This is a genomic window from Erythrobacter sp. NE805 (assembly GCF_046452355.1).
GTDB lineage: Bacteria > Pseudomonadota > Alphaproteobacteria > Sphingomonadales > Sphingomonadaceae > Erythrobacter.
In genome coordinates this window covers 55,473-166,536 of record NZ_JBKFDI010000002.1, presented here as the reverse complement: position 1 = coordinate 166,536, position 111,064 = coordinate 55,473, and the positions used below count along the sequence as shown (strand labels likewise).

The window sequence follows — 111,064 nt, the reverse complement described above, 5'->3', positions numbered from 1 at the left end:
TCGGCAGCACGCAATCGAACATGTCGATCCCCCGCTCGACCGCGCCGACGAGATCGTCGGGCTTGCCCACGCCCATCAGGTAACGGGGCCGGTCGGCAGGGAGCATCGAGGGCGCGTAATCCAGCACGCCGAACATCGCCTCCTGCCCCTCGCCCACGGCAAGACCGCCCACCGCATAGCCGTCAAAACCGATGTCGGTGAGCTTGTCGGCGCTGATCTGCCGCAGGTCTTCGTGCAACGCGCCCTGCTGGATGCCGAACAAGGCGGCGCGGCCGGCGTGTTCCTCGCCTGCGTCGAACCCCTCGCGGCTGCGCCTCGCCCAGCGCATCGAGAGCTCCATCGAGGCCGCGATCTCGTCGCGCGGGCGGTCGGCGCGGGGGCACTCGTCGAAGGCCATCACGATGTCGCTGCCGAGCAGGCGCTGGATCTCCATGCTGCGCTCGGGCGTGAGCATGTGCTTCGAGCCGTCGAGGTGGCTGCGGAACTCGACGCCGTCCTCGGTAAGCTTCCTGAGGTCCGAGAGGCTCATCACCTGGTAGCCGCCGCTGTCGGTGAGGATCGGGCGCGGCCAGTTCATGAAGCTGTGGAGGCCCCCGAGCCTTGCTACGCGCTCGGCACCGGGGCGCAGCATCAGGTGGTAGGTGTTGCCGAGGATGATGTCGGCGCCGGTCGCGCGCACCGCCTCGGGCTTCATCGCCTTGACTGTCGCGGCGGTGCCGACCGGCATGAAGGCCGGCGTGCGGATTTCGCCGCGCCGCATCCGGATGACGCCGGTGCGCGCCTTGCCGCTGGCGGCGTGGAGCGTGAACTGGAAGCGCGGCGCTGTCATGGCGCTCGCCCGCTAACGGCACGCGGGCGGCCTGTCACCCCCTAAGGGAACGGGCCGCCTGCCTACGTGGCAGACGGCCCGCCTCCGATCGATGCCTCAGCGGCCGATCAGAACTTGATGCCGACGCCCACCGTGCCGCGCAGGGTGTCGAAGGCGATGGTGTCGACGTTGCCGCGCAGGACGACGCTGCCGAGCGGCACTTCCGCGCCCACGCCGACGAGGTAGTCGCCGCCCACGTCGGGGGTCGAGAGGCCGTTCTCGTCGAGGAAGTCCTCGTCCACGCCGGTCAGGTTCTCGAGGTCGAGGTCGACCCACTGATAGCCGCCGCGGGCGTAAATCTTGGCGCCGCCTTCGGTGCGGAAGCCGAGACGACCGGAGACGCCATATTCGGCCTCGATCGGGCCGTCACCGAGGTTCGCGTTGCCCTCGACGCCGGCGAAGAGGTTCTCGCCGAGCGGGAAGTCGACCGCCGCGAAGCCGCCGTAGATCGTGCCGGTGTCCTTGATGTTGAGTTCGTCGAACTCGCCGTTGTCGGCGTCGAGATCGCCGAGGTCGATGCCGAGATTGTGACGGCCGACCTGGGCACCGATGGTGACTTCGGGCTTGTTCTCGGTCGTGCTCTGGGCCTGCGCGGCCGCGGGGAGCGCCAACGCGCCGGCAGCGGCAAGCGTGGTGAAGACGAGCTTCTTCATTGTTCTTGTGTCCTTTTCCGTCCGCCGCGGGAGGTGCGACGTCGAAAGGATCGCTAAGGAGCACGTCTTTTCTGTGTAATGAACAAAGCTAGCGGTTTACGTTAATGTCTGCCCGATGGTGCTTCATGTCGGACCAGTGTCATTTGGTTGCTAACATGGATCAGTCTCTCAACCGCCATCCGGTCCGGAAAATGACGGCGATGACGACGACACACACGGTCAGGAAGCCGAGGGTCAGACCGAGCGAGACCCCGATCGGCACGTCCGAGACCCCGTAGAAGCTGTAACGCAGCCCGCTCACCAGGAAGGCGATCGGGTTGACGAGGGCGACGGAGTCCCATGGTGCGGGCAGGTCGCGGATCGAATAGAAGGTCCCGCCGAGGAAGGTGAGCGGGGTGAGGATCAGCATCGGGATGATGCCCAGCTTCTCGAAGCTGTCGGCCCACACCCCGAGGATGAAGCCGAACAGCGCGAAACTCGCCGCCACCAGCATGATGTACAGCGCCGCGAGAAGCGGGTGGACGATCTCGTAGTCGACGAAGAGCCGCGCCGTGGCGAGGATGATTGCCGCGAGGATCAGCCCCTTGGTCGCCGCCGCCCCGACGAAGCCGACGAGGGTCTCGGCGACGCCCACGGGCGCCGAGAGCAGCTCGTAGATCGTGCCGGTGAAGCGCGGCATGTAGATGCCGAAGCTCGCATTGCTGGTGGTCTCGCCGAGCAGGGTGAGCATCAGCAGGCCGGGGATGATGAAGGCCCCGTAGGGCACGCCGCCGACCGGCTCCATGCGCGCCCCGATCACCGAGCCGAACACCACGAAGTAGAGCGAGGTGGTGAGCACCGGGGAGAGGATCGACTGGAAGGCGGTGCGGAAGGCGCGCGCCATCTCGCGGCGGTAGATCGCGTAGGCGCTCCTGAGGTTGAAGTGCATCACGCCGCCTCCGCCTTGTCGCCCAGCAGGCCGACGAAGATGTCCTCGAGCGAGCTGTCGTGGATGTCGAGGCTGGTGAAGCCGATCCCGGCGCGGGTCAGGGCCTGGGTCAGCTCAGCGACCTCGGCGCGGCCCCTGCCCTGGCCGTTGCCGCCGCGATAGACGAGCTGCGCGCCGCCGGCGGCCAGTTCCAGCGGGAAGCCGGCGAGGCCTGCGGGCACCTCGCGCAGCGGCTCGGCGAGGTCGATCACCGCCTCGGTGGTGCCGAGCCGTTCCATCATCGCGCGCTTTTCGTCGACCATCAGGATGCGCCCGCGCTGGATGATCCCGACACGGTCGGCCATCTCCTCGGCCTCTTCGATGTAGTGGGTGGTGAGGATGATGGTGACGCCGCGCTCCTTCAGCCCCGCGATCTGCTCCCACATGCCCTTGCGCAGTTCGACGTCGACCCCGGCAGTGGGCTCGTCGAGGAACAGCAGCTCAGGCTCATGCGCGAGTGCCTTGGCGATCAGCACGCGGCGCTTCATCCCGCCGGACAGGGCGCGGATCTGCGCGTCCTTCTTGTCCCACAGCGAAAGGCTCCTGAGGATCTCCTCGAGCCGTGCGGAATCGGAGGGCTTGCCGAACAGGCCCTGCGAATAGGTGACCGCGTGCCACACGGTCTCGAACATGTCGGTCGCGAGTTCCTGCGGCACCAGTCCGATGCGCGCGCGCGCCTTGCGCCAGTCCTTGGCGAGGTCCTGCCCGAAGGCGCGGATCGTCCCCCCGCTCGGCCGCACAAGGCCGCACACGGCGCCGATCAGCGTGGTCTTGCCCGCGCCGTTGGGGCCGAGCAGCGCGAAGATCTCGCCGCGATGGACGGTGAGGTCGATCCCGCCGAGCGCGGTGACGCCGCCGCGGTAGGTCTTGGTGAGATCGCGGATTTCGAGAATCGGCGCGCCGGGGGAGGAGTTCATGCGCGCACACTTGGCGCTTGGGCCCGGCTTTGCAAGGCGCGGGGCCTGGCTTTCGGTGGTCAGCCGCGTGGTCTTCAGGGCAGGAGCAGGCTCGAATCCCCGTAGGAGTAGAAGCGGTATTCCTTCGCGATCGCGTGCTCGTAGGCGGCCAGCATCCGCTCGCGGCCCATCAGCGCGCTGACGAGCATCATCAGCGTCGACTTGGGGAGGTGGAAATTGGTCATCAGGCCGTCGACCGCCTTGAACCTATACCCCGGGGTGATGAAGATCGCGGTGTCGCCCGCGAAGGGCCGGATCGTGCCATCCTCGTCGACCGCGCTCTCGAGCAGGCGCAGCACCGTGGTGCCGACCGCGATGATCCGTCCGCCGGCCGCGCGCGCGGCGTTGAGCTGGTCGGCGGTGGCAGGCGAGATGCGGCCGAACTCGGCGTGCATCCGGTGCTCGTCGGTGTCCTCGGCCTTGACCGGGAGGAAGGTCCCCGCGCCCACGTGCAGCGTCAGCATCGCGCGGCCGATCCCGGCGGCGTCGATCGCATCGACGAGGGCTTCAGTGAAGTGCAGCGAGGCGGTGGGGGCCGCGACCGCGCCTTCCTCGCGGGCGAACATCGTCTGGTAGTCCTCGAGGTCTTGGCGGTCGATCCCGCGCTTCGAGGCGATATAGGGCGGCAGCGGCATCGTGCCGGCGCGGTCGAGCAGGACTTCGACCGGCTCCTCGCCCTCGAAGAACAGCGTGAGCGAGCCGTCGGCGTGGCGCGCCTCGGCAATCGCGGTGACGCCGCCGCCGAACACCAATTGGTCGCCGATCTTCACCCGCCTGGCGTTCCTGAGGAAGGCCTGCCAGCGCCTGAGGTCGAGCCGCTTGTGGAGCGTCGCGCCGATCTTCGCCTCGCCGTCCGCGCGGCGGCCCTCGAGCTGGGCGGGGATCACGCGGGTGTCGTTGAAGACCAGCACGTCGCCGGGGTTCAGCAGCTGCGGCAGGTCGCGCACGCCGCGGTCCTCGAACGGCGTGTCGCTTCCGCGCACCACCAGCATCCGCGCCGCATCGCGCGGGCGCACGGGCCTCAGCGCAATGCGCTCTGGCGGCAGATCGAAATCGAACAGGTCAACCTTCATGCCGCGCGTCCCTAGCGGTTCGGCGCGGGCGAAGGAAGGGGCTTACCGGGCGGGAGGCAGCGGCGCGCTCAAGGCGTCGGCAGTGATCGCCTCTTCCTTGGGCGCAGGCGGCGGCGGGGGCGGCAGATTGTCGCTCTCGAGCGAGGCCTGGACGATATAGGTGGGGCTTGCCGGCGGCTCGCCGCGGTTGATCGCGTCGACCGCTTCCATGTTCTCGATCACCCGCCCGAAATTGGTGTACTTCTTGTCGAGGCTGAAGCGCGGGTAGAAGACGATGAAGAACTGGCTGTTGGCGCTGTCCTCGGCGCTCGCGCGCGCCATCGAGAGCGTGCCGCGCACGTGCGGCATCGGGTTGAACTCGGCCTTGAGGTCGGGAAGCTCGCTGCCGCCCTGCCCGGTGCCGGTCGGATCGCCGCCCTGCGCCATGAAGCCGTCGATCACGCGGTGGAACACCACGCCGTTGTAGAAGCCTGCGCGGGTGAGCGTCTTGATCCGCTCGACATGCGCCGGGGCCCAATCGGCCTGGAGCCGGATCTTGACCCGCTGGCCGTTCGACAGGTCGAGCACCCAGACGTTCTCGGGATCGACCGAGGGATCGTAGTTGATCGGCGCATAGGTCCGCGGCGCGGTGGTATCCGCCTTGGTCACCGGCTGCTTGGCATTGTCGCCGAACGCGACCGGCGGGGTGTCGTCCTTCTGCTTCTGGGCGAAGGCGGCGTGCGGAGCGGTCAGCGCGAGCACGGCGGCAAGGGCAGGAGCGAACTTGGTCAGGGTCATGGTTCCATCCGGATTGGTGAGGCGCTTTACCCTCGCCTCTCTGACACTGCAATGAATGATGCGGGCGAGGCCCCCTCGCGCCTAGCCGCCCTTGCGGCCCTGCGCCTCGACCCGGGCGACCACATCGTCGCGCACCGCCGGGCTCACGAACTTGGCGATGTCGCCGCCGTAGAGCGCAATCTCCTTGACGAGCCGGCTGGCGATCGGCTGGAGGCTGACGTCGGCCATCAGGAAGATCGTCTCGACCCGGTCGTTCAATTGCCGGTTCATGCCGGTGAGCTGGTACTCGTATTCGAAGTCCGTGACGCCCCGGATGCCGCGGATCACCACCGAGGCGCCCTGCGCGTCGGCAAAGTCGACGAGGAGCGCGTTGAAGCCCACCACTTCGACATTGGCGAGGCCCAATGCCGCGACCTCGCGCTCGACCATCGCGATGCGCTCGGCGTCGGAGAACATCGGCGACTTGGCGATGTTGGTGGTCACTCCGATGATGAGGTGATCGACGAGGTTCGCCCCGCGCCGGATGATGTCGGCATGGCCGAGGGTGATGGGGTCGAAGGTTCCCGGGTAGATGCCGATGCGGCGCGTCATGGTGATGACTCCTCTCTGGCGCGCAGACCTAGCGGTCGCGTTCGACGATATAGCGGGCGAGCGCGCGCAGGATGTCGGCCTCGCTGCCATAGGAGGCAAGGCGCAGCACCGCCTGGTCGACCAGCGCACGGGCCTGCTCGCGGGCGCGCTCGACGCCGAGCAGGGTGACGAAGGTCTGCTTGCCCTGCTCGCTGTCCTTGCGCAGCGCCTTGCCGGCCTTCTCGATATCGCCTTCGACATCGAGAAGGTCGTCGGCGATCTGGAAGGCGAGGCCGATGTCGCGGGCATAGGCCCTGAGGTGCGCGCGGCCCTGCGGCGGCACCTTGCCGAGAATCGCGCCCATCTCGACCGCCGCCGCGAGCAGCGCGCCGGTCTTGAGCTGCTGGAGCCGGGTGACGGCGTGGAGGTCGTAGACCACGCCCTCCTCGTCGGCGACCATGTCCATCATCTGCCCGCCCGCCATCCCGTTCATGCCCGAGGCCTGCCCGAGGGTGAGGATCAGCTCGCTGCGGGTGAAGGGATCCTCGCTGGTCGCATCGTCGGCGAGGATCTCGAAGGCGAGCGCGTGGAGCGCGTCGCCGGCAAGCACCGCGGTCGCCTCGTCATAGGCCTTGTGGAGCGTCGGCTTGCCGTGGCGCAGGTCGTCATTGTCCATGCACGGCAGGTCGTCGTGGATCAGCGAATAGACGTGGATCGCCTCGATCGCCGCCCCGGCGCGCAGCGCGGCATCGCGTGCGACCCCGAACAGGCTCGCGGTGCTCACCACCAGCAGCGGGCGGACCCGCTTGCCGCCGCCGATCGCGGCATAGCGCATCGCCTCGACGAGCCGCGCTGAGGTGTCGTCCGGCACCGGCAGCAGCGCGTCGAACACCGAATCGATCTCGGTCTGGACGCGCTTGATCGCCTCGTTCAGCACGCCGCCCCCCGCTTCCATCAGCATCGCCCTAGCCTTCCGCGTCGAAGGGCCGCGTGCCCGTCGCCCGCGCGCCGCCGTCGGCAGTGACGATCCGCTCGATCCGCGCCTGCGCCGCGTCGAGCCGCTGCTGGCACGCCGCGCGCAGCGCCTCGCCGCGCTCGTAGAGGGTGATCGACTGGTCGAGCGGAACGTCGCCGCGCTCGAGCTGCTGCACGATGGCCTCGAGCTGGCTGAGCGCCTGCTCGAAGCTCATGGCGGTGATATCCGGGGTGCCCTCGTCCATGCCGGCCAGCATTGACGGCGCGCGCTGGCGCGGTCAAGGCTGCGCGCGACGGGCGGGTTCAGGAAGACAGGGATAGCCGACGCATGCTGAAGTGGATCATCGCCTACGGCGTCGCGGCCGTGTCTTTTCTTGCGCTCGACGCGGTGTGGCTGCGCTGGGCCTCGGTGAACCTGTACAAGCCGGTGATCGGCGAGATCATGGCCAAGGACTTCAACCTCGGCGCGGCGGCGGCCTTCTACCTCATCTACATTGCCGGGATCACCTGGTTCGCGATCCGCCCCGGCATTGCGGCGGGCACGGTGCAGCCGGCGCTGCTCAACGGCATCCTGCTGGGCGCGCTGTGCTATGCGACCTTCGACCTCACCTCGCAGGCCGTGATGAAGGTCTGGGCAACGCAGATCAGCGTGCTCGACATCCTGTGGGGCGCCTTCGTCACCGGCGCGGCGAGCGCGCTGGCGACGCTCGCGGTGCTGCGCTTCGCCCCTGCCAGCGCCTGAGGATGTTCATCGGTCACTTCGCCCCGGCCTTCGTCGCGGCCGCCGTCAGCCCCGAGCGCCCGCGGCTGGCGACGATGTTCGTCGCGGGCCAGCTCGTCGACTGGGGTTTCTTCACCCTCGCCCTCGTCGGCGCCGAGCACATGCGCATCGACCCAGGGGCGAGCGCGATGGTGCCATTCGACCTCTACGACATGCCCTACACCCACTCGCTGCTCGGCACCGCGATCTGGGCCGCGGCTTTTTGCGGCATCGTCGCACTGTGGCGGCGCGACCTTGCGCTGGGCGTGCTCTCCGGGCTGGTGGCGCTCTCGCACTGGCTGCTCGACTGGCTGGTGCACGTCCCCGATCTCACCCTCGACGGGACGCCGCCGAAGCTCGGGCTCGGGCTGTGGGACTGGCCGTGGGTGGCGATGCCGCTCGAACTGCTGCTCACCGGCGGCGCTTTCGTGTTCTTCATGCGCCGCACCCGCGGGCCGCTCGGGCCGCCGCTGGTGCTGGCGGGGAGCATGCTGCTGTTCCAGACGGTCAACTGGTTCGCCCCGCACCCGGAGAGTGCGGGGGTCTTCCTCTATGTGCAGGCACTGTTCGCCTTCGGCGTGCTGACGGGGATCGCGGCGTGGGTCGGGGAGAATCGCTGGTTTTCGCAAACGCGGCGGCTTGGCCTCGTCCGCCCCATGATCTAGGGGCCGCGGCCAAGGAGTCCCCCACATGACCGCCATCACCCCCGAAATCGTCGAACAGCACGGCCTTTCCCCCGAGGAATACGAGCGCGTCCTTTCCGCGCTCGGCCGCGAGCCGAACCTCGTCGAGCTCGGCATCTTCTCGGTGATGTGGTCGGAGCATTGCAGCTACAAGTCCTCGCGCATCCACCTGAAGAAGCTCCCCACCGAGGCCCCCTGGGTGATTTGCGGCCCGGGCGAGAACGCGGGCGTGATCGACATCGGCGACGGGCAGGCGGCGATCTTCAAGATGGAGAGCCACAACCACCCCTCCTATATCGAGCCCTATCAGGGCGCCGCGACGGGCGTGGGCGGCATCCTGCGCGACGTGTTCACCATGGGCGCGCGACCCATCGCCAACGCCAACGCGCTGCGTTTCGGGCGCCCCGAGCACCCGAAGATGAAGCACCTCGTGCAGGGCGTCGTCGCGGGGATCGGCGGCTACGGCAACTGTGTCGGCGTGCCGACAGTCGCGGGCGAGACCAACTTCCACCCCGCCTATGACGGCAACATCCTCGTCAACGCCATGACGGTGGGCGTCGCCGACCAGGACAAGATCTTCTACTCGGCCGCGACCGGCGTCGGGAACCCGATCGTCTATGTCGGCTCCAAGACCGGGCGCGACGGGATCCACGGCGCGACCATGGCGTCCGCCGACTTCGGCGAGGACGCCGAAGCCAAGCGCCCCACGGTGCAGGTCGGCGATCCCTTTACCGAGAAGCTGCTGATCGAGGCCTGCCTCGAGCTGATGGCGACCGACGCGATCGTCGCCATTCAGGACATGGGCGCGGCGGGGCTCACCTCCTCTTCGGTGGAGATGGCGAGCAAGGGCGGCGCCGGCATCCGGCTCGACATGAACAAGGTCCCCTGCCGCGAGACCGGCATGACGCCCTACGAGATGATGCTCTCGGAAAGCCAGGAGCGGATGCTCATGGTCTTGCAACCCGGCAAGGAAGCGATGGCCGAGGCGATCTTCCGCAAGTGGGAGCTCGATTTCGCGGTGATCGGCGAAGTGACCGATACCGGCCACATGGTGCTCGAATTCAATGGCGAGGTGGTGTGCGACATCCCGCTCGCCCCGCTCGCCGACGAAGCGCCGCTTTACGACCGGCCCTACCTCTCAAAGGAGGAATATGCGGCATGGGCGGGCGTGAAGCCGCTCGGAGAAGTGCCCGCGACCGACGATGTCGCCGCCGACCTTCTCACGCTGATGTCCTCCCCCGAACTCGCCTCGCGCCGCTGGATCGCCGAGCAGTATGATTCGCAGGTCGGTGCCGACACGCTCCAGACCGGCGGGGATGCCGGCGTGGTGCGCGTCCACGGGACCGGCAAGGCACTCGCGATCACCACCGACTGCACCCCGCGCTATGTCTTCGCCGACCCCTACGAGGGCGGCAAGCAGGCGATTGCCGAGGCCTACCGGAACCTCTGCGCCGTGGGCGCGCGGCCGCTCGCCGTGACCAACTGCCTCAACTTCGCCAATCCCCAACGCCCCGAGATCATGGCACAGATCGTCCACGCCCTCGACGGCATGGGCGATGCCTGCCGCGCGCTCGATTTCCCGATCGTTTCCGGCAACGTCAGCCTCTACAACGAGTCCAAGGCGACCGGCGGCGGCAGCGCGATCCTGCCCACCCCCGCCATCGGGGGCGTCGGCATCATCACCGACCTCTCCAAGATGATGACGATGCACTTCAAGAACGCGGGCGATGCGATCTACCTCGTCGGCCCCGAGTTCTGGGCCAAGCCCGATCCCACCCGCTCGCACCTCGGCCAGTCGCTGTGGCTGCGCGTGGTCAAGGGCGTGGAAGGCGGCCGCACCCCGCCGACGGACCTGACGGTGGAGAAGAACGCGGGCGCGATCATCCACGAACTGATCGCCGACGGCCTCGTCAACGCGGTCCACGACCTTAGCGACGGCGGCCTCGCGGTCGCGCTCGCGGAGATGGCGCTTGCCGGCGGGATCGGTGCCGAGACCGAGGCGGGCAATCCCGATTACACCCCCGCGCAGTGGTGGTTCGGCGAGGACCAGGGGCGCTACCTCGTTACCGTGCCGGACGTCGAAGCGCTCAATGCCGCGCTCTCCAAGGGCACCCGCAACGACGAGACCGCGCAGATCGGCTTCCAGCGGATCGGCACGGTCGGCGGGGATGCGGTCCTCGGCGTTCCCCTCGCCGAGCTGCGCGCCGCGCACCAGCGCTTCTTCGCGGAGTGGATGGAGGGCTGACCCGGTGGCCTCGGGCTATTCCGGCACGCCGCTCGTCAGGAAGCTCAGTTTGCGCGACGGGATGCGGGTGTGGTTCGATGCCATGCCCGAGCACGTGCTCGACGAGATCGACGAACATGCGCTCGAACTCACCTTCGTCGCCGAGCCGGCGCAAGGGATCGATGCCGCGCATGTCTTCGTCACCGAGCGCGCGTGTCTCGAAGCCCGACTGACGGCGCTTCGCCAGCAGATCGCGCCCGATGGTCAGATCTGGGTGAGCTGGCCCAAGAAGGCGTCGAAAGTCCCGACCGACATCACCGAGGACACGATCCGGGAGGTCGGCCTGCCGCTCGGGCTGGTCGATACCAAGGTCTGCGCGATCGACGAGGTCTGGTCGGGCCTCAAGCTCGTGATCCGCAAGGAGCTGCGCTGAAGGCTCAGGCCGCCTGCGCGCCGCTCAAGGAGATGTCCTCGCTTAGGGTGCCTTCGGCATTGAGGATCGCGAGGCACTGGCGGTAGACCTCGGGCTTGCCGATGTTGAGCCGCGCCCGCGCAGCGCCAATATCCTCGCGCATCAGCGCGGCAATGTCCTGGTGCGCGATCTTCGCGGCGGCGCGGCCGAGACGGCGGCCTTCGCTGATGGCGGCGAAGATCGGGGCCTTGGTGCCGCTCACCTTCTTGATCTGCCGCGCCCCGGCATAGGCGATGAAGAGGATGCCGGTGTTGCGGTTCTGCTGATAGCTGAAGCCGAGCAAGGCCGCCTCGCCGAGAGCGTCGCGGCCATAGCCGGTGAGCACGTGGAACAGGTCATGCGTGTCGCGCAGGCGGTCGAAATACCACTGGGTCTGGTCCTGCGGCAGGCTCTCGGGCGGCGCCCACTTGTGGCTCTCCGCCACCAGCCCCGCCGCCGAGAGCCCCTCGCGGCGCATGAAGGCGATGTAGTGCGCCGCGACCGTGTTCGGCCCGCAATCGGCCCAGCGCGCGTGGTCGTCGAGCATCGCCGGGATGTCGGTCCCCTCGCGCAGGAAGCGCTGGCCCTCGGGCGAGCGGATGAAGGCGTGCGCCTGGGCATTGCTACGCCGGCCCTTGGTGGCCTCGATGATGTGGAAGACCTGCTCGGTGTCCTCCTTGTCCTCGACGAGCTTGCCGAAGTGGTGGAGCACCTTCAGCGGACGGAAGCCCGATGTCTTGCGGTCCGGGGCGACCAGCGGGAGATCGACGACGTTCATCGGCTATCCTCTCTTCAGGCGGCGAGCAGTTCGGGCTCGGCGGGCTTGCTGCTCGCGAGCAGGTCGTAGGGGTTCACACCCTCGGCCTGCCAGACGCGGTGGCATTCGCGATAGAGCGTGGGCTCTGGGATACGCAGCTGCTGGCGCACCTCCTCGAGCGGGCGCGCGAGCAGTTCGCGGATCGGCTGCGCGATCAGCGGGGGCGCCCCCTTGCCGGTGCGATGCGCCTGACGCACCGCGCCCAGCACCGGCGCCTTGGTGCCCTTGGCCATCTTCTTGATGTTCGCAGCCCCGGCATAGCCGATCAGCAGGTGCCCCTGGCTCGGCTGCTGCCCGTGGGTAAAGAGCAGCACGCTCGCCTCGCCCAGCGCATCGCGGCCATAGCCGGTGAGGATGTGGAACAGGTCATGGGTGTCGCGCGAGCGGTTGATGTACCACTCGACAAGGTCGGGATAGCGCTCGCGCCCCGTACGGTCGCTCTCGGCGACAAGGCCCGCGGCCGACAGACCTTCGGCCTCCATGAAGTCGCAATAGGCGTGCGCAAGGCTGCCCTTGGGGGTGCGGCGCAGCGCGGCGTGATCGTCGAGGATGTCGGGCAGCCATGCCTCGGTCTGACGCAGGCGCTCGCCCTGTTCGGAAAGCGCGAGTTCGGCGATGCGCGGCATGAAGTCCTTGGACGGCAGCGATTCGAAGATCTTGAACACTGCCGCGGTGTCTTCCTTGTCCTTCATCAGCGTCCGGAAGTTGCGCAAGGCGCGCAGCGGGCGATACTTCGCGGCCGGGCGATCGGGGTGCAGCAGCACCGTGCCGTCGGGGGCGAACATCCGGGTGAAGGCGGTGCGATCAGATTGGGTCATGCGAGGATCCTTCAGCGAAGTGCCGCTTTAGCACCCGCTTGCTTACACGAGTGTTAATAGCCTTTCGGTACGCATCGTGCAACCCATATTTGCGCTGCCTCAAATCCGCGCCTCAGGCCTCGCGCCAGTCAACGCGCGGGATGCCGAGCAACCGGAGGACCGCCGTGAGATCCCCCGCGTCGACCCGCCCGTTCGCCGCCTCACGCGCCTTGGGCTTGGCCATGTAGGCGAAGCCGTAGGTCGCCGCCGCGATCATCGGCACGTCGTTCGCCCCGTCGCCGGTCGCGAGGCTCGCGGCGGTTTCCCCGAGCGCCGCCGCCTCCTCGCGCAGCACCGCGGCCTTGACCGCGCTGTCGGTGATCGCCCCGATCAGCCCGCCGGTGAGCTTGCCGCCCTCGACCGCGAGACGGTTCGCCACCACCCGGTCGAAGCCGAGCATCTCGGCCACCGGATCGGCAAAGTGATGAAAGCCCCCGGTGACCAGCACCGTCTTTGCTCCATGCGCCGCCAGCGTTGCCACCAGCGTCCTGGCGCCCGGGGTCGCCGTGATGCGATCGGCAAGGCAGGCGGCAATCGCCTCCTCGCCCAGCCCGGCGAGCAGCGCCACCCGCTCGCGCAGCGCCGCCTCGAAATCGAGCTCGCCCTGCATAGCCCGCTCGGTGATGGCGGCGATCTGCGGCTTCAGCCCGGCGTAGTCGGCGAGTTCGTCGATGCATTCCTGTTCGATCATCGTCGAATCCATGTCCGAGACGAACAGCCGCGGCACGGTGACGAGGTCGCGGCTGACCAGCGCCGCGGCGGGGGCGATGTGGCGGTCGAGCGCGGCGAGCACCGTCGCAGGCTCCCCGGCGGCGAAGCACAGCTCGAGCACCTCCTCGCCCGGCAGCAGCGCCGCCGAGGCGAGCGCGGCGCCCTCTCCCGCCAACGCCTCCACGAGCGCGTCGAGACGTGTTTCCCTGTCGGCTGTCTCTGCTATCAGCCGGGCAATGAGCATCGCATCTTCTCCACCAGCGCCCCTCGCGCTCATTGCAGGGCCGACGGCGAGCGGCAAGAGCGCCGTCGCGATTGATCTCGCACAGCGCCTCGCAGCGCGCGGGCGGCGCGGCGTGGTCATCAACGCCGATTCCGCGCAGGTCTACGCCGACCTGATGGTGCTCTCGGCGCGCCCTGACGAGGCGGAGATGGCCGGGATCGAGCATCGCCTGTTCGGCGCCTGGAACGGCGCTGAAGCCTGCTCTGCCGCCGCCTGGGCCGCCCGCGCGCGCGCCGAAATCGAGGCCTGCCACGCGGCAGGCGCGGTGCCGATCCTCGTCGGCGGGACGGGGCTCTACCTCAAGGTCCTGCTCGAGGGCATCGCCCCGATCCCGCCGATCGACCCCGCGATCCGCGCCGCGGTGCGCGCGATGGACGAGGAGGCGGCCTACAAGCTCCTCGAAATCGAGGACCCGCTGCGCGCCAGCGAGCTCGACCCGGGCGACCGCCAGCGCATTGCCCGCGCGCTCGAGGTCAAGCGCTCCACGGGGGTGACACTTGCCGACTGGCAGCTCGCCAAGGCGGGGGGCATCGCCGACATGGTCAACCTCGTGCCGCTGATCGTCGAGCCCGAGCGCGCCTGGGTCTACGAACGCTGTGACGCGCGCTTCGAGGCGATGCTCGCAGAGGGCGCGATCGCAGAGGTCGAGGCGCTGCTCGCCCGCGGCCTCGACCCCGACCTGCCGGTGATGCGCGCGATCGGCGTGCCCGAGATCGCCGCCTTCCTCGCGGGCGAGATCGACGCCGAGCGGATGGTCGCCGCCGGGCAGCAGGCGACCCGCAACTACGCCAAGCGCCAGTTCACGTGGTTCCGCCGTCAGCCGCCCCCGGAATGGCCACGGGCGCACCCCACGTGGGGGTTCGAAAATATCGACATAGAAGGCTATTTCGCATCATTATTACGTGATTAGCTCTTGACTTGTCAGATTGTAACGCCTAGCGCGGCACCCACTCGGTCCGATGCACTTCCCCCTGCATCGGGCCGGTTTTCTTTATCGCGAGGCCCCAAGCGGCGGGCCGAATGACAGATGGAGTGCTCCCGTGCCCGGCAAGCCGGACCCTGCCCCCGCCCCCGCCCCCAAGGTCCTCGGGGCGACCGAGCCCGCGAGCGCGATGAGCGGCGCGGCGATCCTCGTGAACGCCCTGATCGAACAGGGCGTCGAGTTCGTGTTCGGCTACCCCGGCGGCGCGGTGCTCCCGATCTATGACGAGCTGTTCGGCGACGAGCGCATCCGCCACATCCTCGTCCGCCACGAAGCGGGCGCCGCGCACGCGGCCGAGGGCTATGCCCGCGCCACCGGCAAGCCCGGCGTGGTGCTCGTCACCTCTGGCCCGGGCGCGACCAACGCGATCACCGGCATCGCGGACGCGTGGATGGACTCGATCCCGATGGTGGTCCTCACCGGGCAGGTCCCGACCAGCCTGATCGGCACCGACGCCTTCCAGGAGGCCGACACGATCGGCATCACCCGCCACTGCACCAAGCACAACTACCTCGTGAAGGACCCGGCCGACCTCGCCGCGACGATCCGCGAGGCCTTCCTGATCGCGACCACCGGCCGGCCCGGTCCGGTCGTCATCGACATCCCGAAAAACGTCCAGATCGCCGTGCCCTCCGAACGCCGCGCCGCGGTCCGCGCGGGCGCGCACCGCTATGCGCCGCAGATGGTCGCGCCCCCTGAGCAGATCATCGAGGCGGTCGAGATGATCGCGGCCGCCAAGGCGCCGATCCTCTACACCGGCGGCGGCGTCATCAATTCGGGCCCCGAGGCGAGCCGGCTGCTGCGACAGTTCCAGGACCTCACCAGCGCGCCCGTGACCTCGACCCTCATGGGTCTCGGTGCCTTCCCCTCGACCCATCCCGACTGGCTGGGGATGCTCGGGATGCACGGCACCTTCGAGGCCAACATGGCGATGAACAAGTGCGACGTGATGGTCTGCATCGGCGCGCGCTTCGACGACCGGGTGACGGGCCGCCTCGACGCCTTCTCGCCGGGCTCGAAGAAGATCCACATCGACATCGACCGGTCCTCGATCAACAAGACGGTTCCGGTCGAGCTCGGCATCGTCGGCGACTGCGCGACGGTGCTCGGCCAGCTGATCGAGGCATGGGGGAGCCGGCAGGCCGCGAACCTCGGCGAGTGGAAGGCCCGCATCGCCGGATGGCGCGCGCGCGAGTGCCTCGCCTATCCCGAGCGCTCGGCCAAGAACCCGGGCATGATCATGCCGCAGAAAGCAGTCGAGCGGCTCCATGCCCTGACCCGCGACCGCAGCCCGATCATCGCGACCGAGGTCGGCCAGCACCAGATGTGGGCGGCGCAGTATTTCGGTTTCGAGGACCCGAACAAGTGGCTGACCTCCGGCGGCCTCGGCACGATGGGCTATGGCCTGCCCGCTGCAATCGGCGCACAGCTCGGCCACCCCGATGCGCTGGTGATCGACATCGCGGGTGAGGCGAGCATCCAGATGAACATCCAGGAGCTCGGCACCGCCTCGCAATACCGCCTGCCGGTCAAGATCTTCATCTTGAACAACGAATACATGGGCATGGTCCGCCAGTGGCAGGAACTGACCTATGAGAGCCGCTATTCGAACTCCTATTCCGACAGCCTCCCCGATTTCGTGAAGCTCGCCGAGGCCTATGGCTGGAAGGGCATCCGCATCACCGAGGAGCGCGAGCTGGACGACGGTATCATGCGGATGCTCGATCACCCGGGTCCGGTGATCGTCGACTGCCTCGTCGCGCAGGACGCCAACTGCCTGCCGATGATCCCGAGCGGGGCGGCGCACACCGACATGATCCTCTACGGCGACCATGTCGACGGGACGATGGACGACGAAGCGAAGGCGCTGGTGTGATGCCGCTGAGAATCGCAGAGGCCGCCTCCGAGCGCCACGTGCTCGCCGTCATGGTCGACAACGAGCCGGGGATCCTCGCCAAGATCACCGGCCTGTTTACCGCGCGCGGCTACAATATCGACAGCCTGACGGTGGCCGACATCACCGAGGACCATGCGGTGAGCCGCATCACCATCGTCACCAACGGCCCCCCGCAGGTGATCGACCAGATCGAGGCGCAGCTCGAGCGGCTGGTGCCGGTGCACAAGGTCACCGACCTCACCACCGCCGGCCCCCACGTCGAGCGTGAGCTGGCGCTGATCAAGGTGGCGGGCACCGGCGACAAGCGGGTCGAGGCCCTGCGGGTGGCCGAGATCTTCCGCGCCCACGTGGTCGACACCACCACGACGAGCTTCGTCTTCGAGCTCACCGGGGCGCCCGAGAAGATCGACAGCTTCGTCGGCCTGATGCGCGACCTCGGCCTCGTCGAGGTCGGCCGCTCGGGCGTGGTCGGGATGCTGCGCGGGGCCGCGGGGGCCTAGGATTTTCCATTCGCCCGGGGCGGCGACAACAACAAGCAAGGACGGACAATGAAGGTTTACTACGACGCCGACGCCGATTTGGGTCTGATCACGCCGAAGAAGATCGCGATCGTCGGCTATGGCTCGCAGGGCCACGCCCATGCGCAGAACCTGCGCGACAGCGGCGTCGCCGAAGTCGCGATCGCGCTGCGCGAGGGTTCGGGAACTGCGAAGAAGGCCGAGGCCGCCGGGTTCAAGGTGCTCTCCAACACCGCGGCCGCGCAGTGGGCCGACCTCATCATGATCCTCGCCCCCGACGAGCACCAGGCGGCGATCTGGGAGAACGACCTCAAGGGCCACATGAAGCCCGGCAGCGCGCTCGCCTTCGCGCACGGGCTCAACATCCACTTCGGCCTGATCGAGGCGCCTGCCGACATCGACGTCATCATGATCGCTCCCAAGGGCCCCGGCCACACCGTGCGCTCCGAATATGTGCGCGGCGGCGGGGTGCCCTGCCTCATCGCCGTCCACCAGGACGCGAGCGGCTCGGCGCATGACGTCGCCCTCGCCTATGCCTCCGCGGTCGGCGGTGGTCGCTCGGGGATCATCGAGACCAACTTCCGCGAGGAATGCGAGACCGACCTGTTCGGCGAGCAGGCGGTGCTGTGCGGCGGGATCACCCACTTGATCCAGGCCGGGTTCGAGACGCTGGTCGAGGCCGGATACGCCCCCGAGATGGCCTACTTCGAGTGCCTTCACGAGACCAAGCTGATCGTCGACCTGCTCTATGAAGGCGGCATCGCCAACATGCGCTACTCGATCTCGAACACGGCGGAATATGGCGACATCACGACCGGTCCGCGCATCATCACGCAAGAGACCAAGGCCGAGATGAAGCGGGTGCTCGACGACATCCAGTCCGGGCGCTTCGTGAAGAACTTCGTGCTCGACAACCGCGCGGGCCAGCCCGAATTGAAGGCCGCCCGCAAGCGCGCCGCCGCTCACCCGATCGAACAGACCGGCGAGAAGCTGCGCGCGATGATGCCGTGGATCGCCGCCAACAAGCTCGTCGACAAGGCGAAGAACTGACGGGACGAAGCGAGCGCGCGGCGGGCGGCGGAACCAAGGCGAAGCCTCGCCGATTACGTCTATCGGACAACAGGAGGTCATCACCATGAACCGTTTCGCCTTCGCCGCCGCCGCCGCGCTCACCGTCCTCGCCGTCACCGGGGGGATTGCCGCCGCCCCCGCGATCTTCGCCCAGGGCGCCGCCCCCCAGGCCCCCGGCGCCAAGGACCCCGCGCGGGTCACCGCCGGGACCTACACCGCCGATTCCGCGCACTCGCTGATCGCCTTCGAGGTCAATCACTTCGGCTTCAACGACTACTACGGCATCTTCGGCGATGTCGCGGGCACGCTGGTGCTCGATCCGGCCCAGCCGGAGGCGGCCAAGGTCGAGGTGACGATCCCCGTCGCCAGCGTCACCACGGCGAGCAAGGGCCTCACCGATCACCTGCTGCGCGCCGGCAAGGACGGCGGCAAGCCCGACTTCTTCGGCCCCGCCCCCGCGCCTGCCCGCTTTGTCTCGACCGCGGTGAAGCTCGATCCCAAGGACCGCACCAGGGCGATTATCACCGGCGACCTCACCCTCAACGGGGTGACCAAGCCCGTCACCTTCGAGGCCGAGTTCACCGGCGCCGGCGCCAACCCCTTCAACAAGAAGGAGACCGTCGGCTTCGAGGCCGAGACCAGCATCAAGCGCTCGGACTTCGGGGTGAGCTACGGCATCCCCTTCGTCAGCGACGAGGTCGAGCTCGACATCTCGGTGGCATTCGAGAAGTGATCCCTGCGGACGGCGGTCGGTCGCGCCGCCTGTCGCCCCTCACAACCCGAACCACGATCCGGTGTAGGTCTTGCCCGCCGGAACCTTCGCCCAGTTGGGGCCGCCCTTGGCGATGAACCCGGCGATGTTCCTGCGCCACTTGGTGCGGATCGACTGGTCGTAGTTGAGGTAGAGCTTGCCGTCGACGATGTCGTAGGCAGTCGGATCGCCGGGTGCGAGGTAGCCCTGTGCGATGGCCCAGGCGCAATGCCCGCCGTATTGCGGGGCGAAGGCGGCCGGGTTGGCCTTGAACGCGGCGGCGTTCTCGGCGCTGGCGAAGTGCCACTCGGCTCCCTTCCAGACGATCTTGTGCTTCCCGCTGCCGCGGACCGGCCTCCCCGTTCCCCGGAAATAGCTGACCGGATCGTAGCCGCTGACGGCGATTGTCCCGCCCTCGGTGCCGACATAGATACCGCCGTCGGCCATCGCGGGAACGGGCAGAGCGAGAGGAGCGGCGATGGTCGCGAGGGCGAGGATCATGCGGGTCGGTCGCATTGCGAAGGTCTCCTGGAACAGCGGCGCTCACCATAACGCGGCCGGGGCTGCCGGTCTTTCGCCCCGAGCCTGCGAAAGGTGACGCGGCGCCCTCGTGAAATTTCATCGACAGACCCACGCTCCTGTTCCAAAGCTGGCGGCCACGATGCGCCTGTCCGACTGCCACAACATCGACGACTTCCGCAGGCTCGCGCGGGCGCGGCTGCCGTTTCCGGTGTTCGACTATATCGACGGCGCGGCCGACGACGAGCTCACCAAGGCGCGCAACACCGCCGCCTTCGCCGCGGTCGACCTCGTCCCCGACGTGCTCGCCGGGGTCGAGACGATCGACACCTCCTGCACGATCCTCGGCCGCAAGTCCGCGCTGCCGCTGATGCTCTCGCCCACCGCGGTCCAGCGCGCCTTTCACTGGCAGGGCGAGACGGCGGTCGCCAAGGCGGCCGAGAAGTTCGGGCTGTGGTTCGGCATCTCGAGCCTCGCGACGCGCTCCATCGAGGAGATCGCGGCGCTCACCACCGGCCCCAAGCTGTTCCAGCTCTACGTCCACAAGGACAAGGGGCTGAACGCGAGCATGATCCAGCGCTGCCAGGCCGCGAAGTTCGACGCGCTGGCGCTGACGGTCGACACCATCGTTTCGGGGAAGCGTGAGCGGTGCCTGCGCTCGGGCTTCACCACCCCGCCGCGCTTCACCCCGGCCGGCATCTGGAGCTACGCCACCCGGCCCCGCTGGACGCTCGACTACCTGCTGCGCGAGACATTCCGCCTCCCCAACCTCGACACCCATGTCGCGGAAGGGACCGGCAAGGCGGTGAGCATTGCCGAGTATTTCAACACCATGCTCGACACCGCGATGGACTGGGACACCGCCGCCCGCATCCGCGAAGACTGGGGCGGGACCTTCGTGCTCAAGGGTGTGATGAGCGCCGCCGACGCGCGCCGGGCGGTCGCAATCGGCGCCGACGCGATCATGATCTCGAACCACGGCGGGCGGCAATTGGACGGCAGCCGCGCGCCCTTCGACCAGCTCCCCGAGATCGTCGATGCGGTCGGCGGGCGGATCGAGATCATCTGCGACGGCGGGGTGCGGCGCGGCACCCACGTGCTCAAGGCGCTATGCAGCGGGGCGACCGCGGCCTCGGGCGGGCGGCTCTACCTCTATGCCCTCGCCGCGGCGGGGCAGGACGGGGTCGAACGCGCGCTCGGCATCCTCAAGGACGAGATCGAGCGAGGGATGCGATTGATGGGGGTGACGCGGGTCGACCAGCTCACCCCCGACCGGCTGCGCCTGCGCGGCTTGTCATGATCCGGTAACGCAATGCGCGTTTGGGCCGGAGCCATGCCTCACCAAGGAGCACCCTACATGACCGCGGCCTCACGTGCCCTCTTCCTCCTCGCCCTCCTCCCTGCCTTCGCGCTCGCCGCCTGCGGGAGCGAGCCCGAGAAGCCGACCGAGGACGCAAAGAGCTTCGCCGAGCGGATCGGCAATGGCGGGGCGAGCCCGGTCCCCGCGCCCGCCGCCACCGCCACGCCGCAGGTCGCCGCGCCGCTGCCCGGCGCCGCCCCCGGCGCCTTCGCGCGCGGCACCCTCACCGATCCCGCCGCCGCCACCTGCGGCGCGCCGCTGATGGGCCCCTTCATCGGCAAGCCCGCCGACCAGCCCACCCGCGCCGCGATCGCCAAGACCCTCGGCCGGACCGCGAACCTGCGCTTCGTCGCCTTCGGCAGCGAGGGCTATGTCGCGCCCGATCCCACCAACCCGCGCCTGTCGATCATGCTCGATGCCGAGGGGATCATCCGCGACGCGCGCTGCGGGTGAAATCGGGGCCATTCCCGGCTTGCACCCCGCGCAATAATCGGCAATGAGGGCGACCATGACGGGACACGGACTTCCGCTGCTTCGACTTATGCGCCCTTGGGCGTAGGCAGCCGCGCGCGAAGGACGCGGGGCACCCACTCCCAAGGGTAACCTCCGCAGCCTTCCTCCTCCCTTCGACGCGACGAGCCCCATCCCCATGCCCATGCTCAAGCAGCCTTCCGCCAAGTATCGCCCCTTCGGCCAGATCGATCTGCCGGGCCGCCAGTGGCCCTCGCGCCTGATCGAGCGCGCGCCGCGCTGGCTCTCGACCGACCTTCGCGACGGCAACCAGTCGATCATCGATCCGATGGACGCGGTGAAGAAGCGCCGCTTCTTCGACCTCCTCGTCGAGGTGGGCCTCAAGGAGATCGAGATCGGCTTCCCCAGCGCCGGGGCGACCGAGTTCGACTTCATCTCGGGCCTCGTGAAGTCCGGCGCGATCCCCGATGACGTGATCGTCCAGGTGCTCACGCAAAGCCGCGAGGACCTGATCCGCACCTCCTTCGCCAGCCTCGAGGGCGCGCGGGCGGCGATCGTCCACCTCTACAACGCGGTCAGCCCCGCCTGGCGCGACATCGTCTTCCGCATGAGCCGCGAGGAGGTGAAGGCGATCGCCGTCGCCGGGGCCAAGGTGATGCGCGACGAGGCGGCGAAGTATCCGGGCACCGACTGGCACTTCCAATATTCGCCGGAGACCTTCTCGACCGCCGAGTTGGATTTCAGCATCGAGGTCTGCGCCGCGGTGATGGAGGTGCTCCAGCCCACCCCCGAACACCCGATCATCCTCAACCTCCCCGCCACGGTCGAGGCGGCGACGCCCAACATCTACGCCGACCAGATCGAGTATTTCGGCCGCCACCTGCCGAACCGCGAGAGCGCGGTCCTGTCCCTGCACACCCACAACGACCGCGGCACCGGCGTCGCGGCGGCGGAGCTCGGGCTCATGGCGGGCGCGGACCGGGTTGAGGGCTGCCTGTTCGGCAATGGCGAGCGCACCGGGAATTGCTGCCTCGTGACAATGGCTCTCAACCTCTACACGCAAGGCGTTGATCCGCGGCTCGATTTCTCGGACATCGACCGGGTGATCGAGACGGTGGAGTATTGCAACGACATCCCCGTCCACCAGCGCCACCCCTATGGCGGCGAGCTCGTCTACACCGCCTTCTCGGGCAGCCACCAGGACGCGATCAAGAAGGGTTTCGAGGCACGCGAGACGCAGAACGACGACCTTTGGCGCGTGCCCTACCTCCCGATCGACCCCGCCGATCTCGGCCGCTCCTACGAGGCGGTGATCCGCGTCAATTCGCAGTCCGGCAAGGGCGGCTTCGCCTGGGTGCTCGAGAAGGACCAGGGCCTGAAGCTTCCCAAGAAGATGCAGGCCGATTTCTCCCGCCACGTGCAGGCGATGGCCGACGAGCTGGGCCGCGAGCTCAACGCCGCCGACATCTGGGACGCCTTCCGCCGCGCCTATCACGTCAAGATCCACCCCAAGCACTTCCAGCTCGTCCGCTACGAGGAGAGCCGCGCCTCCGACGGCACGCGCATCTTCGCCGGGACCATCGCTGTCGACGGCGCCGAGCAGTCGGTGTCGGGGCGCGGCAACGGGCTCATCTCAAGCGTGATGGACACCCTGCGCGAGGCTTTCGGGGTCGAGCTCGAGGTGATCGACTACACCGAGCACGCATTGGGCGCCGGGACCGACGCGCGCGCCGCCGCCTATCTCGAATGCCGCGCGCCCGGCGGAGCGACGATCTGGGGCTGCGGCATCGACGAGGACATCGCCACCGCGAGCGTCCGCGCGGTGCTCTCCGCCGCCAATTCGGCGGTGGCGCGCGCGCCCGCCTGAGCCAGATCGGGCTGGCAAGCGCCGGCTTCGATGGTATCCTCTCCCCTGCGCCTGCGATGGCGTCTGGGGGGAAACACACATGCACAAGACGATGATGGCGGCGCTGCTGATGAGCGCCCCGATGCTCACCGCACCGCTGGCCGCGCAGATCGCCACGCCCGAGCGGCCGGTGACCGATCCGAAGACGCTCACCTCCCCCGTCAACCCCGAGGCGCGCGCGGTGCCGCTCGAGGACATCGGCAGCTCGCGCACCGCCGCGAGTGTCGCCTGGAGCGTCGACGGCGAGCATATCTTCCTCTCGACCAATCTCACCGGCCGCTTCAACATCTGGCGTACCGACGCCGCGGGGAGCTGGCCGCTGCAGCTCACCCAGTCCGACGAGGCGCAGGGCGGGCTCGCCGCCTCGCCCGACGGCAAGTGGCTCTATTTCCAGCAGGACAAGGGCGGGAACGAATATCACGACATCTACCGCGTGCCGGTCGGCGGCGGGGCGGTCGAGCAGATCACCCGCACCCCGGACATCGCCGAGCGCGGCCTCGTGCCGGGCGGCGCGGGCGGGCTGATGGCGCTGTCGGTCAAGAACCGCAACGACGGCCAGGCGAACCTCGCGGTGCTCGCGCCCGACGGCACCGTCAGGGTGCTCACCAGGGAGGCGGACCCCGCCTTCGCGTGGGCGCCGCAAGTCTGGGCCGACGACGGGAAGACGATCTACGCCAACCGCGAGAAGGTGGATTCGTCCACCAGCGAGGTGTGGCGCGTCGACGTCGCGACCGGCAAGGCGACGCGCGTGCTCGGCGCCGAGGGCACGATCTTCGCGCTCGCCGACGTGAGCCCCGACGGCGAGTGGCTCGCGGTGACCACCGACACCGCGATCGGCCGAGCGCGCGCGGGGCTCTACAACCTCGCAAGCGGCCGGTGGACCTGGCTCAAGCCGACCCCCTGGGAGCAATCCGCGATCCGCTTCACGCGCGACGGCACCGCGCTGCTGGTCGAAAGCAGCGACGACATGCGCACCGCACTCGAACGCTACGACCTCGCGACCGGCGCGCAGACGCCGTTGAAGCTCCCCGCCGGGCTCAACTTCGCGAGCGGCCGCGATGCCCGCTCGCCCGACGGCCGCGCGCTGCTGGTGACGAACATGGGGGCCAACGTCGCGGGCGAGATCAGCCGCTACGACCTCGCGACGGGCAGCCTCAGCCGGGTCACCAACCTCGCCGTCGCGAGCCTGCGTCCCGAGGCGCTCGCGACCTCGCAGATGGTCACCTACAAGAGCTTCGACGGCACCCTCATCAGTGCGCTGGTGACGATGCCCGCGAACCTCAAGCGCGACGGCAGCAACCCTGCGATCGTCTTCCCCCACGGCGGGCCGACCGGCCAGAGCGTCGACAGTTTCAGCCCCTATGCCGCCGCGCTCGCGAGCCGGGGCTATGTCGTCATCCAACCCAATTTCCGCGGCTCGACCGGCTACGGCAAGGCTTTCCAGGCGGCGAACTACGATGACCTCGGGGGCGGCGACCTCAAGGACACGATCGAGGCCAAGCGCTTCCTCGTCGCGAGCGGCTATGTCGATCCACAGCGTGTCGGGATCTTCGGCGGCTCCTACGGCGGGTTCATGACGCTGATGGCGATCGGCAAGGCGCCGGACGAATTCGCGGCCGCCGTGCAGTGGTTCGGGATCATCAACTGGCGCAGCATGTACCGCGACCAGGACGAGTTCACGAAATCCTATCAGCGCACGCTGATGGGGACGCCCGAGGACAACCCGGAAGGCTACGACCGGGCCTCGCCGCTGACCTATCTTGCCAGAGCCAAGGCGCCGCTGCTCAGCCTCCAGGGCGAAAACGACATCCGCGTGCCGCGCGGCCAGGCGCAGGAGGTGGCGGACATCCTCGCGGCCAAGGGCAATGTCGTCGAGACGGTGTTCTACCCCGCCGAGGGCCACGGCTTCCGCAAGCGCGAGAACCAGATCGATTCGCTGCGCCGCACGGTCGAGTGGTTCGACACGCACCTCAAGCCGCAGCCCGCCGGCGCGGAGGCGAAGTAGCGGCGCGGCGCATTGGCACGCCGAACGGCTCCGGTCTCAGCGCGGACGCCGATCGGCCTGTCCGGCGCGACCGGGAGCAACGGCGGCGCTGCGCGTTGGCTGGCGCGAGCGACCCGTCGGCGCAGGGCCTCGCCGCCCCGCCGCCCGACGCCCTGTCCGCTCCCCAAAAGCCAGCGGAGCGGCTGCCGCCGGGGCCTGAAGCTGAAGCGCGCCTGCAAGCTTCTTGCGGGCTCCCTTGCTCGACCCCTGCGCATGGTCCCGCGCGAGGGGCTGCCGATACGCTCCGGGTTCCGCTCCGACCGCCCTTGCGTCCGGCTGCGTTCGCGCGCAGTTTCACGCGCGGTCACTTGGGGAGGGAGAGCAGCGATGGACGCCAGCGAACCGGGCTTTCCCGTGAGCGCCGCGCCGCCGCGGCCGCAGGTGGCGGGGGACCTCGCGTGGGGGGACCTCGCCGCGGCGCTCGCGGCGGGGTGGCGCGACTTTCTCGCCATGCCGCGCTTCGGGCTGTTCTTCGGCGGGGTCTATGTCCTCGCCGGGCTCGGCATCGGCTGGGCGGCGTTGGCGGGGAGCAATCCCACCTGGCTGATCCCCGCCATCGCCGGCTTCCCGCTGGTCGCCCCCTTCGTCGCGGTCGGGCTCTACGAGGCGAGCCGCCGCCGCGCCGCGGGAGAGCCGCTCACCTGGCGCGCGGTGCTCGGCGCGCTCAAGGGGCACGGCGACGACCAGATCCTCTCGATGGGGGTGATCGTCTTCGTCGCCTTCTCCTTCTGGATGATCGTCGCCCACGCGATCTTCGCCGTCTTCATGGCCGAGAGCGGGATCGGCGGCGGGGGCGTCGGCGAGACGCTCGCGGCCTTCCTCACGCCTTCGGGGCTGGCGATGCTGGGCGTTGGCAGCATCGTGGGAGCCCTCATGGCCTTCGCCTTCTACGCGATGACCGTCATCAGCCTGCCGCTGCTCGTCGACCGGCGGCACGACTTCCTCACCGCGATCATCGCCAGCCTCGCGGCGGTGGGGCGCAATCCGGCGGTGATGACCGGCTGGGCGGCGCTGATCGCGGTGCTGCTCTTCGCCGCGCTGATCCCGGCCTTCCTCGGGCTGGTGGTCGCGCTCCCCGTGCTCGGCCACGCGACCTGGCACCTCTACGTGCGGGCCGTGGACTGAGCTTTTGGGAGCTTGCGCGGGCCCGGCGTGCGGCTAGGTCTGTTCCCCGACAAGCGCCGCCAAGGCGCGCGAGGGAGAGACCATGACCGAGACCATCATCGAGCCCGAACCGATTCTTGAAGCGGATTTGGCGATCATCGACCCCCACCACCACCTCTGGGACCTCAGGCCGATGGTGCCGATGTTCCCCCAGCCGCATCACCCCTTCATCGCCGCGATCGCGCCCCACGCCTATTACACCTTCGACGCGCTCCACGCGCACATGACGAGCGGGCACAACATCGTCGCGACCGTCTACATGGAGTGCGGCGCCTTCTACAACGGCGCCTACGGGGACGCGCTGAAGCCGGTCGGCGAGGTCGAGTTCGTGAACGGCGTCGCGGCGCAATCGGCGAGCGGGCTCTACGGCGGCTCGCGCTACTGCGCGGGGATCGTCGGCCATGCCGACCTCACCCGCGGGAGCGCGGCGGGCGCGGTGCTCGACGCGCTTCAGGCCGCCGCCCCGCGCCGATTCAGGGGCATCCGCCATCAGGCAGCGTGGGACAAGGATGCGAGCGTGCTCGGCGCGCCCTTCCATGCGCCGGAGGGGCTCTACCGCGACGCGACCTTCCGCGAGGGCTTCGCCGAACTCGGCAAGCGCGGGCTCACCTTCGACGCGTGGCTGCTCGAGCCGCAGCTCCCCGACGTGATCGACCTCGCGCGCGCCTTCCCCGATCAGCCGATCTGCCTCGACCATTGCGGCACGCCGGTCGGGCTCGGGAGCTACAGGGGGACCCTGCCCGAGCGCTTCGACACCTGGGCCGCCAACATCCGCGAACTGGCGAAATGCGAGAACGTGGTGGTCAAGCTCGGCGGCCTCGCGATGGCCTTCTGCGCCCTGCCGGAAGAGGGACCCGCCGCGGGATATGGCTCGGAAGCGCTCGCGGACCTGTGGCGCCCTTATATCGAGACCTGTATCGAAGCCTTCGGGCCTTCGAGGGCGATGTTCGAGAGCAACTACCCCGTCGATTCCTGGGGCGCCGACTATGCGGTGCTGTGGAACGCCTTCAAGCGCCTCGCCAGCGGGGCGAGCGCGGATGAGAAGGCGGCGCTCTTCGCCGGGACGGCGGCGCGGTTCTACAGCCTCGGAGACCTGCTCGCGTGACGTAACGTCACTCGCAAAAACGCGCTTGGCTGGCTTGGAACCTGCGTTAGAGAACCCCGTTCAGGCCGAATAGATTTCGAGGAGAAACCCATGCCCCTTCCCGCCCCGTTCGATCGTCTGCGCCTGCCGCTGATCGGATCGCCGCTGTTTATCGTCTCGGGCCCCGAGCTCGTGATCGCGCAGTGCAAGGCCGGGATCATCGGCAGCTTCCCGGCCCTCAACGCGCGGCCCCAGTCGCAGCTCGACGAGTGGCTCCACCAGATCACCGAGGAGCTCGCCGCGCACAACCGCGCCAACCCCGATCGTCCGGCGGCGCCCTTCGCGGTCAACCAGATCATCCACAAGACCAATGACCGGGTCGATGCCGACATGGCGACCTGCGCCAAGTGGCAGGTGCCGATGATCATCACCTCGCTGGGCGCGCGCGAGGATATCTACACCGCGGTCCGCTCGTGGGGCGGGATCACGATGCACGACGTCATCAACAACCGCTTCGCGAGGAAGGCGATCGAGAAGGGCGCGGACGGGTTGATCCCCGTCGCCGCGGGTGCGGGCGGCCATGCCGGCGCGCTCTCGCCCTTCGCGCTGATGCAGGAGATCCGCGCGTGGTTCGACGGGCTGGTGGCGCTGTCGGGCTCGGTCGCGCACGGGGCGACGATCCTCGCCGCCCAGGCCCTGCGCGCCGACTTCGCCTATGCCGGCAGCGCCTTCATCGCCACGAAAGAGGCGAACGCCACCGAGGGCTACAAGAACGGCATCGTCGAGGGCTCCTCGGAGGGGATCGTCTACACCAACCTCTTCACCGGGGTGCACGGCAACTACCTCAGGTCCTCGATCGAGGCGGCGGGGCTCGATCCGGACAACCTGCCCGAGAGCGATCCGTCGAAGATGAACTTCGGCAGCGGCGGCAACACCAAGGCCAAGGCGTGGAAGGACATCTGGGGCTCGGGCCAGGGGATCGGCACGATCAAGGAGGTCGGTACGGTCGAGGACCTCGTCGCCCGGCTCGAGCGCGAGTATCACGCCGCGCGCGCGCAGCTTCTCGCCAATTCGGGCTTCACCTCGTGGAACGCGCTGGCCGAGGCGGCGGAATAGCTAGTCCGCGCCCCACAGCAGCTCGGCCATCGCGTCCAGCTCGTTGAAGTCGAAGCCGCTGCCCAGCGGGTCCTTGCGGCTGAGCACGATCCGCCGGCGCGCGGCGAGCAGCTGGCGCCTGAGCGCGCCCTGCAACAGGTGGAGCCGCAGCAGCGCCTCCTCGAGCGCGGCCGCCTCGTCGTGCTTGCGCGCCTCGGCCCAGCGCGCCTCGATGGTGCCGACCCGGGCGATCACCATCTCGGTGTAGCGGTGGTGCGGGCCGCGGTGGAGCGGCATCCCGGTGCGCAAGCTCGCATCCTCGCGTGCGGGCAGCAGCAAGCCGTTGCGGCGGAAATCGTCGAAGCCGACCTCGGCCCGGCCGAGCGCGGCGAACATTCGGCCGAAGCAGCGCTCCGAGAGGAGCTGGCGCGGCAGCAGGTGGTGCCGCTGAAGCGCGGGATCATAGCCCGCGCTCCCGCAGGCGTTGACCGCGCGGAAGGCGATGGTGGTGCGATGTTCGGTGTGATCCCTTTGCGGCATGACTACTCCCGCCACACGCTGATGACCGCCCGGTTGCGCGAAGGGCGCAGCACCAGCGGCGTGCCGTCGGGGGCGATGATGCGGTCATCGTCCTGGAGCCCGCCGACGATCACGAGATGATTGACGAGCCGGATCCCGAGCCGGGTCGCGGCGACCTTGTCGAGGCTCAGCGGCGGCTCGATGCGCAGCTCCTGCCCGATCCAGAAGGCGAGTCCCTCGCTCTCGAGCGAATCGTCGGCGGTTTGGGTGAAGACCGTGAGGCCCAGCGCCGGGAAGGGCCCGCCGTCGAGCCAGGCGGCGGCGGTGCTCTCGAAGAAGCGGCGACCGATCGCGCTCTTCGCCGGGCCCCAGCCCACCGCGACGAGATCGTCGAAATGGCGCACCAGTTCGCAGCCAAGGGTGAGCAGCGTGCGCATCAGCGGCATCGCGTTGCCGCCGGCCGCGAGGTGCGGCCCGGGGCGCAGGGTGAGCGTCTCGACCTCGCCCTCAACCGGGAGCGCGGGCAGGTCGAAGCGGTGGGTCAGCTGCGGAAAGGGCGCCGCCGGGCCGGGCGCGAGGCCCGCGAGATCGAAGGTCAGGCCCTCGCAGAGCAGTTCGAGCCAGTGCTGCTGCGCGGGCCACAGCGCCTCGGGGTGCTCGCCGCTCTCGGGGAAGGGATCATGGCTGATGCTGACTGCGCGGTGATGGTTGACGAAGCTCGCGAGCGCGCGCCGATCGGGCCGGTTGCCGGGGGCAAACAGCAGGTGCAGCTGGGCATGCTCGGCTCGCTGCGACTGTGGAATAGTCGAGGCCCCCCTCGATTGCTTGTTGTAAGGTCCCGAATTCGATGTCTCTTATCTGACTTGTTTGCCCGCGAGCGTCGAGTCCCCAAAGGGGGAGACTGTCCCGTTCTGGAGCAATTTCAGAACAGGCCGAGCCGCAGCCCTTCCGCAAGCCCTGCGCCAAGCGCGCGCGCGGCGGCGAGATCGGCGGCGGCGACCCGTTTCGGGGCAGCGATCGCCTCGGGGGTCTGCGCGGCGAGATTGACGATCATCGGCGCCGCGACCCGCTTCAGCCGCCAACCGGTGACGATCCGGTCGATCTGCCGCTGCGCCCCCTCGCCGTCCGATCCGGCGGCGATCAGCGTCGCATAGGGCCGCCCCTCGACCCGCCCGAGCAGCGGGTAATAGGCGCGATCGAACATCTCCTTCATCAGCCCGCTCGTCGCGCCGAGGTTCTCCGGGCAGCAGAACAGGTAGCCGCCCGCCTCCAGAAGCATCGCGGGTTCGGCATCGGCGGCCGCGACGAGCCGGCCCGCCTCCCCCGCCCCCTCGGCCGCCGCGCGGGCGAGCGCCTCGCTCGCGCCGGTGCGGCTGTGCCAGAGGATCAGGAGGCGGGGCGCGGACATGAGCGCGCGAGGCTGGCGCGCGCGGCTGTCGATTGTCAATGCCGCGCATCTGCCCTTTCTTGCGCCCATGCGCTAAGCACGCGCGCATGGCCGCCCGTCCGCTCGCCCCTCCCCCCTTTGCGCCCGTCCTCGGGGTGACGAGCTCGCTCTCGGGCAAGGCGTGGCGCTGGCGCGGCGGCAACATGGAGCTGGGGGATGAGGCCGGTCCCGTCGGCCTCGACCGCTCGATCCTCGACCAGCTGCTGCTCACCCGCGGCGTCGCCGAGCACGATCTCGCCCGCCACGCCGCACCGACCTTGCGCGAATTCCTCCCCGACCCCTCGACCTTCCGCGACATGGACGCCGCCGCCGAGCGCCTCGCCGCCGCGGTCGTCGGGGGTGAGACAGTCACGATCTACGGCGACTACGACGTCGACGGCGCGACCAGTGCCGCCCTGCTCGTCGAGCTGCTGCGCCAGCTCGGGCTCGAGGCGGGCTACTACATCCCCGACCGCCTGCTCGAGGGCTACGGCCCTTCCGGCGAGGCGCTGGTGAAGCTCGCCGAGGACGGCTCGCAGCTGATCGTCACCGTCGATTGCGGGGCGATGGCGCACGAGGCGCTGGGCATGGCGAAGGCGGCGGGGGTCGACGTGATCGTGGTCGACCACCACAAGTGCGCCGCCGAGCTTCCCCCGGCGCTCGCGCTCGTCAACCCCAACCGCCTCGACGAGAGCGACCTCGGCGCGGCGCACGGCCACCTCGCGGCGGTCGGCGTCGCCTTCCTGCTGGGCATCGCGCTGGTGCGGACCCTGCGCGCGCAGGGGTGGTTCGCGGACGGGCGGCGCGAGCCCGACCTGATGGGCCTGCTCGACCTCGTCGCATTGGGCACGGTCGCCGACGTTGCCGCGCTCCACGGCCTCAACCGCGCCTTCGTCGCGCAGGGGCTGAAGGTGCTCGCCCGCCGGGGGCGGATCGGGATGGCGGCGCTGATCGACGCGAGCCGGCTGACCCGGGCGCCGCAATGCAGCGACTTGGGCTTCGCGCTCGGCCCCCGCATCAACGCGGGCGGACGGATCGGCGAATCCACCCTCGGCGTGCGCCTGCTCACCACCACCGACCCCGAGGAAGCCCGCGCGATCGCCGCGCAGCTCTCGCAATTGAACGAGGAGCGCCGCCAGATCGAGGCCGCGGTGCAGGAGGCCGCCGAGGCGCAGCTCGCCGGGCAGCACAACATGGCGGTGCAGGTGCTCGCCGGGCACGGCTGGCATCCCGGGGTGATCGGTATCGTCGCCGGGCGCATCAAGGAGAAGACCGGCAAGCCCGCGGTGGTGATCGCGCTCGACGAAAGCCAGGGCAAAGGCTCGGGCCGCTCGATCAGCGGGGTCGATCTCGGCGCCGCGATCATCGCCGCGCGGGAAGCCGGACTGCTGGTCGCGGGCGGCGGGCACGCGATGGCGGCGGGGCTGACCATCGAGCCTGCGCGGCTCGCCGACTTCGCGGGCTTCCTCGACGAGCGGCTCGCCCGCGACGTCGAGCGTGCCCGGGCCGGAGCGGCGATGCTCTTGGACCTCGCGCTCGCCCCCGGGGGGCTCACCCCCACGCTGGTCGAGACGCTCGAGGCGGCCGGCCCCTACGGCGTCGGCTGGCCCGCGCCGCGCGTCGCGGTCGGGCCGGTGCGGATCGTCAAGGCGGACCTCGTCGGCAAGGACCACGTGCGGGTGGTCGCGAGCGGACCGGACGGCAAGAGCTTCAAGGCGATCGCCTTCCGCGCGGCGGAGACCGAGTTGGGCCAGACCCTCCTCCACCGCCACCAGGGCCGCCGCTTCCACCTCGCCGGGCGCGCCAGGATCGACGACTGGGGGAGCCGCCCGGCGGCCGAATTGCAGCTCGAGGACGCCGCCTTCGCCGACTGAGCGGGCGTGTGGACAAAATTCGCGTTCGCCTTCGCAAGTCGGGGCTTGACCGGCCCGAACCACGACCCTAAAGGCGCGCTCTCACCGCGACGGCCCGTTCGTCTAGCGGTTAGGACGCGGCCCTTTCACGGCTGAAACACGGGTTCGATTCCCGTACGGGTCACCACCTTCGAAGGTGGTTTGCGACAAGGGCGGCAGGCACAGGCCTCGCCGCCCTTTTTGCTGTGCGCCCCGCGCGCCCCCGCTTTCCAGCCACGCCGCTTGCCTGTAAGGGCCTCGCATCATGGGCAGCAGCCAGAACTTTCCCGTCGCCGGCGTCCTGCTCGCCGCGGTGACCTTTGCCGCGCTGCTGATGCTGGGGACCGATTTCGTTCTCGCGCTCGCGGTGCTGACGGTGTGGGTCGGCTCGCTGCTGGTCGCCGCCGGGCGCCCGCCCGAGCCGCCCAAGGCCAAGGTCCGCCAGCGGCTCACCCCCGAATCGATCCGCGACCTCATCGAGAACTCCTCGATCCCGCTGATCGTCACCGACCGCAACACCATCGCCGTCGCCAACCGCGCCGCGCGGCAGATGCTCGGGCCGCACGTGATCGGCCAGGACGCGCGCGTCGCGCTGCGCCAGCCCGAGGCGGTCTCGCTGGTCAACGAGGACCGCCAGGGCGCGGCGATCGTGCGCGGGCTCGTGCGGCGCGGCGACATCTGGCAGATCAACCGCCAGGCCCTCGACGAGCGGCTGGCGATGCTCGAGTTCATCAACCAGACCGCCGAGGCCGACATCAGCCGGGCGCACACCGATTTCGTCGCCAATGCGAGCCACGAGCTGCGGACGCCGCTTGCTGCGATCATCGGCTATGTCGAGACGCTCCAGGAGGGCGACGGGGAGATCGACACCCCGACCGCGCGCAAGTTCCTCGGCATCATCGAGCGCGAGGCGCAGCGGCTCCAGGCGCTGGTCAGCGACCTCATGAGCCTCAGCCGGGTCGAGGCCGAGAAGCACGACCTTCCCACGACGCGCATCGACCTCGCCTCGCTGGTCGAGCGGGCGGCGCGCGATGCGGCAGGTTCGCGGCGGATCGACCGGCTGGTGCTCGAGCTCCATGCCGAGCCGGTGGTGCGCGGCGATCTCCAGCAGCTCGAGCAGGTGGTCCGGAACCTCGTCGACAACGCGCTCAAATACGGGGCGGAGGGCACGCCGGTGACGGTGGTGCTCGACCTGGCGCAGGGCGAGCTCGCGCGGATCGCGGTGATCGACGAGGGCGAAGGCATCGCGCCCGAGCAGATCCCGCACCTCACCCGGCGCTTCTACCGCACCGATCCGGGCCGCAGCCGCGCCTCGGGGGGAACCGGCCTCGGCCTCGCGATCGTCAAGCATATCGTGGAACGCCACCGCGGGCGGCTCGACATCACCAGCGAAGTCGGCAAGGGAACGCGGGTGGTGGTGCGCATCCCGCTCGCCCCGCCCGACGCCGAGGAGCCGGCGGCGATCCCCCGGGGCTCCGCCGCGGCGAGCGGCATCGCGGAGGAATCCGGAATATTGTCATAAGACCGTCTCAATTCTCCGACAAGCGCCGAGCAGGCATAGTTGCCGGGGGCGCGGGAATGGAGCCGGTCAACACACCAGGGCCCGACCACCAGAGCTGTTCCCGCAGGTAACCACAGGTTTCATCCATGTCACCGATCACGCTGATCCTGATTGCGCTCGGCCTCGGCCTTCTCGGCTGGCTGGCGGGGCGCGCCAAGGCGTGGAGCTTCGCGGCGAGCGGCGGGGGCGAGCGCACCGCCTCGCGGCCCGTCTACCACGCCTGGTATGTCGCGCTGTGGGTGGTGATCCCGGTGCTGGTCTTCGTGGTCGCCTGGACCGTGCTCGTCCCGCAACTGGTGCTGCAATCGGTGCTCGCCTCGCCCGCGGCCGAGGCCCTGCCCGCCTTCGGCTTCGAGCGCGACGCTTTCCTCGGCGAGGCGCGGGCCGTGGCGCTCGGCCAGGCGCCCGGCGTGTTCAACGACGAGGCCGAGGGCCTGATCGCCCCGTTCCGCGAGGCCTATGCGCATTACAACACCATCGGCATCATCGTCACCGCGCTGATCGCGCTCGTCGGCGGGGCGCTCGCCTTCCTGCGCTTGAAGCCCCAGTTCGGCGCGCGCACCCGGGTCGAGCGCACGGTGATGACGATCCTGCTGCTCGCCTCGCTGGTGGCGATCCTCACCACGCTCGGCATCTTCGCGAGCCTCGTGTTCGAGACGGTGCGCTTCTTCGGCATGGTCTCGCCGATCGACTTCCTGTTCGGCCTCAAGTGGGCGCCCGACACGATGGCGAGCCCCGATGCGGTCGATGCGAGCCGCTACGGCGCGGTGCCGCTGTTCTGGGGGACGATCTTCATCGGCGCGATCATCGCGATGATCGTCGCGATCCCCCTGGGGCTGATGAGCGCGATCTACCTCACCCAATATGCGGACCCCAGGGTGCGGACCTGGATCAAGCCCCTGCTCGAGCTGCTCGCCGGCGTGCCGACGGTGGTCTACGGCTATTTCGCCGCCCTCACCCTTGCCCCGATGATCCGCGATGCTGCCGTCGCGGTCGGCATCGCCAACGCCTCGACCGAGAGCGCGCTCGCCGCGGGGATCGTCATGGGCGTCATGATCATCCCCTTCGTCTCCTCGATGGCCGACGATTCGATGGCCGCGGTCCCGGCCGCGATGCGTGACGGGAGCCTCGCGATGGGCGCGACCAAGTCCGAGACGATCCGCCGCGTCCTGTTCCCCGCCGCGCTCCCCGGGATCGTCGCGGGGATCATGCTCGCGGTCAGCCGCGCGATCGGCGAGACGATGATCGTCGTCATGGCCGCCTCGCCCGCCGCCAACCTCACCGCCAACCCGCTGGAGCCGATGTCGACCGTCACGGTCCAGATCGTCAAGCTCCTCACCGGGGAGCAGAGCACCGATCACCCCGCGACGCTCAGCGCCTTCGCATTGGGCTTCGTGCTGTTCATGGTGACCCTCGCCCTCAACTTCATCGCGCTGCGCGTGGTCAAGCGCTTCCGGGAGGCCTACGAATGAGCACCATGCCGATGGACTCCGCCTCCGCCGCACCGGCCCGTCCGCAAGTCACCGGCCCGACCCGCACCGCCGCCTTCGAGGCGCGGCTCGCCAGGCGCTACCGTGCCGAGCGCAATTTCCGCCTGCTCGGCCTTGCCGCGGTCGCCTTCTCGGTCGCGGTGCTGGTGTTCCTGCTCGGCAATATGCTGGCGAACGGCATCGGCGGCTTCCAGCGCGCCGAGCTCGCGGTCAGCATCGACTTCACCAAGGCCGGGATCGATGCCGATCCGACCTCGCTCGCCGCCCCTTCCGCGGTGCAGACGCTCGAGATGCAGGGCCTGCCCGACATCGTCACCTTCTTCGCCGAGGAGCAGCTCGGCAAGGACGCCGCCGCGCAGATCTCCCCCGAGGCGTGGCGCGATGTCGCCGCCGCGCTCACCCGCGATCCCGACCTCCTCGCGGAGACGCGGGTGTTCCACCTCCCCACCTCCTCGGCGCTCGCCGCGGGCCTCCAGGGCGAGGGCGCGCCCGAGATGCAGGCGCTGGCGAAGCGCCTCGCGGGCGAGGGCAAGCTCGCGCGCAACTGGGACTGGGGCTTCCTCGCCCGCTCGGACGCGACCAGCCCGCAATCGGTCGGCATCTGGGGCGCGCTCAAGGGTTCGATGCTGACCATGCTCGTGACGCTGGTGCTGGCCTTCCCGGTGGGCGTCCTCTCGGCGCTCTATCTCGAGGAATATGCCCCCAAGAACCGCTGGACCGAGATCATCGAGGTCTCGATCAGCAACCTCGCCGCGGTGCCCTCGATCATCTTCGGCCTGCTCGGCCTCGCGGTGTTCCTCGCGGTCTTTCCGGACCTGCGCTCGGCGCCGCTGGTGGGGGGCATGACGCTCGCGCTGATGACCATGCCCGTCATCGTCATCTCGGGACGCAACGCGATCAAGGCGGTGCCGCCCTCGATCCGCGACGGGGCGCTGGCGATCGGCGCCTCGCCGGTGCAGGTGGTGTTCCACCACGTCCTCCCCCTCGCCCTCCCCGGGATGCTCACCGGGACGATCATCGGCATGGCCCGCGCGCTCGGCGAGACCGCGCCGCTCCTCCTCATCGGGATGCGCGCCTTCGTCGCCACCCCGCCCGACGGCTTCACCTCGCCCGCCACGGTCCTCCCGATGCAGATCTTCCTGTGGTCCGACGAGATCGACCGCGGCTTCGTCGAGCGCACTTCGGCGGCGATCATCGTGCTGCTGGTGTTCCTGCTCGCGATGAACGGGCTTGCCATCTACCTCCGCAACAAGTTCGAGAAACGCTGGTGACTGTGATCCATCCCAACATGGCCGACGAGGGTGCGAAGATTCGCGCGCGCGACGTCTGCGTCTTCTACGGCGAGAAGAAGGCGATCGACCACGTGTCGATCGACATCTCGCCCGACTACGTGACCGCCTTCATCGGCCCCTCGGGCTGCGGCAAGTCGACTTTCCTGCGGTGCTTCAACCGCATGAACGACACGATCGGCGCGGCGAAGGTGACCGGGCTGATCGAGCTCGACGGCGACGACATCCACGGGCCGAAGATGGACGTCGTCCAGCTGCGCGCGCGCGTCGGCATGGTGTTCCAGAAGCCCAACCCCTTCCCCAAGTCGATCTACGAGAACATCGCCTACGGGCCGAAGATCCACGGGCTTGCCGAGAAGAAGGCCGATCTCGACGTGATCGTCGAGCGCTCGCTGACCCGCGCCGGGCTGTGGGACGAGGTCAAGGACCGGCTCGACGATAGCGGCACGGCGCTCTCGGGCGGCCAGCAGCAGCGCCTGTGCATTGCGCGGGCCATCGCGGTTGACCCCGAGGTCATCCTGATGGACGAACCGGCTTCGGCGCTCGACCCGATCGCGACCGCCAAGATCGAGGAGCTGATCGATGAACTCTCCGGGCGCTACGCGATCGTGATCGTCACCCACTCGATGCAGCAGGCCGCCCGCGTCAGCCAGCGCACCGCATTTTTCCACCTCGGCAAGATGGTCGAGTATGGTCCGACTTCGGAGATCTTCACCAATCCCATCGAGGAGCGGACGAAGGACTATATCACAGGGCGTTACGGTTGATGGCTGAGCATACCGTCAAGGCATTCGACGAGGACATCACCCGCCTGCGCGGGTTGATCGCGGAGATGGGCGGCCTCGCCGAGGTCGCGATCGCGGAATCGCTCGATGCCCTGGTGCGCGGCGACGAGCGGCTCGCCGAGCAGGTGGTGGCGCGCGACAAGCGCATGGACGCGCTCGAGATGGAGGTCGACAAGCTCGCGGTGCGGATCATCGCGCTGCGCGCGCCGATGGCCGACGACCTGCGCGAGGTGATCGCGGCGCTCAAGATCGCGGGCGTGCTCGAGCGGATCGGCGACTATTCGAAGAACATCGCCAAGCGGGTGGGCATGATCGAGGGCCGCGCCCGCTTCGAGCCGCTGACCCTGCTTCCGACGATGGGCGAGCTTGCGGGCGAGATGGTCCACGACGTGCTCACCGCCTATGCCGCGCGCGACCCCGAGCTCGCCCGCGAGGTGATCGCCACCGATGCCAAGGTCGACGGCTTCTACAACTCGATCTTCCGCAACCTCGTGAGCTACATGGTCGAGAACCCCTCGACGATCTCGAGCGCGGCGCAGCTGCTGTTCGTGGCGCGCAATATCGAGCGGATCGGCGACCATGCGACCAACGTCGCCGAGATGGTTCACTTCGCCGCGACCGGGGCCTATCCGCCCGAGACCGACCGCTGATCCAGGGTTACGCTTGCGGCGCCTAGCCCCGCCCTAGCGCGCCCCAGACCCCGGTTACACCCCCGCTAGACCCCCTGCAGACCCCAGCCAGGACGTCGTTCTTGCGATGTTTCGCGTGAAACATTGCTGCTGCGGGGGGCTGTTGAAAACTTGCGGCGGGCCGTTTCATCAAATTGTCGCGCGGGTGACACATAGCCTCGCCCGACGCCCGCGTCGGCGGGTCTGAGGAGGCATCCACGCATGTCCGCTGCCAAGTTGTTGCTGGTCGAAGACGATCCCGCCCTGTCGGAATTGCTCGAGTATCGTTTTCAGAACGAAGGATATTCCGTCCGCTGCACCGGCGACGGCGACGAGGCGCTGGTGCTCGCCGCCGAGGAGACGCCCGATCTCATCATCCTCGACTGGATGATCGAGGGGACGAGCGGGATCGAGGTGTGCCGCCGGTTGCGCCGCGACAAGGAGACGGCGCACGTCCCCATCATCATGCTCACCGCCCGCGAGGCCGAGGACGACCGGGTCCGCGGGCTCGAGACGGGGGCCGACGATTACCTCACAAAACCCTTTTCTCCCAGAGAGTTGCTGGCGCGCGTCGCGGCCGTGATGCGGCGCATCCGCCCGGCGCTGGCGGGCGAGACGATCGAGGTCGGCGACCTCAAGCTCGACCCCGTCGCCCACAAGGTCCAGCGCCGCGGCCGCGCCCTCCAGCTCGGCCCGACCGAGTACAGGCTGTTGAAATTCTTCATGGAAAGCCCCGGCCGGGTGTTCAGCCGCGGGCAGCTCCTCGACGGGGTGTGGGGCACCGGCTCCGACATCGAGCTGCGCACCGTCGACGTCCACATCCGCCGCCTGAGAAAGGCGATCACCGTCGAGGGCGCCAAGGACCCGATCCGCACCGTCCGCTCCGCCGGCTACGCGCTCGAGGCGAACTAGCGGCACACCCCCGACCAGCGCGTGTCCTGGTCGAGGTGGAGGTGATCGGCATGGGCGGCGTTGTACTCGGGCGAGAGCACGGTGGCGAAGCTCGCGCACGCCCCGTCGCGCACCGCACGCAGGAACTGCGCCTCTTTCCCCTCGCCTTTCCAGTCCCTTAGCACGCTGATTCGCCGCCCGTCGGCGAGCACGAAGCCGGCGATGTCGATCGCGTTGGCGGTCGCGTGCTCGCTCCACGGCCCGTCCTTGCCGCCATACATCCGACGGCAGGAGAAAGCGCCGAGATGCTCGATCCGCCGGAGCTCGCTCCCGAGGATCGCCTTGGCGGCGGGAGCCACGGAGTCGCTCCGCCAGATCTCCAGAGCCACCGCGACGGGGCAGGTCACCGGCGGGGTGTCGGGGGCGAGCGGATAGTCGCCGAGCCGGGTGCGATCGGGCCGCGCGCAAGCCCCCTCCCCAGTCGGAGGCAAGGCGGTGAAGGCGACTGCGCTCCGCGCCAGCACCGCGCGGCACTCGGCTACGTCGTTCTTCAACCGCGCGAATTTGGCCCGCGTCGCCCAGCCCGGCGGGTCGTCGAGATCGAGCGGCGCCCAGGGGTTGTGCTCGGGATGACCCAGCAGCCACTGCCAGGCGAGGATGCCCGCGACGAGCAGCACCAGTCCGGTGACGGCGCGGCGGGCGGCGGCGAAGTGCCGGTTCGGGGCGGAGCCTTTCGTCGCGGCCATCAGTGAAAATCGCGCGATTTCGGGAGGATGCGGTGATCGCGCGGGTGGCCCGTGACGTTCGGCGGCGGGACCAGCTCGTCGATCAGGTCGCGCGGGCGCAGCGCCTCGCGCTCCTGCGGGGGCTTGCGGCCCGGGAGCGGCGCATTGACATGGTCCGCCCGCGCGAGCGGCGCGGCGAGCAGGTCGTCGGACAGCGCATGGAGCCGGTGCGTCGCATCGGTCATGTGCTGGGCGATGACGTGGATCACCTCGTCGTCATACTCGACACGGCCCCGCACCTCCATCAGCCGCGCGCCCATCACCACGCGACGCTGCTTCTCCTTGAGATCGGGCCAGACGACGAGGTTGATCACCCCCGTCTCGTCCTCGAGGGTGATGAAGCACACCCCCTTGGCGCTCCCCGGCCGCTGGCGGATCAGCACCACGCCCGCGACCTGCACCATCGAGCGGAACTTGCGGGCTCTGAGGTCGCAGGCGCGCACGAAGCCGCGTGCGCCGAGATCGGGGCGCAGGAAGGCCATCGGGTGCGCCTTCAAGCTGAGGCGGGTGGTCTGGTAGTCGGCCACCACCTCCTCGGAGAGCGGCATGGCGGGCAGGCGCAGTTGCGCGCGCTCGGCCCCCTCCTCGCGCACCCCGGCGGCGCGGAACAGCGGCAGGTCGGGCGCGACGACGAGGCTACGCGCATCCCACAAGGCCTGCCGCCGCGACAGCCCGAGCGAGGTGAAGGCATCGGCGCTGGCGAGCCGCTCGATATGCGCGGGCGAGAGGCGGGCCCGCTCGCGCAGGTCGGCGACGTCGCGGAACGGCCCGCGCTCCTCGCGCTCCGCCACCAGCGCGGCGGCGACGTGCTCGGGCAGCCCGTCGATCTGCCTCAGGCCGAGGCGCAGCGCATGATGGCGGTCGAGATTGGTTTCGCGCAGAGACCGCAGAGGAGCAGAAAGGCGCAGAGATACCGCGCCCGCGGCGAAGCCGCACTTGTCCTCGGACGGTGCGAGGGGTGGCGATGCTGCGGAAGATGAGGGTGCCTGCGGCACGGACGACACCTCTGCGGTTTCTGCTCCTCTGCGGTCTCTGCGGTCTCTGCGCGAAACCCCTTCCTCTTCCTTCTTCTCCAGCGTGCAGTCCCATTCGGAGTGGTTCACATCGACCGGCAGCACCGGCACCCCGTGCTCCTTCGCGTCGCGCACGATCTGCGCCGGCGCGTAGAAGCCCATCGGCTGCGAGTTGAGGAGCGCGCAGGCGAAGGCCGCCGGATAGTGGCACTTGAGCCAGCTCGACACGTAGACGAGCTGCGCAAAGCTCGCCGCGTGGCTTTCGGGGAAGCCATATTCGCCGAAGCCCCTGATCTGGTTGAAGCAGCGCTGCGCGAAGTCGCGGTCGTAGCCGCGCGCGACCATGCGTTCGACCATCATGTCCTGGAGCTCGTCGACCATGCCGCGGCTGCGGAAGGTCGCCATCGCCTTGCGCAACCGGTTGGCCTCGAGGCTGGAGAACTTCGCGGCATCGAGGGCGATCTTCATCGCCTGTTCCTGGAAGATCGGCACGCCCAAGGTGCGCCCGAGGATGCTGGTGAGCTCGTCGGGTGGCCCGTGCTCGGGCGAAGGCGCGGGGATCTGAACCGGCTCCGCTCCCCGGCGACGCTTGAGATAGGGGTGCACCATGTCGCCCTGGATCGGCCCGGGGCGCACGATCGCGACCTGGATGACGAGGTCGTAGAACTCCCTCGGGCGCAGGCGCGGCAGCATGTTCATCTGCGCCCGGCTCTCGACCTGGAAGACGCCCAGCGAATCGCCCTTGCGGAGCATCGCATAGGTTTCCGGGTCCTCGCGCGGGACGCTCGCGAGGGTGAGCTCGCGGCCATGGTGCGCGCCCAAGAGGTCGAGGCACTTGCGGATGCAGGTCAGCATGCCGAGCGCCAGCACGTCGACCTTGAGGATGCCGAGCGCGTCGATGTCGTCCTTGTCCCACTCGATGAAGGAGCGTTCGGGCATGGCGCCGTTGCCGACCGGCACGGTCTCGATCAGCGGGCTCTCGGTGAGGATGAAGCCGCCGACGTGCTGGCCGAGATGCCGGGGCATTCCAATCATCTGCTCGGTGAGCTTGAGGACGCGCCTCAGGTGCGGGTCGGTCACATCCATGCCGGTTTCGGCGGCGTGCTTCTCGGTGAGCTCGTTGCCCCACCCGCCCCACACGGTGCGCGCGAGCGCGGCGGTGACGTCCTCGGAGAGGCCCATCGCCTTCCCCACCTCGCGGATCGCCATGCGCGGGCGGTAGTGGATCACCGTGGCGCAGAGCCCCGCGCGGTCGCGGCCGTATTTGCGGTAGATGTACTGGATCACCTCCTCGCGCCGCTCGTGCTCGAAATCGACGTCGATGTCGGGCGGCTCCTTGCGCTCCTCGGAGATGAAGCGGTCGAAGAGCAGCTGGTGTTTGGCCGGGTCGACCGAGGTGATGCCGAGCACGTAGCAGACCGCGGAGTTGGCCGCCGAGCCGCGCCCCTGGCACAGGATCGGCGGCTCCTGGCCGCGCGCGAAGTCGACGATGTCCTTGATGGTGAGGAAGTAGCGGGCGAGGTCGAGCCTGGCGATCAGTGCAAGTTCGCGCTCGAGCGTCTCGCGCACGGTCTCCGGCACACCGTGGGGGTAACGCCGTCCCGCCCCCTTCCAGACCTCGCTTTCGAGAAAGCCTTGCGGGGTCTGGTCGTCGGGGTAGATCTCTTGCGGATATTCGTAGCGCAGCTCGTCGAGGCCGAAGCGGCAGGCGTCGGCGACCTCGCGGGCGGCGGCGATCGCGTGGGGCCAGCGGGCGAAGAGGCGCTGCATCTCCTGCGGAGACTTCAAGTGCCGCTCGGCATTGGGGTGGAGCAGGTGCCCGGCCTTGGCGACCGTGGTCTTGTGCCGGATTGCGGTCATCACGTCCTGCAAGGCGCGGCGCTCGGGGGCGTGGTAGTGGACGTCGTTGGTGGCGAGGAGCGCAAGGCCGTTCGCCCGCGCGAGGCTGTCCAGGCGCTCGATCCGGGCGATGTCGTCGCCGCGGTAGAGATAGGCGGCGGCGAGGTGGCGCAAGCTGGGAAGCTGGCGGACGAGGTGCGGGAGGAGGTCGGGAAAGGGGGCGGTGAAGGAAGCGGTTTCACGCAGAGACCGCAGAGGAGCAGAGACCGCAGAGATGTCGTCCGTGCCGCAGGCACGCTCATCTTCCGCAACACCGCCGCCGGTCGCACCGTCCGAGGACAAGTGCGGCTTCGCCGCGGGCGCGACATCTCTGCGCCTCTCTGCTCCCCTGCGATCTCTGCGTGAAACGAAATCCGCAAGGGTCACGACGTTGCTCGGGACCGCGATGGTGAGCTCCGCCTCCAGATCGTCGGGCGGGAGCAGGATCAGCTGCACGCCGTCACTGTGCGCCGCGAGCAGCGCGAGGTCGATCTCGCACACGCCCTTGTCCTGCCACGCGCCGCTGAGCGTCTGCATCCGCCCCGCGCTGATCAGGCGGCACAGGCGCCCGTAGGCGGCGCGGTCCTCCGGGTAGGCGAGGAACGCGAGGCCCTCGACTGTCTCGATCCGGCAGCCGATCACAGGCCGCATCTTCAGCGTCTTCGCCTCGGTGTGGATGCGCACGACGCCGGCCATCGAGTTGACATCGGCGATCCCCAGCGCGTCGTATCCCGCCGCATGAGCCGCCAGCACGAGGTCGACCGCGTCCGAGGCGCCGCGCAGGAAGCTGAAGCAGCTCGCCAGCCCCAGCTCGACGAAATCCGCGCGCTCGGGCGGGGTGACGTCGGCCGGGTCGATGGCGAGCGTGCGCTTGTCGGGGGTGAGCGGGGCGTCGGGCACCTAAGTCCTCCCCGGAACGGGGAAGGGGACCACGCGCAGCGTGGTGGAGGGGCGGACGCCGCTCGCCCCTCCACCATCCTTGCGGATGGTCCCCCTCCCCCGCTGGGGGAGGATCATCGCGCCAGCTCCTCCAAGCGCTCCCGCACCGCGGCGAGGTCGGCGGCGAAGAGGCGCGCCTGTTCCTCGCGCGCTTCGCCGTCGAGGCGCAGCAGGTAGGAGGGGTGCGCGGTGACCCACAGCTCGGTGCCGTCCTCGAGGTGCATCGGCGCGCCGCGCGCCTTGGTGATGCTCACCGTCTTGCCGAGGAGCCCCCGCGCCGCCGACGCGCCCAGCGCCAGCACGAGGCGCGGCTGGACGAGGCTGCGCTCGGCCTCGAGCCACCAGCGGCAAGTGTCGATCTCCTTGGCGCCCGGCGACTGGTGCAGGCGGCGCTTGCCCTTCCAGACGAACTTGAAGTGCTTGACCGCGTTGGTGACGTAGGCCTCGCTCCGGTCGATCCCGGCGCGTTCGAGATACTCGCCGAGGAGTTGCCCCGCCGGGCCGACGAAGGGCCGCCCGGCTTGGTCCTCCTGCTCGCCGGGCTGCTCGCCGACGATCATCAGCGGGGCGGTGAGCGGCCCCTCACCCATCACCGCGCGGTTGTCGAGCTCGCCGATCGGGCACATCCGGCAGGCGTGGATCGCCGTGCCGATTCCACCCAGCGTTTCCGGCTTCTCCCCACGCTCGAGGCTGCCCGATGCCACCATCCGCGCCTCCCGCGCCTGCGCCCCGGCGATCAGCTGCGGGATCAGCTCGGCCTCGGGCAGGTTCTTCCAGTATTTCTTCGGCATCTCCGACAGCATCGCACCGACCTTGAGCCGGGCGGGATTGAATATCGAAGCATAGTAGGAGCGCCACAGGTCTTCGACCGGGTCACCTGAAGGCGCGTCCGAGCGCCGGGCGGGAGGCCCCTCGCGCATCGTCTCGCCGTCCCAATGGATCGAGCCCTGCGGGGTGAGGATCGACCAGCGCATGTTGGCGAAGCGGCGCATGAAGAAGCCGGCCTCGGCGCGCACAATATGGTGGTCGGGCTCGAACCAGGCGACGAAGTGCGGGGTGCCGTCTTCCTCCTCCACTTCGCGGAAGCGGACGAAGGCGTGCATCTTGTGCGCGTCGCGGCGCACCGCCTTGGCGAGCTCCTCCAGGCGGCGCACCTCGGGATCGGCCTTGTCCTCCATCAGGCGGGGGTGGCGCTGCAATCGCCACAGCACGCGGTAGAGGAGGCCGAAGCGCGCGGGGTCGGAGTGCAGCGCGGCGCTGCGGGCGACTTCGAGGAACCGCTTGCTCGCCCGCACCGGGGGCGCGTCGGCGGGCGGCAGGGGCAGGCGCTTCTCGCTGCGCGCGGGGCTCTCGGCCGCGAAGAGATCGCCCGTCCCGCCAGGCTCGATCCACGCAACGCGGTCGGGCGGGACGTCGCACTGGACGAGCCCCCGCGCCCGCTCGCGCCAGAAGGCGAAATCGTCGGGTGCCGGCAGGTGGACGGCATAGCGGGAAGCGACGGCGACGTTCTGCATCGCGGTCATGCGAACAGCTCAAGCTGCTCGACCTTCGGCGTGAGACGCAGGCGCAGGTCGGCGCGGTCGGTGAGCAGCGTCGGACGCCAGTCCACCGTGCAGATGAAAGGCCGCACCTTGGGGAGCGAGGTGGTGAGGCGCGCGACATCGTCAAGGCGCAGGCTGCGGTGCCGCCGCGCGGCGAGAATGCGCGCCACCGCCTTGGTGCCGAGGCCCGGCACGCGCAGCAATTGCTCCTTCGGCGCGCGGTTGATGTCGACCGGGAAGCTCTCGCGGAACTTCAGCGCCCAGGCGAGCTTGGGGTCGATATCGAGCGGCAGGTTGCCGTCCGCCCCGGCCGCCTCGGCGACCTCCTGCGGGGCGAAGCCGTAGAAGCGCATCAGCCAGTCCGACTGGTAGAGCCGGTGCTCGCGCATCAGCGGCGGGCGCTTCAGGGGCAGCACCGCGGAGGCATCCGGGATCGGCGAGAAGGCACTGTAATAGACGCGCCGCAGCCCGAAGCTGTCATAGAGCCGGCTCGCCTTGCCGATGATCGCCGCGTCATTGGCGTCGTCCGCGCCGACGATCATCTGGGTCGACTGGCCCGCGGGGGCGAAACGGGGGGCGTGGCGGAACTTCTTCCTCTCGTCCTTGGCGGTGAGGATGCGATCCTTCGTGCGCCCCATCGCCCCCTCGATCTGGCGCGCATTCTTGTCGGGCGCGAGGCGGGTCAGGCCGGTGTCAGTCGGCAGCTCGACATTGATCGACACGCGGTCGGCATAGAGGCCCGCCTGGTGGATGATCTCGGCATCGGCCTCGGGAATGGTCTTGAGGTGAATATAGCCGCGGAAATCGTGCTCCTCGCGCAGGATCCGCGCGACCTCGACGAGCTGCTCCATCGTGTGATTGGCGCTCTTCACGATGCCCGAGGAGAGGAACAGCCCCTCGATGTAGTTGCGGCGATAGAAGTTCAGGGTGAGGTCGACCACCTCCTGCGGCGTGAACCGCGCGCGCGCGACGTTCGAGCTCTTGCGGTTGATGCAGTAGTGGCAGTCGAAGATGCAGTGGTTGGTCAGCAGGATCTTGAGCAGCGAGATGCAGCGCCCGTCCGGCGCATAGGCGTGGCAGATGCCCATTCCCTCGGTCGAGCCGATGCCTTTCCTGCCCAGCGAGTTCTTCTTCGCCGTGCCGGACGAGGCGCAGGAGGCGTCGTATTTCGCCGCGTCGGCGAGGATCGCGAGCTTCTGGCGGAGGGATTGCTGGGCCATGGGAACCTTGGGGAACGCCTTTCGCGTTCTATATATGTTCCCACCACTCTTCCTGCAAATGCAAAGCGTGCAAGGCGCTTCGCAGGTGCGGTCAGAGGATGCGGCGCAGCTGCGGGGCGCGGGGCGCGGGCGCCGGGTCGCCGCACAGGAAATCGAGCACCGCGGGGTGCATCGCGCCCTCGAAGGCCACCCCGGCGAGGGCGCCCTCGACCCAGGCGATCGCGCCAAGCGGGGCGTTGATCGTGCCCACCTTCATCGCCACCCGGTCGCCGAGCTCGGCGAAGCCCGGCTTCCCGCGGATCTTGCAGCCGCCCTCGGAGATGTCGATGAGATCGACAAAGACCACCCGCGAGCGCACCCGGCTCTTGACCGTGAGGCTTATCGGCCTGCGTTCGGATGAGCGCGGGATGGAGTCTAGGTTCATACCTGCCAGCTTTGCACAAATCGGTAAAGGAAAGCTGAGCGCGGGCCCGCGTAGCGTCAGGCATAGAGGCCTTGCAGGAACCAGTCGGGCACCCCGCCGCGCCCGTCCCCGGCGATGCCGCGGCGGTAGATCCAGTAGCGCGCGCCGGCGGCGTCCTCGATCCGGTAATAGTCGCGCAGACGCGCGGTCGAGCGTTCGCGCCACCACTCGGGCGCGATCCGCTCCGGCCCCTCCACCCGCACCACCTCGCGCACCGTGCCGCGCCAGCGGAAGCGCTGGGGCACGCCGTCGGGCGAGGCGTAGAGCACCGCGATCGGCTCCGGTCGGTCGAGCAGCTTCAGCGGGCGGGCGTGGAAAGCGAGTGCCCCCTGCGACGGGGGCAGCGGCGCGAGCGGGGGCTGCCAGACCTGCGCGCGCTCGGGCAGGTGGCTGGCGCGGGCGACGGGCCGCGTCACCGCGCCCGGTCCGAGGCGCACGGTCAGCCGGTCGATGCAGGCGGCGAGCGCGGTGCCGTGCTCCTCGGCCGCCGCATCGAGATCGGCTTGCGAGAGGCTGAGCGGCTCGCTCCAGCTGGCGCGCAGTTGCACGGTCTCGATCCCGAAACCCGCGTCGACATCGTCGAGCCGCCTGGCGAAGAGCCGGGTGATGTGCGCGGCCTCGCGGGTCGCCGCGGCGAGCTCGATGCGGCGTTGCAGCACCTCGCCGTCAACCCGCCACAGCGCGAGTTCGAGCCGCCGCGCGCCCTCGCCCCGCGCCTCGAGCGCGCGCACCATGTCGGCGGCGAGGTCCTCGATCACGCGGTCGAGCGGGGCGCGGTGGCGCAGCGGCTCGGCGAGGCGGCGCTGGACCAGCGGCATGGGCCGCGCGATCACCGGGAGCAGCGGCTCGGGCACTTTCCCGAGCAGCTGGTCCAATCGCAGCAGCGGGTTGGCGGCGGGCGAGGAGCGGTTGCGGAAGCGGCGGCGCAGCGCGTCGCGCGCGGCGGCCTCGCGGCCCGGGTCCTCCTCCCCCGCCCCGGTCACACCGGCGAGCTCGCCGAGGCGCTTGATCCCGAGGCGGCGGAGCACGGTCAGCACGTCATCGTCGAGCCGCAAGGCCGCCACCGGCAGGTCGCCGAGCAGGCGCAGCATCTCATCTTCCCCCTCCCCGTTCCGGGGAGGAATGATCGTGCCCGGTCGCCCGTAATGCGACAGCGCCCAGGCCGCCCCGGCGGTCGGCGCAATCGCGGCGCGGGCGGTGAGGCCCCGCGCGGCGAAGGCGCGGACCACGTCGGCGAGCAGCGCCTCCTCGCCGCCCAGCAGGTGTGCGGCGCCGGTGATGTCGACGAGCACGCCATCGGGCGGGTCGAGCGCGCTCCACGGCCCCCAGCGCTGCGCCCACAGCGCGAGCTTCTCGAGCGCCGCGAGGTCGCCCGCCGGATCGGCGGGGACTGCGGCAAGCTCGGGGCACAGCGCGCGGGCATCGGCGAGCAGCATCCCCGCCCGCGCTCCCGCGCCAAGCCCGGCCGCATTGGCGGCGGTGATGCGCGGGCCGTGCGCGGTCTCGAGGATCAGCGCGGTCGGCGCGGCCTCGGCAGCGGGGCGCGCCTCAGGAGAGAGCGCGAGCCGCCAGCGATCGACCGACAGTCGGGCGAGCCACACGGACAGGATCCGGCGTGGCGGCGCGCTCGTCTGCGGGATCGCGGGCGACGGCGAGGCTCGTGTGGTCATCGCTCAGCATCCATTCGCCCGGCGCGTGGGCGCGCGCGCGGAACAGTTCGGCATGCCAGGTGGCGGTGCCGGGGGCAGCTGCGTTCCAGCGCGGCGGCGGCGAAGGCGCGGCCGCGACCCGCCAGCGCATCCGCGCCGAGGACAGGTCGGCTTGCGCATCGAGCCGCACCAGCCACAGCCGCACCCCGTGCCGCTCGGCCGCGAGACTGAGACGGCGCGAGGCGGTGAAGGACAGCGCCCTGGGGTTGCCCGCGATCTCGCCGATCACGCAGGCAAGGTCACGGCACCTGACGCCCTCCTCGAGCGCGAAGAGCGCATCCTCGGGCGTGCTGGCTGCGACATGGATCAGCCGGTGGCGCCACGCGGGCGGGAGCCCGGCAAGGCAGGGCCGTCCGCCGAGCCGGATCGCCGCCTTGTCCTGCACCCACAGCACCTGGCGAGTGTCCTCACCCTGCCCCTCACCCCCCGCCGCAAGCGCGTCGCGCGCCAGCGCCAGCGCCAGCCCCGCCCCGCTCGCTTGGGTGGCGGGCGCGAAGATCTCCGAATGGAAGGGCTGCACGGCGAGCCCCGGCCGCCAGCGCGCCTCGGGCAAGGCGTGCGACACCACGCGGGCGGGCGACGGCTTGGGGCGCTGGAAGGGCATGGGGGAACGACTCATTTGTTCGCATTATGTTCCACGATTCTCCTGCTGGCAATGCAAAGGGCGCGGGAAGCGGCGACCGCTCCCCGCGCCCCTCAAGGCATTGGCCTGTTCGGGATCAGTCGACGACCGGCCCCGGGAACTCGCCCATCTCGGGCCCATCGTCCTGGTCGCGCCCGGTCTGGAGATTCGAGAAGTGCATCCCGTAGAAGAAGTAGATCACCATCCCGATCGCGAGGTAGCCGAGGAACAGCAGCAGCACGTGCATCGGCACCGTGGTGATGAGGTAGCCGCAGGACAGAATCCCGAGCACCGGCAGCACCGGATAGAGAGGCACCTTGAACCCGCGCGGCAGATCGGGCGCGGCCCGGCGCAGGTAGATCACCGAGAGGCACACGATCGCGAAGGCCGCGAGCGTGCCGACCGACGTCGCGTCCCCGAGCAGGTTGATGTCGAGGAAACCCGCCGCCAGCGCGGTGATCAGCCCGACCAGCAGGGTGTTGACCCACGGCGTCTGGTACTTGGGGTGCACCTTCGAGAACACCCGCGGCAGCAGGCCGTCGCGCGCCATGGTGTAGAAGATGCGGGTCTGGCCGTACATCAACACCAGCACCACCGAGGTGAGGCCGATGATCGCGCCGATCTTGATGATCTTGGCGAGCCAGCCCCACTGCGGACCGAAGGCGTCGACGACCACCGCCACCGGATCGGGGACGTTGAGAGTGTTGTAAGGCACCAGCAGCGTCATGATCGCGGCGACCAGCATGTAGATCACCGTGCAAACGACCAGCGAACCGATGATCCCGAAAGGCATGTCCCTCGCCGGGTCCTTGGCCTCCTGCCCGGCAGTCGAGACCGCCTCGAAGCCGATATAGGCGAAGAACACGATCGAGGCGGCGCGCATGATCCCGTCCACCCCGAACTGGCCGTCACCCGTGTTCTCGGGGATGAACGGCGTCCAGTTGGTCGCAACCAGCTCGGGCAGGTTCGACAGCACGATCATGCCCCCGACCACGATGAAGGCGGCAAGCACGCTCACCTTGATCGCGACGATCACGTTGTTGACCTTGGCGGATTCCGACACGCCGACCACCAGCAGCAACGACAGGGCGATGCAGATGAGGAAAGCGGGCAGGTTGAAGATCGTCACCACCTGCTGGCCGTCGACCAGCACCGGAACCCCGTCGCGCACCAGCAGGTGGCCGGTCGGACCGGTCAGGGCGGCGGGGATCTGGATTCCGAAGTCGGCGAGCAGGCTGACGACATAGCCGCCCCAGCCCACCGCCACGACGGCGGCAGCGATCCCGTATTCGAGCAGCAGCAGCACGCCCATCGTCCACGCCACGAACTCGCCCAGTGTGGTATAGCCGTAGGTGTAGGCCGATCCCGACACCGGCAGGGTCGAGGAGAGCTCGGCATAGCACAGGCCCGCGAAGGCGCAGACGATGCCGGCGACAACGAAGCTCAGCAGCACCGCCGGACCCGCGTGGAGCGCCGCGGCGCTGCCGGTGCGCACGAAGATGCCGGCCCCGATGATGCAGCCGACGCCCAGCAGCAGCAGGTTCCACTTGCCGAGCGTGCGCTTCAGCTCGCTCGTCTCGGTCTCGCGCTGGACCTGCGCGATCGACTTCCGCGCGAACATCCGCTCGCCGATGGAGCGGTTCGGTTTGCTGGCCATCAGCCGTTCCCCCTGCACGCCGGCGCGGCGTGCGGCATAACCCGATCAAGAAGCATGTGATTTGATCTCCCATGGACCGCAGGGTTTCCCCCACTGCGATCGAACGGAGGCAACGCTAGCGTCATATCCTGCCAAGACAAGCGCCAATCCGCGGGCTTTCCCCCAGCGCGCGCAGGCGCTAGACCCCCGCCCCATGTCCACGACCTTCCAGCTCGATACGAGCACGAGCAGAGCCAATCCCACCCCTGCCCCGATGCGGCGGCTGACCGTGCCCGCGATCCGCGCCCGCAAGAAGGACGGGACCACGTCCGAGCCGCTGGTGATGCTCACCGCCTACACCGCACGCCAGGCGCAGCTGCTCGACGCGCATTGCGACATCCTGCTGGTCGGGGACTCGCTCGGCCAGGTGATCTATGGCCTGCCCTCGACGGTGCCGGTGACGCTCGAGATGATGGCAAACCACGGTGCGGCAGTGGTGCGCGGGTCCTACCATTCCGTCGTGGTGGTCGACATGCCTTTCGGCTCCTACGAAGCCTCGCCCGAGCAGGCCTTCGCGAGCGCCGCCCACCTTCTCAAAGAGACCGGCGCCGCCGCGGTGAAGCTCGAGGGCGGCGCGGCCATGGCGCCGACCGTCGCCTTCCTCAACCAGCGCGGCATCCCGGTGATGGGCCATGTCGGCCTCACCCCGCAGGCGGTCAACGTGCTCGGCGGCTACGGCGCGCGCGGGCGTTCGGGGGCCGAGGCGGAGAAGATCGTCTCCGACGCCGAGGCGCTCGACAAGGCCGGGGCCTTCGCGATCGTCGTCGAGGGCGTGGTCGAGCCGATCGCGATCGCCGTCACCAGGGCCGTCTCGTGCCCCACCATCGGCATCGGCGCCTCGGCGCAGTGCGACGGGCAGGTGCTCGTCACCGAGGACATGCTCGGCATGTTCGAGCGGGTGCCGCGCTTCGTGAAGCGCTACGAGGACATCGCCGGCGTCATCGACCGCACCGTCGCCCGCTACGCCGAGGAGGTGCGCGCGCGCGCCTTCCCGACCGCCGACCAGACCTACCAGCCCAAGGCCTAGCCTGAACCCCTCGCAAGCCGCAGCGCCAGCGGGGCGGCGAGCACCAGCTGCGCGAGGTGGTAGAGCAGCAGCGGGGCGATGACGAAGCCCGCCGCGTGCGCTCCGAACAGGATCGCGGCGAGCGGCGCGCCGGTCGCGACGCTCTTCTGCGAGCCCGCGAATAGAAAGGCGATCCGGTCCGCACGCGGCAGGCCGATCGCGCCGCCCAATCCCCAGGCACTCCCCAGCGCGAGCGCGAGCATCGCCAGCACCAGCGCCACCAGCACGATCCAGTCGGCAGGCGCGAACATCGTCGCCAGCCCCTGCTCGACCGCGCCCGAGAAGGCGACATAGACCGCGATCCCGATCACCGCCCGGTCGAGCCACGCCGCGGTCGCCTTGTGGGCCGCGAGCGTGTCGATGAAGCGGTCCTGCACCGCCTGCCCGATGGCGAAGGGCAGGACGAGGATCACGCCGATGCGGACCAGCGCATCGCTGCCGATGTCGCCCGCCGCGCCCCCGCCGACCAGCGCGAAGAGCGGCGCGCTGACGAACACCCCGGCGATGTTGACGAGCGCCGCGCCGACCACTGCGAGGCCCACATTGCCCTCGGCAAGACTGGTGTAGGAGGTCGCCGACTGCACCGTCGAGGGCAGGCAGCCGAGATAGACGAAGCCGACCGCCACCAGCGGCGGCAGGACCGGGGCCGCGAGCTTCGCGAAGCCGAGGCCGACGAGGGTCATCGCCCCGAACACGAACAGCATCAGCGGCGCGAAATAGCGCCAGTTGGCGAGCCCGCGGGCGATCTCGCTGCGGCGGATGCGCATCCCGTTGACGAGGAACAAGACGAATATGCCCGCGTTCGACACCGTCGTCGCGGTGGCCCGCGCCTCGCCCGCGGCGGGCAGCACCAGCGCGAGCGCGGTCGCAATCACCAGCACGGCGATCATCGGGTCCTTGAGGGCGGGAAAGCGCGCGGCGGCAGTCATGGGCCGCGCCGCCCTGCCCGCTCGGCGCGCGCTTGTCGAGCGCCCGAGGTGCCCGGCTTCTTGCAGGCGGGCGCCGGAAAGCCGTCCTCGGCAACGCGGCGCGAAGGGCGACAAGGCGGACAAAGCGGACAAAGCGGACAAAGCGGACACCCTGTCCGCTTCACGGTCGACGACTTTCGCACGACAAACCGGACACTTGCCTGTCACCGAAAGAAGCGGACGGACACGGGGGGCGCGCGCGAAAACGTGCCTTGCAATGCGGCTGTGGGGGGCCGCGCACTCACCATGCGAAAGAGCCGGCCGCAGTCATACGCGTGCGGCACCGCGTAGGAAACCGGTGAGCTCCACCGCCTCCGCTAGGGCGCCGCAAGCCGCCGGGGCTGCACCTCGGCGAGGATCTGCGCGAAGCGGTCCGCCTCCTGTCCCTTGCCGAGCGTCCGCGCCGCGCGCACCCTCAGGGCGAGCAGCGCCGGGTCGTGCCCCGCGCCGAGCGCCACCGCATGGTCGAGCAGCAGCGCCGCGCGCGCCCAGTCGCCGCGCGCCGCCTGTCGGCTCGCCAGCGCGATCACCGCGCTCGCCGTGTCGGGCTCGCCGGCGACCTGCTCGGCGAGCAGCAGGTCCGCCGCCGCCGCATCGCCCGCGCGGGCATGAGCCCAGGCGGCCTTTCGGGCGAGCGGCCAGGGACGCCGCGCCTCCGAGGCTCGCGCATAGGCGGCGAGCGCGCCCGCGAGATCGCCCGCGCCGAGTAGCGCGTCGCCCGCGAGGCTCGCGACATCGGAGGAGGCCGGGAAACGCTCCCTGAGCGCCGCGCCGCGCGCCCGCGCTCCCGCCCGGTCGCCCGCCTGGATCGCGGCCCGCACCGCGGCGGTCGGCTCCGGCAGGCCCTCGCGCACCGCGAGCACCGTCGGCGCGTCGCGCAGCGCCCGATTGGCCCGCGCCAGCAGCGGCGCCGCCGCGGCGCGATCGCCGAGCTGTTCCTGCGCGCGGGCGACCAGCATCACGAGGTAGGGCGAGGCCTCGGCCCGCGTCGCATCCGCGCCGAAGCGGGTCACGACAAGGTCGGGATGGTTCCCTGCGAGCAGCGCATGGGCGAGCAGCTCGCGCACCCGGACGTTGGCGGGCTGGCGCGCGGCGAGGCTCTCGAGGCTCGCGACGGCGCTCTCGGCATTGCCCTGCCTGAGGCTGATCACCGCATCGAGCAGCATCGCCGCCGGCACGCCCTTCGCGGCCATCCCGCTCTTGGCAAGGAGGCTGCGGGCGAGCACGTCCTCCCCGCCCCGCGCGGCAAGCACCGCCTGGAGGTAGAAGACCCGCGGGTCCTCGGGCGCGAGCGCGGCGAGGCGGCGCACCGCCGCGAGCATCGCCTTCGCCTCGCCGGCATCGCCGAGCGTCGCGGCATATTCGGCCCAGATGTCGGGGTTGTCGGGATCGGCCTCGGCCGCGCGCTCGAACCAGTGCCGCGCCGCCGCCGCGCCGTGGGCGTCGCGCACCAGCATCGCGCGCAGCAGCAGCGCGGGGCCGTGATCCGGGCCGAGCGCGAGCGCGCGGTCGGCGGCCTCGAGCGCGGTGAGGTGCTCGCCGCCGCGCAGCCGCAGCCGCGCGATCGCGAGCCACAGGTCGGGGTTCTCGGGATCGAGGCTGCGCGCGGCATCGAGCGTCCGTCCCGCATCGGCGAGCGCGCCGCGCGTCATCGCGGCATCGGCCTCGGCGATCAGCTTGGCCTGCGCCGGGTTGGCGCCCGCGCGGTCGGCCCCGGCCCCGCCCTCGCCCCCGCCCGCGCAGCCCGCGACCCCGAGCAGCAGGGCCAGCGCGGCAATGCGTCTAGGTCTGCAGGTCATACTGCTTGAGGAGGTCGTAGAGTGTCGGGCGGCTGATCCCGAGCAGCTTGGCGGTGCTCGAGATATTGCCCTCGCTGCGGGCGAGCGCGTGGCGGATCACCCGGCGGTCGGCGGCCTCGCGCGCGGCCTTCAGGTTGAGCACGTCGGCGCCCTCCTCCTCCGCCGAGGCGAGGTCGAGGTCCTCGGCATGGACCAGCTTGCCGTCGGCCATGATGACCGCGCGCTTCACCCGGTTCTCGAGCTCGCGGACATTGCCCGGCCAGTCGTGTGCGTCGATCGCGGCGAGCGCATCGGGGGCGAAGCCGGTGACGGCAGGGTTCATCTCGGCGGCAAAGCGCTTGAGGAAGGCCTTGGCGAGCAGCACCGGATCGCCGTGGCGCTCGGCGAGGCCGGGGATTTTCACCACGATCTCGGCGAGGCGGTAGAACAGGTCCTCGCGGAACTGGCCCTGCTGGATCATGCTCTCGAGGTCCTGGTGCGTGGCGCACACGATCCGCGTGTCGACGGCAATAGCCCTGCGCCCGCCGACGCGTTCGATGGTTCGTTCCTGCAAGAAGCGCAGCAGCTTGACCTGGAGCGGGAGCGGGATGTCGCCAACCTCGTCGAGGAACAGCGTGCCCCCGTCGGCGCTCTCGATCTTGCCCTCGGTGGTCTTGACCGCGCCGGTGAAGGCGCCCTTCTCGTGGCCGAACAGCTCGCTTTCGAGCAGGGTCTCGGGGATCGCGGCGCAATTGATCGCGACGAACGGGCCGGACGCGCGGTCGCTCGCATCGTGGAGGCCCCTGGCGAGCAGTTCCTTGCCCGTCCCGCTCGCGCCGAGCAGCATCACCGAGACGGAGGTCTTGGCGACCCGCTCGATGGTGCGCGCGACCTTGACCATCTCGGGCGCGCCGGTGATCATCCGGCCGAGCACAGTCTTGTCGGCGCTCGCGGAAGAGACGAGGCGGCGGTTCTCCTCCTCGATGGCGCGCAGATTGAAGGCGCGCCGGACGATCAGGCCGAGGGCGGCGATGTCGATCGGCTTCTGGTAGAAGTCGTAGGCCCCGCGCGCGATGGCGGCAAGCGCGCTCTCGCGGGCGCCGTGACCGCTCGCGACGATCACCTTGGTGTCGGGCTTCAGCTGCATGATCGCGTCGAGCACCGCGAAGCCCTCGGTGGTGCCGTCGGGATCGGGCGGCAGGCCGAGATCGAGCGTCACCACCCCCGGCGCCTCGGCGCGCATGGCGGCGATCGCACTGTCGCGGTCGCCTGCGATCACCACCTCGAAATCGTCATAGGCCCACTTGAGCTGGGCCTGGAGCCCGGGATCGTCCTCGATCACCAGCAGGACGGGTTTCCTCTCGGCTGCCATCACGCGACCTCCTGCGCTGCATCGTCATCGGCGGCGCCCGCGCCGAGCAGGCGCGCCGCCTCGGCGAGCGGGAGCACCACGGCAAAGCGCGTGCCCAGCCCCTCGCGGCTCTCGACCGCCATCCGCCCGCCCATCGCCCGCACCAGCTCGCGCGCCTCGAAGGCGCCGATGCCGAAGCCGCCGTTCTTCGAGGAGACGAAGGGCTTGAACAGGCCGGTGCGGATGAATTCGGGGCTCATGCCCTGGCCGGAATCGACCACCTCGATCGTGCCGTGGAGCCCCTCGGCGGTGACGTCGAGGAACACCGGCAGGGCGGGCTCGCTCGCGTCGATGGCATTCTGGACGAGATGGATCAGCGCCTGTTCGAGCGCCTCGCGGTTGCCCATCACGGTGACCGGCGCCTCCCGGGTCAGCGCCACCGGGTGCACCGCGGCAAAGCGCGCCGCGACGGCGCGGGCAAGCCCGACCAGCTCGATGGGCCCGAGTTCGGAGACCTGCCCCGATCCATAGCGCCCGAGCCGCGCGAGGAGCGCGGTAAGCTTGTCGGCGGAATTGCGCAGCGTCACCAGCATGTCGGCGCGGAAGGCAGGATTGTCCGCGTGCTTCTCGGCATTGGCGGCGAGCAGCGAGAGCTGGCTGACGAGGTTTTTGATGTCGTGCATCACGAAGGCCATGCGCCGGTTGAACTCGTCGAAGCGGCTCGCGTCCATCAGCGCCTGCTGCCCGGCCTGCTCGGACAGGTAGCTCGCGAGCTGCTGCCCGGCAACGCGCAGGAGGTCGAAATCCTCCCAGTCGAGCTGGCGGGCGTAGCGCGGGCGGGCGAGCACGATCACGCCCACGAGCCGGTCGAAGTGGAGCAGCGGCACCAGCGCCCAGACGTCCTCGGCCTCGGTCAGCCACCCGGGCACGTGCGCCGCCTCTCCGTGATGATCGACCCCGCGCCGCACCTCGTCGAGCGCGAGCACGAGGTTGCGCTGTTCGAGCAGCCCCGACAGCCTGAAATCGCCCGCCACCGCCGGCACCGCGATGGTCGGCCAGTTCCAGCGCGCGACGAGTTCGAGGCGGGCTTCCTCGTTGGGCATGAGGAGCAGGCCCGCGGGGCTCTCGGTGATGTCGGCGAGCGCCTTGACCGCGCGTTCCTCGAGACTGGCGTTGCCCGTCCCGCTGCGGCCGATGGTGCGGGTGAAGCGCAGCCATTCCTGGCGGTAGTCGTAGCGGTGCTGGAAGAGGTGCTTGGTGGCGGTGACGCGCAGCCAGCCCCTCAGCCGCGGCGAGGGCAGCGCGAAGGCGGCCGCCGCGAGTCCCGCAAGCGCGAACACCGCCTGCCCGGCGCGCGCCGCATCGCCGCCGATCAGCGCGAGCGCCTTGGTGACCAGCACCAGCCCTGCCAGATAGGCGCCGATCAGCAGCAGCGAGAGCGTGCGGAAGGTGACCGCGCGCGACGGGCTGAACTGCACTCGCGCCCCCGCGGCATTCATGCCGAGGGCATAGATCACCGCCATCGTCCCCGCGAACGCCCCCCGCAGATCGCGCAGCGCCGCGGGCGCCTCCCCCCCGACATGGGAGAGGGCGTGGAGGTTGAGGTCGTAGGCGAAGATCCCGGCGAGCGCCATGCCGGTCCAGCGCAGCACCGGGCGCAGCGCGTTGTCGGCGCCCGCATAGAGGTTGTGGAGCAGCATCAGCGCGCCGATCGCGACCAGCATGTCGATCATCAGCCCGGCGGTGAACACCGCCTCGGCAACCTCGGGCGCGGCGCCGTAGCGCTGGCCGAACAGCAGCACCACCGGCTGCAGGCACTCGACGAGCACCAGCGCGACGATCACCGGGCGCACCGGCTGGAGGCTGGTGCTGCGACCGTCGGCGGCGAACAGGCGGAAGATCGTCGCGATCAGCGCAAGGTTGCGGACCATCACCGCGAGGACGACCGCGTTGTGATCGGGCCCCAGCCCCGCCGCGAGCGCGCACCACACGGCGCTCGCCGCAGCGGCAAGCATCAGCCCGGCGCGGTCGGGCCGGGTCCGCTCGCCGTGCCGCCACAGCCACACCAGTGCGAACGCGCTCAGCAGCGCCCCCGCCGCCCAGGCGAGCACGCCCGCGAGCGCGACCACCTCGCCCCGCCAGATCACCGCGCGCCCTCGGGCCAGAGGATCACCCGCAGCGTCTGGAGCAGGATCACGAAATCGAGGAAGGGCGTGTAGTTCTTGGCGTAGTAGAGATCATATTCGAGCTTGCAGCGGCTGTCCTCGACCGAGGCGCCGTAGGGGTAGTTGATCTGCGCCCACCCGGTGATGCCGGGCTTCACCATGTGCCGCTCGGAATAGAAGGGAATCTCCTCCTCGAGGCTCTCGACGAAGGCGGGCACCTCGGGGCGCGGGCCGACGAAGCTCATCTCGCCCTTGAGCACGCTCCAGGTCTGGGGAAGCTCGTCGATCCGCACCTTGCGGATGAAGCGCCCGAGGCGGGTGATGCGGGGATCGTCCTTCTCCGCCCACTTGGCCCCGTCCTTCTCGGCATCGGTGCGCATCGAGCGCAGCTTCACCAGCGTGAAGGGCTCGCCGTAGAGCCCGACGCGCTGCTGGCGGAAGAAGGCCGGTCCCTTGCTGTCGAGCTTCACCAGCGCGGCGAAGAGCAGGATGATCGGGAAGGTGAAAGTGAGCAGGATCAGGCTCGCGGTGATGTCGAAGATGCGCTTCGAGGCGCTCGAGAGCATCCGCGAGCTGGAAAAGCCGTCGGAGAAGATCAGCCACGAGGGGTTGACCGTGTCGAGGTCGACACGGCCCGTCTCGCGCTCGATGAAGCTCGAGAAGTCGTTGACGTGGACGCCCTTGGTCTTGATCCGCAGCAGGTCCTTCAAGGGCAGCGCGTTGCGGCGCTCCTGGAGCGCGAGCACCACTTCCGAGACGCCGAGGTTCTCGACGAAGCGGCCGAGGTCGTGGATCGCGGCGCGCGGGATCGCCTCCTCGACGCGGCGCGGGTCCTCGCTCATCGCGATGTAGGCGACGATCGCGAAGCCGGTCTCGGGCTTCTCGCCCAGCTCGCGCAGCCGCTGCGCGCGGTCGCCCGCGCCGAGCACCATGACGCGGCGGCGGAAGGCCGAGGAGCCGAGGAAGGAGTTGAGCAACAGCCGGTCGGCGACCAGCACGAGGATCGCGAGGCCCATCGTGTAAAGCAGGGTCGAGCGCCAGAACCAGTCGCTCGGCACGAGGAAGTCGATCACCGCGAGCGCGATGATGCCGAGACTGATCGCGACCAGCACCCGCGCGCCGGCAAAGCGCAGCGAGCGCAGCGCGTTGGGCCCGTAGACGCCGACCGCGATCATCGCCAGCCAGATGATCGACGCCGTGCCGAACAGCGCGAAGGCGCGGTCGGCGAAGGGGGCGCTCTCCATCCCGATCTGGTGCGTGCGCCACTGCCAGGCGATCTCGCTCGCCAGCACCAGCAAGCCGAGATCGAGCAGGCCGAGCAGCAGCACGGCGTGCGGGATGTAGTGCTTGAACAGGCGGATCATCGGTCGGCGGGCCTCTGGTGCAGGCTGCCGCTTCTAGACTCCAGACCTTAAGTGTCGGTAAAGTTTACACCGTCCGGGGAACTCGCGGCATCCTGCGGGTTTCGAGGGTTAACGTCGGGCTAGCCGGGGCGCCCCGGCGCAGACTAAGGCGATGCGAGTCAACAGGGGAATAAGCGCGATGACAGCGGGCAGCAACCGGCGCGAGGCGATCGGGATCGGTCTCGCCTTGAGCGCCACACCCGCGTCCGCCGCAACGACCGGGGATGGTGCCACCGAAGCCGAGGCAGCCCTGATGGCCTTCCTGCGCAGCTTTGCCGCTTGCGACCTTCCGGCCATGGAGGCCGCTTTCGCCCCCGATGCGACCAGCTTTGACGCTTTGACCGCGGGAACAAGCGATGGCGCGCCTCACAGGGAGAGCCTCAAGCGCAGGTCCGGGATGCCCGAGGGGATGCGGCGGATCGCACTCGCCTTGCCCGCCGAGCGCTCCGGCCCGCCCTATCACCGTCCGGACCTCATCCAGGACCTCCACGTCCAGGTCGAGGGCGACGTCGCTCTGTGCACCTTCCACTTCGACAATCCCGACCGGCTCGGTCGGCGCACGATCGTGCTGGTGCGGCGCGCCGGGCGCTGGCGCATCCTCCACGTCCACGCCTCGAACCAGCAGTTCTGAAAGCGATGATCAGGCGCTCGGACGGACCCGCGGGAGCGTGCTCGCGAGGCGCGCCGGCGCGGGCGTCAGGCACTCCGCGCGCCCGCACCTGAGGCACGGCGTGCCGAGCGGCACCGCGTCGGCGCGGTCGAGCGAGACCCCGCGGGCATGGGCGAGATCCCCGGCGAAGCGCGCCTCGAGCCCGAGCACCACCGCCCGGCGCCCGGCGCACATCACCCCGTCGCCATCGACCGTGCGGGTGATGGTGAACCAGTGCCGCGCCGCCGCCTCGCCCTCGCCGAAGGTCACCGCCTGGGTGAGCACCGTGCCGGGGCGTTCGAAGGCGGCATAGGGCACCCAGGCCGGCCAGCGCGCGCCCTCGAGCGGGTAGAGCGCCCCGCTCCCGCCCGCGGTGAACTGGGTCATCCGCCCCGCCCGGTCGATCACGGCCATGAAGAAGGGCAGGCCGCGCTCGCCGACCCGCCCCAAGGTGGTGAGGCGCTGCGCAACCTGGTCGAAGCTCGCGGCGAAGCGGCGCTGGAGGACCGCGAGGTCGTAGCCGGTAGCCTCGCAGGCGCGCAGGAAGCGGCGGTAGGGGAGCAGCAGAGCGCCCGCGAGGTAATCGGCGATGTGCTCGCGCAGCCGCTCGCGCGCCTCGGGGCTGGCGAGGTTCGCGCCCGCGACCAGCGTCTCGATCCCCTCGCGCATCTCGAGCATCCCGACCTGCCGCGCGATCTGGAAGCGCCGCGCCGCGCCGGGGAGCATCTCGGAAAGCTGCAACTGGCGCGCGTGGAGGTCGAGGCGGTGGACCAGCCCCGGCATCACCTCGGCGGGCAGGATCCGCACCGAGAGCTGGTGCTTCTCGCGCAGCCGCTCGGACAGCGCCGCGCTGATTTCTCCGCGCGAAAGGCGCAGCTCGTCCGCCAGCGCCTCAGCGGCGTGGTCGAGATCGGCGAAGTGGTTCTGCCAGCGCTCGACCGCCCGGCGCGCGGCGGCGGCGGCGTCCTCGACGATCGTGCGCTCGCCCCCGCCCGTGTCGTAGAGCCGCGCGAACGCCGCCGCCACCTGCGGGGCGGCGGCGAGGAATTCCTGCACCTCCTCGCGGTCGATCCCGAGGTCGCCGAAGCGCTTGTCGGCGAGGCGCCGGACCATGCCGTCGAGCCCGCCGATCGCATCGTCCTCGCGCAGGGAACGCGGGTCGAAGTCGAAGCGCTCGATCACCTGAACGAGGACGCGAGCGGACAGGGGCCGCTGGTTGCGCTCGATGAGGTTGAGGTAGGAGGGCGAGATCCCGAGAATGCCGGCCATCCCGGCTTGGGTGAGGCCCTCGCGCTTGCGCAGGCGGCGCAGGGCGGGACCGGCGAGGAGATTGCTGTCGGGCATGGCGCTTCTGTAAAGATATTTACCGATTCACACAAGATCGGCAGCAGATGTCCGCATAGCCACACGATTTCCTGTAAGTTTTCCTGTCATGCTGCGTCGCAACACGCCACATCCGCCGCATCCAGTAGCGAGTCACGCAAGACCGGCTCGCCCCCTCCCCGGCTTGGACAGGAGAAGCCCATGACCTACCAGAACACCATCGCCCGGATGCGCGAGATCGTCACCGCGAATGGGCCGAGCTGGGCCGCGATCGATCCCGAGAGCGCCGCGCGCATGGCGATCCAGAATCGCTTCGCCACCGGCCTCGACATCGCCAAGTACACCGCCAAGATCATGCGCGCCGACATGGCCGCCTATGACGCCGACCCGGCGCAGTACACCCAGTCGCTCGGCTGCTGGCACGGCTTCATCGCGCAGCAGAAGCTGATCGCGATCAAGAAGCACTTCGGCTCGACCAAGCGCCGCTACCTCTACCTCTCGGGCTGGATGGTCGCCGCGCTGCGCAGCGAGTTCGGCCCCCTGCCCGACCAGTCGATGCACGAGAAGACCTCGGTGCCCGCGCTGATCGAGGAGCTCTACACCTTCCTCAAGCAGGCCGACGCCCGCGAACTCGGCATGATGTTCCGTGCCCTCGACGCCGCCCGCAAGGCCGGTGATGCGGTCGAAGCCAAGCGCCTCGAAAACGCCATCGACAACTACGAAACCCACGTCGTGCCGATCATCGCCGACATCGACGCAGGGTTCGGCAATGCCGAGGCGACCTACCTCCTCGCCAAGAAGATGATCGAGGCGGGCGCCTGCGCGCTCCAGATCGAGAACCAGGTTTCCGACGAGAAGCAGTGCGGCCACCAGGACGGCAAGGTCACCGTGCCGCACGAGGACTTCCTCCAGAAGATTCGCGCCTGCCGCCACGCCTTCCTCGAGATGGGCGTGGATGACGGGATCATCGTCGCCCGCACCGATTCGCTCGGCGCCGGACTCACCAAGCAGATCGCCTACTCGAAGGAGCCGGGCGACCTCGGCGACCAGTACAACGCCTTCCTCGATGCGGACGAGGTCGATCCGGCCAACATCACCAACGGCCAGGTCTTCATCAGCCGCGACGGCAAGCTGCTCGCCCCCAAGCGCCTGCCCTCGAACCTCTACCAGTTCCGCCCCGGCACCGGGGAGGACCGTGTGGTGCTCGACTGCATCACCTCGCTCCAGAACGGCGCCGACCTCCTGTGGATCGAGACCGAGAAGCCCCACGTCGAGCAGATCGCCGGCATGGTCGACCGCATCCGCGAAGTCGTGCCGAACGCCAAGCTCGTCTACAACAACTCGCCGAGCTTCAACTGGACGCTGAACTTCCGCCAGCAGGTGTTCGACGCCTGGGAGAAGGCGGGCAAGGACGTGTCGGCCTATGACCGCAGCCGTCTGATGAGCGTCGACTACGACGGCACCGCGCTCTCGGACGAGGCCGACGAGAAGATCCGCACCTTCCAGCGCGACGCCTCGGCCCGCGCGGGGATCTTCCACCACCTCATCACCCTGCCGACCTACCACACCGCGGCGCTCTCGACCGACAATCTCGCCCGCGAGTATTTCGGAGAGGCGGGCATGCTCGGCTACGTCAAGAACGTGCAGCGCGAGGAAATCCGCCAGGGGATCGCCTGCGTGAAGCACCAGAACATGTCGGGTTCGGACATCGGCGACGACCACAAGGAATACTTCGCGGGTGAAGCCGCCCTGAAGGCGGGCGGCGTCCACAACACGATGAACCAGTTCGAGGCGGCCTAAGCCTCGCAGGGGTGGGAGAGAATCCCGGGAGGACCGGACAATCCGGCCTTCCGGGATGCCCCAAAGCCGCCTAAGGACCGAAGGGTGAAATCACCCAGCGGAGAGTGACATGACCGACACCGATACCCCCAAGACCGAGCCCGCCCGCGCCCGCGCGCTGCTCTCGACCGCCGACATGAAGCTGCTGCGCCGCGCGCTCGAGAGCCATGCGCGCAACACCGAGGACCGCGAAGAGCTGGCCAAGATCAACGCGCTCCACCACCGCCTCGGCACCTACGTGCCTTCGGGCGAATAAGCCGCTTCAACAGTTCTCCTGGGGAGGAGAAACGGCCGCCGGAACGCCCCGCAAGGGCCTGTTCCGGCGGCCGAATTTTCTTCCGGGCCGCGCGTGTGCGGATTACCTTTTCTTCGTCATGATCCCCAGCGTCGCCGCCGTCATCGCCTCGGTGGCGGTCGCGATCACCACCGGGGCGTCGGGCGCCCAGAAGGGCGAATGCAGCGAGGGCAGCTGGACCTCGCCCTTCTGCGCGCGGTCCCATTGCTCCTTCGGCACCCCGCCGACCCAGAAGATCAGCGACTGCACGTTGGCCTTGTCGGCGCGGTAGAACTGGCTGAAGTCCTCGCCGCCCATCACGCTCGGCACCTCGCTGACACGCTCGCCGAACCGTGCCTTGAGCCCGGTCGCCACTTCTTCCGTGAAGGCGGGGGTGTTGTAGGTCGCGGGCGTATAGGGCTCCTGCACCTTCACCACCGGCATCTTGTCCTCGGGCAGGCCCGCGGCGATCGCCTCGCCCCGCGCGATCCGCGCGATCCCGTCGAGGAGGCGCTGGCGGGTCTCGTCGCTGTAGCTCCTGACGGTGATCTGGAGCCGCGCCTCGTCGGGAATGATGTTGTGTTTCGAGCCGGCCTGAAAGCTTCCAACCGTCACCACTGCCGGATCGTTGGGGTTCTGCTCGCGGCTCACCAGCGTCTGCAGCCGCATGACGATGCTCGCAGCGATCACCACCGGGTCCTTCGTGGTGTGCGGATAGGCGCCGTGGCCGCCGATCCCCGGGACCGTCACGTCGACGCTGTCGACATTGGCGAGCGCGTAGCCCTTGGTATAGCCGATCTGACCCGCCGGAAACTGCGCAGCGTCATGAAAGGCAAGGACATAATCGGGCTTGGGAAAGCGCGCGAAAAGCCCATCGTCGAGCATCGCCTTGGCGCCCTGCCCGATCTCCTCGGCAGGCTGGAGGATCATCACCAGCGTGCCCGACCACTCGCTCTTGCGCGCCGCGAGGAGCTGGGCAGTGCCGATCCAGGCGGTCATGTGGGTATCGTGCCCGCAGGCGTGCATCACCCCGGTCTCGGTGCCGTTCTGCGCCACCGCCCGCTTGGTCGAGGCGAAGGGGAGTCCGGTCTGCTCGATCACCGGCAGACCGTCCATGTCGGCGCGCAGCATGACCACCGGGCCGGGGCCGTTCTTCATGACCGCGACGACGCCGGTCTTGCCCACGCCTTCCGTCACCTCGAAGCCCAGCGCGCGGGCGCGGGCGGCGAGCTTTTTGGCGGTTTCAACCTCCTGAAAAGACAGCTCGGGATTGGCGTGGAGGTCCTTGTAGAGCGCGACCAGCTGCGGCAGGTCCGCGGCCACCGCATCGCGCAGATCGTCCGCCCGCGCGGGGCTCGCCGCGAGGGCGAGCAGGCTCGCAGCACCGAGAAGTAGGGTCATTCGCATCCGATCCGTCTCCCAATTCGGAAGACCGACAGTGGCACAGGCGGCGGGGCGATGGGAAGGGGTTTGCGGTCCCGGCGGTGGTGCCCCTGGCCAGACTCGAACTGGCACGGATTTCTCCAACCGATTTTGAGTCGGTCGCGTCTACCAATTCCACCACAGGGGCACGCGGAGCGGTCGGGTGGCTGTTAGCGGGCACGGGCGAGGCTGGCAATGTTTCTGCTGTGCAGAGCTTCGCTTCCCCGTGAAACACTGCAAAAACGGGGGGTGTGGCGGGGGTGTAAGGGGGGCCTGGAGGGGGCGTGGAGGGGGTCTAGGTCGATCTGGAGCGGGTCGAGCCCGAGCCTGCTGACCCTTCAAGTCCCTCCCCGTCCGGAACGGATGGGGAGGAACCCGGAACCGTCAGCGCAGCGCCCCGGCGAGCAACTTGTGGAGCTTCGAGTGCAGCGCGTCGTTCGCGGCGAGCACCTGGTCCGAATGGATCGCCTCGCTCCGCCCGCGGAAGTCGGAGACGAAACCGCCTGCCTCGCGCACCAGCAGGCAGCCGGCGGCGGTGTCCCAGTCGGAGAGGCCGCTCTCCCAGAAGCCGTCGAAGCGCCCTTGTGCCACATAAGCGAGGTCGAGCGAGGCGGCACCGAAGCGGCGGATGCCGGCGACCTCGGGGCCGATCGCGCCGAAGATCCGGCTCCATTCGGCAAAGTCGCCGTGGCCGAAGAAGGGGATCCCGGTCGCGACCAGCGCGTCCGAGAGCCGCGAGCGGGCCGAGACCCTGAGGCGCGCGTCGTGGAGCCACGCGCCGCGCGACTTCTCGGCCCAGAAGGTCTGGTCGGTGATCGGCTGGTAGACCACGCCCGCGACCACATCGCCCCAGCCCTTGCCGTCAGGGCGCGGCTCCTGCGCCGCGATGCTGATCGCGAAGTGCGGGATGCCGTGGAGGAAGTTGCTGGTGCCATCGAGCGGATCGACGATCCACCGGGGCATCCCCGGATCGCCCTCGATCACGCCTGCCTCTTCCATCACGAAGCCCCAGCCCGGACGGGCCGCGAGCAGTTCGTCATAGAGCGTGCGCTCGGCGCGCATGTCGGCCTTGCTGACGAAATCGGCCGGGCCCTTGCGGCTGACCTGCAAGTGCTCGACTTCGCCAAAATCGCGGCGCAGACGCCCGCCCGCCTTGCGTGCGGCGCGCTCCATGACGCGGATGAGGCCGGAAATAGCTGCCATGACGTGTCCTCAGCCGGCCTTGCCGACGTAGGCCTGCTCGTAGACGTCGACGACGATCCGGGTGCCGCTCTCGATGTGCGGCGGGACCATGATGCGCACGCCGTTGTCGAGGATCGCGGGCTTGTAGCTCGACGAGGCGGTCTGCCCCTTCACAACGGCGTCGGCCTCGACAATCGTCGCCTCGATCTGCGCGGGCAGCTCGACCGAGATCGGCTTCTCGTCCCACAGTTCGAGCATCACCTGCATCCCGTCCTGCAGGAAGGGACGCGCGTCGCCGAGGAGATCGCTCGGGAGGTTGATCTGCTCGTAAGTGTCCTGGTCCATGAAGACGAGCTGGTCGCCGTCCTCGTAGAGGAACTGGAAGTCCTTGGTGTCGAGGCGCACCCGCTCGACCGTGTCGGCGCTGCGGAAGCGCACGTTGGTCTTGCGGCCGTCCTGCAGGTTCTTCATCTCGACCTGCATGTAGGCCCCGCCCTTGCCCGGCTGGGTGTGCTGGATCTTGGCGACCTTCCAGATGCCGCCTTCGTATTCGAGAATGTTGCCGGGGCGAATGTCGACGCCGCTGATCTTCATGGGGCTGTGGGCCTTCTTCGAGGGTGGAAAGAGCGGGGGGCGGTCGGCCGGGAAGGCGCCGCGCCCGGAATGATGCGCGCCCATAGCCGACACGGCCCCGCGCGGCAAGCCGCGCGAAAAGAGGGTTAAGGCCATGGCCTCGCGCCATCCGCGCTGGTAGGAGGCGGGCATGAGAACCCGCTACGTGCTCCTCCTCGTCGCCGGTGCTGCGGCGCTTGCCGCGGTCGGTCCCGGCGGCGCGCGCGGCCAGACCGCCGCCACCAATCGCGACGCCTCGCGCCCGCGGCCGAGCTCGGGCCCGCCGACCGGCGGGGTGCTCGGGATCCTCGAGCACGGCCAGTGGCAATGCGCGCTCCCCGGCGATGCGGGCGGCGCGGCCTTCGTCGAGGTGCCCGAGGAGGCCTTCCTCATCAGCACCGCCTCGAGCTACCGCAGCCCCGGCGGCGGGCGCGGCATCTACCTCTTGCGCGGCACCGAGGTGGTCTTCACCCGCGGCCCCAAGAAGGACCAGCGCTTCCGGGTGCGCGGCGAGAACACGCTCCAGAAGCTCAACCCCGACGGGACCGACAGCAAGCTGATCTGCACCCGGGTCGGGAACATCGGCTGAGCGCGCGCTTCAGTCTTTCGCCGCTTCCGGGTCCTCGCCGAGCACCGCCTCCACCGTCGCGCCGTCCTGCTCGCGCAGCCAGTTGTGCGCCCGCGTCGCGGCGATCGCGCCGTGGCCCATCGCGACGCTGATCTGGTCGAGCCCCTCGACGAGGTCGCCGGCGGCGTAGAGCCCGGGGATGGCGGTGCCGAAGGACGCGTTGTCCGGCGCCTTGCCGTCCTCGGTGAGCGCGAGCCCGAGCATCCGCGCCAGATCGCTGCGCGGGCGCGCGCCGAGCGCGGGGTAGAGCACGTCGAAGACCAGCGGCTCGGCGCGGCCCTCGCAATGCAGGCGGATGTCCTGCGCGGTCGGCTCGAAGCGGGTCACGGCATGGTCGAGCACGTGGACGCCCGCGCGCTCGAGGTCGCCCTGTTCCTCGTCGGTGAGCGCGACATCGCGGCGGGGCAGCAGGGTAACGTCGCCCGAATAGGTGCGCAGGAACAGCGCCTCGGCCGCCCCCGAGACGTCGCAGCCGAGCACGGCGATGCGCTCGTCCCGGTGCTCGAAGCCGTCGCAGATCGGGCAGTAGCGCAGCACCCCCGCATCGACCGCAGCCTGGTGCACGTTTTCGGGCAGCTGGGGCCGGTTGTGCCGCACCCCGGTCGCGAGGATCACCGCGCGCGCAGTGTGGGTGACCCCCGCCGCGTCGGTGAGGCGGAACGCCCCGCCCTCGCGCGCCGCTTCGACGACCCGCGCCTCGCGAAGGGTCGCGCCATATCCCTCCGCATGGCGGGTCATGCGCGCGAGGAGCTCGGGGCCGGCGATCCCGCCGTCGTGGCCGGGCACGTTGCGGGTCAGCGGGATCTGGCCTGCGCGCGCCGCGCCGTCGTGGAGGACCAGCGTGGCGCGCCGGAACCGCGTGGCATAGAGCGCCGCGGTGAGCCCGGCCGGCCCGGCGCCGACGATGATGATGTCGTGGATCGCGCGTCTCCCGCGAAGGCTGTGGGACGCCGTGCATCCCCCCTCGCGCTGCGCGGCGCCCTATCCGAGGTTGGCGGCCGCCACGGGTGTCACCCCCGCATCGCTCGCGCAAAGGCCTCGATCGCCGCGACCTCGTCCCCGCCCCACACGGCGTGGCTGACGGCGAGGAAGTCCGCGCCCGCCTCGACCAGCGGCCGGCAGTTCTCGGGGGTGATGCCGCCGATCGCGACGCAGGGGATCTCGAAGAGCTGGGTCCACCAGCTGAGGAGTTCCGGCAGCGGGCGCTCGGCATCCGGGCCCTTGTCCTTGGTCGCAGAAGGGAAGAAGGCCCCGAAGGCGACGTAGTCCGCCCCCGCCTCGCCCGCCTCCATCGCGAGGTGGCGGCTGGCGTGGCAGGTGACGCCGATCTGCGCCTCGCGCCCCAGTGCCGCGCGCGCCTCCTTCGGCGAGCCGTCGTCCTGGCCGAGGTGCACCCCGTCGGCCTGTAAGCGCTTCGCCAGCGCGACCGAATCGTTGACGATGAAGGCGACATCGTGCGCCGCGCAGATCGCCTGGAGCGGCGCGGCGAGGCGCGCGGCCTCGTGCTGGTCGACGTTCTTCACCCGGAACTGGAAGGCGGTGACGAGGTCGCCGTGCCGCCGCGCCCCCGCCGCGAGCGCGCGCTCGAGCCGCCCGGGGAAGTCGCCGCCGACGTCGAGGGGCGAGATGAGATAGAGCTGGGTCTGGGTCATGGGGGCTTGTCGCTAGAGCCTCGGGCGCGCGCTGTCACCTGTTCAGGCGGGATGCAGGCGGCGGGCGGCTAAAGCGGGGGCATGACCAGAGCCACCCGCCTCCTCGCCCCCGCCCTCCTCGCCGCCGTCCTCACGGCCTGCACGATCATCCCCGATGCGCCGATGCCCGAAAGCCTCCCCGCCCCGCCCGCGAGCCCCGTCGCGCTCGGGCAGGCGGTGCAGGTCGGCGCGGTGGTCGCGACGCCGATGGAGGTGGTCGAGGACAGCCGCTGCCCGGCCAATGCGCGCTGCATCTGGGCGGGCCGGCTGGTGGTGCGCACCCGCATCGACGGCGCGGGCTGGCGCGAGACGGGCGACCTTGCCCTCGGCGAGCCCTTCGCGGTCCGCGGGGTGACGCTCGCACTGACCTCGGGCAATCCCGCCCCGACCACCGACGCCAAGCCCGCGCCGTCGGAATACCGGTTCACGTTCGAGGCGAGGTAGCCCTCAGACGCTCGCGCTGGCGATCTGGTCGATCGCCTTGCCGAGCACCGCGTTGAACTCCTCGTCGGACTGCTGCTTGCGCAGGTCCTGGAGCAGCCCGCGGCTGAAGCTCGCGATCATGCCGGGGTTCCGGCTGAGCCGCGCGCAGGCCTCGTCGGTCGAAAAGCCGCCCGAGAGCGCGACGACGCGCAGCACCTTGGGGTGGCTCACCAGCGGCGCGTAGAGGCCGTCCGTGGCGGGAATCGAGAGCTTGAGCATGACCTGCTGGCCTTCCGGCAGGGCGCCCAAATGCTTCACGATCTCGGCGAGCAGGATCGCCTCGCCCTCGGCGCGGTCGGCGGCGGTGATGTCGTATTCGGGCTCGATGATCGGCATGAGGCCGGCGGCGATGATCTGCTGGCCGACCTCGAACTGCTGCGCGACGATCGCGGCGATTCCCGCCGGGTTCGCGGCCTTGATCACCGAGCGCATCTTGGTGCCGAACATCCCCGCCGCGACCGACTTTGCGAGCAGGGCCGCGAGCTTCACCATCGGCTTCATCAGCTGCACCCCGTCGGCCTCGTCGGCGAGACCCTCGTCGACCTTGATGAAGGGCACGATCCCGCGCGCCTTGAGCGCATCACCGGTCGAGACGCCGTCGACCATCCCATCCATCGTCTTCTCGAACAGGATCGCGCCGATCACCTTGCCGCTGGCAAAGCACGGCGCGGTGATGACGCGGGCGCGCATCGCGTGGATCTGCGCGAACATCTCCTCGTCGCCCGACCACTCGGAATCGTCCACCCCGTAGCCCCGCAGCGCTTTGGGTGTCGAGCCGCCCGACTGGTCGAGCGCGGCGATGAACCCCTGTCCGGTGGCGATGCGGGTCGTCATGTCCTGGGTGTTCATCGTGGCTGTCTCCAATGGCTTTGAGCGGATCTCTTCCCTCTATGCATAGGTATGCAAAGAGGCTCGGAGCGGGCCTTAGCGAGGCCTTGCGGATGCTGCAACCGCGAAGAAATCAGCGCCGCGAAAGACGCCGGATGATGCCCGTGAAACTCAGCGCAGGCTTGCCGTCGCCGGTGACGAGGCCGCGCACGAAGATCGTCTTGCCGCCGCCGCGCGTGACCTCGCCGCGTGCCTCGACCCGCGCGCCCGAGCTGATCGCGCCGAGGAAGTCGCCCGACAGGTTGAGCGTCACCGCGTGATCGCCATTGAGCTCGTCGGTGGCGATCGCGAAGAGCGCGAAGTCGGCGAAGGTCAGCATGCAGCCGCCGTGCATGAAGCCGCCGCCGTTCATGTGGCGGTCCTCGGCGCGGAAGGCGGCGACATAGCTGCCGTCCTCCTCGCGGCGGTAGAAGAACGGGCCCGAGCGGGTCTCGAAGGGATCGCCCTGCCAGTAGCGCCACCCGGCGAACTCGCCCTCCTCGAGCTCGGAGAGCAGCCCGTAGCTGGTCTCGACCATCTCGCTCATCGGCGCTTGCCTCCCTTGTGCCACAGCTGGAGCCGCTGGATCGCGCCCGCGCGGCGCTCGTCGGGATCGAGCACCGCGATCGCGCGCTCGGCGAGCTTGTGCTTGCTGCCCCAGCTCCCCTTCTTCCACAGGTCGCTGACGAGGAACTGCCCCGCCCACTCCTCGCGGCCGAGGGTCAGCTTCAATTCGGCCGCCGCCACGAACCATGCCGAGTTGCCGTGGGTGCGCACCAGCACCTCGCGGAAGGTGAAGCTGCGGCAGGCGAAGCCCGCGGCCATCGCGGCGAGGAAACTCGGGCGGTCGAGCAGCTGCGGCGGGCGGGTGCCGACCATGCACATGAAGTCGCGCTTGGTGAGCTTCTTCATCGTCTTCTCGTCGGCCGCCACCCAGGCGCGCATCGCCGAGAGCGCCAGCGCCTCGATTTCGGCTTCGCTCGCCGCCACGCGTCAGGCCTCGAGCGCTGCGACGCCGGGGAGAACCCGGCCTTCCATCCATTCGAGGAAGGCGCCGCCCGCGGTCGAGATATAGGTGAAGTCCTGGCTGGCCCCGGCGTGGGCGAGCGCCGCGACGGTGTCGCCGCCGCCCGCCACGCTGATGAGCGAGCCCTCGAGCGTCAGCGCTGCCGCGGTGCGCGCAAGGGCGACGGTGGCGGCATCGAAGGGCTCGGTCTCGAAGGCACCGAGCGGGCCGTTCCACACCAGCGTGCGACAGGTCTTGAGCACGTCGGCGAGCGCCTCGACTGCTGTCGGCCCGAGGTCGAGTATCATCTCGTCCTCGGCGACCTCGTGGACGTTGCAGACCCGCAAGGAGGCAGGGTTGGCGGCGAATTCCTTGGCGACCACCACGTCATAGGGCAGGTGCACGGTGCAGCCCTGCGCGTCGGCCTCGTCCATGATCCGCGCGACGGTCGGCGCAAGATCGTGTTCGCACAGGCTCTTGCCGACATTCACGCCCCGCGCGGCGAGGAAGGTGTTGGCCATGCCCCCGCCGATGATGAGGTGCTGCACCTTGCCCACGAGGTTCTCGAGCACCGCGAGCTTGGTCGAGACCTTGGCCCCGCCGACCACCGCAGCCACCGGCGTCTCCGGCGCACCGAGGGCCGCGTCCAATGCCTTGAGCTCCGCCTCCATCGATCGGCCCGCATAGGCGGGGAGGAAGTGCGCCAGCCCCTCGGTGGTCGCATGGGCGCGGTGCGCGGCGCTGAAGGCGTCGTTGACGTAAAGCGTGCCGTGCGCGGCGATCGCCTGGGCGAGGTTGGGATCGTTCGCCTCCTCGCCCGGCCAGAAGCGGGTGTTGTCGAGAAGGCCGATGTCTCCGCTGCGCAGGATGGAGCTCACCGCCTGGTCGACGACGGGGCCCGCGATCTCGGGGATGAACATCACCTCGCGTCCGAGCACCTTCTCGACGTCGCCCACCACCATGCTGGTCGAGAGCTGCGAGGAACGCTGCCCGCCCGGACGGCCGAAATGCGCGAGCAGCAGCACCTTCGCGCCGCGCCCTGCGAGTTCGAGGATCGTGGGCTTCACCGCCTCGACGCGGGTCACGTCGGTCGCCGAGCCGTCTTTCATCGGCAGGTTGAGGTCGACGCGGACGAGCGCGACCTCGCCGGTGAGATCGGCGGGGAGATCATCGAGGGTCTTGAACTTGGGCATGGCTCACTCCGTTGACCCCCTCCCGCCAGCGGGAGGGGCAGCGAGACTTGCCAGCGTGCTGGCTAGTCGCAGCGGGGTGGGCAGGCGGCGCAGGCCCACCCCCGGCCCCTCCCGCGAGCGGGAGGGGGGGATCGGCTTACAGGAACTTCGCCACCACCCCGGCGGTGTCGATCATGCGGTTCGAGAAGCCCCACTCGTTGTCGTACCAGCTGACGACGCGGGCGAGCTTGCCTTCCATGACCGAGGTCTCGAGGCTGTCGACCGTCGAGGAGGCCGGGTAGTGGTTGAAGTCCGAGCTGACGAGCGGCTGGTCGGTGTAGTCGAGCACGCCCTTCATCGGGCCGTCGGCCGCGGCCTTGAGCGCAGCGTTGATCTCTTCTGCGGTGGTGTCGCGCGAGGGGACGAAGACGAGGTCGACCATCGAGACGTTCGGGGTCGGCACGCGCACCGAGGAGCCGTCGAGCTTGCCCTTCAGTTCGGGGAGCACGAGGCCGACCGCGCGCGCGGCGCCGGTGGTGGTGGGGATCATGTTCTGCGCACCGGCGCGGGCGCGGCGCAGGTCCGAATGGATCTGGTCGAGCATGCGCTGGTCGTTGGTGTAGGAGTGAATCGTGGTCATGAAGCCGCGCTCGATCCCGATCGCGTCGTTGAGCACCTTGGCGACCGGCGCGAGGCAGTTGGTGGTGCACGATGCGTTGGAAATGATCACGTCCTCGGCGGTCAGCGTCTCGTGGTTGACGCCGTAGACGATGGTCTTGGAGACACCGGTCGCGGGCGCCGAGATGACGACGCGCTTGGCCCCGGCGGCGAGGTGCGGGCGGCTCGCTTCGTCCGACTGGAAGAAGCCGGTGCATTCGAGCACGATGTCGACGCCCATCGCGGCGTGCGGCAGGTTGGCGGGGTCCCGCTCCTTGGTCACGGCGATGCGCTTGCCATTGACGATGATCGCATCGCCATCGGCAGTCACTTCGCCGCCGAAGCGCCCGTGGACCGAATCGAAGGCGAACAGCAGCGCATTGGCCTTGGCATCGGCGAGGTCGTTGATCGAGACGAGCTCGAAGTCGTGGTCGGTGCGCTCGAGGATGGCGCGGGCGACGAGGCGGCCGATGCGGCCGAAGCCGTTGATGGCGACTTTGGTAGCCATGAGAGGTACTCCTGCTTATGCGTTCAACTTGTTCAGGATTTGCGGGACGATTGCCGCCGCGGTGAAGCCGAAATGGGCAAACAGGTCTTCCGCCGGAGCGGAGGCGCCGAAGGTGTCGAGGCCGATGTTGATACCGGAGCGGCCGGTGTATCGTTCCCACCCCAGCGTCGAACCCGCCTCGATCGAGACGATCAGCGCGTCGGCGGGGAGGAGGTCGGCCTTGTAACCCTCGGGCTGGGCGTCGAAGAGATCGGTGCAGGGCATCGAGACGACGTCGGCGCCGATCCCCTGCGCCTCGAGCGCCGCGGCGCATTCGACCGCGAGTGCGACTTCCGAGCCGGTGGCGACCAGCACGACCTTGCGCGCGGCTCCGGCGGCCCGCAGGCGGTAGCCGCCCTTCGCACAGCGGTTGGCCGCGGCCGTCCACTCCGCGTCCCCCTCGCCGCGCAGCTGCGGCAGGTTCTGGCGGGTCAGCGCCAGCACGGAAGGGGTCTCCGGCGTCGACAGCGCCATCGCCCAGCACTCCGCCGTCTCGATCACATCGGCCGGGCGGTAGACGTTGAGGTTGGGGATCAGGCGCAGGCTCATCACCTGCTCGACCGGCTGGTGGGTCGGCCCGTCCTCGCCGAGGCCGATGGAGTCATGGGTCAGCACATAAACCACGCCGACCTGCTGGAGCGCCGAGAGGCGGATCGCGTTGCGGCAGTAGTCGGAGAAGATCAGGAAGGTGCCGCCATAGGGCACGATCCCGCCGTGCAGCGCCATGCCGTTCATCGCCGCGGCCATGCCGAATTCGCGGATGCCGTAATAGACGTAGCGCCCGGAATAGTCCTCGGCGGTCATCGGCAGGGTCGAAGGCGTCTTGGTGTTGTTCGAGCCCGTCAGGTCCGCCGAACCGCCGACCAGCTGCGGGATCGCCGCGGTAAGCGGGCCCAGCGCCAGCTCCGAGGCCTTGCGCGTCGCGACCTTCTGCGGCGCGGCGGCGAGGCCGCGGATATGCCCCTCGATCGCGGCGGGGACGAGGTCGCTTACGCCCGCCATCTGCGCAAAGAAGGCCGCGCGCTTGTCCGACGCCTCGAGCCGCCCGGCCCAGGCGCCATGCGCCGCGCGGCCCGGCTCTCCCGCCATGTGCCAGTCGGCGAGGATCTCGCTGGGAACCACGAAGGGCTCGTGCGACCACCCCAGCGCCTCGCGCGCCGCGGCGACTTCGGCCGCCCCGAGCGCCGCACCGTGCACGCCGCTGGTGCCTTGCTTGTTGGGCGCGCCCTTGCCGATCAGCGTGCGGCAGGCGACCAGCGAGGGGCGCGGATCGGCCTTGGCCTCCGCCAGCGCCCGGTCGATGTCGGCGAAGTCGTGCCCGTCGCATGTCGTCACGTGCCACCCGGTCGCGATGTAGCGCGCCTTGATGTCCTCGGAGGAGGAGAGGTCGGTCGCCCCGTCGATGGTGATGCGGTTGTCGTCCCACAGCACGTTGAGCCGCCCGAGCTTGAGGTGCCCGGCGAGCCCGATCGCCTCGTGGTTGATCCCCTCCATGAGGCAGCCATCTCCCGCGATCACCCAGGTGCGGTGATCGACCAGCGCGTCGCCGTAAACAGCGTTGAGATGCCGCTCGGCCATCGCCATGCCGACCGCCATCGCGAGGCCCTGCCCGAGCGGGCCGGTGGTGCACTCGACGCCCGGAATGAGGAAGTTCTCGGGGTGGCCTGCACAGGGGCTGCCGAGCTTGCGGAAGCCCTTGATGTCATCGATCGTCGGCGAGGCGTAGCCGGCGAGATGGAGCAGGCTGTAGATCAGCATCGAGCCGTGGCCTGCCGAAAGCACGAAGCGGTCGCGGTCGGCCCAGTCGGGCGCGCTCGGATCGAACTTGAGGTGCTGCGTGAACAGCACCGTGGCGACGTCGGCCATGCCCATCGGCATCCCCGGGTGCCCCGAATTGGCCGCCTCGACGGCGTCCATCGAAAGCGCGCGGATCGCGTTGGCCATCGGCTTGAGGCGGGCGGGCTCGAGGCTCATCGGCATGGGGTCTCCTGCTGGGGCGACGGCGCTCGGGAGAGCGATTCGACCCTGCGTTGCGGTCGCGCCGTGCCATTGCCGAGCCAAGGGGGGAGGTCAACCTCGCGCGCGCAACTCGTCGTGCGGGCGGCTGGCGCGACTTATCAACAGCCCCGCCCAAGGCTTTGCGCGCGCATCCTTCTGTTGGTAATTACCGGGGCATCATGACCGCCGACCGCATCGCATCCGCGCTGGCCCGCATCGAGAGCGCGATGGTGCGCATCGACGCCGCCCGCGAGGCCGGCGGCGGCTCGCGCGAGGGCCGGGCGGGTGGCGGCTCGGGCAAGGTGGTCGAGCTGGTCAACGTCCACGAGCGCCTGCGCGAACAGGTCGCGGAAAGCCTGCGCGAGCTCGACGAGCTGCTCGAACAGCTGGAAGCGCACGAGGGATGAGCACCGTCACGCTTTCGATCGGGCCGAAGAGCTACACGATCGCCTGTGCCGACGGGCAGGAGGCGCATATCCGCGCACTCGGCGCGATGATCGCCGAGAAGTATGCGCAGCTCGGGCAGGCGCGCGCGCCGCTCGAGGCGCAGAACCTGCTCTTCGCCGCGCTGTTCATGGCCGACGAGCTCGACCAGGCGAGGAAGCAGCTCGCCGAACTCGGCCCGCCCGACACCTCGGAGCTCGACGCGTTGCGCGCGCGGGTCGCCGGGTTGGAAGCAGAGCTCGCGGTCGCCCGCGAGGCCGCCGCGCGCCCTGCCCCGGCGCCCGCTCCACCCACGCCGCAGTTCGACCTGTTCGGCGGGCCGCCGGCGGCCGCTCCGGCGGACGAGGACCTCGCTGCGCGCCTCGAAGCCCTAGCCGCGCGCGCCGAGGCGAGCGCCGCCGCGCTTGAAGCGGCTGCCGCGAGCGCCTAGATTGCCAGGCGGCGGGACTGCCCGGCACGAGCCGATTGAATATCCCTGAGGCTATAAGCAATCCATGGGAGTTGTCCCTGCCCCTGTCTGCCGGTTCGTCCGGGAGGCTCGGGTACACGGCGCCCACCTGACGTTAGGCGTCAGAGGATTTCGAGTGCAAACGACCCATGGTGGTTCCGCCACTTTCTTTTTTGGCCTCAAGCGCCGGCGCGCGCATTCGCGCGCTTGGCTTCCCTCCGGGGACCCGGCCCTTGCAGGGCCACCCCTGCGGACGCGCGTTCGCGCTTGCGGGCCTGCGGCCCGTGATGATTCTCCCCTTCAGGGGAGGGGGACCACCGAAGGTGGTTGAGGGGCGAGCCGACCCATCGGCCTTGCCCCCTCATGTCGCGAGGTCTACCCCTGCCGCGATGACCAAGGACGAACTCCGCAAAGAACTCCGCGCGCGGCGGAAGGCGCATGTGCAGGCGCTCCCAGACAACCTGCGGGCCCTCATGTTCCACCGCCCGCCCGCGCCGCTGCTTGCGCGCATCCCGCAGGAGGCGGTCGTCGGCCTCTACCACGCCGGGCCCTTCGAGGCGCCCGCGGCGGCCTATGCGCGCTTCTTCCGCGATGCGGGGCATGCGCTCGCCCTGCCCTATTTCGCCTCGCGCGAAGCGCCGATGGAGTTCCGCCACCACTCCGATCCCTATGCGCAGGACGACCTCGAGGTCGGCCCCTTCGGCATCCTTCAGCCTGCCGCCGAGGCCGCGCCGGAGGTGCCCGACATCCTGTTCGTACCCCTCGTCGGCTTCACGGCAGACGGCGCGCGGCTGGGGCAAGGCGGCGGGCATTACGACCGCTGGCTTGCGGAACATCGGCCCCAGCTGGCCGTTGGCCTCGCATGGGACGCGCAGCTCTGCGAGGCGCTCCCGAGCGAACCCCACGACGTCCCGCTCGACGCGGTCGTCACCCCAACCCGGATCTACGGAAGCCTCTAGAATGCGCGAGACCCCCACCTGGCGGATCCCCTTCGGCATCGTCGGCCTGTTCCTGGCGCTGATGGTCTACGGCGCGGTGATCGCGCGCTACGCGCCCTCGATCATCGGCAGCTGGTCCGGGGGCGCGCAGACCGTGGTCTACCTCGTCCTCGGCCTCGTCTGGCTGCTGCCCCTGAAGCGCTTCCTGATCTGGATGGAAACCGGCCGCTGGAGCGCGCCTGCGCCGGACAGCAAAAAGGCGGACTGAGCGCCCGCCTTCGTTTGGCCTTGAAGGCCGTCCCTCTATGAACAAGTGGCGCGAGTGACGGGGCTCGAACCCGCGACCTCCGGCGTGACAGGCCGGCGCTCTAACCGACTGAGCTACACCCGCGCATCTTGTCCTCTCGAGCGTTCCGGCGATGCCGTCCCGCTCGTGGAGCAGCGCCATTAGGACCGGGGCGAAGGGCTGTCAACGGCCCAATCGGCAAAAAATGGAAGGGCGATGACAGGTCAGCAGTTCTCGTATTTCCAGTTGCGCTTCCGGCCTTCGGACAGCCACTCCACCGCCTGCGCGATGCGCTTGTCGCGGGTCTCGTCGCGCTTGGCCTCGGCGATCCATTCGACATATTCGCGGCGATGCGAGGGGGCGAAGGCGTCGAAGGCCGCGCGCGCCGCCGGAGCGGCATCGAGCGCCGCGGCGAAGGCGGACGGGACGGGCAGCTCGGGCTTGGGTGCGCGCTTCGGCCGCGGCGTCCCGAGCGCTGCCGCGCCCGCCTGGAAGCGCGCGATCAACTCGGCATCGGGCGGAAGGTCGGCGAGGGTCGTAAGCCGGCCGAGCGCGCCCATCCCCTCGCCGCTGCGCTCCTCGTGATGGATCACCACCGCGGCATGGCCCTTGAAGGCGGCCAGGCCGACGACATTCTTCCCGCCGACCATGAGGTGCGGCATGCCCCACTTGATGGTCTCCTCGGCGCCGGGAAGCGCGCGGTGCGCCAGCGCGCGCGCGTGTTCGAGGATCGGCCGGGCGAAGGGCGCGGCCCTCGCGATGTAGTCGTCGACGCGCGGGTCTCGGGTCATGTCGGCTCCCCTTCCTTGAGGCCGACCCTACCCCAATCAGTCGACCAGCAGAAGCGCCGGCGTCTCGATCAGCTTCTTCACCGCCTGGATGAAGCTCGCCGCGTCATGCCCGTCGACGACGCGGTGGTCGCAGGAGATCGAGATGTTCATGAGCTTGCGCTTGGCGATGCGCTCGCCTCCCATCCCGTCGGGCACGAACATCGGGCGCTCGACGATGCGATTGGGGCCGATGATCGCCACCTCCGGCCGGTTGATGACCGGGGTGGTGGCGACCCCGCCGAGGGGCCCCAGCGAGGTGACGGTGAGGGTCGAGCCCGAGAGCTCCTCCGACGTCGCCTTGCCGTTCCGCGCGGCATCGGCGAGGCGGCCGATCTCGCGGGCGAGCTGCCACAGGTTCTTTCCCTGCGCATCGCGAATCACCGGGACCATCAGGCCGCTATCCGTCTGCGCCGCCATGCCGAGGTGCACGCTGCCGTGGCGGGTGACGACATTCGCCTCGTCGTCGTAGCGCGCGTTGATCATCGGGAAGGCGGGAATGGTCTTGCAGATCGCGGTGATCAGCAGCGGCAGCATGGTGAGCTTCGGCCGCTCCCCGCGCCCCGCGTTGAGCTGCGCGCGGAGGGTCTCGAGGTCGGTGACGTCGCACTCCTCGACATAGGTGAAGTGCGGGATGTGGCGCTTGGCGGCCGCCATGTTCTGGGCAATGCGCTTGCGGAGGCCGATCACCTTGATCGCCTCGTCGCCGCGCGCCTTGCCCGCCGCGCCGAACCCGCCGTTGTAGGCGAGGAAGGCGTCGAGGTCGGCGTGGCGCACGCGCCCGTCGGCGGCAGGCTTCACCTGTGCAAGGTCGATGCCCAGATCGCGCGCGCGCTGGCGCACGGCGGGGCTGGCCAGAACCTTGGCACCCGCTTCCGTTCGCCCTGAGCTTGTCGCAGGGCTGCCCTTCTCTTCTGGTGCCCCGCCGGAAGAGGAAGACAGTGCTTCGACAGGCTCAGCACGAACGGCGGTTGTTTCAACCAGCGCTGCCGCATCATCCGCATCGCCCGCGTCGGAGGTTTCGACCTCGATCCGCTCGGCCACGTCGGCGGGCACCGGCGCGTCGGACACCTCCTCCTCGACCTGCTCGGCGGCCGCCTCGGCTTCCGCCTCGGAGACTTCTCCGTCGGTCTCGATCACCAGCAGCATCGCGCCGATCGCGATGGTGTCGCCCGCCTCACCCGCGAGCTGCGTCACCACGCCCGCGACCGGGCTCTCGATGTCGATCGTCGCCTTGTCGGTCATCACGTCGACCAGGTGCTGGTCCTCCTCGACGCGGTCGCCGACCTTGACGTGCCATTCGACGACCTCCGCCTCGGCGACGCCCTCGCCCACGTCGGGCATGTTGAATGTGAACCTGGCCATAGTCGCGGTCAGTCCTTCAGAAGCTTGTCGATCGCCTCGCCGATGCGGACCGGGCCGGGGAAATAGGCCCATTCGAGGCTGTGGGGATAGGGCGTGTCGAAGCCGGTAACCCGTTCGACGGGGGCTTCGAGGTGGTAGAAACAGCGTTCGGTGACGAGCGCCGAGAGCTCCGCGCCGAAGCCCGAGGTGCGGGTCGCCTCGTGGACGATCAGGCAGCGCCCGGTCTTCTCCACCGAGGCCTCGATCGCCGTGATGTCGAGCGGCACGAGGGTGCGCAGGTCGAGGATCTCGGCATCGACCCCCTTGGCGGTGCAGACCGCCTCGGCGACGTGGACCATCGTGCCGTAGGCGAGCACGGTCAGCGCCTCGCCCTCGCGCACGGTGCGCGCCTTCCCCAGCGGGATGCGGTAGTACCCCTCGGGCACCACGCTGTCGGGGTGCTTTTTCCACGGCTCGACCGGCTTGTCGTAGTAGCCCGAGAAAGGCCCGTTGTAGATGCGCTTGGGCTCGAAGAAGATGACGGGGTCGTTGTCCTCGATCGCGGCGATCAGCAGGCCCTTGGCGTCGTGCGGCGTGCTCGGGATGACCGTCTTGAGGCCCGCAACGTGGGTGAACAGCGCCTCGGGGCTCTGGCTGTGGGTCTGGCCGCCGAAGATCCCCCCGCCGAAGGGCGAGCGCACGGTCAGCGGCGCGATGTAGTCGCCCGCCGAGCGGTAGCGCAGCCGCGCCGCCTCGCTGATGAGCTGATCGAGGCCGGGGTAGATATAGTCGGCGAACTGGATCTCCGGCACGGGGCGCAGGCCATAGGCCCCCATCCCCACCGCCACGCCGATGATCCCGCATTCGGAAATCGGCGTGTCGAAGACGCGGCTCTTGCCGTATTTCGCCTGGAGCCCTGCGGTGGCGCGGAACACGCCGCCGAAATAGCCCACGTCCTCGCCCATGATGATGACGTCGGGGTCGCGCCCGAGCATGATGTCGAGCGCCTCGTTGATCGCCTCGATCATGTTGAGGCGGCGCTCTTCGAGCACGGCTTCGCCCACGGAAGGAAGGGTCTCGCTCATCCGAAGGGCCTTTCGGTGCCGAACTTGGCGATGCGCTCGCGGATGGCCTGTTCGGCCTGTTCCTTGAGGTGCCAGGGCAGCTCCTCGTAGACGTCCTCGAACATGGTGTGGAACGGGTGGTGGAGGCCGTGGCCGAGGATGCCGTTCTTCTCCGCCTCTTTGGTGGTCGCCTTGACGCGCTCGGCGCAATCGAGGTCCATCGCGCTCTGGCGCTCCTCGTCCCATTCGCCGATCGCGATCAGGTGGTTCTTCAGGCGGTTGATGGGATCGCCGAGCGGCCACTCCTCGCGCTCCTGCGCCGAGCGGTAGCCCGAGGGGTCGTCCGAGGTCGAGTGCCCCTCGGCGCGGTAGGTGAAGTATTCGATGAGGGTCGGCCCGTGATTGCCGCGCGCACGGTTCGCGGCCCATTCGGCGGCCGCATAGCAGGCGAGCGCGTCGTTGCCGTCGACCCTCAGCGCCGCGATCCCGTAGCCGAGCCCGCGCGCCGCGAAGGTGGTGCGCTCGGCCCCGGCGAACCCGCTGAAGCTCGAGATCGCCCACTGGTTGTTGACCACGTTGAGGATCACGGGCGCGTTGTAGACCGCCGCGAAGGTGCAGGCCGAATGGAAGTCGCCCTCGGCGGTCGAGCCCTCGCCCACCCAGGTCGCCGCGATCCGGCTGTCCCCCTTGATCGCGGAGGCCATCGCCCAGCCCACCGCCTGCGGGCACTGGGTCGCGAGGTTGCCCGAGATCGAGAAGAAGGCGTGCTCGCGGCTCGAATACATGATCGGCAGCTGGCGGCCCTTCAGCTTGTCGGCCTTGTTCGAGTAGATCTGGTTGATCATCTCGATCAGCGGATAGCCGCGCGCGATCAGGATGCCCTGCTGGCGGTAGGAGGGGAAGATCATGTCGTCATGCGCGAGCGCCATCGCCGGCGCGATCGAGGTCGCCTCCTCGCCGGTGCACTTCATGTAGAAGCTGGTCTTGCCCTGGCGCTGACCGCGGAACATGCGCTCGTCGAAGGCGCGCACCAGCGCCATGTGGCCGAGCATCTGGCGCAGCGTGTCGGGGGCGAGGCGCGGGTTCCAGGGGCCGTGGGCGTGGTTATCTTCGCCGAGCACCCGCACGAGGCCGTAGGCGAGCCCGGTCATCGCGCCCGGATGGGCGCTCTCGTCCGGGCGCGGCTGGTCGCCGGGCCGGCCGATGTCGATATGCGAGAAGTCGGCCGTGTCACCGGGGCGGTATTTCGGCTCGGGCACGTGCAGCGCGAGGCGCGCACGGTTGCTGTCGGACGGTGCCCTCGGATCGGCCATGGTGTCGCGCTCTCCCGTGCTCGCAGGGCCGCGAACAGCGGGTGCGATCATTGCTTGTATACGTATTTTTATTTCACCGCCGGGGAGCGGTCAAGCACATGAGCGGGATTGCCGTCACACCGCAACGGGCGCGCTGATCGGGGGCAACGGAGCGTAATCATGCACCACGAAATCCTCGATCGCGTAGCCGAAAATTGTTTCGGGCCGCCGCGTGATCTCGAGCCGGGGATGGCCCTGCGGCTGACGGGCGAGCTGTTCCTCGATGAGGTGCGCGTGGTTCAGGTAGAGGTGCACGTCGCCGCCCATCCAGACGAGCTCTCCGGGCTGCATGTCGACCTGCTGCGCGATCATCGCGGTGAGCAGTGCCGCCGACCACAGGTTGAACGGCAGGCCGAGCGCGATGTCGCAGCTCCGCTGGTAGAGGAGGCAGGAGAGCCGCGCCTCGGCCCCCTCCCCCGCAACGTGGAACTGGTAGGTCTTGTGGCAGGGCGGCAAGGCCATGCGGTCGAGCTCCGCGACGTTCCAGCCCTCGATGATGTGGCGGCGGCTGCCGGGGGAGGTGCGCAGGCTCTCGATAACCTGCGCAACCTGGTTCACCCCCTCGCCCCGCTCGTAAAGCCCGTCGGGGCGATAGCGGTAGGTCGGCCAGTCGACCCATTGCTTGCCGTAGACCGGGCCGAGGTCGCCCCAGCGCTGCGCGAAACCCTCGTCCTCGGCGATTCGCCGAACGAAGTCCTCGAGCGCGATGTCCTCGCCGGTTTCGCGGACATAACGGGCGTGCGGCCACTCGTTCCAGATCTTGACCCCCTGGAGCACCAGCGGGCGGATATTGGTCTCGCCGGTCAGGAACCACAGCAGCTCGCGGGTCGCGGTCTTCCAGTAGACGCGCTTGGTGGTGAGCAGCGGCATCGCGCCCCCGCCGAGGTCGAAACGCAGCATCGCCCCGGCGAGCGAGCGCGTGCCCACCCCGGTGCGGTCGATGCGCTCGCTGCCGGTCTCCCAGACCTGCCGCATGAGGTCGAGATATTGCTGCTCGGGATGCGGGTTTGCCTCGGGGGAAAGGGGAATCGCTGCGCTCGCCATGCCCGCGACCATAGCGCGCATTTGTGCGCTTGCCACCATGCCCATCCGCACCTATAGGGCGCGCCTTGCCTCGATCCGCGGGGGCTTTTCGACCCGCGGAGCCGACACGGTCGGGGAGTAGCTCAGCCTGGTAGAGCACTGTCTTCGGGAGGCAGGGGCCGGAGGTTCGAATCCTCTCTCCCCGACCAATTCGTCACTCTGACATCATGAGGATGGCGCGGCGCGTCGAACCGTTGCGCAGTGCCGCTTGCGCGCGGTCCTCGCGCGCACGGGCGCGTGTGTGCGTGGCAAATGAGCGGGGCGCCTGTCCCCGCCCCTGAGGGTGTCGGCGCCTTTGTCAGGCGCCGACTTCGGTGCGCGCCCGAGCGCTGACTCAGTCGCGGTAGGTCAGCTGACCCGCGCGCAGGCCGGTGCTGCGGAATTCCCCGCGCTCGAGCATCCGCATCGCCTTGCGGGCGAGCTTGCGCGAATCCGTCGTGGTCCCGTCGGCGGTGTCGAGTTCCACCACCTCTTGGCAGGCGAGCGCCCTGGCGAAGGCAGCGCGGGCCTTCGCCTCCTCGCCGGCATGGGCATAGGCGATCCCGAGGTTGATGAGCACCGCCGGATCGTGCGGATCGCTGAGGCTCGCGCGCTCGAGCGTGGCCAGCGCCTCGCTCGACCGCCCGGCAGCGAGCGTGTTGGCGGCAAGTTCCGGGGCTTCGGCCATCGCGGCGGCATGGGCCGGAGCGGAGGGCGCGGGGGTCACCAGCGCCAGGGCAAGAGCAGTCACAATCATCGGCGGCACTCCTCCATCAATGAAAGAATGATGCCTCAGCTTGGCTGTCATTGCAACGAAACTGCAACATTGTCATCGAAATGTAATGCAAAAGCCCAAGCCGCTGCTTTTGCGATAGGTTTCCATGACACTCGGCGCCTTGGCCGCGCCTCGTCGTCGCCCCCTTTCGGTCATTCTTTGGTCATATTACGAAATGTGACACGCGGCTGTAACAGTGCAGAAATTCTGTCACAGGCCAGCCCTAGCGACCCCCTCAGCGCACATGCCTGAGCGCATCAATGATTCTCGGCTCAAGAGGGGACCGCACGCTGTGAAGAACATCCAACGCACTCTGATTCTGGGTTGCAGCCTTCTGGCACTGGCCGGCTGCGGCGGCGACGAAATCGTCTCCCCTGGCTCCGGCGGCAACATCATCATCAACAACCCGGCGCCGACCCCGACGCCGACGCCGACTCCCACGCCGACTGCGACGCTGGTGACCCCGGCCGCCGGCTGCCCGACCATCGCGACCGTCGCCGGCCTCACCGACCAGGGCACGATCTCCGGTCCGACCGGCACCTACCGCGTGTGCCGCCTGCCCGCGACCTTCACCTCGAACGACACCCTGCGCTACATCCCGGGCCTGCTCTATGAAATCCGCGACCGCGTGAACATCGGCACCGACCAGGGCTTCAGCAGCACCAACACCGCCGTCACCCTGACGATCGAGCCGGGCGTGACCCTGTTCGCCCAGGGCAACTCCTTCCTCGTCGCCAACCGCGGCAACCGCCTCGTCGCCGACGGCACCGCCGCGCGTCCGATCGTCTGGACGAGCCGCGACAACGTCCAGGGTCTCGCCAGCGACGCGAGCGACGCGCAGTGGGGCGGCGTCGTGCTGCTCGGCCGCGCGCCGGTCTCGGACTGCAACACCGGCGTGTTCAACACCGCCGCCGCGCCGACCGCCAACCCGCAGTGCCAGCAGCAGCTCGAAGGGACCGCGGTCGCGACCCCCTATGGCGGCACCAACAGCGCCGACAACTCGGGCACGATCCGCTTCAACCAGTTCCGCTTCTCGGGCTTCGAACTCGCGCCGGGCAACGAGCTCCAGTCGCTGACCACCGGCGGCGTCGGCTCGGGCACGGTGATCGAGAACATCCAGTCGTTCAACAGCTCGGATGACGGCGCGGAGTTCTTCGGCGGCACGGTTCGCGCGCGCAATCTCGCGATCATCGGCGCCTCGGACGATTCGCTCGATACCGACTCCGGCATGCAGGGCTTCTTCGACACCGTGATCGCGGTGCAGCGCAGCAACACCGGCGACAACCTCATCGAGATGGACTCGCCCGACAGCCTCACCGCCAACACCCCGTCGAACGCGACCCCGCAGACCCGCATGTTCGTGAACAACTTCACCTTCGTGCAGCGTTCGAGCCAGTCGACCCAGGTCGTCCGTGCCCGCGGCGGCGCGGCGCTGTCGCTCACCAACGGCGTGATCGACGCGCTCAACGTGTGCTACCGCATCGACGAAGCGCCGACGCTCGCCGCGCTGATCCGCATCGACTCGGTGGTCGGCGCGTGCAGCAAGACGAGCCGTCCGACCCAGGGCTCCTCGGGCGTCACCGACGCGCAGGTGCTCGAGCGGGTCAACGCCGGCAGCAACAACAACGTCGCCTTCACGATCACGCTGACCAACAACGTCGTGAACGGTTCGGGCGAGACCGGGATCACCGCCTTCAACGCGAACCCGATCAACAGCTTCTTCCCGACCCGCACCTTCGTCGGCGCGGTCCAGAACGCGGCCGGGTTCGAGAGCACCTTCCGCAGCTGGACCTGCAACTCGTCGATCCAGAACTTCAGCAGCCCGCTGGGCCTGTGCACCTCGCTGCCCGTCTACACGGGCTGATCGCGGCCACACCAAACCGGGAGGCGTCCTTCGCGGGCGCCTCCCGCTTGCCGTTCGCGAGCATGCGGACGCGCACATTGCAAACACGAAGGCATTCATGAGGGGGCCTTGTTCCATGTCGAAGGTTTCGCGTCTGGCGGGGATGCTGCTCATCACCTCGTCGCTGTGCTGTCCCGCACTTCTCCACGCCCAGGACACGGGCACGCCCGAAGACGCCGAGGCGCAGCCGGAGGTCCAGGTCGAGACGCCGGCCGATGCCGCCGCCGATAGCGCCGAACAGCCGGTCGAAGGCGAAGTCACCGAAACCGACATCTCGCTGCCCGGCGGCGGGATCATCGTCACCGGAAAGCGCAACCGCAACCCGGAGCGCTCCTCCGGCCAGGTCCTCACCGTCCTCTCCGAGGCCGACATCGCCCGCACCGGCGAAAGCGACATCGCCGGCGCGCTCGCCCGCGTCTCGGGCCTGTCGCTGGTAGGCAACGGCCGCGTCTTCGTGCGCGGCCTCGGCGACCGCTATTCGCTCGCGCTCCTCAACGGCCTGCCGCTCCCCAGCCCCGAGCCGCTGAGCCGCGTCGTCCCGCTCGACATCTTCCCGACCAACGTCGTCGCCTCGAGCCTCGTGCAGAAGACCTTCTCGGCGAACTTCCCCGGCGAATTCGGCGGCGGGGCGATCAACCTCACCACCAAGGCGATCCCGACTGAAACCTTCCTCGACGTGAGCTTCGGGACGGGCGGCGACACGCTCACCACCTTCCAGGACGGCCTCACCTATTTCGGCTCGGACCTCGACAGCTTCGGCTTCGACAACGGCAACCGCGACATTCCCTCGAACCTTGCGAATTTCCTCGCCAGCGGGAAGCGGATCAGCGACCTCACCATCGCGCAGCAGGAAGGCATCGCCGGCCAGCTGATGCCGCTCAACCTCGTCACTCTCCAGCGGGTGCCCAAGCAGCGCGTCAACCTCAGCGGCTCGCTCACCGCGGGCACCTCGATCGACATCGGCAGCGACGCAACGCTCGGCCTGATCGCGACCGCCTCGATCAAGAACCGCCTGCGCAACCGCACCGTCAAGAGCCAGGTGGCGAGCGCCGACTTCAGCGAGATCTTCGAGAACTCGAGCACCTTCATCACCGACGAGAACGTGCTGGTGAACGCGCTGTTCGGCGTGGGTCTCGACATCGGCGAGCACACCATCCGCTGGACCAACCTCTACATTCGCGACGCGCTCAAGACCGCGCGGCTCGAGACGGCCAACAACACGCTGCTCGGGGCGACCGGCTTCGACTTCCTCAACCAGCAGACCGCCTGGTTCGAGCGGCAGCTGATGGACAGCCAGATCGTCACCGAGCTGCGCTTCGATCCGGTGCGCATCGACCTGCGCGGCGGCTATGCCCGCACCGACCGCGAGGCGCCATTCAACGCCAATGTCAGCTACACCCGCACCAATGCGCCGGGCAGCCCCTACGGCAACCAGTTCGTCGCCTACCTCAACCAGGTCTCGGACACCGGGATCACCAGCGTCGCCTTCGACGACCTCAAGGAGGAGCTGTGGTTCGGCGGGATCGACCTCACCTACGAGGTGACGCCCGAACTGAACGCGACGATCGGCTATGCCTATTCGGACAACACCCGCCGCTCCTCGAGCCGCGAGTTCCGCCCCTTCCTGTCGGGCGACGTGCTGTCGGGCGACCTCATCCCGGCGGTCGGCCTGTGGCAGCCGGGCTTCCTGCTCGGGGGCGCGACGCTGGCGGGCTTCAACGTCACCCTCACCGAGGCGACGCCCTTCCCGGTCTTCGACGCCGCGCTGACGGTCAACGCGGGCTACGGCCTTGCGCGCTGGGCGCCCACCGACCGGCTCACCATCGAGGCGGGCGTGCGCTACGAGGACGCCAAGCAGACCGTCGCGCTCGACCAGTCGATCTTCGACGTGCCGATCGAGGGCTCGGCGCCGACCAATCTCGCCAACAGCTACTTCCTGCCGGGCACGACGATCACCTGGGAGGCGATCGACGATCTCCAGCTGCGCTTCGCCGCCTCGAAGACCATCGCCCGCCCGCAGTTCCGCGAGCTGGTCGAGCAGACCTATTTCGATCCCGAATCGAACCGTCGCTTCCGCGGCAACCCGTTCCTCGAGGACAGCGACCTCATCAACATCGAAGGGCGCGCCGAATACTACTTCGGCGGCCCGCGCAAGGTCAGCCTCGCGGGCTTCTACAAGAAGATCGACAACCCGATCGAGAACTTCCTGATCTCGGCCTCGGGCGAGCTGCTGACGAGCTTCGCCAACGCGCCCAGCGCCGAGCTCTACGGCGCCGAGCTCGATCTTGCCTATGGCTGGGACCTCGCCAGCTTCGGCGGCAGCTTCTTCGAGGCCAAGCAGTTCCTCGTCCTGCTCAACTACACCTACACCAAGTCGAGCATCTCGGTCGGGGCCGACGACCTCGCCCCGATTCCCGGTAACCCGACGCAGCTCGCCAACCAGCTGTTCGACCAGGGCGCGCCGCTCGTCGGCCAGTCCGATCACGTCGCGAACCTCTCGATCGGGATCGAGGACAAGGACAAGGTCCAGCAGGCGACCATCCTCCTCAACTACGCGAGCAAGCGCGTCACCGCTCGCGGCGGCGCCCTGCCCGACGTGCTCGAGGATCCGGGCCTGACGGTCGACTTCGTCGCGCGCACCGAGGTCAAGCTCGGCGGCGTGCCGGTGGAGCTGAGCTTCGATGCGCGCAACATCTTCGGGCGCGACAACTTCGAGTACCAGGAGCTCAACGGCACCCGGATCGACATCAACACCTTTCGGGTCGGCACCTCCTTCTCGGTCGGCGTGAAGGCGCAGTTCTGATTGAGCGCGAGGGGACGGGGCCGCGGCCCTGCCCCCCTCGACAAGCCGCGCCGCTTGAAGCACTCAGCACGGCGTGGACACCGCCGCGCGCACCCCGCTTGCATGGATCGCCGCCGCGCTGACCGGCGCGCTTGCCCCGGCGCTCGGCCTGTGGGCGCTCGCTGGCGTCCCGGTCGCGCCGATCCTCGCGATCGGGATGATGGGCGCAGGAATGATCGGTGCTGCGGCCGCCGGGCGCTGGCAGGTAGGCGCTGCCCTCGCCGCGCTCTCCGGCATCGCGCTCGTGCTGCTCGCGCGCGCGGTTTCCCCCGCCCTCGGCCTCGCGATTGCCGCCGCTAGCCTCAGCTTCGCCGCGCGCGGGGGCCTGTTCGCGCGCTCGGCGGGGGCGCGGGGCTGGTGGATCGCGCTCGCGGTGGTCGCGGGCGAAGGGGCGATGCTCGCGGTCGCCGCTGCCGAGCCGGGAGCGCTGCCCGGATGGCTCCTCGCCCTGCTGCCCGCGCAATGGGCGAGCATGGCGCTGGGCGCGGCGCTCGCGGGCACCAGCGCCCCTGCCCCGCTCCTCGCCCTCGCCGGCACGGCCGCGACGACGCTCCTCGTCGCCCGGCTGTGGCCCGCGCGCTGGCCCTACGCGATCATGTTCACCGCCTGGCTCGGCCTCGCCGCGCTTGTCGCGCACACCGGCGGGCTCACTCCGTAGCCGCGCGCCGCCCGGCGAGGCGCATCACCGCGATGTCGGCGGTGACGTTGCCGAGCGTGCGGAACACGTCGGGCAGCGTCTCGATCGCGAGCAGCAGCGGCAGCAGCGTCACCGGCACGCCCATCGCGATGCACACCGGCGCGATCACCGCGAAGAAGGAAACCTGCGCAGGCAGGCCCACGGCACCGACGCTCACCGCTGCCGCGACCAGCGCGCCGACGACGAGGCTGCTGGCAGAGATGGGGACTCCATGGACCTGCGCGAGATAGACCGCCACCGCGACATTCGCCGCCGCGCTCGCCGCGCGGAACAGCGAGACCGCGAGCGGCAGGACGATCCCCGCGCTCGCGCCGTCGACCTTCACCCACGGCGCGGCCGAGAGCATCACCGGGAGCGAGGCGAGCGAGGACTGGGTGCTCATCGCCACGGTCTGCGCGGGCAGCGCGGCGCGGGCGAAGGCGAGCACGCCGATGCGGCCCGCGATCGCGCCGAGCAGGTGCATGAACAGCGAGATCGCGAGGCACACGAGAATGATGACGAGGACGTAGTGAAGCAGCACCCCCGCCGCCCCCGCCCCGAGCGCCACTCCCACACCCAGCGCGAGGGCGAGGACGCCGACGGGGCCGATCCACAGCACCCATCCGACGATCACCAGCATGGTCTCGGCGATGCCTCGGAACACTCGCGCCAGCCCCGTGCCGAGTTCCGCGTCGATCCGGGTCAGCGCGAAGCCGAACAGCATCGCGAAGAGCACCAGCGGAACCATCGCCGTTGCGGCCGCGGCGGCGAGAATGTTCGCGGGGACCACCGCGTCGACCCAGTCGCCCTCGCCGCCGGTCGGAGGCGCTGCGCCCTGCGCCGCGAGCCCCGCCGCGCCCCCGGGCAGCGGCCACACCTCGAGCAGTAGGATCGCGACCGCGCCGCCGATCAGCGCGGCGGCGACCAGCAGGCCCGCGAACCACGCCAGCGCCCGGCGCGAGATTGCGTTGCCGCCGCTCTGCCCCGCCTCGAACACCCCGGCGATCAGCAGCGCGGTGACGAGCGGCACCACGGTCATGGTCAGCGCGTTGAGCCACAGCTTGCCGACCAGGCGCGCGACGGCGAGGAGCTCGGCCTCGTAGCCCGACCCGTTCGCCAGCGCCCCGCCGACCAGTCCCGCCGCCAGCGCGGCCAGCAGACGCATCGGCGGGGTGTTCAGCCTCCAGCGCGGACGGCTCACGGGATGCGGTCGACCCTGAGGCCGATCGCCGCGATCCGGTCGACCTCGGCATAGGCCTCGCTCGACAGCTCCTCGCCGAAGATGTCGGGATCGAGCTGGTGGTAGGCGCTCGAATAGTCGGCCGTCGGAAGCTCAGCGGCCAAGGCCTCGCGCACCACGTCGCGTCCGCCGACGATGGCGACGCCGGTGTGCATCACGAGCCGCCCGCCCGGCGCGAGCAGGCGGACGCCTGCGAGCGCCCAGTCGACCGACAGCCGCCCGCCGTAGAGGTCGCCGCCGTCGCGGTAGGCGCGGTGCTCGGCGTCGATCATGAAGGGCGGGTGCATGACCACGAGATCGAAGCTGCGCGCGAGGTCCGTCGGCGACTGCGCTTCGACGCAGTCATGGGCGATTCGCGCATGGGCGGCGTTGGCCGAGGCGAGCGCGAGGGCTCCCGGGTTGATGTCGGCGAGCGTCAGGCGGGCGCGCGGCAGGTGGGTCGCGGCGGTGATCCCGCCCACCCCGGCCCCCGCGCCGTAGTCGAGCACCCGCGCCCCGTCGGGCAGGCCGTCGAGGTTCCTCAGGATGTAGTCGCCGAAGCGGTGACTGTCGGGGCCAAGGAACACCGCGTCGTGCTCGCGCGTGGGGTAGCGCGAGTGGATGAAGAGGTTGCCGAACACGCGCGAGACCCGCACCCGCGCGGCGACGAGGCCGTCCTCGCGGTGCTCGAGGAAGCCCGCCTGTCCGAGCGCTGCGAGCACCGTCCCGGGCAAGGTGTCGGGGCGGCACGGGAGGCTCCATTCGAGGAGGTCGGTCAGCGTCTCGCCGGTCTCGCGTCCCTTTCGCGCGAGCACGCGGGCGTGGGAGGCGGGCGTCGGCGCAAAGAAATCGTAGCCGAGCGCGTCGAGTGCGCGCAGCAGCGCGTCGGCGCCCACGCGCTGCGCATCACCCGGCGCGGGCAGGACGTCGAGCGCTGCGGCAGGATCGGGGCTCATGAAAGGGGATACTCCTTGTCGCGGCCGGGCGTATCCGGGCCGGACGGGAGAAGGGGCAGACGCGCGTCATTGTTCCGCCGCTTCCCGGCGTTGGCGGACCGGTTGCGATGTCTCTCCCCGATTATCGGGCGAGTCGAACCTCTTTGGGACTACGCGCGGCGTAGGATTGGCTTAACCATGTCCGGAGAGGTTTCGCGCGCCGCTGCCCGGATGCGCAGGGCCCTGCCGAGACCCCCGTTCCTCGGGCGCCGAAACGAAAAAAGCCCCGGTTTCCCGGGGCTTTTGGGCTTAACGGCAACCGCCTATCAGCGGGTGGTGCCGAAACACCAGGAGAAGAATCCCCACATGTTCGTTACTCCTATCAGCGCGAAGACTGATAGGACCTTTAACACTTTATTAACCTTAATCAAGCGTTAAGTGCAGCCCTGCTCCCTCCCATCATTGCCAGGAGTTCGGGCATGCCGATCGCCTGCGAGAAAAGGTAGCCCTGCGCCTGGTCGCAGCCCATCGCCTTGAGCGCCGCGGCGACCGCGAAATCCTCCACCCCTTCCGCGACGACGGTCTTGCCCAGCGAGTGCGCGATCTCGATCGTCGCGCGCACCACGGCGCGGCTCTCTTCCGAGGTCGCCATGTGCTGCACGAAGCGCTTGTCGATCTTGAGCTCGGAGCTCGGCAGCTTCTCGATATATTCGAGGTTCGACTGCCCGGTGCCGAAATCGTCGATCGACAGGCCGATCCCGCGCGCCTTCAGCGCCGCGATCTGCGGGGCGATTCGCTGGTCCTCGAGCTTGGCGGTCTCGGTCAGTTCGAGCGTCAGGTTCTCGGCCGGGAAGCCGTGGCGCCCGAGCATGGTCATGATGTCGAACAGGAGGTGCGTGTCGCTCAGGCTCTTGGCCGACATGTTGACCGCCAGCTTGAAGCGCGGGTCGAGCGCGATCGCCTGCTTGGCCTCGGCGAGCGCGGTCTCGAGCACCACCGTGGTGAGCTCGTTGATCCGGTCCCCGGCCTCGGCGGCGAGCACCAGTTCCTGCGGGTTGACGAGTTCCCCGCCGTCGGGGCGCCAGCGGATCAGTGTCTCGGCGCCGACGATGCGGCCCGAGGCGAGGTCGATCTTGGGCTGATAGGCGACCCCGATATTGCGCTCGCGCAGGCCCTTCTCGAGCACCCGGATGAGGCCGAGCCGGTGGTTGCGCGCCTCGAGGTGCGCGGCATCGTTGATGATGAAGCGCACCCCGCGGGTCGCTGCCTCCTCGGCCACCTGCATCGCCCGCTTGATGCGCAGCGCGACCGGCAGCTCGTGGTTGGTGTCGATCCCCAGTGCCGGAGCGCCGTTCGAGGACTGCCAGTCGTGATTGATCGCGGTCTTGAGCATCAGTGCAAGGCCGTCGGCGTGGCGCTCGAGTTCGGCGCTGTCCATGCGCGGCGCGAGCCAGACGAGCAGGTCGCGCTCGAAGGCGACGTCCCCGACCTCGCCGGGGCCCTTCACATAGCCGATGAGCGTGTTGACGAAATCGCCGATCTCGCGCGCGGTCCAGTCCTCGGACAGCTCGGCGAGGTTCGCGATCTTGAGCGAATAGACGTCGCACTCCTCGCGCGGGGCCTCGGTGGCGATCGCGGTGGTGGTCATCGCGTCGACGGTGCGGCTGTAATACTTGCGGTTGATCCGCTGGAAACCTATGCCAGCAAATGCGAGCGCGAGCAGCGCGCACATGATGTCGATATTGATCCCGAAATCGTCGAGCACGAAGGGCGCGATCAGCATGACGATGGCCGCAGCGCCGAGCACCCCGATCGACTTGGAGCGCCCGCGCGCGAGCCACAGGATCGCCGCGATCGCCAGCGCCATCGCCGGGATCCAGGCAAGGTCGAGCGGCACGCCGCGCTTCAGCGTGTGCGCGCCCATGATGTGGAAATAGGCCCCCGGCACCCGGCCGCTGCGCAGCGGCATGATGTAGGCGTCGCTCGACTTGAAGAAGGCCTCGCCGATGATGACGTTGCGGCCCGCGAGCGCGCGCGCCGGCACCCGCCCCTCGAGCACGTCGACATAGCTGTAGGTGGGGACGGTGCGCGGATCGAAGGCGTAGTCGGGCCGGTAGAGCCGGTCGGGCCCTTCGTATCCGGCGAGCGCGGCCGAGAGCGAGGGATGGCGCCTGCCCTCGATCGTGACGCTGGTCGGGAAGGACACCGAGAGCGCGAAGGGACTGCCCCTCCCGTTCATCGCCGCCATGTCCGCGACACGCCGGAACTGCGGGAGCGGCAGGGTCTCGTCGACGACCTGGAAGCCCTCCTCGTGATGCGGCACCGCGCCGAGCCAGACGCGGCCCGGATGGCGCGCGAGGGTCGCGGCGAAGACCGCGTTGGCCTCGGGGGTCTCGATCGAGGCATGGGCGCGGTCGAAGGCGATCCGGCGGACGTCGAGAGCGACGAGGGTGTCGATCATCCGGCTTTCCTGCACGCGGGTCGGCAGGTCGCCGTTGAAAGCGTTCAAGGTCTTGTCGTCGACCGCGATCATCGCGATGTCCTGCGGCGCGGGCCGGGTTCGGATCTCGGCGCGGACCGCGCGGTAGAAGTCCTCGGCCGGGAGCGGCAGCTCGATCGCGACCGCGACGAGGCCGAACAGGATCGCACCGACGGCGACCCGCGCACGCTTGGAACTGAGCACGTCGCGCGCCGATCGCCCGGCGCTCTCGCCCTGCAACTCGGTGGCTTCCACCGCCGCAGGCGCGGCTCGGCGGCGCAAGCGGCCGGCCAGGGAAGTGAACCACGTGATCATCAGGCGCGCATATCCCGCTGGGAAATCCGCCCATGTCCTAGGCTATAATGGTTAACGCATCGCGAAGACCGCCCCGGCCCCGCCCGCGGCGCCTCAGATCACCTGCGGCGCGGCCAGCCCGAGCACGATGGTCAGCGCGCCGAGACCCAGCGAGAGGTGCCAGCGCAGGCGCAGGAAGTCCGCCGCCGCAAAGCCCAGCGCGCGGTCGACCAGCGGCGAGCCGAGGATCAGCGCGCCGAGATAGACGAGCGCCGGTCCGGGCCACTCCCACCCGAAGGTCCAGGGCAGGAACAGCGCCACGGCCATAAGGCTCGGGAGCACCGCGAGCACATAGGCGCCGGTCGAAGCAGGTCTGCCATCCTTGGCACTCGTCACCGCCTGCCCCCACCACACCCCGCCGAGGAAGGAGAAGATCGCCGCCGCATAGGCGAACCCCCCGGCGAGCGCGACATAGCGCCACTCGTTTCCGGCGAGGATCAGGGCAAGGCATATGATCTGCGGCAGGAGCCCGGCATAGCCGAGCGCCCGCGCGGCGGGAGAAAGCGAGATTTGTCCGTCCATGGCGCGACAAAGCCTGCGCGGGCCGGCGGTTCCCGCGCGGCTTGCCTCGGCGGAGCGATTGCGCCACCAACGCGCGCATGGACCTGTTCGATCTCACGGGCCGCACGGCCATCGTCACCGGCGGCAATGGCGGGCTCGGCCTCGCGATGGCGCGCGGGCTCGCCAAGGCGGGCGCGAATGTCGCGATCCTCGCGCGCAATCCGGAGAAGAACGCCGCGGCGGTGGCCGAGCTTGCAACGCTCGGGCCCGGCGAGGCGCTGGCGCTCACCTGCGACGTCGCCGAGGATGCGGCGATCGCGGACGCCGTCGGCACGGTGCTCGCGCGTCTCGGGCGGATCGACGCGTGCTTCGCCAATGCCGGAATCTCGGGCGCGGGCGTCGGCATTCCGGACATCACCACCGAAGGCTGGGACCACACGCTCGCGGTCAACACCCGCGGCGCGGCGCTGGTCTACAAGCACGTGACGCGCCACATGATCGCCCGCGCCAAGGAGGGCGACCCCGGCGGCAAGCTGATCGCGACCTCCTCGGGCCAGTCGATCATGGGGGTCAACCGGAGCTCCGACTACGCCGCGTCGAAGGCCGCGCTCAACGGCCTCACCCGTGCCGCCGCCTTCGAGCTTGCGCGCCACCAAATCACCGCCAACGCGCTCCTCTTCGGCTATTACGAGACCGACATCACCGCCAAGGCCGACCCGAAATTCGCCGAATGGATGAGCCGCCGCATCCCGCTGCGCCGCCCGGGCGACCACGCGGGGCTCGAGGGCCTCGCGGTGTTCTTCGCCTCGCCGCATTCGGACTACATCACCGGCCAGTGCCTGCCGGTCGACGGGGGCCTGTGCATCTCCTGAGGCAGCCCGCCGCGTAGCAGGAACGCGCCCGCGCCGCAGCCGTTGGCATCGCATCGACCCCCAACCCGAAAGCCCTCGCCCTTGTCCGACGACGACCAGATCCCAGACTTCTCCGACCGCCCCGAGGACCGCGCCCGCCAGCGCGCCGTGCCCGCCGGGCGGGTCGCGCGGATCGGCACCTTCGGGCGGCTCGTCGGCGGCGTCGCGGGCGGGATGGTCGCCGAGGGCGCGCGGCGGCTCGCGAGCGGCGAAGGCATCAATGCGCGCGACCTGATCCTCACGCCAGGCAACGTCCAGCGCCTCACCGACCGCCTCTCGCACCTGCGCGGCGCGGCGATGAAGATGGGGCAGATGATCAGCCTCGATGCGGGGGACTTCCTGCCGCCCGAATTGTCGAAGATCCTCGCCACGCTGCGCGACCAGGCGAACTTCATGCCGACCAGGCAATTGGACCAGGTGCTCAAGAGCGAGTGGGGCCCGGACTGGCGCAAGCAGTTCCGCTGGTTCAACCCGCGCCCCATCGCCGCCGCGAGCATCGGCCAGGTCCATAAGGCGCTCACCCGCGACGGCGAGGAGCTGGCGATCAAGGTCCAGTATCCCGGCGTCGCGAAGAGCATCGACAGCGATGTCGACAACGTGATGACGCTGTTGAAGCTCGCGGGCTTCGCCCCGCCCGAGCTCGAGATGGACAAGCTGATGGCGGCGGCCAAGCAGCAATTGCACGAGGAGGCCGACTACCAGCGCGAGGGCGCGCAGATGGAGCTCTACCGCGCGCAGCTCGCCGACGTGCCGGGCTTCGTAGTGCCGCGGCTCCACCAGGGCCTCACCCGCGGCGCGATCCTCGCGATGAGCTTCGAGGAGGGGGTGAGCATCGAGGAGCTCGGCAACGAGCTGCCCGAGCGGCGCGACGCGGTCTTCGCCCGGCTGATCCGGCTGGTGGCGCGCGAGCTGTTCGATTTCGGGGTGATGCAGACCGACCCCAATTTCGCGAATTTCCGCTACCGGCGCGAGACCGGCGAGATCGTGCTGCTCGATTTCGGCGCCTGCCGCGCGGTCGATCCGCTGGTCGCGAACGGCTACCGCCGGATGCTCGAGGCGGGGCTGGTCGGCAATGCCGAGGAGGTGTTGAAAGCCACCGTCGAGGCCGGGTTCATGATGCCGATCGTCGCCGAGAAGCACCCCGAGCGGGTCAATCGGATGATCGACATCGTGATCGGCGAGATGCGCGAGGATGCGCCCTTCGATTTCGGCGACCGCGCCTTCATCCCCTTGCTGCGCGAGGAAGGCTGGGCGATCGCGCAGGACAAGGACACCTGGGCCTTCCCGCCGATCGAGACGCTGTTCGTGCAGCGCAAGGTGAGCGGCACGGCGCTGCTCGGCGCGCGGCTGAAGGCGAAGGTCAACATCCGCCGCATCGTCGAGGAGGTGCTGGCAGGCACCGCCCCGCACTCCGCCGCAGCCGCCTAGACCCCTGCCAGACCCCGGCTAGCCCGGCTTTGCGACGTGTTTGACCCGCCGTTAGTCACGAATTCGTAGGAAAAGGCGATGTTCCACGTGAAACCAACGGGATAGTCTGTGGACAGGCGCGCGGTTTCGTATTAACGCGGCACCCATGCACGGGGGGATCGAGCATAGGACGGGAGTGCTGTTCGTGTGTCTCGGCAATATCTGCCGGTCACCGATGGCCGAAGGCGCGTTCCGCGAAGGCGCGCGCCGGCACGGGTTTTCGTGCCTCGTCGATTCCGCCGGCACCGCCTCCTACCACGTCGGCAGCCAGCCCGACCCGCGCGCGATCGCCGTCGCCCGCCGGCACGGGGTCGAGATCGCCGGCCAGTCGGCCCGCCAGATCGAGCGCGACGACTTCTACCGCTTCGCCCACATCGTCGCGCTCGACCGCGCCAACCTCGAGGGTATCCGCGCCCGCGCCCCGCGCGACGGCAGCGCGAAGCTGTCGATGCTGATGGATGCGGTGGAGGGCCGCATTGGAGAGCCGGTCGCCGATCCCTACTACGGCGACGAGGCGGCGTTCCTCACCGCGTGGGAGACGATCAACCTCGGCGTCGAGGCATGGCTCGCCCGGCTGATGCGCGAGGCCGGTGCGCTCCGGGCCTAGCCGCCCCTGAGGAGCTGCACCCCCCAGTCGCGTTCGAAGAGGTAAAGCAGCAGCCGCGCCGCCTCGCCCCGCGCCGAGGTGAGGCCCCCGTCGCGCTCCATCAGCAGCCGCGCATCGGCATGGGCGGCGGGAAGCAGGCGCTGGACCTGCTCGAGGTCGGCAATGCGGAACCCCGCCTCGCCCGACTGGCGGGTGCCAAGCAGTTCCCCGCCGCCCCTGAGCGCCAGATCTTCCTCGGCAATGCGAAACCCGTCCTGCGTCTCGCGCATCAGCGCGAGCCGGGCGCGACCGGTCTCGGAGAGCTGGGCCGAGCGCAGCAGCAGGCAAGTCGACTTTTCCGCCCCGCGCCCCACCCGGCCGCGCAGCTGGTGGAGCTGGGCGAGGCCGAAGCGCTCGGCCTGCTCGATGACCATGAGGGTCGCCGAGGGCACGTCTACCCCGACCTCGATCACCGTCGTCGCGACCAGCAGCCGCGCCGCGCCACTGGCGAAGCGCTCCATCGCGGCGTCCTTGACCTCTGGGCGAAGCTGGCCGTGGACGAGCACGACCTGGTCGCCGAACCGCTCCCTCAACCCCGCGAACCGCGCCTCGGCGGCGGCGATGTCGGCGAGGTCGGCGACCCCGTCGATCTCGCGCACCATCGGACAGACCCAGTAGGCCTGCTGCCCGCCGGCGATGTGCCGCGCGAGGCCCTCGACCACCTCGCCCTCCCGCTCCATCGCGACCACGCGCGTGTCGATCGCCTGCCGCCCCGGAGGAAGCTCGTCGAGGCGGCTCACGTCCATCTCGCCATATTGCGCGAGGGTCAGCGAGCGCGGGATCGGGGTTGCCGTCATTGCCAGCGTATGCGGCGCGCGGCGACCCTTCGCTGCGAGGGCAAGGCGCTGCGCGACGCCGAAGCGGTGCTGCTCGTCGATCACCACGAGCCCGAGGTCGCGGTAGGCGACCGTCTCCTGGAAGATCGCGTGGGTCCCGACGAGGAGGTGGATCGAGCCGTCGAGCAATCCCATCAGAATGCTCTCGCGCTCGCGCCCCTTGGCGCGGCCGGTGAGGAGCGCGATTTCCACGCCCGTGGGGCCGAGCATCTTGCGCAAGGTCTCGAAGTGCTGGCGGGCGAGAATTTCGGTGGGCGCCAGCAGCGCGGCCTGCTTGCTCGCCTCGACTGCGATCAGCATCGCGTTGAGCGCCACCACCGTTTTGCCGGCGCCAACGTCGCCCTGAAGCAGGCGGAGCATCGGCGCCTCCTGCGCCATGTCGCCTTCGATCTCGCCGATAGACCGTTTCTGCGCCCCAGTAAGGCCGAAGGGAAGCTGGAGCTTCGCGCGCAAGGCCCCGTCCCCCACCAGCGCCTGTCCGCGCCTGCGCCGCCCATCGGCCTTGACCAGCAGCAGCGCGAGCGAATTGGCGAGCAGCTCGTCATAGGCGAGCCGGTCGCGCGCCTTGGCGTCGGTGCCCTCGTGCGCGAGCCGCAGGGCCGCGCTCCACGCGGGCCATCCGGCGCGCTCGAGCTGGCCGGGCTCGATCCATTCGGGCAGATCGGGGAGCCGCGCCAGCGCTTGCCCGGCAAAGTCGGCGATGCGCGGCTGGGTCAGGCCTTCGGAGAGGCGATAGACCGGCTCCGAGAGCCGCCCCATGTGCGCGGCGCTCTCGACCTCGATGTGGTCGGGGTGGACGATCTGGAGCATGTCGCCGTAGCGGTCGAGCCGCCCGGCGATCCAGCGCTTCTCCCCCACCGGTAGCAGCTTCTTCGCCCCGAAGGCCGCCTTGCCGAACCAGTTGAGCGACAGGATGTTGCCCGCCGCATCCTGCGCCAGCACCCGGTAGGGTCCCCGGCTCCCGGCACGCGGCGCCCGGTGCTCGACCGGGGTGAGCGCGACGATCACCTGCTCGCCCTCCGCCGCCTCGTCGAGGTTCGCGATCGCCCGCCGGCTGACGAAGCGCTCGGGCAGGTGGTAGGCGACGTCCTTGACCCGCGTGAGCCCGAGCTTCTCGAGCGGCTTCATCAGCTTCGGCCCGACGCCTTCGAGCGTCTGGACTTCGGCGAAGAGCGGGTTGAGGGCCTCGGGGCGCATGGCAAGGCGCTACCATCCATTCCTCGTCATTGCGAGGAGCCGAAGGCGACGCGGCAATCCATGATCCACGGTTGCCTTCCGGTGCTGCCGCCGGTCGATGGATTGCTTCGCTTCGCTCGCAATGACGAGTTGAAGGGCGGCATGGGCATCGCTACGTGACCACCATGATCGAAAGCCCATCCTTCGAGCAACGTCTCGCCCGCGCCAAGTTCCGCAGCTGGCACCGCGGCACGCGCGAGGCCGACTACATGATCGGCGGCTTCTACGATCGCTACCACGCCGAATGGGGAGAGGCGGAGCTCGCCTGGTTCGAGGCGCTGCTCGACGAGGACGACGTCGACGTGATGGCCTGGGCGCTGGGCAGTGAGGCCCCGCCCGAGCACCTTGCAGGCGACCTCCTGGCGACGATGCAGAAGCTCGATTACGTCGACATCCCGCGCTGACGCGGCGCCCCGTCGCTGCCGGTTCGACAGGCTGCGCGCGAACGGCTAGAGGCCGGAACCAATCGCCCGCCCCGGCGCTTCGGGAGACGACACCCGGCGCGGGCCGAACCACCTGTTACCCCCTCCTCGATCGAGTTGGGGGCGCTCCTGCATTGAAGTGACCTTATGCCCGATCTCAACCGCATCCTCTCGGCCAAGGGCCCGCTGACCCTCGCCTCGCTGCCGCGCGGCAGCCTGCCGCTGGTCCTCGCCGATCTCGCGCGCGCGGCCAAGCGCCGTGCGGTGTTCATCGCCCCCGACGATGCCGCGATGCGCGCCGCCGCCGATGCCGCGCGGTTCTTCGCGCCCGAGGTCGAGGTGGTGACCTTCCCGGCGTGGGACTGCCTGCCCTACGACCGCGCCAGCCCCGCGCTCTCGATCAGTGCCGAGCGGCTCGCAGCGCTCCACCGATTGCAGCAGCCCGGCGCGGCGCAGCAGCTGCTGGTGACCACCGTCAACGCCGTGCTCCAGCGCGTGCTCACCCCCTTCCGCATCCGCGAATCGGTTCGCGCGTTCAAGGTGGGCTCGCAAATCCCGCAGGAGAGCCTCGCCGCTCTCCTGACCCGGCAGGGCTACAGCCGCACCGATACGGTGATCGACCACGGCGAATTCGCGGTGCGCGGCTCGATTGTCGACATCTTCCCCTCGTCGCTCGACAGCGGCCTCAGGCTCGACTTCTTCGGCGACGAGCTCGAATCCCTGCGCCTCTTCGACCCCGCCACTCAGCTCACCGTCGAGCGGATCGACTCGCACCTCCTCCTCCCGGCCTCCGAGGCGCTGCTCGACGAGGAGAGCATCAAGCGCTTCCGCACCCGCTACCGCGAGCTGTTCGGCGCCAATGCGACCCAGGACCCGCTCTACGAGGCCGTGACCGAGGGGCGGAGGCTCGCTGGGATGGAGCACTGGCTCCCGCTGTTCGAAAGCAAGCTTGCGACATTGTTCGACCACCTCGGCAAGGACGACGTGGTGGTGATCGACCAGGGCGCGCTCGGGGCGGCGGAGAACCGCCTCGGGGACATCGCCGATTACCACGAGCAGCGTGGGCGGATCGCGAGCGAGAAGAAGGGCTCCTACCGCCCGCTGAAGCCCGACGCGCTCTACCTGTCGCGCGAGGAGTTCGACGCCGCGCTCGCCGCTCAGCCGGCGCACCGGGCGAGCGGCTTCGCCTCCGAGGAAGGCGCGCAGGTGCTCGATTTCGGCTTCCGCTCGGGCCGCGACTTCTCGCCCGAGCGCGGGCGCGGGGAGAACGTCTACGAGGCGGCCGCGGCACACCTCAAGGGCGTCATCAAGGCGGGGCGCAAGCCGCTGATCGCCGCCTATTCGAACGGCAGCGCACGGCGCATCGCGGCAATCATCGACGAAGCTGGCGCGCCCACCGCGCTCGCGGATTCGTGGCAGGCGGCGCTCGGCCTCGCAGCGAAGAAGAAGGTCGCGGTGGTCGTCCTGCCGCTCGAGACCGGCTTTGCCAGCGACACGATGGAACTGGTCACCGAAGCCGATGTGCTCGGCGACCGGCTGGTGCGGCGCAAGAAGAAGCGCAAGGATTCCGACGCCTTCCTCGCCGAGCTTCAGGCGCTGTCGCAGGGCGATCTCGTGGTGCACGTGGAACACGGGATCGGCAAGTATCTCGGGCTCGAGGCCATTCCGGTCGGCCAGAGCCAGCACGATTGCGTCGCGCTCGAATATGCGGGCGGCGACAAGCTGTTCATTCCGGTCGAGAACATCGACGTCCTCACCCGCTACGGCTCGTCCGAACAGGCGGTGGCGCTCGACAAGCTCGGCGGCGAGGCGTGGCAGCGGCGGCGCGCCAAGCTCAAGGAGCGGATCACCGCGATCGCCGGCGAGCTGATGCAGGTCGCCGCCGCCCGCGCCCTGCGGCAGGCCCCTGCCCTGCCTGCCGATCCCCAGACCCTCGGCCAGTTCACCGACCGCTTTCCCTGGTCCGAGACCGAGGATCAGGAACGCGCCATCGCCGACGTGCTCGGCGATCTCGAGAGCGGTCGGCCGATGGACCGCCTGGTGTGCGGCGACGTCGGCTTCGGCAAGACCGAGGTTGCCCTGCGCGCGGCTTTCGTCGCGGCGATGCACGGCCAGCAGGTCGCAGTCGTGGCCCCGACCACGCTCCTCGCCCGGCAGCACTACCAGAACTTCGCCGAGCGTTTCGCGGGCTTCCCCCTCAAGGTCGGCCGCCTCTCGCGCCTCGTCACCGCCAAGGAGGCCGCCGAGACCCGCGAAGGGCTCGAGAGCGGCGACATCGACCTCGTGGTCGGCACCCACGCGATCCTCTCCAAGTCGACGAAGTTCAAGAACCTCGGCCTCGTGATCGTCGACGAGGAGCAGCGCTTCGGGGTGAACCACAAGGAGAAGCTGAAGCAGCTGCGCGCCGACGTTCACGTGCTGACCCTCACCGCCACCCCGATCCCGCGCACGCTCCAGATGGCGATGAGCGGGCTGCGCGAGCTCTCCACCATCCAGACCCCGCCTGTCGACCGTCTCGCGGTGCGCACCTACGTCATGGAGTGGGACGACATGGTGATGCGCGAGGCGCTGCTGCGCGAACATCACCGGGGCGGGCAGAGCTTCATTGTCGTGCCGCGCATCTCCGATATGGCCGACATCGAGGAATGGCTGCGCGCCAACGTGCCCGAGGTGAAGACTGTCTCCGCCCACGGCCAGATGGCGCCGGGCGAGGTCGAGGAGCGGATGGGCGCTTTCTACGACCGCAAGTACGACGTGCTGCTCTCGACCACGATCGTCGAGAGCGGGCTCGACATCCCGAGCGCGAACACGATCATCATCCACCGCGCCGACCGCTTCGGCCTCGCCCAGCTCTACCAGCTGCGCGGGCGTGTCGGGCGGGCGAAGCTGCGCGCCTATGCCTATCTTACCCACGAGGCCGGCGTCGCCCTCTCGGAGATCGCGCAGAAGCGGCTGAAGGTGCTGGGCGATCTCGATACGCTGGGGGCGGGGTTCCAGCTCGCGAGCCACGATCTCGACATTCGCGGGGCGGGCAACCTGCTCGGCGACGAGCAATCGGGCCACATCCGCGAGGTCGGCTTCGAGCTCTACCAGGCGATGCTCGAGGAGGCGATCCTCGCCGCCAAGGCGGGCGAGATGGGCCTCGAGCGGCCTCGTGACAAGGTGAGCCCGCAGATCACGGTCGATGCGCCGATCATGATCCCCGAGGACTACGTGCCCGACCTCGCGGTGCGCATGGCGCTCTACCGCCGCCTGAACCAGGCCGAGGGGCAGCACGAGATCGAAAGCCTTGCCGCCGAGATGATCGACCGCTTCGGCGACCTGCCGCAGCCGACGAAGAACCTGATCCGCCTGATCGAGGTCAAGCACCAGGCGATCGAGGCCTGCATCGCCAAGATCGACGTCGGCGCGCGCGGCACGCTCGTCACCTTCCACGAGGACAGCTTCCCCGACCCGGCAGGCCTCGTCGCCTATGTCGAGCGCCTCAACGAGGGCGGCAAGGAGACCGCCAAGCTGCGCCCGGACATGAAGCTGGTCATCAACCGCGCGTGGGGCGACCCGCAGAGCCGGATGAACGGGCTGTTCCAGCTCACCAAGGGGCTCTCCGGGATCGTGAAGAAGGCAGCAAAGGCGAAGAAGGCCGCCTAGGCCGCCGCCTGCCGGGCGAGGATGTCGAACTCGACGACGTCGTGGGCGCAGAACATCCGCACCTCTTGCGCCCGGTCGAGCGAGAGCCGTCGCAGCCGCGCCTGGTTGGCGAGACGCGCGGCACGATCGACCTCCATCAGCCGCTGGTAGCCACGCGCCAATGGCGGGCAGGAATAGTCCTGCGCCCCGACCTCGCCGCGGTAGAAATAGGCATCACCCGCGTGGAGCAGCCAGCCATCGGCCTCGCGAATCGCCACCCCGGCATGACCCCAAGTGTGGCCGGCGAGCGGCACCAGCAGGATCTCGGGCGAGAGGCCGTCGAGGTCGCGCACCGCGTCGAAGCCGAACCAGCGCTCGCCGCCGCCGAAGGGGTAGAGCCGCCAGTCGCTCGCCTCGTCCCATTGCTGCGGCCGGTAGCGGCGGGTGCCGACGAAAGCGCCACCGTCCTGCGCCTCGGCGACCTCCTTCTCGCGCGCGGTGAGGTGGATGGCCGCCTGCGGAAAGTCCTCGATCCCGCCGGCGTGATCGAAGTCGAGATGGGTGAGAACGATGTGCCGCACGTCGCTGGCCGCAAACCCCAGCGCCTGAACCTGCGCGAGCGCGGTCTCCTCATGGCGGAGCTGCGGATTGCAGAGCCCGCGGAAGAACTCCGAGAGCCTCCGGTCGGGGTGATCGACGTCGCGCGTGCCGAAGCCGGTGTCGACAAGGACCAGCCCCGCCTCGGTCTCGATCAGCAGGCAGTGGCAGACGAGATGCGCGAAAGGCCTATCGCTTGTACCGTCGAACAGGCGGCCGCCGGCAGGGCAGAGTGTGCCGCAATTGAGGTGGTGGATCTTCATCTTGCGCCTCCACTGCCGAACGGGCGCAGGCGGGCCTCGGTGCGGGCACGCAGGGTATCCTCGCCCTGCCGGTTCCAGGCCCATGCGGCCGCTGTGAACCCCGAGAGCGTCAGGAGGACGAGAGTGCCCGCTCCTCCCGGGCGGGCCTCGCGGTGGGGCTCAAGCGCGGCCACGCCGTTCCTCCTGGCGCATCGCCCTGCCCGCCAGCACGTCGGCGAGAAGCGCACTCGCGACGAAAGCAAGCCCGCCCCAAGCTGCCTGCTTGCGGGTGCCCGGGGTACGCAGGACGGCGGCGAGCGCGACAAGATCGAGGACGTCGCCCGCCACCCGACCCCAGGCATTGCCGCTGGCCCTCGGGCGCGCGACAAGGCCCGCCCCGGAGGCGAGCTCGCGCACCCCGAAAGCGCGGACGATGCCGCTGCGATCGGGCACGCCAAGCCTGCGGGCGATGCCCTTCGCGGCGATCAGTCCGGCAAGCCCCAGCCCGATGCTGAGCGCAGCGAGGCCGTAGCCGGTTGATTGAATCGCGTCGGGTGCGGTGCGCGAGGCGGCCATCTCAACCCTTCCCCTTTTCGCCCGACTTGCCGCGGGCCTTGTCCTTGCCCTTCGAGGCCGACTGCGAGCCGCGCGCATTGTTGCCGCCGCCGCGCCCCGTCCCGGTGCTCCCGCTTGCGCCGTCGCCGCCCTTGGTCGTCACTGCTCCCGGGTTTCCGCCCGCACCTTTCTGCGCCATGTCTCGTCTCCTCCGAACAAGGAGACATCATCGCGCCGGGGAGCTCTGCGGCCCTGATCCATGTGGCCAGCACGACCACCCGCGGTCGGGCCTGCGGGGCGGCTCGCCCCTTCGCGCGGTCAGCCGTGACCCATGCCGCGCGCCGTGCGGGCGAGCGCCACCACCCGATCGCTCGGCATCGGCTGGGCGCGCAGGAAGCCCTGCCAGACATCGCAGCCCTCGGCGGTGATCGCGGCGCGCTGGATCTCGTCCTCGATCCCCTCGGCATAGACCGCGAGCCCGAGCGTCTTGGCGAGCGCGATAATCGCGCGCAACACCGCGAGCGCGGTCGGGTCGGCAGGGACGCCCTCGACCATCGCCTTGTCGAGCTTCAGCGCGTCCAATGGCAGCTCGCGCAGGTAGCGGAAGTTGCAGAACCCCGCGCCGAAGTCGTCGAGCGCGGTGCGGAAGCCGAGGCCGCGCAGCGCCTTGAGCGCGCTCGCCGCCTGGGGGAGGTTGCGCAGCAGCAGGTCCTCGGTGATCTCGAGCATCAGCCGCTGCGGCGCGATCTCCGACTTGCCGATCAGCGCGGCGAAATCGGCGGCGAAGCGCGGGTCGCCGAGCTCCTCGGGAGTGATGTTGAGCGAGAGGGTCAGCGCATCCGGCCAGGTCGCCGCGTCCTCGAGCGCGCGGGCGACCACGTGGCGCGACAGGGGCGCGACCAGCGCCGCCCGCTCCGCCACCGCGAAGAGATCGCGCGCCCCGATCGGACCGAGGGTCGGATGCCGCCAGCGCGCCAGCGCCTCGGCGCCGATGAGCGCGCCCGACTGGCAGGCGAACTGCGGCTGGAACAGCACCTCGATCTCGCGCCGGTCGAGCGCGCGCAGCAGGTCGGCCTCGAGCACGCCCGGGCTGACCCCGGGCAAGAGCCCGCGCACGGGTCCACGCAAGGATGTCCGACCCTGTTCCATTCGCTTCCCTTTGCCCCGCCTCCCCTTACCCGTTGATTTCGCCCCTGCCTCGCATCAATTGCAATCCGAGCCGATATGGCACATCAGGGCAAACGCCAAGTGACGCGCCGGGACAAGCGCCAAGCACGGCGGCTCTGGCTCTCGGGAGTGGGAAGGATGTCCGGCAGTTCCGGCAATGGTGCAACGAGCCCGGCAGGCTTCGAGCGGCTGGCGCTGCTCGCCTCGGACACCGAGCGCGCGCAGGAGGCCCGCGAGGCGCTGCTCGACCAGGGCGAGTGGGTGCCGCTCGCCGAGGCCGATGCCGCGGTGGTGCTCGGCGGCGACGGCTTCATGCTCCAGACCCTCCACGCGATGCTCGACGCGGGGCGCGTGGTCCCCGCCTACGGGATGAACCTCGGCACGGTCGGCTTCCTGATGAACCGCTACCACAGCCGCACCGCGATCGCCGCGCGGGTGGGCAAGGCGCGGCGCTGGACGATTGCGCCGCTGCGGGTCGAGGCGGTGACGCAGGACGGCGAGGTCCACCAGCTGTGCGCGATCAACGAGATCTCGCTGCTGCGCGAGACCCGTCAGACCGCCAAGATCGAGGTCACGGTCGGCGACCGGGTGCGCATCCGCGAGCTGGTCTGCGACGGGGTGCTGGTCGCGACGCCCGCGGGCTCGACCGCCTACAACCTCTCGGCGCAGGGACCGATCCTGCCGCTCGACAGCCGAATGCTCGCGCTCACCCCGATCAGCCCGTTCCGCCCGCGGCGCTGGCGGGGGGCGATCCTGCCCGACCGGATGCCGATCATCCTCAAGGTGCTCGAGCCGGTGAAGCGTCCGGTCGCCGCGGTCGCCGACCAGAAGGAGCTGCGCGACATCGCCGAGGTGCGCCTCCAGATCGCGCGCGATGCCGACCTCACCCTGCTCTTCGACCCCGGCCAGAGCCTCGAGGAACGGATCGTCGCAGAGCAGTTTGTGACCGCCTAAGTTGACATAGTGCATGCGGAATGCGCCCTGCCGCGATGCGTCAACTTGCGCCTGAGACTTACTGCATTAATACAGCAGCACACTATCGCGATTTCGCCCGCCAAAACCCTCTTGCAATCACCCGCACCGCCTCATATAGGCGCGCTTCCGCTCTTCCTTAGACCGCTTGGAAGAGTTGCTCCCCGATAGCTCAGCGGTAGAGTAGGTGACTGTTAATCACTTGGCCGTAGGTTCGAATCCTACTCGGGGAGCCATTTCCTTCCGGGCATTTCGCCAGAAACTCAGGCGCCCCCGCTAGTCCCCGAAGGGAAACGGCGGGAGGCCGGATAGGCCTTCGCGACCGCGTGCCTTGCGGTTCTCCTCGAACCGGCTGAGGCGCGCATAGAGCGACTTCACCACCAGGTTCTGCACCACCGCGGGATGCAGGGGCTCGGCGAAGGTCAGCCCGGCGCTGCTCTCGCGCGACCAGCTCACATAGGCGGGGATCGCCTCGAGCCCGGTGATCTTGACGGTATGGAGCCGGTGACGGTCGATCTCGCGGCCTGACGCGGTCTCGATCCGGCAACCTTCTTCCGAAATGTCGACAATCGTCGCCGCATGGGTGTGCCCGTCGGCATCCTTGAGGTCGGCGGGAAGCTCGAGCTTGCGGCGCAGGGCCCAGCGCCGGTCAGCCGCGGGGCCGGTATCACTCTCATCCATCCGATCGTGTCTCCGGATCGGCAACCAGGCGCACTTGCACGCGGCGGTCGCGGCCCGACCGGCGCTCGCCCTTGCGTCGTTCCTCGCCCGCATAAGGCAGGTCCACCTTCCGACGGTCCCCCCCGCGACGATCACCTTCCTCATCGGGCATTGCCTGTCACCTCGCTCTCAGGCGAACGAAGGAAGCGACCTTCACAAGTGCGTCACTTAACTGGATCAACTTTCTGTGACGCGCCTCCGCAATTGCGTCCGACGGCGCTTGCGCTACATCTGGCTGCCGTGTCCGGGGCGCTCACCGTCATTCTCCTGTTCCTGATCGGCTATGCCAGCCAGCGCAGCGGCGTGTGCATGGTGCGGGCGGTGCGCGAGGTGATCGCGCGGCGGCGGGTGCACCGGCTCGCGGGCTTCTCGCTCGCCGCAGGGGCCGCGATGCTGGTGATGGGCCTTGCCGAGATGGCGGGGGCGCGGCCCTTCGCGACGATCCTCGGGAGCCCGCCCGACGCCCTCGCGGTGGCGGGCGGCGTGGTGTTCGGGCTCGGCTCGCTCCTCGCGGGACACTGCGCGATGGGGCTCCTCGCCGCGCTCACCAATGGCGAGCTGCCGCGCCTCGGCTCGATCCTCGCGATGTTCGTCGCCGCGGCGCTGCTGGGGCCCGACATGTCGAAGGCCGCGCTGCTCCTGCCGCCGCGAGACCCCCTCGCCTCGCCCCTCGCGGGCCACCCGGGCCTCGCGCTCACGCTCGGCACGATCATTGCGATCACCGCAGGGAGCTACATTTACCGGCGGATCGGCTGGAAGCGCCCCAAGGGCGGGTGGTCCCCGCTCCTCGCGATGAGCCTGATCGGCACCGCCTCGGGGCTGCTCTTCGCGCTCGACCGGCACTGGGTCTACACCAGTCGCATCGCCGAGATTGCGCGCGGGGGCATGGCCGGAACTGCGGGGACCGCGCTCGGCCTGGCGGTGCTCGTCGCGGGCATGGGCGCGGCGAGCGTCGCGGAGGGGACCTTCCGGCTCGAGACCGGCACGCTCCGCGGCTGGGCGCGCGCCTTTGCGAGCGGGCTGCTGATGGGCCTCGGCGCGACGATGGTGCCGGGCGGCAATGACGCGATGCTGTTCACCGGGGTGCCGCTGCTGCTCCCCAACCTCCTCGCCGCCTATGCCGCCTTCGCCGCGACCCTGTTCGCCGCGCTGATGCTGCGAAGCCGCGTGGTGCCGGCCGGCGCCTAGATCCCGGCGAGCAGCCGAACTCCGACGACCGCCACCAGCAGCGCGGTCAGCCAGCGGATATACTTCGGCGGCAGCAGGCGCGCGGCGAGGAGGCTGCCGACCTGCCCGCCGATCACCACCGCGACCAGCAGCGGCAGCGCCGCACCGAGCGCCTGTCCGAACAGGCCGGGACCGTTCTTGAGCAGCTGCCCGGCGAGGCCGAACAGCGAGTTGACGAGGATGAACAGGCTCGCGGTCGCGGCGATCCCGCGCGGGTCGTGCCAGCGCGCAAGGTGCAGCAGCGGGGCAAGAAAGATCCCTCCGCCGATCCCCACCAGCCCCGCGAAATAGCCGAGCGGCGCGGCGGCGAGCGGCATCAGCCGGGCGTAGCGCGTCGGCTCGCCCGCCGCGTCCTCGCGCACCGGGATGAGCATGGTGAGCGCGGTGAGCACGAGGCTCGCGCCCAGCAGGGTGAGGAAGGTCGCCTCCTTGATCGGGGTGAGCCCGCCCGCAAAGCTCGCGGGCGCACCAAGTGCGACGATCACGAGCGCTTTGCGCCACGGGGTGAGCCCCGCGCGCGCGAAGCGGATGCTCGATCCGGTCACCACCACGATGTTGCAGGCGAGGCTGACCAGCGGCAGCAGCCGATAATCGAGCCCCGACAGCGCGAGCAGCGCCGAATAGGTCGACCCGCCCCCGAACCCGACGCTGGCATAGAGCAGCGCGGTGACGAGGAAGGCGAGCGCGAGCAGCGCCGGCACGGCTCCGATCATCATCATCGCTCGGTCCCTCGCGCCACCCGTCCGGTCAGGCGATCGCGCGCGGGCTCAGCGCCCCGTGGCAATGCTTGTACTTCTGCCCGCTGCCGCACGGGCAGGTGGCATTACGGCTGAGGCCGAGATTGGCGTAAGGGTCGCTCCCCGCCGCAGCCCCGCCGGGGCCGAACTCTGCCATCGGCGCGCCCGCCAGCGAACCGAACAGTTCGGGCCGATTCGCCGAGCCGTCGCCGTCCACCGAATCCTCGAGCCCCGTCAGCGGGTCGATGTGGCCGGTCAGGAAGTCGGGGAGCTCTGGCAGCGGCTGGGGCGGCTCGAT

General features: G+C 69.6%; 102 protein-coding genes, 5 tRNA genes and 1 other RNA gene (2 of these 108 only partly in view). 47 read left to right on the top strand and 61 right to left on the bottom strand.

Features of this window, described 5'->3' with window-relative positions:
* From tgt to ACLBKU_RS08690, 9 genes are all read right to left on the bottom strand, one after another.
* Positions 1–829, bottom strand: the 5' portion of a protein-coding gene (tgt, locus tag ACLBKU_RS08730) for a tRNA guanosine(34) transglycosylase Tgt (protein WP_410179164.1). It extends 308 nt beyond the left edge of the window; the window shows 829 of its 1,137 coding nt (coding positions 1–829); the start codon lies at positions 827–829; its stop codon lies beyond the left edge, outside the window.
* A gap of 107 nt (positions 830–936) precedes the next feature.
* A complete protein-coding gene (locus tag ACLBKU_RS08725) occupies positions 937–1,521 on the bottom strand; it encodes a hypothetical protein (protein WP_410179163.1) in 585 nt (194 codons plus the stop codon).
* Between the two features lie 160 nt (positions 1,522–1,681).
* Entirely contained in the window at positions 1,682–2,449 is a 768-nt protein-coding gene (locus ACLBKU_RS08720) for an ABC transporter permease (RefSeq protein WP_410179658.1), read from the bottom strand.
* Positions 2,449–3,405, bottom strand: a complete 957-nt coding sequence (locus tag ACLBKU_RS08715; RefSeq protein WP_410179162.1) for an ABC transporter ATP-binding protein — start codon at positions 3,403–3,405, stop codon at positions 2,449–2,451. Before ACLBKU_RS08715 ends, ACLBKU_RS08720 begins: the two co-directional genes overlap by 1 nt.
* A gap of 74 nt (positions 3,406–3,479) precedes the next feature.
* Positions 3,480–4,517 (bottom strand): tRNA preQ1(34) S-adenosylmethionine ribosyltransferase-isomerase QueA, encoded by a 1,038-nt coding sequence (gene queA / locus ACLBKU_RS08710; protein ID WP_410179161.1) that lies wholly within the window; start codon positions 4,515–4,517, stop codon positions 3,480–3,482.
* Positions 4,518–4,559: 42 nt separating this feature from the next.
* Positions 4,560–5,294: a peptidylprolyl isomerase gene (locus ACLBKU_RS08705; RefSeq protein WP_410179160.1), complete on the bottom strand. Its 735-nt coding sequence runs from the start codon at positions 5,292–5,294 to the stop codon at positions 4,560–4,562.
* A gap of 81 nt (positions 5,295–5,375) precedes the next feature.
* Positions 5,376–5,885 carry a pantetheine-phosphate adenylyltransferase gene (gene coaD / locus ACLBKU_RS08700; RefSeq protein ID WP_410179159.1) on the bottom strand — a complete coding sequence of 170 codons (510 nt, stop codon included), beginning with the start codon at positions 5,883–5,885 and terminating at the stop codon, positions 5,376–5,378.
* A 28-nt stretch (positions 5,886–5,913) separates the two neighbouring features.
* Positions 5,914–6,825 carry a polyprenyl synthetase family protein gene (locus ACLBKU_RS08695; protein ID WP_410179158.1) on the bottom strand — a complete coding sequence of 304 codons (912 nt, stop codon included), beginning with the start codon at positions 6,823–6,825 and terminating at the stop codon, positions 5,914–5,916.
* Between the two features lie 4 nt (positions 6,826–6,829).
* The gene (locus ACLBKU_RS08690; RefSeq protein WP_410179157.1) at positions 6,830–7,084 is read right to left on the bottom strand and encodes an exodeoxyribonuclease VII small subunit; all 255 of its coding nucleotides are present in this window, start codon (positions 7,082–7,084) and stop codon (positions 6,830–6,832) included.
* Between the two features lie 83 nt (positions 7,085–7,167).
* Between ACLBKU_RS08690 and ACLBKU_RS08685 the strand changes: the two genes are divergently transcribed.
* Genes ACLBKU_RS08685 through ACLBKU_RS08670 form a run of 4 tightly spaced genes read left to right on the top strand, consistent with a single transcriptional unit; the run spans position 7,168 to position 10,939 of the window.
* Positions 7,168–7,581 carry a DUF2177 family protein gene (locus ACLBKU_RS08685; protein WP_410179156.1) on the top strand — a complete coding sequence of 138 codons (414 nt, stop codon included), beginning with the start codon at positions 7,168–7,170 and terminating at the stop codon, positions 7,579–7,581.
* Between the two features lie 2 nt (positions 7,582–7,583).
* Positions 7,584–8,264, top strand: a complete 681-nt coding sequence (locus tag ACLBKU_RS08680) for a hypothetical protein (RefSeq protein ID WP_410179155.1) — start codon at positions 7,584–7,586, stop codon at positions 8,262–8,264.
* 25 nt (positions 8,265–8,289) lie between these two features.
* Positions 8,290–10,527, top strand: a complete 2,238-nt coding sequence (gene purL, locus ACLBKU_RS08675; RefSeq protein WP_410179154.1) for a phosphoribosylformylglycinamidine synthase subunit PurL — start codon at positions 8,290–8,292, stop codon at positions 10,525–10,527.
* Between the two features lie 4 nt (positions 10,528–10,531).
* Positions 10,532–10,939 (top strand): hypothetical protein, encoded by a 408-nt coding sequence (locus tag ACLBKU_RS08670; protein ID WP_410179153.1) that lies wholly within the window; start codon positions 10,532–10,534, stop codon positions 10,937–10,939.
* A 4-nt stretch (positions 10,940–10,943) separates the two neighbouring features.
* On the opposite strand, the gene ACLBKU_RS08665 is transcribed toward ACLBKU_RS08670, so the two are convergent.
* From ACLBKU_RS08665 to serB, 3 genes are all read right to left on the bottom strand, one after another.
* Entirely contained in the window at positions 10,944–11,735 is a 792-nt protein-coding gene (locus tag ACLBKU_RS08665) for a Coq4 family protein (RefSeq protein ID WP_410179152.1), read from the bottom strand.
* A 14-nt stretch (positions 11,736–11,749) separates the two neighbouring features.
* Positions 11,750–12,592 carry a Coq4 family protein gene (locus tag ACLBKU_RS08660; RefSeq protein ID WP_410179151.1) on the bottom strand — a complete coding sequence of 281 codons (843 nt, stop codon included), beginning with the start codon at positions 12,590–12,592 and terminating at the stop codon, positions 11,750–11,752.
* 112 nt (positions 12,593–12,704) lie between these two features.
* Entirely contained in the window at positions 12,705–13,586 is an 882-nt protein-coding gene (serB, locus tag ACLBKU_RS08655) for a phosphoserine phosphatase SerB (RefSeq protein ID WP_410179150.1), read from the bottom strand.
* Here serB and miaA point away from each other — a divergent pair.
* The 5 genes from miaA to ACLBKU_RS08630 all read left to right on the top strand — a co-directional run bounded on the left by miaA (position 13,579) and on the right by ACLBKU_RS08630 (position 18,826).
* Positions 13,579–14,535 (top strand): tRNA (adenosine(37)-N6)-dimethylallyltransferase MiaA, encoded by a 957-nt coding sequence (gene miaA / locus ACLBKU_RS08650; protein ID WP_410179149.1) that lies wholly within the window; start codon positions 13,579–13,581, stop codon positions 14,533–14,535. The two genes, serB and miaA, sit on opposite strands and share 8 nt — an antisense overlap.
* 202 nt (positions 14,536–14,737) lie before the next feature.
* Positions 14,738–16,483, top strand: a complete 1,746-nt coding sequence (gene ilvB, locus ACLBKU_RS08645; RefSeq protein WP_410179657.1) for a biosynthetic-type acetolactate synthase large subunit — start codon at positions 14,738–14,740, stop codon at positions 16,481–16,483.
* Positions 16,483–17,004 carry an acetolactate synthase small subunit gene (gene ilvN / locus ACLBKU_RS08640; RefSeq protein WP_410179148.1) on the top strand — a complete coding sequence of 174 codons (522 nt, stop codon included), beginning with the start codon at positions 16,483–16,485 and terminating at the stop codon, positions 17,002–17,004. Before ilvB ends, ilvN begins: the two co-directional genes overlap by 1 nt.
* 48 nt (positions 17,005–17,052) lie before the next feature.
* The gene (gene ilvC / locus ACLBKU_RS08635; RefSeq protein ID WP_410179147.1) at positions 17,053–18,072 is read left to right on the top strand and encodes a ketol-acid reductoisomerase; all 1,020 of its coding nucleotides are present in this window, start codon (positions 17,053–17,055) and stop codon (positions 18,070–18,072) included.
* An 85-nt stretch (positions 18,073–18,157) separates the two neighbouring features.
* Positions 18,158–18,826 (top strand): YceI family protein, encoded by a 669-nt coding sequence (locus ACLBKU_RS08630; protein WP_410179146.1) that lies wholly within the window; start codon positions 18,158–18,160, stop codon positions 18,824–18,826.
* Positions 18,827–18,865: 39 nt separating this feature from the next.
* Here ACLBKU_RS08630 and ACLBKU_RS08625 read toward each other — a convergent pair whose 3' ends face one another.
* The gene (locus ACLBKU_RS08625) at positions 18,866–19,360 is read right to left on the bottom strand and encodes a YHS domain-containing (seleno)protein (protein ID WP_410179145.1); all 495 of its coding nucleotides are present in this window, start codon (positions 19,358–19,360) and stop codon (positions 18,866–18,868) included.
* Positions 19,361–19,505: 145 nt separating this feature from the next.
* Between ACLBKU_RS08625 and ACLBKU_RS08620 the strand changes: the two genes are divergently transcribed.
* From ACLBKU_RS08620 to ACLBKU_RS08590, 7 genes are all read left to right on the top strand, one after another.
* Positions 19,506–20,663: an alpha-hydroxy acid oxidase gene (locus ACLBKU_RS08620; RefSeq protein ID WP_410179144.1), complete on the top strand. Its 1,158-nt coding sequence runs from the start codon at positions 19,506–19,508 to the stop codon at positions 20,661–20,663.
* Between the two features lie 57 nt (positions 20,664–20,720).
* A complete protein-coding gene (locus tag ACLBKU_RS08615; protein ID WP_410179143.1) occupies positions 20,721–21,176 on the top strand; it encodes a hypothetical protein in 456 nt (151 codons plus the stop codon).
* Positions 21,177–21,372: 196 nt separating this feature from the next.
* Complete coding sequence (gene leuA, locus ACLBKU_RS08610; protein WP_410179142.1) at positions 21,373–23,061, top strand: 2-isopropylmalate synthase; 1,689 nt, start codon at positions 21,373–21,375, stop codon at positions 23,059–23,061.
* Between the two features lie 79 nt (positions 23,062–23,140).
* On the top strand, positions 23,141–25,105 hold the full coding sequence (locus ACLBKU_RS08605) for an alpha/beta fold hydrolase (RefSeq protein WP_410179141.1): 1,965 nt from the start codon (positions 23,141–23,143) through the stop codon (positions 25,103–25,105).
* Positions 25,106–25,471: 366 nt separating this feature from the next.
* A complete protein-coding gene (locus tag ACLBKU_RS08600) occupies positions 25,472–26,269 on the top strand; it encodes a DUF2189 domain-containing protein (protein WP_410179140.1) in 798 nt (265 codons plus the stop codon).
* A gap of 82 nt (positions 26,270–26,351) precedes the next feature.
* Complete coding sequence (locus ACLBKU_RS08595; protein ID WP_410179139.1) at positions 26,352–27,413, top strand: amidohydrolase family protein; 1,062 nt, start codon at positions 26,352–26,354, stop codon at positions 27,411–27,413.
* Positions 27,414–27,503: 90 nt separating this feature from the next.
* Complete coding sequence (locus tag ACLBKU_RS08590; RefSeq protein WP_410179138.1) at positions 27,504–28,508, top strand: NAD(P)H-dependent flavin oxidoreductase; 1,005 nt, start codon at positions 27,504–27,506, stop codon at positions 28,506–28,508.
* On the opposite strand, the gene ACLBKU_RS08585 is transcribed toward ACLBKU_RS08590, so the two are convergent.
* The 3 genes from ACLBKU_RS08585 to ACLBKU_RS08575 all read right to left on the bottom strand — a co-directional run bounded on the left by ACLBKU_RS08585 (position 28,509) and on the right by ACLBKU_RS08575 (position 30,414).
* Positions 28,509–29,027, bottom strand: a complete 519-nt coding sequence (locus tag ACLBKU_RS08585) for an AHH domain-containing protein (RefSeq protein WP_410179137.1) — start codon at positions 29,025–29,027, stop codon at positions 28,509–28,511. It lies immediately after the preceding gene.
* A gap of 2 nt (positions 29,028–29,029) precedes the next feature.
* Positions 29,030–29,452 (bottom strand): hypothetical protein, encoded by a 423-nt coding sequence (locus tag ACLBKU_RS08580; RefSeq protein WP_410179136.1) that lies wholly within the window; start codon positions 29,450–29,452, stop codon positions 29,030–29,032.
* Between the two features lie 476 nt (positions 29,453–29,928).
* Complete coding sequence (locus ACLBKU_RS08575) at positions 29,929–30,414, bottom strand: flavodoxin family protein (protein WP_410179135.1); 486 nt, start codon at positions 30,412–30,414, stop codon at positions 29,929–29,931.
* Between the two features lie 86 nt (positions 30,415–30,500).
* Between ACLBKU_RS08575 and recJ the strand changes: the two genes are divergently transcribed.
* The 8 genes from recJ (at position 30,501) to phoB (ending at position 39,029) form a co-directional block, all read left to right on the top strand.
* Positions 30,501–32,306 (top strand): single-stranded-DNA-specific exonuclease RecJ, encoded by a 1,806-nt coding sequence (recJ, locus tag ACLBKU_RS08570; RefSeq protein ID WP_410179134.1) that lies wholly within the window; start codon positions 30,501–30,503, stop codon positions 32,304–32,306.
* A 91-nt stretch (positions 32,307–32,397) separates the two neighbouring features.
* A tRNA-Glu gene (locus tag ACLBKU_RS08565) sits at positions 32,398–32,472 on the top strand.
* Between the two features lie 117 nt (positions 32,473–32,589).
* Positions 32,590–33,846, top strand: a complete 1,257-nt coding sequence (locus ACLBKU_RS08560; protein ID WP_410179133.1) for a sensor histidine kinase — start codon at positions 32,590–32,592, stop codon at positions 33,844–33,846.
* A 125-nt stretch (positions 33,847–33,971) separates the two neighbouring features.
* Positions 33,972–35,357, top strand: coding sequence for a phosphate ABC transporter permease subunit PstC (gene pstC, locus ACLBKU_RS08555; protein WP_410179132.1), 1,386 nt, complete (start codon positions 33,972–33,974; stop codon positions 35,355–35,357).
* Entirely contained in the window at positions 35,354–36,646 is a 1,293-nt protein-coding gene (pstA, locus tag ACLBKU_RS08550; RefSeq protein ID WP_410179131.1) for a phosphate ABC transporter permease PstA, read from the top strand. The genes pstC and pstA overlap by 4 nt, the downstream gene beginning before the upstream one ends.
* A 17-nt stretch (positions 36,647–36,663) precedes the next feature.
* Positions 36,664–37,431 (top strand): phosphate ABC transporter ATP-binding protein PstB, encoded by a 768-nt coding sequence (gene pstB, locus ACLBKU_RS08545; protein ID WP_410179656.1) that lies wholly within the window; start codon positions 36,664–36,666, stop codon positions 37,429–37,431.
* The gene (gene phoU, locus ACLBKU_RS08540; RefSeq protein ID WP_410179130.1) at positions 37,431–38,099 is read left to right on the top strand and encodes a phosphate signaling complex protein PhoU; all 669 of its coding nucleotides are present in this window, start codon (positions 37,431–37,433) and stop codon (positions 38,097–38,099) included. The genes pstB and phoU overlap by 1 nt, the downstream gene beginning before the upstream one ends.
* Positions 38,100–38,339: 240 nt before the next feature.
* Positions 38,340–39,029: a phosphate regulon transcriptional regulator PhoB gene (gene phoB / locus ACLBKU_RS08535; protein ID WP_410179129.1), complete on the top strand. Its 690-nt coding sequence runs from the start codon at positions 38,340–38,342 to the stop codon at positions 39,027–39,029.
* Here the strand turns inward: phoB and ACLBKU_RS08530 are convergent.
* From ACLBKU_RS08530 to ACLBKU_RS08495, 8 genes are all read right to left on the bottom strand, one after another.
* The gene (locus tag ACLBKU_RS08530) at positions 39,026–39,754 is read right to left on the bottom strand and encodes an extensin family protein (RefSeq protein ID WP_410179128.1); all 729 of its coding nucleotides are present in this window, start codon (positions 39,752–39,754) and stop codon (positions 39,026–39,028) included. The two genes, phoB and ACLBKU_RS08530, sit on opposite strands and share 4 nt — an antisense overlap.
* On the bottom strand, positions 39,754–43,584 hold the full coding sequence (locus tag ACLBKU_RS08525) for an error-prone DNA polymerase (RefSeq protein WP_410179127.1): 3,831 nt from the start codon (positions 43,582–43,584) through the stop codon (positions 39,754–39,756). Before ACLBKU_RS08525 ends, ACLBKU_RS08530 begins: the two co-directional genes overlap by 1 nt.
* Positions 43,585–43,697: 113 nt before the next feature.
* Positions 43,698–45,146 carry a UdgX family uracil-DNA binding protein gene (locus ACLBKU_RS08520; protein WP_410179126.1) on the bottom strand — a complete coding sequence of 483 codons (1,449 nt, stop codon included), beginning with the start codon at positions 45,144–45,146 and terminating at the stop codon, positions 43,698–43,700.
* Positions 45,143–46,384 (bottom strand): putative DNA modification/repair radical SAM protein, encoded by a 1,242-nt coding sequence (locus ACLBKU_RS08515; RefSeq protein WP_410179125.1) that lies wholly within the window; start codon positions 46,382–46,384, stop codon positions 45,143–45,145. Before ACLBKU_RS08515 ends, ACLBKU_RS08520 begins: the two co-directional genes overlap by 4 nt.
* Positions 46,385–46,475: 91 nt before the next feature.
* A complete protein-coding gene (locus ACLBKU_RS08510) occupies positions 46,476–46,808 on the bottom strand; it encodes a PilZ domain-containing protein (RefSeq protein WP_410179124.1) in 333 nt (110 codons plus the stop codon).
* Positions 46,809–46,864: 56 nt separating this feature from the next.
* Entirely contained in the window at positions 46,865–48,454 is a 1,590-nt protein-coding gene (locus ACLBKU_RS08505) for a DUF6504 family protein (protein ID WP_410179655.1), read from the bottom strand.
* Positions 48,396–49,175 carry a recA-like protein gene (locus ACLBKU_RS08500; RefSeq protein ID WP_410179123.1) on the bottom strand — a complete coding sequence of 260 codons (780 nt, stop codon included), beginning with the start codon at positions 49,173–49,175 and terminating at the stop codon, positions 48,396–48,398. The genes ACLBKU_RS08505 and ACLBKU_RS08500 overlap by 59 nt, the downstream gene beginning before the upstream one ends.
* 100 nt (positions 49,176–49,275) lie before the next feature.
* Complete coding sequence (locus ACLBKU_RS08495) at positions 49,276–50,835, bottom strand: amino acid permease (protein WP_410179122.1); 1,560 nt, start codon at positions 50,833–50,835, stop codon at positions 49,276–49,278.
* Between the two features lie 193 nt (positions 50,836–51,028).
* Between ACLBKU_RS08495 and panB the strand changes: the two genes are divergently transcribed.
* The gene (gene panB / locus ACLBKU_RS08490) at positions 51,029–51,901 is read left to right on the top strand and encodes a 3-methyl-2-oxobutanoate hydroxymethyltransferase (RefSeq protein ID WP_410179121.1); all 873 of its coding nucleotides are present in this window, start codon (positions 51,029–51,031) and stop codon (positions 51,899–51,901) included.
* Here the strand turns inward: panB and ACLBKU_RS08485 are convergent.
* The 5 genes from ACLBKU_RS08485 to ACLBKU_RS08465 all read right to left on the bottom strand — a co-directional run bounded on the left by ACLBKU_RS08485 (position 51,898) and on the right by ACLBKU_RS08465 (position 59,566).
* Positions 51,898–52,869 (bottom strand): bile acid:sodium symporter family protein, encoded by a 972-nt coding sequence (locus ACLBKU_RS08485; RefSeq protein WP_410179120.1) that lies wholly within the window; start codon positions 52,867–52,869, stop codon positions 51,898–51,900. The genes panB and ACLBKU_RS08485 overlap by 4 nt on opposite strands.
* Positions 52,870–53,225: 356 nt before the next feature.
* Positions 53,226–54,707, bottom strand: coding sequence for a tetratricopeptide repeat protein (locus ACLBKU_RS08480; protein WP_410179119.1), 1,482 nt, complete (start codon positions 54,705–54,707; stop codon positions 53,226–53,228).
* Positions 54,691–56,058: a PEP-CTERM-box response regulator transcription factor gene (gene prsR, locus ACLBKU_RS08475; RefSeq protein WP_410179118.1), complete on the bottom strand. Its 1,368-nt coding sequence runs from the start codon at positions 56,056–56,058 to the stop codon at positions 54,691–54,693. The genes ACLBKU_RS08480 and prsR overlap by 17 nt, the downstream gene beginning before the upstream one ends.
* A complete protein-coding gene (prsK, locus tag ACLBKU_RS08470; protein ID WP_410179117.1) occupies positions 56,058–58,184 on the bottom strand; it encodes an XrtA/PEP-CTERM system histidine kinase PrsK in 2,127 nt (708 codons plus the stop codon). The genes prsR and prsK overlap by 1 nt, the downstream gene beginning before the upstream one ends.
* Entirely contained in the window at positions 58,181–59,566 is a 1,386-nt protein-coding gene (locus ACLBKU_RS08465) for a TIGR03013 family XrtA/PEP-CTERM system glycosyltransferase (protein WP_410179116.1), read from the bottom strand. Before ACLBKU_RS08465 ends, prsK begins: the two co-directional genes overlap by 4 nt.
* 178 nt (positions 59,567–59,744) lie before the next feature.
* On the opposite strand from ACLBKU_RS08465, the gene ACLBKU_RS08460 reads away from it, so the two are divergent.
* Entirely contained in the window at positions 59,745–60,236 is a 492-nt protein-coding gene (locus tag ACLBKU_RS08460; RefSeq protein WP_410179115.1) for a nuclear transport factor 2 family protein, read from the top strand.
* Positions 60,237–60,245: 9 nt separating this feature from the next.
* On the opposite strand, the gene ACLBKU_RS08455 is transcribed toward ACLBKU_RS08460, so the two are convergent.
* The gene (locus ACLBKU_RS08455; RefSeq protein WP_410179114.1) at positions 60,246–61,598 is read right to left on the bottom strand and encodes a short-chain fatty acyl-CoA regulator family protein; all 1,353 of its coding nucleotides are present in this window, start codon (positions 61,596–61,598) and stop codon (positions 60,246–60,248) included.
* 180 nt (positions 61,599–61,778) lie between these two features.
* Between ACLBKU_RS08455 and ACLBKU_RS08450 the strand changes: the two genes are divergently transcribed.
* Together ACLBKU_RS08450 and ACLBKU_RS08445 are read left to right on the top strand one after the other, a co-directional pair.
* On the top strand, positions 61,779–63,377 hold the full coding sequence (locus ACLBKU_RS08450; RefSeq protein ID WP_410179113.1) for an isocitrate lyase: 1,599 nt from the start codon (positions 61,779–61,781) through the stop codon (positions 63,375–63,377).
* Positions 63,378–63,486: 109 nt separating this feature from the next.
* Positions 63,487–63,672 (top strand): hypothetical protein, encoded by a 186-nt coding sequence (locus ACLBKU_RS08445; protein ID WP_086735585.1) that lies wholly within the window; start codon positions 63,487–63,489, stop codon positions 63,670–63,672.
* A 102-nt stretch (positions 63,673–63,774) separates the two neighbouring features.
* Here ACLBKU_RS08445 and ACLBKU_RS08440 read toward each other — a convergent pair whose 3' ends face one another.
* The 4 genes from ACLBKU_RS08440 to efp form a co-directional block, all read right to left on the bottom strand.
* Positions 63,775–65,091: an amidohydrolase gene (locus ACLBKU_RS08440; RefSeq protein ID WP_410179112.1), complete on the bottom strand. Its 1,317-nt coding sequence runs from the start codon at positions 65,089–65,091 to the stop codon at positions 63,775–63,777.
* An 84-nt stretch (positions 65,092–65,175) separates the two neighbouring features.
* Positions 65,176–65,260 (bottom strand) — tRNA-Leu (locus ACLBKU_RS08435).
* Positions 65,261–65,496: 236 nt separating this feature from the next.
* Entirely contained in the window at positions 65,497–66,315 is an 819-nt protein-coding gene (locus ACLBKU_RS08430) for an inositol monophosphatase family protein (protein ID WP_410179111.1), read from the bottom strand.
* Positions 66,316–66,324: 9 nt separating this feature from the next.
* Positions 66,325–66,888 (bottom strand): elongation factor P, encoded by a 564-nt coding sequence (efp, locus tag ACLBKU_RS08425; RefSeq protein WP_410179110.1) that lies wholly within the window; start codon positions 66,886–66,888, stop codon positions 66,325–66,327.
* A 169-nt stretch (positions 66,889–67,057) separates the two neighbouring features.
* Here efp and ACLBKU_RS08420 point away from each other — a divergent pair, with 169 nt between their 5' ends.
* The gene (locus ACLBKU_RS08420; RefSeq protein ID WP_410179109.1) at positions 67,058–67,495 is read left to right on the top strand and encodes an elongation factor P; all 438 of its coding nucleotides are present in this window, start codon (positions 67,058–67,060) and stop codon (positions 67,493–67,495) included.
* A 9-nt stretch (positions 67,496–67,504) separates the two neighbouring features.
* Here ACLBKU_RS08420 and ACLBKU_RS08415 read toward each other — a convergent pair whose 3' ends face one another.
* Entirely contained in the window at positions 67,505–68,440 is a 936-nt protein-coding gene (locus tag ACLBKU_RS08415; RefSeq protein WP_410179654.1) for an NAD(P)/FAD-dependent oxidoreductase, read from the bottom strand.
* Positions 68,441–68,544: 104 nt separating this feature from the next.
* Complete coding sequence (gene thiE, locus ACLBKU_RS08410; RefSeq protein ID WP_410179108.1) at positions 68,545–69,186, bottom strand: thiamine phosphate synthase; 642 nt, start codon at positions 69,184–69,186, stop codon at positions 68,545–68,547.
* A gap of 81 nt (positions 69,187–69,267) precedes the next feature.
* Between thiE and ACLBKU_RS08405 the strand changes: the two genes are divergently transcribed.
* On the top strand, positions 69,268–69,669 hold the full coding sequence (locus ACLBKU_RS08405; RefSeq protein WP_410179107.1) for a hypothetical protein: 402 nt from the start codon (positions 69,268–69,270) through the stop codon (positions 69,667–69,669).
* A 3-nt stretch (positions 69,670–69,672) separates the two neighbouring features.
* Here ACLBKU_RS08405 and ACLBKU_RS08400 read toward each other — a convergent pair whose 3' ends face one another.
* From ACLBKU_RS08400 to tkt, 6 genes are all read right to left on the bottom strand, one after another.
* Positions 69,673–70,557, bottom strand: a complete 885-nt coding sequence (locus ACLBKU_RS08400) for a fructose bisphosphate aldolase (RefSeq protein WP_410179106.1) — start codon at positions 70,555–70,557, stop codon at positions 69,673–69,675.
* Positions 70,558–70,669: 112 nt separating this feature from the next.
* A complete protein-coding gene (locus ACLBKU_RS08395) occupies positions 70,670–71,122 on the bottom strand; it encodes a PaaI family thioesterase (protein ID WP_410179105.1) in 453 nt (150 codons plus the stop codon).
* Positions 71,119–71,565, bottom strand: coding sequence for a DUF4440 domain-containing protein (locus ACLBKU_RS08390; RefSeq protein ID WP_410179104.1), 447 nt, complete (start codon positions 71,563–71,565; stop codon positions 71,119–71,121). Before ACLBKU_RS08390 ends, ACLBKU_RS08395 begins: the two co-directional genes overlap by 4 nt.
* A 3-nt stretch (positions 71,566–71,568) precedes the next feature.
* On the bottom strand, positions 71,569–72,774 hold the full coding sequence (locus ACLBKU_RS08385; protein WP_410179103.1) for a phosphoglycerate kinase: 1,206 nt from the start codon (positions 72,772–72,774) through the stop codon (positions 71,569–71,571).
* A 136-nt stretch (positions 72,775–72,910) separates the two neighbouring features.
* Positions 72,911–73,918, bottom strand: coding sequence for a type I glyceraldehyde-3-phosphate dehydrogenase (gene gap, locus ACLBKU_RS08380; RefSeq protein WP_410179102.1), 1,008 nt, complete (start codon positions 73,916–73,918; stop codon positions 72,911–72,913).
* 15 nt (positions 73,919–73,933) lie between these two features.
* Positions 73,934–75,931, bottom strand: a complete 1,998-nt coding sequence (tkt, locus tag ACLBKU_RS08375) for a transketolase (protein WP_410179653.1) — start codon at positions 75,929–75,931, stop codon at positions 73,934–73,936.
* A 203-nt stretch (positions 75,932–76,134) separates the two neighbouring features.
* Between tkt and ACLBKU_RS08370 the strand changes: the two genes are divergently transcribed.
* From ACLBKU_RS08370 to ACLBKU_RS08350, 5 genes are all read left to right on the top strand, one after another.
* Complete coding sequence (locus ACLBKU_RS08370) at positions 76,135–76,362, top strand: hypothetical protein (protein ID WP_410179101.1); 228 nt, start codon at positions 76,135–76,137, stop codon at positions 76,360–76,362.
* Positions 76,359–76,829 carry a cell division protein ZapA gene (locus ACLBKU_RS08365; protein ID WP_410179100.1) on the top strand — a complete coding sequence of 157 codons (471 nt, stop codon included), beginning with the start codon at positions 76,359–76,361 and terminating at the stop codon, positions 76,827–76,829. Before ACLBKU_RS08370 ends, ACLBKU_RS08365 begins: the two co-directional genes overlap by 4 nt.
* Before the next feature lie 11 nt (positions 76,830–76,840).
* Positions 76,841–77,010, top strand: a non-coding RNA gene (gene ssrS / locus ACLBKU_RS08360) — 6S RNA.
* Positions 77,011–77,236: 226 nt separating this feature from the next.
* Positions 77,237–77,806: a 5-formyltetrahydrofolate cyclo-ligase gene (locus ACLBKU_RS08355; protein WP_410179099.1), complete on the top strand. Its 570-nt coding sequence runs from the start codon at positions 77,237–77,239 to the stop codon at positions 77,804–77,806.
* Between the two features lies 1 nt (position 77,807).
* Positions 77,808–78,053 carry a DUF2842 domain-containing protein gene (locus ACLBKU_RS08350; protein WP_410179098.1) on the top strand — a complete coding sequence of 82 codons (246 nt, stop codon included), beginning with the start codon at positions 77,808–77,810 and terminating at the stop codon, positions 78,051–78,053.
* A gap of 46 nt (positions 78,054–78,099) precedes the next feature.
* Here ACLBKU_RS08350 and ACLBKU_RS08345 read toward each other — a convergent pair.
* From ACLBKU_RS08345 to thyA, 6 genes are all read right to left on the bottom strand, one after another.
* Positions 78,100–78,176 (bottom strand) — tRNA-Asp (locus ACLBKU_RS08345).
* 119 nt (positions 78,177–78,295) lie between these two features.
* Positions 78,296–78,862: a YdeI/OmpD-associated family protein gene (locus ACLBKU_RS08340; RefSeq protein WP_410179097.1), complete on the bottom strand. Its 567-nt coding sequence runs from the start codon at positions 78,860–78,862 to the stop codon at positions 78,296–78,298.
* 36 nt (positions 78,863–78,898) lie between these two features.
* A complete protein-coding gene (locus tag ACLBKU_RS08335) occupies positions 78,899–80,263 on the bottom strand; it encodes a dihydrolipoamide acetyltransferase family protein (RefSeq protein WP_410179096.1) in 1,365 nt (454 codons plus the stop codon).
* An 8-nt stretch (positions 80,264–80,271) separates the two neighbouring features.
* Positions 80,272–81,327, bottom strand: a complete 1,056-nt coding sequence (locus ACLBKU_RS08330; RefSeq protein ID WP_410179095.1) for an alpha-ketoacid dehydrogenase subunit beta — start codon at positions 81,325–81,327, stop codon at positions 80,272–80,274.
* Positions 81,324–82,619 (bottom strand): thiamine pyrophosphate-dependent enzyme, encoded by a 1,296-nt coding sequence (locus ACLBKU_RS08325; protein ID WP_410179094.1) that lies wholly within the window; start codon positions 82,617–82,619, stop codon positions 81,324–81,326. The genes ACLBKU_RS08330 and ACLBKU_RS08325 overlap by 4 nt, the downstream gene beginning before the upstream one ends.
* A 114-nt stretch (positions 82,620–82,733) precedes the next feature.
* On the bottom strand, positions 82,734–83,702 hold the full coding sequence (thyA, locus tag ACLBKU_RS08320; RefSeq protein ID WP_410179093.1) for a thymidylate synthase: 969 nt from the start codon (positions 83,700–83,702) through the stop codon (positions 82,734–82,736).
* Positions 83,703–83,813: 111 nt separating this feature from the next.
* Here thyA and ACLBKU_RS08315 point away from each other — a divergent pair.
* Positions 83,814–83,890: transfer RNA gene (locus ACLBKU_RS08315), tRNA-Pro, on the top strand.
* Positions 83,891–84,075: 185 nt separating this feature from the next.
* Here ACLBKU_RS08315 and ACLBKU_RS08310 read toward each other — a convergent pair.
* On the bottom strand, positions 84,076–84,477 hold the full coding sequence (locus ACLBKU_RS08310) for a tetratricopeptide repeat protein (RefSeq protein WP_410179092.1): 402 nt from the start codon (positions 84,475–84,477) through the stop codon (positions 84,076–84,078).
* Between the two features lie 310 nt (positions 84,478–84,787).
* Between ACLBKU_RS08310 and ACLBKU_RS08305 the strand changes: the two genes are divergently transcribed.
* The 3 genes from ACLBKU_RS08305 (at position 84,788) to ACLBKU_RS08295 (ending at position 89,898) form a co-directional block, all read left to right on the top strand.
* Entirely contained in the window at positions 84,788–86,359 is a 1,572-nt protein-coding gene (locus tag ACLBKU_RS08305) for a hypothetical protein (protein ID WP_410179091.1), read from the top strand.
* Between the two features lie 115 nt (positions 86,360–86,474).
* Positions 86,475–89,201: a TonB-dependent receptor domain-containing protein gene (locus ACLBKU_RS08300; protein ID WP_410179090.1), complete on the top strand. Its 2,727-nt coding sequence runs from the start codon at positions 86,475–86,477 to the stop codon at positions 89,199–89,201.
* A gap of 73 nt (positions 89,202–89,274) precedes the next feature.
* Positions 89,275–89,898 carry a hypothetical protein gene (locus ACLBKU_RS08295; protein WP_410179089.1) on the top strand — a complete coding sequence of 208 codons (624 nt, stop codon included), beginning with the start codon at positions 89,275–89,277 and terminating at the stop codon, positions 89,896–89,898.
* On the opposite strand, the gene ACLBKU_RS08290 is transcribed toward ACLBKU_RS08295, so the two are convergent.
* From ACLBKU_RS08290 to ACLBKU_RS08275, 4 genes are all read right to left on the bottom strand, one after another.
* On the bottom strand, positions 89,888–91,081 hold the full coding sequence (locus ACLBKU_RS08290; protein WP_410179088.1) for a dicarboxylate/amino acid:cation symporter: 1,194 nt from the start codon (positions 91,079–91,081) through the stop codon (positions 89,888–89,890). The two genes, ACLBKU_RS08295 and ACLBKU_RS08290, sit on opposite strands and share 11 nt — an antisense overlap.
* Before the next feature lie 32 nt (positions 91,082–91,113).
* Complete coding sequence (locus tag ACLBKU_RS08285; protein ID WP_410179087.1) at positions 91,114–92,091, bottom strand: methyltransferase; 978 nt, start codon at positions 92,089–92,091, stop codon at positions 91,114–91,116.
* Positions 92,092–92,497: 406 nt separating this feature from the next.
* Positions 92,498–94,804 (bottom strand): EAL domain-containing protein, encoded by a 2,307-nt coding sequence (locus ACLBKU_RS08280; RefSeq protein ID WP_410179086.1) that lies wholly within the window; start codon positions 94,802–94,804, stop codon positions 92,498–92,500.
* Positions 94,805–94,957: 153 nt separating this feature from the next.
* On the bottom strand, positions 94,958–95,425 hold the full coding sequence (locus ACLBKU_RS08275) for a DUF3429 domain-containing protein (protein ID WP_410179085.1): 468 nt from the start codon (positions 95,423–95,425) through the stop codon (positions 94,958–94,960).
* Between the two features lie 77 nt (positions 95,426–95,502).
* On the opposite strand from ACLBKU_RS08275, the gene ACLBKU_RS08270 reads away from it, so the two are divergent.
* The 3 genes from ACLBKU_RS08270 to ACLBKU_RS08260 all read left to right on the top strand — a co-directional run bounded on the left by ACLBKU_RS08270 (position 95,503) and on the right by ACLBKU_RS08260 (position 98,389).
* A complete protein-coding gene (locus tag ACLBKU_RS08270; RefSeq protein WP_410179084.1) occupies positions 95,503–96,276 on the top strand; it encodes an SDR family NAD(P)-dependent oxidoreductase in 774 nt (257 codons plus the stop codon).
* Between the two features lie 81 nt (positions 96,277–96,357).
* Positions 96,358–97,743 carry an ABC1 kinase family protein gene (locus ACLBKU_RS08265; protein ID WP_410179083.1) on the top strand — a complete coding sequence of 462 codons (1,386 nt, stop codon included), beginning with the start codon at positions 96,358–96,360 and terminating at the stop codon, positions 97,741–97,743.
* A gap of 145 nt (positions 97,744–97,888) precedes the next feature.
* A complete protein-coding gene (locus ACLBKU_RS08260) occupies positions 97,889–98,389 on the top strand; it encodes a low molecular weight protein-tyrosine-phosphatase (RefSeq protein ID WP_410179082.1) in 501 nt (166 codons plus the stop codon).
* On the opposite strand, the gene recG is transcribed toward ACLBKU_RS08260, so the two are convergent.
* Positions 98,386–100,461, bottom strand: a complete 2,076-nt coding sequence (recG, locus tag ACLBKU_RS08255; protein WP_410179081.1) for an ATP-dependent DNA helicase RecG — start codon at positions 100,459–100,461, stop codon at positions 98,386–98,388. The two genes, ACLBKU_RS08260 and recG, sit on opposite strands and share 4 nt — an antisense overlap.
* A 164-nt stretch (positions 100,462–100,625) precedes the next feature.
* Between recG and ACLBKU_RS08250 the strand changes: the two genes are divergently transcribed.
* Positions 100,626–100,904 (top strand): succinate dehydrogenase assembly factor 2, encoded by a 279-nt coding sequence (locus ACLBKU_RS08250; protein WP_410179652.1) that lies wholly within the window; start codon positions 100,626–100,628, stop codon positions 100,902–100,904.
* A gap of 165 nt (positions 100,905–101,069) precedes the next feature.
* Complete coding sequence (mfd, locus tag ACLBKU_RS08245; protein ID WP_410179080.1) at positions 101,070–104,570, top strand: transcription-repair coupling factor; 3,501 nt, start codon at positions 101,070–101,072, stop codon at positions 104,568–104,570.
* On the opposite strand, the gene ACLBKU_RS08240 is transcribed toward mfd, so the two are convergent.
* The 4 genes from ACLBKU_RS08240 to ACLBKU_RS08225 form a co-directional block, all read right to left on the bottom strand.
* A complete protein-coding gene (locus tag ACLBKU_RS08240; protein ID WP_410179079.1) occupies positions 104,567–105,409 on the bottom strand; it encodes an MBL fold metallo-hydrolase in 843 nt (280 codons plus the stop codon). The two genes, mfd and ACLBKU_RS08240, sit on opposite strands and share 4 nt — an antisense overlap.
* Positions 105,410–105,568: 159 nt before the next feature.
* A complete protein-coding gene (locus tag ACLBKU_RS08235) occupies positions 105,569–105,964 on the bottom strand; it encodes a hypothetical protein (RefSeq protein ID WP_410179078.1) in 396 nt (131 codons plus the stop codon).
* Between the two features lies 1 nt (position 105,965).
* On the bottom strand, positions 105,966–106,142 hold the full coding sequence (locus ACLBKU_RS08230) for a hypothetical protein (RefSeq protein WP_410179077.1): 177 nt from the start codon (positions 106,140–106,142) through the stop codon (positions 105,966–105,968).
* Between the two features lie 119 nt (positions 106,143–106,261).
* Entirely contained in the window at positions 106,262–107,047 is a 786-nt protein-coding gene (locus ACLBKU_RS08225; protein ID WP_410179076.1) for an EAL domain-containing protein, read from the bottom strand.
* Between the two features lie 201 nt (positions 107,048–107,248).
* On the opposite strand from ACLBKU_RS08225, the gene ACLBKU_RS08220 reads away from it, so the two are divergent.
* Both ACLBKU_RS08220 and ACLBKU_RS08215 read left to right on the top strand, forming a co-directional pair.
* A complete protein-coding gene (locus ACLBKU_RS08220; RefSeq protein ID WP_410179075.1) occupies positions 107,249–108,064 on the top strand; it encodes an NAD kinase in 816 nt (271 codons plus the stop codon).
* Between the two features lie 179 nt (positions 108,065–108,243).
* Positions 108,244–108,318, top strand: a tRNA-Asn gene (locus ACLBKU_RS08215).
* Between the two features lie 40 nt (positions 108,319–108,358).
* Here the strand turns inward: ACLBKU_RS08215 and ACLBKU_RS08210 are convergent.
* Positions 108,359–108,763, bottom strand: coding sequence for a PilZ domain-containing protein (locus ACLBKU_RS08210; protein ID WP_410179074.1), 405 nt, complete (start codon positions 108,761–108,763; stop codon positions 108,359–108,361).
* Between the two features lie 279 nt (positions 108,764–109,042).
* Between ACLBKU_RS08210 and ACLBKU_RS08205 the strand changes: the two genes are divergently transcribed.
* Positions 109,043–109,990 (top strand): YeeE/YedE thiosulfate transporter family protein, encoded by a 948-nt coding sequence (locus tag ACLBKU_RS08205; protein WP_410179073.1) that lies wholly within the window; start codon positions 109,043–109,045, stop codon positions 109,988–109,990.
* On the opposite strand, the gene ACLBKU_RS08200 is transcribed toward ACLBKU_RS08205, so the two are convergent.
* Both ACLBKU_RS08200 and secA read right to left on the bottom strand, forming a co-directional pair.
* Positions 109,987–110,742, bottom strand: a complete 756-nt coding sequence (locus ACLBKU_RS08200; protein WP_410179651.1) for a sulfite exporter TauE/SafE family protein — start codon at positions 110,740–110,742, stop codon at positions 109,987–109,989. The two genes, ACLBKU_RS08205 and ACLBKU_RS08200, sit on opposite strands and share 4 nt — an antisense overlap.
* 34 nt (positions 110,743–110,776) lie before the next feature.
* A protein-coding gene (gene secA, locus ACLBKU_RS08195) for a preprotein translocase subunit SecA (protein WP_410179072.1) crosses the window boundary here: on the bottom strand, positions 110,777–111,064 show its 3' end. Its footprint extends 2,472 nt past the window's final position; only the last 288 of its 2,760 coding nucleotides appear in the window; its start codon lies beyond the right edge, outside the window — the gene reads right to left on this strand; the stop codon is at positions 110,777–110,779.

Bases quoted from the DNA above. Each gene is read 5' to 3' on its own strand.
- ACLBKU_RS08725 (WP_410179163.1), bottom strand. From the start codon at position 1,521: ATGAAGAAGCTCGTCTTCACCACGCTTGCCGCTGCCGGCGCGTTGGCG.
- ACLBKU_RS08720 (WP_410179658.1), bottom strand. From the start codon at position 2,449: ATGCACTTCAACCTCAGGAGCGCCTACGCGATCTACCGCCGCGAGATG.
- ACLBKU_RS08715 (WP_410179162.1), bottom strand. From the start codon at position 3,405: ATGAACTCCTCCCCCGGCGCGCCGATTCTCGAAATCCGCGATCTCACC.
- queA (WP_410179161.1), bottom strand. From the start codon at position 4,517: ATGAAGGTTGACCTGTTCGATTTCGATCTGCCGCCAGAGCGCATTGCG.
- ACLBKU_RS08705 (WP_410179160.1), bottom strand. From the start codon at position 5,294: ATGACCCTGACCAAGTTCGCTCCTGCCCTTGCCGCCGTGCTCGCGCTG.
- coaD (WP_410179159.1), bottom strand. From the start codon at position 5,885: ATGACGCGCCGCATCGGCATCTACCCGGGAACCTTCGACCCCATCACC.
- ACLBKU_RS08695 (WP_410179158.1), bottom strand. From the start codon at position 6,825: ATGCTGATGGAAGCGGGGGGCGGCGTGCTGAACGAGGCGATCAAGCGC.
- ACLBKU_RS08690 (WP_410179157.1), bottom strand. From the start codon at position 7,084: ATGGACGAGGGCACCCCGGATATCACCGCCATGAGCTTCGAGCAGGCG.
- ACLBKU_RS08685 (WP_410179156.1), top strand. From the start codon at position 7,168: ATGCTGAAGTGGATCATCGCCTACGGCGTCGCGGCCGTGTCTTTTCTT.
- ACLBKU_RS08680 (WP_410179155.1), top strand. From the start codon at position 7,584: ATGTTCATCGGTCACTTCGCCCCGGCCTTCGTCGCGGCCGCCGTCAGC.
- purL (WP_410179154.1), top strand. From the start codon at position 8,290: ATGACCGCCATCACCCCCGAAATCGTCGAACAGCACGGCCTTTCCCCC.
- ACLBKU_RS08665 (WP_410179152.1), bottom strand. From the start codon at position 11,735: ATGAACGTCGTCGATCTCCCGCTGGTCGCCCCGGACCGCAAGACATCG.
- ACLBKU_RS08660 (WP_410179151.1), bottom strand. From the start codon at position 12,592: ATGACCCAATCTGATCGCACCGCCTTCACCCGGATGTTCGCCCCCGAC.
- miaA (WP_410179149.1), top strand. From the start codon at position 13,579: ATGAGCATCGCATCTTCTCCACCAGCGCCCCTCGCGCTCATTGCAGGG.
- serB (WP_410179150.1), bottom strand. From the start codon at position 13,586: ATGCTCATTGCCCGGCTGATAGCAGAGACAGCCGACAGGGAAACACGT.
- ilvB (WP_410179657.1), top strand. From the start codon at position 14,738: ATGAGCGGCGCGGCGATCCTCGTGAACGCCCTGATCGAACAGGGCGTC.
- ilvN (WP_410179148.1), top strand. From the start codon at position 16,483: ATGCCGCTGAGAATCGCAGAGGCCGCCTCCGAGCGCCACGTGCTCGCC.
- ilvC (WP_410179147.1), top strand. From the start codon at position 17,053: ATGAAGGTTTACTACGACGCCGACGCCGATTTGGGTCTGATCACGCCG.
- ACLBKU_RS08630 (WP_410179146.1), top strand. From the start codon at position 18,158: ATGAACCGTTTCGCCTTCGCCGCCGCCGCCGCGCTCACCGTCCTCGCC.
- ACLBKU_RS08625 (WP_410179145.1), bottom strand. From the start codon at position 19,360: ATGCGACCGACCCGCATGATCCTCGCCCTCGCGACCATCGCCGCTCCT.
- ACLBKU_RS08620 (WP_410179144.1), top strand. From the start codon at position 19,506: ATGCGCCTGTCCGACTGCCACAACATCGACGACTTCCGCAGGCTCGCG.
- ACLBKU_RS08615 (WP_410179143.1), top strand. From the start codon at position 20,721: ATGACCGCGGCCTCACGTGCCCTCTTCCTCCTCGCCCTCCTCCCTGCC.
- leuA (WP_410179142.1), top strand. From the start codon at position 21,373: ATGCCCATGCTCAAGCAGCCTTCCGCCAAGTATCGCCCCTTCGGCCAG.
- ACLBKU_RS08605 (WP_410179141.1), top strand. From the start codon at position 23,141: ATGCACAAGACGATGATGGCGGCGCTGCTGATGAGCGCCCCGATGCTC.
- ACLBKU_RS08600 (WP_410179140.1), top strand. From the start codon at position 25,472: ATGGACGCCAGCGAACCGGGCTTTCCCGTGAGCGCCGCGCCGCCGCGG.
- ACLBKU_RS08595 (WP_410179139.1), top strand. From the start codon at position 26,352: ATGACCGAGACCATCATCGAGCCCGAACCGATTCTTGAAGCGGATTTG.
- ACLBKU_RS08590 (WP_410179138.1), top strand. From the start codon at position 27,504: ATGCCCCTTCCCGCCCCGTTCGATCGTCTGCGCCTGCCGCTGATCGGA.
- ACLBKU_RS08585 (WP_410179137.1), bottom strand. From the start codon at position 29,027: ATGCCGCAAAGGGATCACACCGAACATCGCACCACCATCGCCTTCCGC.
- ACLBKU_RS08580 (WP_410179136.1), bottom strand. From the start codon at position 29,452: ATGCCGCTGATGCGCACGCTGCTCACCCTTGGCTGCGAACTGGTGCGC.
- ACLBKU_RS08575 (WP_410179135.1), bottom strand. From the start codon at position 30,414: ATGTCCGCGCCCCGCCTCCTGATCCTCTGGCACAGCCGCACCGGCGCG.
- recJ (WP_410179134.1), top strand. From the start codon at position 30,501: ATGGCCGCCCGTCCGCTCGCCCCTCCCCCCTTTGCGCCCGTCCTCGGG.
- ACLBKU_RS08560 (WP_410179133.1), top strand. From the start codon at position 32,590: ATGGGCAGCAGCCAGAACTTTCCCGTCGCCGGCGTCCTGCTCGCCGCG.
- pstC (WP_410179132.1), top strand. From the start codon at position 33,972: ATGTCACCGATCACGCTGATCCTGATTGCGCTCGGCCTCGGCCTTCTC.
- pstA (WP_410179131.1), top strand. From the start codon at position 35,354: ATGAGCACCATGCCGATGGACTCCGCCTCCGCCGCACCGGCCCGTCCG.
- pstB (WP_410179656.1), top strand. From the start codon at position 36,664: ATGGCCGACGAGGGTGCGAAGATTCGCGCGCGCGACGTCTGCGTCTTC.
- phoU (WP_410179130.1), top strand. From the start codon at position 37,431: ATGGCTGAGCATACCGTCAAGGCATTCGACGAGGACATCACCCGCCTG.
- phoB (WP_410179129.1), top strand. From the start codon at position 38,340: ATGTCCGCTGCCAAGTTGTTGCTGGTCGAAGACGATCCCGCCCTGTCG.
- ACLBKU_RS08530 (WP_410179128.1), bottom strand. From the start codon at position 39,754: ATGGCCGCGACGAAAGGCTCCGCCCCGAACCGGCACTTCGCCGCCGCC.
- ACLBKU_RS08520 (WP_410179126.1), bottom strand. From the start codon at position 45,146: ATGACCGCGATGCAGAACGTCGCCGTCGCTTCCCGCTATGCCGTCCAC.
- ACLBKU_RS08515 (WP_410179125.1), bottom strand. From the start codon at position 46,384: ATGGCCCAGCAATCCCTCCGCCAGAAGCTCGCGATCCTCGCCGACGCG.
- ACLBKU_RS08510 (WP_410179124.1), bottom strand. From the start codon at position 46,808: ATGAACCTAGACTCCATCCCGCGCTCATCCGAACGCAGGCCGATAAGC.
- ACLBKU_RS08500 (WP_410179123.1), bottom strand. From the start codon at position 49,175: ATGAGTCGTTCCCCCATGCCCTTCCAGCGCCCCAAGCCGTCGCCCGCC.
- ACLBKU_RS08495 (WP_410179122.1), bottom strand. From the start codon at position 50,835: ATGGCCAGCAAACCGAACCGCTCCATCGGCGAGCGGATGTTCGCGCGG.
- panB (WP_410179121.1), top strand. From the start codon at position 51,029: ATGTCCACGACCTTCCAGCTCGATACGAGCACGAGCAGAGCCAATCCC.
- ACLBKU_RS08485 (WP_410179120.1), bottom strand. From the start codon at position 52,869: ATGACTGCCGCCGCGCGCTTTCCCGCCCTCAAGGACCCGATGATCGCC.
- ACLBKU_RS08480 (WP_410179119.1), bottom strand. From the start codon at position 54,707: ATGACCTGCAGACCTAGACGCATTGCCGCGCTGGCCCTGCTGCTCGGG.
- prsR (WP_410179118.1), bottom strand. From the start codon at position 56,058: ATGGCAGCCGAGAGGAAACCCGTCCTGCTGGTGATCGAGGACGATCCC.
- ACLBKU_RS08465 (WP_410179116.1), bottom strand. From the start codon at position 59,566: ATGATCCGCCTGTTCAAGCACTACATCCCGCACGCCGTGCTGCTGCTC.
- ACLBKU_RS08460 (WP_410179115.1), top strand. From the start codon at position 59,745: ATGACAGCGGGCAGCAACCGGCGCGAGGCGATCGGGATCGGTCTCGCC.
- ACLBKU_RS08455 (WP_410179114.1), bottom strand. From the start codon at position 61,598: ATGCCCGACAGCAATCTCCTCGCCGGTCCCGCCCTGCGCCGCCTGCGC.
- ACLBKU_RS08450 (WP_410179113.1), top strand. From the start codon at position 61,779: ATGACCTACCAGAACACCATCGCCCGGATGCGCGAGATCGTCACCGCG.
- ACLBKU_RS08445 (WP_086735585.1), top strand. From the start codon at position 63,487: ATGACCGACACCGATACCCCCAAGACCGAGCCCGCCCGCGCCCGCGCG.
- ACLBKU_RS08440 (WP_410179112.1), bottom strand. From the start codon at position 65,091: ATGACCCTACTTCTCGGTGCTGCGAGCCTGCTCGCCCTCGCGGCGAGC.
- ACLBKU_RS08430 (WP_410179111.1), bottom strand. From the start codon at position 66,315: ATGGCAGCTATTTCCGGCCTCATCCGCGTCATGGAGCGCGCCGCACGC.
- efp (WP_410179110.1), bottom strand. From the start codon at position 66,888: ATGAAGATCAGCGGCGTCGACATTCGCCCCGGCAACATTCTCGAATAC.
- ACLBKU_RS08420 (WP_410179109.1), top strand. From the start codon at position 67,058: ATGAGAACCCGCTACGTGCTCCTCCTCGTCGCCGGTGCTGCGGCGCTT.
- thiE (WP_410179108.1), bottom strand. From the start codon at position 69,186: ATGACCCAGACCCAGCTCTATCTCATCTCGCCCCTCGACGTCGGCGGC.
- ACLBKU_RS08405 (WP_410179107.1), top strand. From the start codon at position 69,268: ATGACCAGAGCCACCCGCCTCCTCGCCCCCGCCCTCCTCGCCGCCGTC.
- ACLBKU_RS08400 (WP_410179106.1), bottom strand. From the start codon at position 70,557: ATGAACACCCAGGACATGACGACCCGCATCGCCACCGGACAGGGGTTC.
- ACLBKU_RS08395 (WP_410179105.1), bottom strand. From the start codon at position 71,122: ATGAGCGAGATGGTCGAGACCAGCTACGGGCTGCTCTCCGAGCTCGAG.
- ACLBKU_RS08385 (WP_410179103.1), bottom strand. From the start codon at position 72,774: ATGCCCAAGTTCAAGACCCTCGATGATCTCCCCGCCGATCTCACCGGC.
- gap (WP_410179102.1), bottom strand. From the start codon at position 73,918: ATGGCTACCAAAGTCGCCATCAACGGCTTCGGCCGCATCGGCCGCCTC.
- tkt (WP_410179653.1), bottom strand. From the start codon at position 75,931: ATGAGCCTCGAGCCCGCCCGCCTCAAGCCGATGGCCAACGCGATCCGC.
- ACLBKU_RS08370 (WP_410179101.1), top strand. From the start codon at position 76,135: ATGACCGCCGACCGCATCGCATCCGCGCTGGCCCGCATCGAGAGCGCG.
- ACLBKU_RS08365 (WP_410179100.1), top strand. From the start codon at position 76,359: ATGAGCACCGTCACGCTTTCGATCGGGCCGAAGAGCTACACGATCGCC.
- ACLBKU_RS08355 (WP_410179099.1), top strand. From the start codon at position 77,237: ATGACCAAGGACGAACTCCGCAAAGAACTCCGCGCGCGGCGGAAGGCG.
- ACLBKU_RS08350 (WP_410179098.1), top strand. From the start codon at position 77,808: ATGCGCGAGACCCCCACCTGGCGGATCCCCTTCGGCATCGTCGGCCTG.
- ACLBKU_RS08340 (WP_410179097.1), bottom strand. From the start codon at position 78,862: ATGACCCGAGACCCGCGCGTCGACGACTACATCGCGAGGGCCGCGCCC.
- ACLBKU_RS08335 (WP_410179096.1), bottom strand. From the start codon at position 80,263: ATGGCCAGGTTCACATTCAACATGCCCGACGTGGGCGAGGGCGTCGCC.
- ACLBKU_RS08330 (WP_410179095.1), bottom strand. From the start codon at position 81,327: ATGAGCGAGACCCTTCCTTCCGTGGGCGAAGCCGTGCTCGAAGAGCGC.
- ACLBKU_RS08325 (WP_410179094.1), bottom strand. From the start codon at position 82,619: ATGGCCGATCCGAGGGCACCGTCCGACAGCAACCGTGCGCGCCTCGCG.
- thyA (WP_410179093.1), bottom strand. From the start codon at position 83,702: ATGGCGAGCGCAGCGATTCCCCTTTCCCCCGAGGCAAACCCGCATCCC.
- ACLBKU_RS08310 (WP_410179092.1), bottom strand. From the start codon at position 84,477: ATGATTGTGACTGCTCTTGCCCTGGCGCTGGTGACCCCCGCGCCCTCC.
- ACLBKU_RS08300 (WP_410179090.1), top strand. From the start codon at position 86,475: ATGTCGAAGGTTTCGCGTCTGGCGGGGATGCTGCTCATCACCTCGTCG.
- ACLBKU_RS08290 (WP_410179088.1), bottom strand. From the start codon at position 91,081: ATGCGTCTGCTGGCCGCGCTGGCGGCGGGACTGGTCGGCGGGGCGCTG.
- ACLBKU_RS08285 (WP_410179087.1), bottom strand. From the start codon at position 92,091: ATGAGCCCCGATCCTGCCGCAGCGCTCGACGTCCTGCCCGCGCCGGGT.
- ACLBKU_RS08275 (WP_410179085.1), bottom strand. From the start codon at position 95,425: ATGGACGGACAAATCTCGCTTTCTCCCGCCGCGCGGGCGCTCGGCTAT.
- ACLBKU_RS08270 (WP_410179084.1), top strand. From the start codon at position 95,503: ATGGACCTGTTCGATCTCACGGGCCGCACGGCCATCGTCACCGGCGGC.
- ACLBKU_RS08260 (WP_410179082.1), top strand. From the start codon at position 97,889: ATGCACGGGGGGATCGAGCATAGGACGGGAGTGCTGTTCGTGTGTCTC.
- recG (WP_410179081.1), bottom strand. From the start codon at position 100,461: ATGCGCCCCGAGGCCCTCAACCCGCTCTTCGCCGAAGTCCAGACGCTC.
- ACLBKU_RS08250 (WP_410179652.1), top strand. From the start codon at position 100,626: ATGATCGAAAGCCCATCCTTCGAGCAACGTCTCGCCCGCGCCAAGTTC.
- mfd (WP_410179080.1), top strand. From the start codon at position 101,070: ATGCCCGATCTCAACCGCATCCTCTCGGCCAAGGGCCCGCTGACCCTC.
- ACLBKU_RS08240 (WP_410179079.1), bottom strand. From the start codon at position 105,409: ATGAAGATCCACCACCTCAATTGCGGCACACTCTGCCCTGCCGGCGGC.
- ACLBKU_RS08235 (WP_410179078.1), bottom strand. From the start codon at position 105,964: ATGGCCGCCTCGCGCACCGCACCCGACGCGATTCAATCAACCGGCTAC.
- ACLBKU_RS08230 (WP_410179077.1), bottom strand. From the start codon at position 106,142: ATGGCGCAGAAAGGTGCGGGCGGAAACCCGGGAGCAGTGACGACCAAG.
- ACLBKU_RS08220 (WP_410179075.1), top strand. From the start codon at position 107,249: ATGTCCGGCAGTTCCGGCAATGGTGCAACGAGCCCGGCAGGCTTCGAG.
- ACLBKU_RS08210 (WP_410179074.1), bottom strand. From the start codon at position 108,763: ATGGATGAGAGTGATACCGGCCCCGCGGCTGACCGGCGCTGGGCCCTG.
- ACLBKU_RS08200 (WP_410179651.1), bottom strand. From the start codon at position 110,742: ATGATCGGAGCCGTGCCGGCGCTGCTCGCGCTCGCCTTCCTCGTCACC.